Genomic DNA, 114,946 nt, shown 5'->3' on the forward strand with positions numbered 1-114,946 from the left:
TCCATCAGTTTCATGCCAGGGGCGCGCATTTTCAGGACGGTGGCCAGGAAGTTGACCCCCGTCAATGTCGTCCCGAGCCCTGATAACTGTAGCGCCCAGATGTAGTAGTCCACACCCACGCCCGGACTGTATTGCAGCCCCGACAATGGCGGATACGCAACCCAACCGGTCTTGGCGAATTCGCCGACGCCCAGGGAAACGTTGATCAGCACCACGCCGGATACCAGCAGCCAGAAGCTCAGGGAGTTCAGGAACGGGTAGGCAACGTCACGCGCACCGATCTGCAGCGGCAAGGCAAGGTTCATCAAGCCGGTGAAGAAAGGCATCGCCATGAAGATGATCATGATCACACCGTGGGCGGTGAAGATCTGGTCATAGTGTTCAGGTGGCAGGTAGCCAGGCGAACCCTCGGTGGCCATGGCCAACTGGGTACGCATCATGATGGCGTCGGCAAAACCACGCAGCAGCATGACCATGGCAACGATGACGTACATGACGCCGATTTTCTTGTGGTCGACCGAGGTCAACCACTCGGTCCACAGGTAGGACCACTTCTTGAAATAGGTGATACCCGCAACCAGCGCCAAACCACCCAGCGCGATCATGGCGATAGTCACCATTACGATCGGCTCGTGGAATGGGACCGCGTCCCAACTTAATTTACCAAACATCGTTTACTCCTCTGCCCCAGCAGTTGAATGCGCGCCCGTATCAGAACCTTCAACCACGGCCACTTCTTTCTTCTCGTGCTTGACCGGCTTGCCTGGCTTCATACCTTCGTACTTGTCGACGATTTTCTGAAACAGGTCCGGCTCATACGCGGAGTACAAGGCGACAGGGTTGTTCTGGCTCGGTTTGGTCAGAGCGTCGTATTCAGCTTGATCAAGCTGTTTAGGTGCGGCCTTGACTGCAGCTACCCAGGCGTCGAAATCTTCCTGGCTTGTCGAGATCGCTTTGAATTTCATGCCGGTGAAGCCAGCGCCGCTGTAGTTGGCGGAGATGCCTTCCATTTCAGCTTTCTGGTTGGCGATCAGGTGCAGGCGGGTCTGCATGCCTGCCATCGCGTAGATCTGGCCACCCAGTGCAGGGATGAAGAACGAGTTCATCACGGCGTCGGAGGTGATCCGGAAGTTAAGCGGGGTGTGCTCCGGGAAGCGGATCTCGTTGACAGTGGCGATACCCAGGTCCGGGTAGATGAACAGCCACTTCCAATCCAGCGCGACCACTTGGATGTTCACAGGCTTGACGTCGGATTCCAGCGGACGGTACGGGTCCAGCGCGTGGGTCGACTTATAGGTGATGTAACCCAGGGCGATGATGATGAGGATCGGAACCAGCCACACCGCGATCTCGATCTTGGTGGAGTGCGACCACTTCGGCGCGTAGGTAGCGCTGGTGTTGGACGCGCGGTATTTCCAGGCGAAGGCGAAGGTCATCACGATCACAGGCACCACAACCAGCAGCATCAGCAGGGTAGCGGTGATGATCAGGTTTCGTTCATCCAGACCGACCTGTCCTTTTGGGTCGAGCAAGGTCCACTTGCAGCCTCCCAGCATTAACATCATGCCAAGCAGCGGCAAAAAGCCTAGTAATCGGGGGTACCTGTTTTTACTCATCTCACGACCTCTAAAGCAGCTTGCGCAATGCAGTTGGGTTTTGATCGCCAACACTTCACCCTGCCAAGGGTTGGCATTTCTCTTCGATTGAATAAGAGCCTGCCCGACACGTCATGACTGTACGTTTCACGGACCTGCAGTGAGTTCTTATTCGATTTCGTGGCTAAAGGCCTTGTTACAGACCAATTCCATTTGGTGCGGATAGTTGAAAGGCTGCCGGAACCTGGGGTCGCATTGAGCCTTCCATCTGCTCCTCGACCGCTCCAATGCTCAAATATTGAACAGCACCGGACATTCAGTGCGGGCGATTGTAGTTAGCTAGCGATGTATAAACCATGTCTTATAAAGAAATAATTTTTATCGATTCCAGCAACAATCCTTCACCAAAGTTGCAAAGATTCGCGATCTTATCGTGTTCGATTCTCAACAAAAACCACAAAAATTGCCGTGTTATTGGGCACAGTGCCACTTCCCTTACGGCTTGTAAGGGCATGCGGATGCCGTCCAAGTCCCCATAAAACAAGGCATTCATAGAGGCTGCAGGGGTTGGGGCCGCACACAAATCGGGCCACTGCACGAACCACGAACTGACAGCACAATTTGTGCGCCGGGTGCAAATTTAAGGGCCGATTTGGCGGGTCAGAAACGTCCTGCGACAGCGTCCGTGTGACAACATGTCGCACGCTGCGCGCACCTTCCGTTGCCCCTCGTCACGGTGCTTTCACAAATCCCTACAAACAAAAACGCTCCGGCCTTCATTCAGAAGGAACGGAGCGTTTGGCAGGTGCGGCGACTCAGGCTTTGGGATGACGGTTGCGATAGATGCACAGGGGCACCAGGATCGCCGTCAGCACGAATGCCACCAGCGCCCATTGGGCCAGGGACAGGCCGAGGATCGGCGGGTAAGGAGTGCTGCAGAAGCCATCGACCTGGAAGCCCAGGGGAAACACCTTGGCCAAGGGCAGATCGTCGACGATCGGTTGCAACACATCGATACCGCAGCTGACCTGGGGGAAGAACTGGGTGTACACATGGTGGCCGGCCGCAGCCACACCACCCAAGGCGCTGAGCACCACCAACCCTTCAAAGAACGTCAGCGCGCCCTTGGTACGCATAGCGGCGCCGATGAACGCGAAGAGCGCAATCAGCAGCAAGGCGTAGCGTTGCAGAATGCACAGCGGGCACGGTGCTTCGCCCAGCACCACCTGCATGTACAGCGCCCCGCCAATCAGCGCCAGGCAGATGATGCCCAGCAACACCAGAAAGCGCCGCTCCCTGCCCAAACGCATGTCGTCAATCATCCCCGTCTTTCCCTTTCTCTGATTATGGTTGTGCCTGATGGCAACAAGTTTACACACAGGCAGTGGTTAAAACAGAGAGGGGTTAACGGCGGATTAATGGTGGCAAATGTAGTGATTGTGCGGACGCCATCGCGGGCAAGCCCGGCTCCCACATTGGAATGCAATCCTCTGTGGGAGCCGGGCTTGCCCGCGATGATGCCGATACGGTCAATTGGCCAACTTTATTCCAGCGCCGCTGCCGGCCCAAAGAACTCATAGCGCGCCTGCTTCTCTGGCACACCCAGCGCCTTGAGATGCCGCTTGACCGCCGCCATGAAGCCCTTGGGTCCCAGGAAGTAGGCATCAATGTCGCGCTGCTCAGGCAACCAGGCCGCCAGTTGCTCCTGGTTGAGCATCCCGACCTTGTCCGCCGCTGGGCTGATGCCGTCATCCTCGGCGTAGCAGTAGAAACGCTTGAGCTGCGGATGTTTGGCCGCCAGCGTGTCCACCCAGTCACGGAACGCATGCACCCCGCCGTTACGGGCGCAATGGATGAAGTGCACCGGACGTTCGGTTGCCAAGGCGGCTTCGAGCATCGGCAGTGTGGGCGTTATGCCTACCCCACCGCTGATCAGCACCAGCGGTTTATCACTGGCGGCCAGGGTGAACTCGCCCGACGGCGGGAACAGGTCAATGGTCGCGCCGACGTGCATCTGGTCATGCAGGTAATTGGAGACCCGCCCACCCGCTTCGCGCTTGACGCTGATGCGGTACAGGCCAGTGTCGGTGAGGGCCGACAGGGAATAGTTGCGGCGCACTTCTTCGCCATCGAGCACCAGTTTCAGGCCGATGTACTGGCCGGGGGCTGCGGCCAGGATCGGGCCGTTGTCCACCGGGGCGAAGTAGAAGGAGATGATCTCGTCGCTCTCCTCCACGCGCTTGACCAACAGGAACGCCCGCGCCCCCCGCCAGCCGCCGGGCGCCTGGGCTTTTTCGTCGTAGATGGCCGCTTCGGCGCCGATCAGAATGTCTGCCAACTGGCCATAGGCCGCGCCCCAGGCACTCATGACCTCGGGGGTGGCAATCTCGCTGCCCAGCACTTCAGAGATAGCCCGTAGCAGGCAGGCGCCAACAATGGGGTAATGCTCGGGCAGGATCTGCAAGGCCACGTGCTTGTTGATGATCTTGGCCACCAGGTCGCCCAGTTGGTCCAACTGGTCGATATGCCGCGCATACATCAGCACGCCATTGGCCAAGGCGCGAGGCTGGTCGCCACTCGCTTGGTGGGCCTGGTTGAACAGCGGGCGGACTTCGGGATACTCGGACAGCATCATGCGATAGAAATGGGTGATCAGCGCTTCGCCGCCGCTTTCCAGCAGGGGCACAGTGGATTTGATGATTGCACGGTCTTGGGCACTAAGCATGGGAGACTCCTGGGTCTTCTTACTGATTGCCTTAAAGCAGTCAGTAATCGTGCCAACTTATAAACCCTTTAGTTTCAACAAGTTAAATATTATGTAGTCAATATGACCTCCTACACTTTATAGTCATAAGGACTACAAGGAGTCATTATGACTGCACAACCCCTGCTCACCACTTTGCTGCCGTTGGTCGCTGACCTGTCCCGGGACTTGCCCGAAGGCGAGCGCTACCGACGCCTGCTGCAAGCCATGCGCGCCCTGCTGCCCTGCGACGCCGCCGCGTTGTTACGCCTGGATGGCGAGTGGTTGGTGCCGCTGGCGGTGGACGGCTTGAGCGCCGATACCTTGGGCCGACGCTTCAAGGTCAGCGAACATCCGCGCTTCGAGATCCTGCTGAGCAGCCCCGGCCCTACCCGCTTCGACAGTGACAGCGAACTGCCCGACCCCTATGACGGCCTGGTCGCCGGTTTGCACGGCCACTTGGAAGTCCACGACTGCATGGGCTGCCCGCTGTTTATCGACGACCAGCCCTGGGGCCTGCTGACCCTGGACGCCCTCGACACCGAGCGGTTTGAACGGGTCGAGCTGGACGCCCTGCAAGCCTTCGCCAGCCTTGCCGCGGCCACCGTCAACGTGGCTGAACGCATCGAGCGCCTGGCACTGCGCGCCGAAGACGAGCACCAGCGCGCCGAGATCTATCGCCAGGCCAGCGGCCAGCAGCACAAGGAAATGATCGGTCAGAGCAAAGCGCACAAGCGCCTGGTCGAGGAAATCAAGCTGGTCGGCGGCAGCGACCTGACCGTGCTGATCACTGGCGAAACCGGGGTCGGCAAGGAGTTGGTGGCCCAGGCGATCCACGCCGCCTCTTCGCGCGCCGACAAACCGCTGATCAGCCTCAACTGCGCCGCCCTGCCCGAGACCTTGGTCGAAAGCGAACTGTTCGGGCATGTGCGCGGCGCCTTTACCGGCGCGTTGAACGAGCGCCGGGGCAAGTTCGAACTGGCCAATGGCGGCACCTTGTTCCTGGATGAAGTGGGTGAGTTGTCGCTGACCGTGCAGGCCAAGTTGCTGCGCGTGCTGCAAAGCGGCCAGTTGCAGCGCCTGGGCTCGGACAAGGAGCACCAGGTGGATGTGCGCCTGATTGCCGCCACCAACCGCGACCTTGCCGAAGAGGTGCGCAATGGCCGCTACCGCGCCGACTTCTACCACCGTTTGAGCGTCTACCCGCTGCAAGTGCCGGCGCTGCGCGAGCGCGGGCGTGATGTCTTGCTGTTGGCAGGTTTCTTCCTTGAACAGAACCGTTCGCGCATGGGCCTGGGCAGCCTGCGCCTGACCGGCGATGCCCAGGCAGCCCTGCTGGCCTACAACTGGCCGGGCAATGTGCGCGAGCTGGAGCATTTGATCGGACGCAGCGCGTTGAAAGCCCTGGGCAACTGCCGCGAGCGCCCGAAGATTCTCAGCCTGAGCGCCCTGGACCTGGACTTGCCCGACGTGGCTGCGGCGGAGGCCGAACAAGCACCGGCCCAAGCCCTGCCCATGGTCAGCGGCGACCTGCGCCAGGCCACCGAGCATTACCAGCGCCAACTCATCAGCGCCTGCCTGGAGCGTCACCAGCACAACTGGGCCAGCGCCGCCCGCGAACTGGGCCTGGACCGCGCCAACCTGGGGCGCATGGCCAAGCGGCTAGGCCTCAAGTGATCGGTGATCGTTGATCGTTCCCACGCTCCGCGTGGGAATGCCTCACGCGACGCTCCGCGTCATGGCCTCGAGAGCGGACGCGGAGCGTCCCCAGCGGTATTCCCACGCAGAGCGTGGGAACAATCGAGCGCACGGGCCTTACGAAACACCAGCACATTCCCCAGCATCACCAGCACCAGCCCCATCAACGCCGGCGCCGTCCACTGGTAGCCCTCGGCGAATGCGGACACATTCAGCGCCACCACCGGAAACAGCACCGTGCAATACGCCGCTTTCTCCGGCCCCATGCGGCCCACCAGAGTGAGGTAAGCGGTAAAACCAATCACCGAGCCCGGGATCACCAGGTACCACAGCGCACCGATATACCGTGCACTCCAGTCCATCTCGAAGGGAATACCACGCACTGCGCAATAGGTCGCCAACATCGCCGCCCCATAGGCCATGCCCCAGGCATTGGTGGTCAGCGGCTTGAGCCCGGCTTTTTGTTGCAGGCTCGATAGCAGGTTGCCCGCCGAGAAGCACAGGGTGCCCAGCAGCGCCAAGCCCAGACCAAGCAGCGTTTGCGGGCTGCCGGTATGCCCAACCAGTTCCGGCCAGAATAAAAAGCCCAGTCCCAGCAGCCCAAGCGCGCCGCCCATCAGCACGTTGCGCGCCACCCGCTGGCCGAAAAACACCCGGGCATTGAGCGCGTTCCACAAGGTCGCCGTGGAAAACACCACCGCCACCAGGCCACTGGGGATCCATTGGCTGGCGGTGAGAAAGCACATGAAGTTGACGCAGAACAGGCACAGCCCCTGCGCCAGGCAGATCAGGTGCCCGCGCCGGTTCATCACCTGCAACCTGCGGCTGAGCAACAACAGCACGAACAGCACCAGGGCGGCCAAGCCGAAGCGATAGACAATCGACACAGGAATCGCCACCACGCCCAACTGCCACTTGAGCGCGATCCAGGTGGTGCCCCAGATGAGCACCGTGAGTAGATACAGGAAAAGATTCATAGCCGGCTCCGTCGATTGAGCCACAGTGTGGCCCTCCCCCCGGATAACGTTCTTGCACATTCTTGCGCTTTTGTCGGGCGATGGGCTCACAGCGCCAGCGGTGGAGCGTAGGATGCAAGGCGTCGGAGAACACACCATGCCAGAGCTGCAATCGCTGCACGTCTTCCAAGCCCTCAACCGCTCGCCCCACGCACGCCTGCAAGCCTGCGCCGAGCTCGGTGACGGGTTGGCTGCGGCCGTGTGGAGCAACCACCATGACGCCCAGGATTACCAGGCCCCCAGCCATCACACCTTGTCCTGCTACATCGGCGGCGGCACGGGCACCTTTCGGCGTGATCAGCCGGGCCTCAAGGGTGGCCCCGACAAATTGTGCATCCTGCCGGCCGAGCATCAGTCGGCCTGGGTGATCAATGGCGATATTCGCCTGGCCCATCTGTATTTCAGCCCGGAACAATTTGCCCTCGGCTGCGTCACCCTGCTGGACCGTGAGCCACGGGAGTTGCAATTGCGTGAGGGCACCTTCCTTGAAGACCCCTTCCAGGCCCAGCGCTTTCGCCAGTTGGTCAGCCTCAACTGGCACGAGCCCGGCGAGCGCCTGCTGACCAGCAGCCTGGCCCATGAACTGCTCAGCCATACCCTGCTCAGCCAGGTCGGCGCCCGCGAAGGCTTGCGCTTGAAAGGCGGGTTGGCCGCGCACCAACGGCGGCGGTTGGTGGAGTACATCGACCAGCATATGGAAGACGCCATCAGCCTCGGCCAACTGGCCGCCATGTGCGCGCTGTCCGAATACCATTTCGCCCGGATGTTCCGCCAGAGCTTCGGTGTGCCGCCCCATCAATACCTGCTGGCACGACGTCTGGCGCGAGCGCAAAACCTGCTGCGCAGCAGCGCTTTGCCGATCAGTGAGCTGGCCTTGCTGTGCGGTTTCTCCAGCGCCAGCCATTTCAACCAGCGCTTTCGCCACGCCATGGGCGCCACGCCGAGCCAATACCGCCAGGCATTCTGCGCCTAGACCATCAAGCCCAACGTCTTCGCCTTGGCCACCGCCTGGGTGCGTCGCTCTACCCCGAGTTTGCTGTGGATACGCCGCGCGTGCGTCTTGACGGTGTGCAGGGAGATATACAGGCGATCGGCGATTTCCAGGTTGGAGTTGCCCAAGGCGATCAGTTGCAGCACCTCCAGCTCACGCTGGCTCAGCGGGTTTTGCGCCGCCCCGGCAGGCGCGGCCTGGGGCTCCAGGCCCAGCTCACTTAAAAGCCCCGGCGCGCGCAAACGCAACTCGCGAACCGCCTGCTGCACCTGGCAACGCTCCGCCAGCGCCAAGCCAGCTTGCAGCGACCGGCGCGCCAACGCCGGGTCGCCAAGCTGCCAGGTCACTTCACCGAGCACCAGGTGCAATTCGGTTTCCAGGCAAAGCATGCCGCGTTGCCGTGAGGTGTCGAGCAAAGCATTAAGCCGCGCGATAGGTTGCTCGGCACAGCCCAGCTTGACCTCGGCCAGCACCAGCAAATACTCCAGGCGCGGGATCAGCTCCAAGGTGGCCGGTGGCGCCTGTTTGGCGCAAGGCCCGCGAAAGTGGCGTAACACCCGGCGCACGGCCTGCACCGTCAATTCGGCGCGGCCTTGCTGCAACCAGAAGTGCCCACTGACCAACAGCAATACCGCGCGGTACACCGTGTCGGGGACCTGACGCTGCTGCATCAGGCGCTCGGCGTCGCGCAATTGAATGAAGGCCTGGGCGTAGTCGCCACGATTGGCTGCCAACAGCGCCAGGCCCAGGAAGCCATACAGCACGCGCTTATCCTGGCTCTGCTGGCACATGCTCAAGCCGGCCTCGAAACATTCGGCGGCCAGGGTGTCCTGGCCCTGACGCAAGGCCAGATGCCCGCGCCGCAGGACAATACGCCCCACCAACGGCCCGGCGGTGAGCCGTTGCCCGGCCAACATCGCCTGCACCGTCTCCAATAGGCTCTGTGCCCGGTACGGCGCGCCACGCTGCTCCAGCAATTGGGCGTGATCCAACTCCAGCAGGGCCTCCAATACCAGCGAACCGTGGGACCGAGCCAGGCAAAGCGCTTCACGGTTCAAGCGTTGGGCGGCCTCCAGCTCACCGCGCAGCAAGGCTTGCTGGGTCAGGCCCGACAGGCACATCAGACGCGATGTCCAGGCGCTGTCGGGCAGCGCTTGCAGGGCTTCAAGAAAATGCTCGCGGGAGCGTTCGGCATCGCCGCTCAAATGCAGCAACCAGCCCCATTGCGCCTGCCAGCGCGCCAGCAAATAGCGCTGCGCGGCGGCCGTCGGTTGCGGCGCAAAGCGGGCCAGTTGCTCGATGCACAAGGCTGCCTGTTCGAAGCGCCCGGCAAACAACAACGCGGCCGTGAGCAGCCCCACCAACTGCGCCGAACCCAACATCAATTCATCGCCCTGCTGTTCATGCAGGCGCAACAGCAGTACGGCGTTCTGCTGGCGAAACAAATCCTCAAAACTGAAGTGCTGTAACAGGCTCACCGCCACTTCATATTCCTGCGCCAGCAACGCCTGCTCGAAGGCCGCTTGCCAGTCGCCCTCGGCGCTGAACCATTGGCAGGCCCGGCGGTGCCACGAACGCTTGGCCGGCCAGGGTTCGTCGCGCAGCAGTCGCGTCAGCGGTGCAAACACCTGCAGCCAGTCGCCGGTGCCTTCCCAGGGCTGGATAAATGCACCGAGTGCTTGTAGCTCGCGCAGGTACTGTTCCCCGTCACCATGGCCGAACAGGTGTTCACACAAGCCTAGATTGAAGCGTGGCAGATGGGCCAATACGTGCCAGGCTTCGACCAATGGCGCCGGCAAGGTACTGAAGAGTTCGTGTTGCAGGTAATCCAGCAAGGTCTTGTCGGGGTGGTTATCGCCCAGCGCGGCGATGCGTACACCGGCACACCAACCGCCGCTGAACTGCATCACGCTGTCAACGCTCTGCCCTGGGGCGAGCAGTGCCTGGACTTCCGCAGCGTTGAACGACAACTCACTGCATTCCAGCAATTCGTCCTCCAGCAACAGGCGCGGCCAGTTGCACACCGGGCGCCGCCGCGCACCCAGCCACCACGTCAGTTGCGCACTGCTGGCGCTGAGCAGACGGTCGAGCAACGCGTCCAATTCGGGAGCCGGCAGGCGGCAGAAATCATCCAGAAACAGCCACGCAGGCTTGGGCCAGTGGCTGAGGTCGAGCAATAAGGTGGCTTCATCGACAAACACCAGGCCCAGGTGCTGCGCCAGCCGTGTGCACAACTCCAACGGGCTGAGTGCTGCGCCATGGAGCGGCACCCAATGAACCAGGCGCCCCGCCGGCGCCTGCAATGCACACTCGGCGAGCAGTGCACTCTTGCCACTGCCACCCGGCGCGCACAGCAACTTCACACGCGCCTGCGCCGCGAGCAAAGGCTGTGACAAGCGCGGACGCAACAGGTGGTGGGCGGACAGCCGTGGCATACATCCAGAACGGTCCAGGCAGCGGGTCATGGCGGTCATTGCTGCATCCTGCTGTTTTTATTGTTGCGTCACCCTAGACCTGTGGTTGGCGGTTGTTGAAGAAGTATTCAGCGGGGTGATTGAAGACCATAAAAATCGCGGTGGACACCATTCGGTGTGGGAGCTGGGTTGCCTGGGATGGTCATCGGTATCTACACCACTTCGGTACGACGCTGATCCTGTGGCGGCCTGATAGCCGACGCTGATGTAGCTGACGCGCCGCAGTCCAAATGTGGGAGCTGGCTTGCCTGCGAAGGCGGCCTAACAGTCAACACAGTTGGACCGGATACATATCCGTTATTTAGGTAACGGCCACTTAGGGTTCCGCCCTGACGGCGGCTCACTTTCGAAAAGCGCGAAAGTAAGCAAAGCGCTCTTGCCCCACCACTCGGCACCTCGCTTAGGCTCGGTGTGCCCGTAATCCGCCAGTGATTTGGGGGGCCGCCGCCACGCGCCATCCATGGCGCGGGGCGGCTAAACCGGCATCCCTGCCGGTTTACCCCCCAAATCACTGGCGAATTCCGGCCAGCGTGGTTTAACGGGGCGCCTGAGATCAAGATCACAAGCAGATCAAGAGCAAGATCAAGAGCGGCTCGCTTCGCATCGTGGTTACCGTCCACCGTTACAGCGTTGTGCAGATACCTATGGCTATCGCAGGCAAGCCAGCTCCCACCTTTTCAACCTCACTTCGATGCGGAGTCAGCGAACGCCCTCCGTCCTCAGTGCCGCCGGGGTGTAGTCCGCCGCCTTGGCCGCGAAGCCGAACACGAAGCTGCTCTTCTCTTCATTCTTCATACCCAGCGCGATGTAGCGCCCGGCAATCAGGTCGTACAGGGTTTCCACGGTGTAGGCCGGCACCTGGTGGTCGTAGTAGAACTGCGAATGGCCTTCGGCGACACGCCACAGTTGGCCGCGGCCGTCGTAGTGATCCACCAGCGCGACTTGCCAGCTGTCTTCGTCGATGTACATGTGGCGCTTGGCGTAGATGTGCCGCTCGCTGGGTTTGACGGTGCCGACCACTTCCCACACGCGGTGCAGTTCGTAACGGGTCAGGTCCTGGTTGATGTGCCCGGCCTTGATGATGTCGTCGTACTTGAGGCTCGGCGAGTCGAGCTTGTAGCTGTTGTAGGGGATGTACATCTCCTTCTTGCCCACCAGTTTCCAGTCATAACGGTCGGGCGCGCCGGAGAACATGTCGAAGTTGTCGGTGGTGCGCAGGCCGTCGGAGGCGGTGCCTGGGCCATCGTAGGACACCTGCGGCGCGCGCCGCACACGGCGCTGGCCGGCGTTGTAGATCCAGGCCAGGCGCGGTTCCTTCACTTGGTCGAGGGTTTCATGCACCAGCAGCACGTTGCCCGCCAGCCGCGCCGGGGCGGTGACCGATTGCTTGAAATAGCTGAGCACGTTGGCGGCCTTGGCCGGGTCGATATCCGGGATGGCCTGGGGCACCGCCACTTCCTCTTCGAAGCGAATCGGCGTGTAGCTGCCATTGGTCTGGGGCGTGGCCTGGGTGATGATGCGCCGCAGGTTGCCGCCGTGGTAACGGGTGATGTGGTTCCATAGCACCTCCACGCCATTCTTGGGGATAGGGAACGCGTAGTAACGGTTGCCGGTGAAGTTCTCCAGGCCGTTGCCATCGTTGATCGCCTTCACATTCACGGCGCTGCGCTTGATCGACTCGTAAATGTCCGCCGGCAAGTTGACCGTGCGGTGGCTGGGGTATACCGGGATTTTGTAGGTTTCTGGGTAGCGCTTGAACATCGCCACTTGGCCGTCGGAGAGTTTGTCCTTGTACTTGTCCACCGTGGCGGCGGTGATCACGAACAGCGGTTTTTCGTTGGCGAAGGGGTCAGCCAGGAAGCCCTTGCTGTCCACTGCGCCGGCGTTTTTCGGGATGCCGCCGGTCCAGGCCGGGATCGAGCCATCGGCGTTGCCGGCTTTTTCGGCGCCGACCGGGGTCAGGGTGGTGCCGAGCTTAGCGGCCTCGTCGGGCGAAACCGCCGCCATTACGTTGGCGGCCAATACGCTCAGGGCCAGCACTGCAATCATCTTACGCATAGGGTCTTGTCCTTCTTTTAAGCCAGATCAGAAGTTCACGCCGAAGCTGAGGGCGAGGAAGTCGCGGTCGGTCAGGGTGTTGTAGTCACCGCCAAAAAAATCGGTGTAGCTCAGGCTTGCGGTGTAGGTGCTGCGATAGTCCGCATCCACGCCGACGCTGATGGCCTTGGCGCCTTTGTTGAACAGGCCGTTGGGGCCGTAACCGGCCACGTCATGGGACCAGGACAGGTTGGGCTTGAGGTTCACACCGGCAATGGCGTTGTTGTAGTCAAGGATCGCCCGCGCCCGATAGCCCCACGAGGTGGAGGTGACAAAACCGTCGGTGTCACCTTGAAAACCGTAGGCGCCGTACACCGAGTCTCGGCCGTAGCGCAGTTTGCTTTTGTCTTCCAGGCCGGCGACGTGCACCACCGCCGCTTCGCCCACCAGGGTCAGGCGCTCGGCGCCCAGTACCTGGTCGAAGAACTGGGTCATGGTGCTCTGGATCTGGGTGATTTCCTTGCGGCGGTAGCCTTTGTTGTCATCGCCGAAATTGCTGCGGATGGGTGAGGCGAGTTGGCCCGCGATGGGGTTGACCAGGGCCAGGGTCAGGTCAGTGGTGTTGAGCTGCACCGGCGCATTAGGCCGATAGCTGATCTCGCCGGTCCACGCCGTGCCTGTGGGCAAGGTGGTGGAGAAGCTGGCGCCGAACAGGCGGATGTCTTCCGGGTAATCCAGATAGTACTGGCCACGGCCGAGCATGGTGCTTTGCGCCAAACCGGCGCCAGAGCCAGGCGCCAGGGCGTTGGCGGTGTTGATGATGCGCCCGATGGTCGCCAGGTTGGTATTGGCGGTCAGGGTGCCGACGGTCGGTGTGCGGCTGTGGTAGTTCATGAAGTACAGGCCGTATTCAGTGTCATCGCCCAGCCAGCGCAGGGCCGCGCCGAACTGGCCGGAGTCACGCGCATCGCGGTCACCGGCACGCCGCACGATCACGCCTTCATTGGTCACGCCAAACCCTTGGCCAAAGGCCGCCGCCACCGGTTGCAGCGGTCGGATCGCCGGGCTGCCGACGGTGTAGTTATTGGTGCAGCCGTCCGCCGCCACGTCCCCACCGAAGAAGGTGCCGCAGTTGTCGAGCACCGTCTGGTCCCATTCCAGTTGGTAGAAACCTTCCACGGTCAGTTGATTGGTCAGGCTCTGGGAGGCAAACAGCATGTTCACCGGGATCAAGCCTTCCTTGATCTCGGCACCAGGCCTGCGGAACGCCGACACGTCGATCGGGTTGATGCTGTTGATCGAGTTACCGATGAAGGTACTTTCGCCCCAACTGACCACCTGCTTGCCGGCGCGCACGGTGCCGGGCAGGTCGCCCAGGGAGTAGTTGTGGTAGACGAAGGCATCGAGGATCTGCGCACCGCTGGATTTGGCGCCTTCCTTGCGGTTGTGGTCGCTGATGGGCTTGAACTCGCGGTCTTCGTCCTTGAGCTCGAAGTCGTACCAATACTTGCCGCGCACGAATACGCCGGTATCGCCGTACTTCAATTCAAGGTCGTGCAGCCCCTTGAAGATCTTGGAGAAGGTCTCGCCCTTCTTGAAGTTAAGACGCCCGTCATCCCCGGTGGACGCCTGGCCCGTACCGCCATTAACGGTGCCGACCAGGCTTTTATCGGCATCGCGCATGCCCCAACTGGCGCCGACCGACAGCGAGGAGTCGAATTGCCCCTCGATCTCGCCGATGTTGAACGAAACAGCCTGCGCCTGGGCACAGCAGCCCAGCGCAACCGCAGTGGCCAGCGCCTGTGGCGTGAAGATGGCGCGCATTATTGTTTTTGTCATGCGTCTTCCCCGGTGAGTGACAGAAGGCCCCACCCTACTGCCGCCTTTGAGGAGCGATAAGCGCACCAAGGAGGTATTCGTGTTGTCGCTCGAAAGGATGACGGGGTTCGCTGGCCGGGCGTTGGCCCGGGGCCATGCATGCGATGGATGAAGGGTTATCAGAAGAATCGATGGCGCCTTGTAATTATTGCCGATCTGGTAATAGTCCTTGTCCCGATTTGCTATTACTCATTCTGTTACAACCGATTATTCTTGCCTGGCTTTCAGGGCAAACAGCCCGCTCCCGCATTGGGGAGAAAAGCTGATTTTTAACGGATTGATCCAGTAATCAGTCTGTTCCCGGTGTTCACTGACGTTGATTTGTCGCTCCTTGATCCAACGTCTTACTTCGGCCGCTGCCTATGCAGCGGCCTTTTTTATGCCCCAAATAAAACGGGGCGTCATGGACGCCCCGGGGGATTCATTGATTTACCGGCAATGATCAGAGGCTGAACTTCTGCAAGTTAGCCATCATTTCCTTCAACGCCTCGATGTTGTCCTTGGGGTGCGCAGCCCCTTCGAAATCGCAGATCTGCTGCCAGTGCGCGGCCACATCTTCCGGCGAAAAACCGGCCTCGGGATCAAAGCCCACGCCCAGGCTGCGCTCCCAACGGGTCTTGCCGATCCAGCCGCCACCCACTTCAAACAAGCCGGCAGTTTCTTCACAGGCTTCACTGCCCAGGTACACCACCAACGGGCTGACCAGTTCGGGCTTGAGTCGCTCGAACACTTGCGGCGGGATCAGCCCTTCGGTCATGCGCGTGCCACCGGTGGGGGCAATCGCATTGACCAAGATGTTGTTCTTGCGCCCTTCCAGCGCCAGGGTGCGGGTCAAGCCATACAGGCCCAACTTGGCCATGCCGTAGTTGGACTGGCCGAAGTTGCCGTAGATACCGGATGTCGACGCCGTAAAGATCACCCGGCCATAACCCTGCTCGCGCAAATGCGGCCAGGCGGCGCGGGTGACTTTGTAGGCGCCTTCGACATGCACCCGGTAAACCAAGTCCCAGTCGCTGTCATCCATTTTATGGAAGGTCTTGTCGCGCAGGATCCCGGCGTTATTGACCACCACGTCGACCCGGCCGAAGACATCCAGGGCGTTCTGTACGATCTTGTCGCCGTCGGTGACGGAGTCATGGTTGGCCTCGGCAATGCCGCCCGCCGCGCGAATCTGCGCCACCACCCGGTCGGCCGCCGAGGCATTGGCGCCCTCGCCTTGGGTTGAGCCACCCAAGTCGTTGACCAGCACTTTGGCCCCGTGCTTGGCGAACAGCAGCGCATGGGCCTGGCCCAAGCCACCACCGGCGCCGGTGACGATCACGACCTTATCCTGGAACTGCACTGACTCACTCATACCGAACTCCGCTGGCGACAATGGGAATAGGCAGAGTGTCACGCACGCAGCCTTTGGTCACAATAAAGACGGCCAGGGCTGAATGGTGCCTGATAAGGCAGCGGGATGATGCGCAGGCTCAGGAATAGGCCGCACGCGGTGAGGGCTGGCCGATGCGCTCACGAAACGCTTGGTAGTGCCTGAGCACCTGGACCGGCGCCTCGATCTGCGGGTAGTGGCCGATATTGGCCAGCCATATCGTGTCGGGCTCGGGCACCAGTTGGCGATAGCGCTCAACCATATGGGCACCGGAAATCGGGTCTACCTCGCCGTCGATCACCCGCAGCGGCACTTCGCCTCGCTGCATGGCCGCCAGCCAACGCTCGCGCAGGCGGCGGCGTTGGGGAATATAGGCGATGAGTTTGTGCAGGATACGCGGGCCGTCGTTGCAACTGATCAAACTCCAGAAATCATCCAGCACGCTTTCACTGGGCCGCGTCTGGGGGCCGAAGATCTGGTTGAAACTGCTGGCCAAGGCATTGCGCCCAAAGGCCCGGCCGATCATCCAGCCCAACGGGCTGAGCAGCAGCTTTTGCACCAGCGCCGGCCGATGGGTTTCCGGAAACAGGCCGCCGTTGAGAAATACGCAGCTCGCCATCTGGAACCGCCCCTCGTAATGCCGGGCCAATAATTCCTGGGCGACGCTGTCGCCATAGTCATGGGCCAACACATGCACCGGCCGCTCTACCCGCAGATGCTCAAGCAGCGCCTGTTGCAGATCGGCCTGTTCCAGCAGGCAATACTCGTGGTTCAAGGGTTTAGCGGAGTCGCCAAAGCCGAGCATGTCGCAGGCAATCACCAGGTTGCGCTGGGCCAGGGGCTGCCACAGGTAATGCCAGTCCCAACTGGCCGTGGGGAAACCATGAATCAGCAGCAACGGCTCACCCTGCCCGGCCACCCAATACCGTACGGTGTGGCCACGAAAGACGAAGTCCTGGCCGCGCTTGCGCCAGGCTCTGAGCGGTATCTCGGCGAGTGGCATCAGCTTTTATACCCGGGGTCCTGTTGGTCCAATTTGCGCAGCAATGCCGGCCAGGCCAGCGCACCGCCCATACCTTGGGCGCTTTTTGTGACAGCTGCCACCATCGCCTTGGCACCGGCGAGAATCTGCGGCTCGATGGCGATCAACTCGGTGCCGCCGCTCTGGGCCAGTACCTGGATCTCGCAGGCGCGCTGGAAGGTGAACATCATCAGGAAGGTATCGGCGATGGTACCGGCGCAGGTCAGCAGGCCGTGGTTGTGCAGCATCAGGAAATTGTTCTGGCCCAAATCCGCTTGCAGCCGGGCCTTTTCCTCGTGATTGAGCGCCACGCCTTCATAGGCGTGATAGCCCAGGCTCGACAGCACGAACAGCGATTGCTGGCTGATGGGCAATACACCCTGCTTTTGCGCACACACCGCCACGCCCGCAGCGGTGTGGGTATGCAGCACGCAGGTCACATCGTGGCGCACTTCGTGGATGGCGCTGTGGATGGTGTAGCCCGCCGGGTTGATCTCGTAGGGGCTGTCCATTTGCTTATTACCGGCTTGGTCAACCTTGACCAGGCTCGACGCGGTGATCTCATGGAACATCAACCCATAGGGGTTGATCAGGAAATCTTCAGTGCCCGGCACCTTGGCCGAAATATGCGTAAAGATCAGGTCATCCCAGCCGTGCATGGCCACCAGGCGATAACAGGCCGCCAGGTCCACGCGGGTTTGCCATTCGGCGGCGCTGACCTGGGCTTTGACGTTTTGTGGTGATGGAGCAGGGGCTAGGCTCATGGCAATGACCTCCTTGGCGCACTTCTTATTGTGTCTAAAGTGAGAGCCAGTCTAGTCAGACGCCGAGGCGCAAGGAGTTTCCTTGGCAGCCAGCTTGATGACTGAGCGAGTCAGCCATGAGAATAGTACATATCGGTGTCAAACAAGCGCCGTCAATAACGGCGCTCTCAGGTGCTCAACCGCGCAGTGCCGCGACCAACTCGGCCAGCCAAGGCTCGGCGTCAGCTTCCGGGGTGACGCTTTCGCTGGCGTCCAGGCGCAGCATCGGCAGCACTTCGTGGACGCCCAGTTCGGCGAACAATTCGCGCATTTGTTCACCACCGCCACAGAAGGTATCGCCATAGCTGGCGTCGCCCAGGCCGATGACTGCACCTGGCAGGCCGCGCCAGTCGGCGGGCAGTTGGTCGCGGATGGCTGAGTACAGAGGTTGCAGATTGTCGGGCAACTCGCCCATGCCGGTGGTCGAGGTCACTGCCAGGAATGCCTCGGGAGCAAAGGCCTGCACGTCTGCCAGCGTGGCACGAGGGTTGTGCCAGGCGTTGAAACCTGCGTCCTTGAGGAGTTCTTGCGCGTGGCGAGCGACTTCTTCAGCCGTACCGTAGACCGAGCCGGAAAGGATGGCGACTTTCATCAATCTGATCCTGTAGTTGAGTGAAAGCGTGGGATATTAGCAGCCTGTGCCAATATTTCAGTGCGCGCCGTGCAACATTCCAGACTTGCCATAAACTGGCAAGGTCAAAACCAGGCCAGGGACCGCTCTATGATTAACGCCAAACTGCTGCAAATGGTCGTCAATGCGTCCAACGACGGGATTGTCGTTGCCGAACGCGAAGGCAAAGACAAACCGCTGATCTACGTCAACCCGGCCTTCGAACGGCTGACCGGCTATACCCTGGACGAGATCCTGTATCAGGACTGCCGCTTCCTGCAGTCGGGCGATCGCGACCAACCGGCCTTGATCGCCATTCGTGACGCGCTCGACAGCGGCGGCGCCTGCCGAGAGATCCTGCGCAACTTCCGCAAGGACGGCACACCTTTCTGGAACGAACTGTCGCTTTCGACCGTGTACAACGACGTCGACAAGCAAACGTATTTCGTCGGCGTGCAGAAAGACGTCACCACTCAAGTCAAAGCCCAACAGCGCGTCGCCCAACTGGAAGCCCAGCTGGCCGAGCTAAAGAGCGAACTCGCGGCACTCAAGGCGACGAGTGGATTTAACAAACTGTAAAAAACGCGGTCTTTAGAGCGATAATGGCTTTTTAATGCCTCAGCCTTGAGCTAGATCAATGCAACGCGACACGCTATTGACGCAGGACGAACTGGATTTTATCCAGGACATGCAACACAACCCGCAGCTCAACCTGCGGGATGCATGGTCGAGCCTGACGGTTAATGGCGGCGCACAGATTCGCGATTTGCTCACGCGGCTGGCCGCTCACGACCAAGTCACCATCCAGGCGCAGTTCGACAACCAGCAACTCACCTTCCCGTTGCACCTGGTGGAAGATGAGTTTCATGCCGTGCATTTGCGCCTGGGCGTACCGAGCATTTTTGAAGATGGGCCGATGATCCGCCCATGGCGCCTGGCCCTTGAAACGCCGGTGGCACTGGAAAATATCAAAGGCTACCCCAGCGCGTTGTGGGTGCACGAAGTGTCATTCAAAGGGGTGCTGGTAGAAGTGCGTGGCCGGGTCAAACCGCCGAAGACCTTTTCGCTGTGGTTCAGCCCTTCGGGCTACGAACGGATCGCTTTGCGCGGCACGCTGGAGCGCGAAACCGCCCGAGGCCTGTTCGCTTATCGCCTGAGCCAGAGCGATGCCGATGAGATCGAACGGCTACGCCAGTTCATCCTGCACCAACACCGCCTGGTGCATCCTCACGTTCACGCCTGAGGCTCGGTACCCTGATGGCCGCTAAGCAGTTGCTGCAATCGGCGCGGCATCAAGCGCCCGTCATTGCCCAGGCAACCAATCGACGACCCTGCCAGGCTGTGTTCTGCCAGGTCCGACGCCTCTCCAGCCAGCAGCAACGGGCAATCGAGGGTGAAGGCCAGGCGATTGAGCCGCGACGCCAACTCTGCCCCTGGGGCGTGGTTGGAAAACAGCACCAAGGCTTGCGGCCGGGTGCGCTCGCAGATCAGCGTCAACTCATCCAGTGGCTGGCCAACGCCCAGGACCTTGACCGCCAGTTTCTCGCTCGACATCAACAAGCCCGCCACCAGTAACTCCAGCTCACGGCACTCTCCGGCAATGGCTGACAGCAACACCCTGGGCGCTGGCGAGGCACTGGCCACTTGCAGGCACCGTGCGACGCGCGAGCGCAGGAAATTGTCGAAGAACAGCCACTCGCTGGCTTGGCCAAAGCGGCCTTGGTGACGTAACAACTGTTGCCACAGCGGGACCAAAATGTCCTGGAACACCACGGTCGTCGAATAGACGCTGAAGATCTGGCCATACAACCGGTCGAGCTCACGATCATCAAAGGCACTGATGGCCAGCCGAAGTTGCGTCTGCCACTGGCACCACTCCAGTTCGGTATCGCTGCGTGACGCGGTAGCCGGTTCGTTGGCCCGTGGGTCGCGCGCCAGGAGCTTGCCGACTTTGCTCACCGCCACGCCCCGCTCGATCCAGCCGAGGATGCGGTGCACGGTGTCGATATCGGTGCTTGAGTACAGCCTGTGCCCACTTTCGGTGCGTAAAGGCTGGATCAAACCGTAGCGACGCTCCCAGGCACGCAAGGTCACCGGGTTTACGCCTGTGAGTCTTGCCACTTCACGAATCGGAAACAGCCCCTCGCAGTCAGAGTGGCTGTCGGGTGTCGTTTCGCGAAGAGGCGCAGTGATTTCGGGCATCAGCGGTCAAAAAAACTTGTATGAATTTGAACACCATTTAACGCCGATTGAACTGCATGATTCAAGATCTACGGCGATCCATCCGAAGTTTCTGGCGTATTTGGGCAAATCCGGAATAATCCTTGCCTGTTCTTTTGCGTCGCTGCACCACCCCGCAGCTTCGTCCGTGCACAGCCTACCCGGCTCGGCGCACTTGTTGATTTGGAGATATACGATGTCTACCTCACCCGTCACCTTGATGGTTGCGCGCCGCGTGGCCAAGGGTCGCTACGAAGAACTGATGGCCTGGCTGCGCGAAGGCGAGCAATTGGCGACTGACTTCCCGGGTTATCTGGGTTCCGGCGTGCTGGCCCCGCCGCCCCATGATGATGAGTTCCAGATCATCTTCCGTTTTGCCGATGAAAAAACCCTGCATGCGTGGGAGTTCTCCGCTTCGCGCAGCGCGTGGCTGAGCCGTGGCAGCGAGCTGTTTGCCGACCCGTCGGAGCACCGCGTCAGCGGTATCGATGGCTGGTTTGGTGCCGTGGGTGCACGCCCGCCGCGCTGGAAACAGGCAGTGGCCATCTGGCTGGCATTTTTCCCGGTATCGTTGCTGTTCAACTTCGGCCTGGGGCCGCTGCTCAGCGAGTTGGACCTGTTCAGCCGCGTACTGGTGAGCACCGCAGCCCTGACCCCGCTGATGGTCTACCTTTTTATACCGCTGTCGACCCATCTGCTGGCGAACTGGCTGCACCCCTCGCCCCCTCGCAAAGTCACCGAAGCCGCCGCTTGAGTACAGGGAGGCCGGGGCGCTGGTATAGTTTGAGCCTGCCAGCGACTTGAGCCTCCCATGAATGCAACCAACGCTCCGATCCTGATCACCGGTGCCGGCCAGCGCGTCGGCCTGCATTGCGCCGAGCGCCTGTTGGATGAAGGCCAAGCGGTGATTTTCAGCTACCGCAGCGAACGCCCCGGCGTGCAGGCGCTGCGTGAGCGGGGTGCCATCGGCGTGTTTGCCGACTTCTCCAGCGAGGCCGGCATACTGGCGTTCATTGCCGCGCTGCACACCCATACCCAAAGCCTGCGGGCGATCATCCACAACGCTTCAACCTGGGTCGCCGAAACCCCGGGCGGCGAAAGCCGTGCCTTTATCGACATGTTCAGCGTGCACATGCTTGCGCCGTACCTGATCAACCTGCATTGTTCACCTTTGCTGCAACGCTCGACACCCGCCGATATCGTGCATATCAGCGATGACGTGGTGCGCAAGGGCAGCCGGCAGCACATCGCCTATTGCGCCACCAAGGCCGGGCTCGACAGCCTAACGTTATCGTTTGCCGCACAGTTCGCGCCGCTGATCAAGGTCAACGGCATCGCCCCGGCGATGGTGATGTTCAACGAAGGCGATGACGCGGCCTATCGCGCCAAGGTCCTGGCCAAGTCGGCCCTGGGCATCGAGCCCGGGCCCGAGGTGATCTACCAGAGCGTGCGTTACCTGCTGGACAACCCCTATGTCACCGGTACCACCCTGACCGTCAACGGTGGGCGGCATATCAAGTAAGCCGTTTTTGAGGATGTTGTATGACCTTATCCCTGCCCCACCACTACCGTGAAATCCTCAAGGGCCTGGGCGAAGACCCGCAGCGCGAGGGCCTGCTCGATACGCCCAAGCGTGCCGCCAAGGCCATGCAGTACCTGTGTCACGGCTATGAGCAGAACCTGGAAGAAATCGTCAACGGCGCACTATTCGCGTCCGACAATGACGAGATGGTGATCCTCAAGGACATCGAGTTGTACTCGCTGTGCGAGCATCACCTGCTGCCCTTTATCGGCAAGGCCCATGTGGCCTATATTCCGACCGGCAAGGTGCTGGGCCTGTCAAAACTGGCGCGCATCGTCGACATGTTTGCCCGGCGCCTGCAGATCCAGGAAAACCTCACGCGGCAAATCGCCGATGCCATCCAGGACGTGACCCAGGCCGCCGGCGTGGCGGTGGTGATCGAAGCCAAGCACATGTGCATGATGATGCGCGGCGTGGAGAAACAGAATTCAACCATGAACACCTCGGTGATGCTCGGCGCCTTTCGCGAGTCGAACACTACCCGCATGGAGTTCCTGCAACTGATTGGACGGAGCAAGTAGCAATGCCACAACTTCAACCAGGCATGGCGCGTATCCGGGTCAAGGACCTGTGCCTTCGCACCTTTATCGGCATCAACGAGGACGAAATCCTCAACAAGCAGGATGTGCTGATCAACCTGACCATCCTGTATGCCGCCCAGGAAGCCGTACGTGATAACGACATCGACCACGCCCTGAACTACCGCACCATCACCAAGGCCATCATCGCTCACGTAGAGGGCAATCGCTTTGCCCTGCTGGAGCGCCTGACCCAAGAACTGCTGGACCTGGTGATGAGCAACGAATCGGTACTGTACGCCGAAGTCGAAGTAGACAAACCCCATGCGCTGCGCTTTGCCGAGTCGGTTTCGATCACTCTGGCCGCCAGCCGCTGATAGCAAGTGAGCCCTATGAACGACCAACAACGCCTCGAACTCGAAGCCGCCGCCTTTCGCCGGCTGGTAGCCCACCTGGACAGCCGCAAGGATGTGCAGAATATCGACCTGATGAACCTTGCCGGCTTCTGCCGCAACTGCCTGTCCAAGTGGTACAAGGCCGAAGCCGACGAGCGCCAGATCGAGCTCAGCCTCGATGACGCCCGTGAAGTGGTGTACGGCATGCCGTACGCCGAGTGGAAAGCCCAATACCAGCAGGAAGCCAACGCCGACCAACAGGCCGCGTTTGCCAAAGGCAACCCCCAGGGTTAGGCGCTAAGCCCTCACGACGTGGGGCCAGCCCGCGGGAAAAACCAGGAAAGCAAAAGCATGCAGATTCAAACCTTTGATACTGCGGATGTGGATCAGCAACTGGCGATTTCCGGCTGGCAGGAGCACTACCAGCAAATGTCCCCAGGGTATTTTCGGGGCAAAGTTGTCTACATGCAGTTGGACGGCATCGAGGTGTATGAAGAGCAGATGAACACGCGGGTAGAGCAGCATTTCCATGCGCCCGCCGGTTCACTGGTCTTCAGTTTTGATACGGGCGACGGATCGCTGTACCTGCTCAACGAGGATAGCCAGAACACCTGGGTCACCCCGCAAAACTATAAAGAAGTCGCGGTGGTGATCGGCCCTCAATACCTCAAGCAACTTGATTGCCTGAACTTGAGCAGCCTGGATGGCATGCTCCTCACCCCGCTGGTTTCCCGGCAGAGCCAGGTTTTTGGCCACTGGTTGAGCAGTACGCTTCAACGGTTGGCCGTGGGGCAATCCCCGGTGCCTGAAGCAGGGCTGGCACAACAGCTGGTCGACGATTGCCTGTATATCCTCGATTGCCCGAGCCAGACGCCAGACCTGGCAAGCCTGAAACACCGAGCCCATGACCGCCGTCTTATCCAACGGGTTTTCGACCTGGTCATGGCCAGCCCGCAAGAACACTTCAATGTATTGCAACTGGCCAACGGCGCCGGGGTGTCTGTTCGTCAGTTGCAACAACGCTTCACGTCTTCTATCGGTGTATCACCCAGCCAATGGCAGCGGTTACGCCGATTGAACTTTGCCCGCCGCGACTTACTGCGCAGGGTGCCAGCAGAGACAACCGTGGCGGAAGTCGCCATGCGCTGGTCATTCTGGCACCTGGGCCGTTTCTCCCAGGCCTATTACCAGCTTTTTGGTGAACTCCCCAGCCGCACACTCTTACGTCCCCGCTGAATCGGCCCCCAAGCGCTTGCGCACCAAAATGAGGCTCGCACGCAAGCGTAAATCGGATAGAGGCCAGCCTCCTTGCGCCCGCATTATCGACTTCAAACAAGGAACCGAGCGTTCGCCGGCCATTGATGTGCTGCGTCGCTAAAACCTCAATAGAACAAAATCAATAAAAGGACCTTTGAATGAAGCGATTGACCCCCTGTGTTCTGGCCGCGATGTTAACGGTCCCCTCACTGCAGGCCATGGCAGCAGCCGATCTGGTATTCACCAATGGCAAGGTTTTCACCGGTGTCCCCGGCCAAGCGCTGGCTCAAGCGGTGGCGGTGGAAAACGGAAAAATCCTCGAAGTCGGCAGCGACGCGCAGATCAATGCCCTCGCCGATGCCAACACTCAACGGTTCGACCTTGCGGGCAAGGTCTTGATGCCCGGCATGATTGATACTCACAGCCATCCGGTGTCTGCAGGTCTCGCGAGCCTGGGCGCCAACTTGCTGGATGAAGAAAAGCCATTGCCCGAGCTTGAGCAATGGATCATCGAGCAAGATAAGGCAGGCCGGGCCAGATCCGGGGACGTCATCTTAATTGCCGGCACCAGCTCGGCCTATTGGGATAAAAGCCGCGAACTGGGCAAGATCTTCAACCAGGGCCGCTGGGCCGACCAACCGCTGGTGCTCAGTGGCATCGACGGCCACACCGGCTGGGCCAACAACGCCATGCTCAAGCGTGTGAAAGTCGATGCCGCATTGGTAAAAGGCCTGCCTGCGAACGAGCGTGACTACATCGGTCACGAAAACGACTTCACCCCCACCGGTTATTTTGCCGAATCTCGCTGGGATCAGGTCCGCAATAAGGTTCCTGCACCGAGCAGAGAGACCATGCTCAAGGCCGCCCGCGAAGCGGTGAAGGTCAACAATGGTTATGGCGTCACCGCGTGGATGGATGCGGCATCAAACGCCGGCAATGGCGACTCGCTGTTCGACTTCAGCGCAACGGAGCAGAGCTACGGCGTGCTGCCGTTCTACCGCGAACTGGCCGAGAAGGGCGAACTCAGTGCTCACGTCGCCGCCTTGATGCTCACCAACTCCAAAAGCAAGCCGGCCGACCTGGAAGTCGTGGCCAAGGTGATGAAAAAATTCGAGGGCGTGCCCAATCTGACATTCCCCGGCATCAAGATCTTTGCTGACGGCATCATGGAGTTTCCAGGGCAGACCGCAGCGGTCATCGTCCCCTACAAAAACACTCATAAACGCGGTCAGTTGCTGATCGATCCGAAGCATTTCGGTGAGTTGGTGGTGGCTGCAGAAAAGCGCGGTTGGATCATGCATGTGCACGCGGACGGTGACCGTGCCGTACGTGAAGCCCTCAATGGCGTTGCTTATGCGCGCCGCCTCAACCCGACGCCTGTGGCCCATAGCCTCGCCCACTTGCAAGTGGTCGATCCAGAAGACTTCCCTCGCTTCAAGCAACTGGGGGTCATTGCCTCCATGCAATTGCTGTGGGCCACCAGCGAGAGTTACACCGAAGAACTGGTCAAGCCTTACATCAGTACGTCTGCCTACGATCACCTGTACCCCGCCAAATCGCTGCATGACGCGGGTGCAACCATCGCGGGCGGCAGTGACTGGCCCGTCTCTGGCCCCAACCCGTGGAATGCCATTGCTCAGGCCAATACGCGTAAGGGCCCATTGGGGGTGCTTAACGCCAAGGAAAGCCTTGATCGCCAGACCATGTTCTACGCCTACACCCTCAATGCCGCCAAAACTCTTCGTCTGGATCAACAGATCGGCTCGCTGGAACCCGGTAAGCAGGCTGACCTGATCGTCCTTGATCGCGATGTGTTCAAGGTCAGTGACGACGAGCTCTTCGAGACCAAGGTGCTGAACACCTTCTTCTCCGGCAAACAGGTTTACGCCCCCGGCTCCTGACTCACTCGCTCAATATTACGCAAACACCTGACGCCGCTCCCAGAGCGGCGCTGGGCACGGTCGCGCCTGGAATAACTCACACACTCATAACAATAAGAGACTCCTATGAACGCACTTTCCGTCTTCATGCTTGCAGCGCTCGCCTTGACGCCCCTGATCAACGCTCAAGCCGTCGAGCTCAACGACAGCTTCGAGCTCATCATCAACCCCGCGCTGGTCAGCGACTATCGCACCAGTGGTATCTCGCAAACCCTGGGTGACCCTGCCATACAACTGGGGATTACCCTCAACCACGCCAGTGGTTTGTACGCCGGCGTCTGGACCTCGAATGTCGACTTTGGCAATGGCTCAAAAACGCACCAGGAGATCGAATATTTCGCCGGCTATTTTTGGCAAATCCATGACGGCATCAGCCTGGACAGCTTCTACACGCAGTATGAATACCCGCGCGAAAGCGATTACAACCAGGGCGAAATCAAGACTGTCCTGGATGTTTACGGCGTTCTGCTCGGCGGCAAATACGTGCGCAACATGAAAGGCCCTGACTACGAGGATGAACATGGCGAGTTCCACAAGGGTAAACAAGACGAGGACCTGTCGTCGTGGTTCATCGGTTATCACACCGTGCTGCCCGCAGAGGTCGGCCTGGAAGCTCGCTATGAATACGTGGACTACAAAGACAACGTATTTTTCAGTAACAACGGTAACGGCCGTGCCGATTATCACAACTGGGAAATCAAGCTCAGCCGCGAGTTGGTCGGCGTTAACTGGTCGCTGAGCTATATCGACACCGACCTTTCGAAAGCCGAATGCACCAGTTTTACCGGCTTCGATAACCTGTGCAGCGCAACGATAGTGGCTGGCGCGAGCAAGACGTTCTAACCCGCCCGTCAGCTTGCATGTGGTTCGAAATAATCTTGAAAAAGTTACTATAGGTAATCTCACCTACACCCGTTAAGAAAGAGCCAGAACCAATGACTGATTTGAATACCCTGCGCGCCAGCCTCACCAGCGGCGAACATGCCTTTGCCGACACCCTGGCCTTTATCGCCGCCGGTTACGACTACCAGCCGCAAGCCTTCACCAACGGCGGTGTGGAAAATGCCGCCGGGCAAAATGAAGGCTCGTGCAAGACCTTGGGTCTGGCACTGCTGGAAGGGTTAAGTGATCAGGAAGCACTGCTGGCGTTTGGTGAGCATTACCGGTCGGTGGTGGCCACGCCGGACGGCAGTGACCATGGCAATATTCGGGCGTTGATTGCGCAGGGTTTGGCAGGTGTGAAGTTTGCCCAACAACCTTTGACTCGCCGCTGATTCGATGTGAAAACCCGATCAAGGTGGGAGCCGGGCTTGCCCGCGATGGCGTTGGCGACTGACACACCGCTATCGCAGGCAAGCCAGCTCCCACAGCGATTGGGTTAACACCTCAGGATTGCGGTGCTGCTTGAATCGCAGGCATAAAAAAACCGGCTTTCGCCGGTTTTTTTCAATTCAACGGGTTTAGAACGAAGCGTCCTTCAAACCGTCGAGGTAACGCTCGGCATCCAGGGCCGCCATGCAACCGGCGCCGGCCGAGGTGATGGCCTGGCGGTAGACGTGGTCTGCCACGTCGCCGGCAGCGAAGATACCTTCGATGTTGGTCGCAGTCGCATTGCCTTCACGGCCGCCCTGCACCACCAGGTACCCGTCCTTGGCTTCCAGCACGCCCTCGAACAGCGAGGTATTCGGGGTGTGGCCGATGGCGATGAACACGCCGTCGACTTTCAGCTCGTCGAAGCTGCCGTCGTTGTTTTTCAGGCGAGCACCGGTCACGCCCATGTTGTCGCCCAGGACTTCATCCAGGGTGGCGTTGAGCTTGAGGATGATCTTGCCTTCAGCGACACGGGCATGCAGCTTGTCGATCAGGATCTTCTCGGCGCGGAAGGTCTCGCGGCGGTGAACCAGGGTCACGGTGCTGGCGATGTTGGCCAGGTACAGCGCCTCTTCCACAGCAGTGTTGCCACCGCCGACCACGGCAACCGGCTTGTTGCGGTAGAAGAAACCGTCGCAGGTGGCGCAGGCCGAAACGCCCTTGCCCATGAACGCTTCTTCCGACGGCAGGCCCAGGTAACGAGCACTGGCGCCGGTGGCGATGATCAGCGCGTCGCAGGTGTACACACCGCTGTCACCGGTCAGGCTATAAGGCTTTTTCGAGAAGTCGACCTGGTTGATATGGTCGAAGACGATCTCGGTTTCAAAGCGCTCGGCGTGCTCTTTCATACGCTCCATCAGCACCGGGCCGGTCAAGCCGTGGACATCGCCCGGCCAGTTGTCGACTTCAGTAGTGGTGGTCAACTGACCGCCCGCCTGCATGCCGGTGATCAGCAGCGGCTTGAGATTGGCCCGGGCAGCGTAGACAGCGGCGCTGTAACCGGCAGGGCCGGAACCGAGAATAATCACTCGGGAATGACGGGTATCAGACATGACTCACTCCTACCGACCGCCCAGACCACAGGGCGGCGGGAATAAAAAAGGACGGCGAAGCACTTGGGGAAGGCTTTAACTCGCCAGGTCCTGAAAAATAATGGGTGCAGCGTATCGAGGGGGGCAAGATTAAGGAAATACGCATTAACAATCCAGCTCATAGGTGTTCTCTATGCGCGCAATTGAGTTAATGGACACCTTTGTAACCCTGGATGTCGCCTACCTGCCGACGCTTTCACATCAGGTGCAAAGCCGGTAAGGTCGGCGCGTTCGCCATCCTGCTCGGAGTATTCCATGCCCGCCCCTGCTCTTTCCGGCCCGCAATACCTGCGTGAAGGCCTCAAACTGGTGTTGAGCCCTGGCCTGCGCCTGTTCGTGTTGTTGCCGTTGGCGATCAACCTGGTGCTGTTCGTCGGGTTGATCTATTTTGCCGGCCATCAGTTCAGCCTGTGGGTCGACAGCTTGATGCCGACGCTGCCCCACTGGCTAGGCTTTTTGAATTACCTGTTGTGGCCGCTGTTTGTGGTGCTGGTGGTGCTGATGGTGTTTTTCACGTTCACCATGCTCGCCAATATCATCGCCGCACCGTTCAACGGGTTTCTCGCCGAGAAAGTCGAGGTGGTGGTACGCGGCACCGATGACTTCCCGCCGTTCAGTTGGGCTGAACTGGCCGCCATGGTCCCGCGCACCCTGGCGCGGGAGATGCGCAAGCTGGGTTATTTCCTGCCACGTGCCATCGGCCTGTTTATCCTGTCGTTCATCCCGGTGGTCAACCTGATCGCGGCGCCGTTGTGGCTGTTGTTTGGCGTGTGGATGATGGCGATCCAGTACATCGACTACCCGGCCGACAACCACAAGCTGGGCTGGAACGAGATGCTGGCGTGGCTGCGCCAGAAGCGCTGGCAGAGCATGAGCTTTGGCGGCATTGTTTACCTGGTGCTGCTGGTGCCGGTGGTCAACCTGCTGATGATGCCAGCGGCGGTGGCCGGGGCGACGTTGTTCTGGGTGCGTGAGCAAGGCGCCGAAGCGATGGCGCAGCAAGCGGTGGTCAAGTCATAAATCCATCATCGCACTGACACAATGGCGACATGGCCCACGCCGACACTGTGGGTCATGACGACAGCCTCGCTTCACATCACCCTCATTACCGAAACCTTCCCGCCGGAAATCAACGGGGTGGCCAATACCCTTGGCCGTCTGTGCGAAGGTTTACGCTCACGCGGCCATCAGGTCGAGCTGGTACGCCCACGCCAGAATGCCGACCAAAGCCGCCCCAGCGACGATGAACTGCTGCTGTGCCGCGGCTGGCCACTGCCCGGCTATCCAGGCCTGCAATGGGGCCAATCGTCAATGCGCAAGTTGCTGCGCCGCTGGACACGCCAGCGCCCCGATGTGTTGTATATCGCCACGGAAGGGCCGCTGGGGCTTTCGGCGTTGCGCGCCGCGCGGCGCCTGGGCATCAGCGTGGTCAGCGGCTTTCATACCAATTTCCAGCAGTATTCGAACCAGTATGGCTTGAGCCTGTTGAGCCGCGTGGTCACCCATTACCTGCGTTGGTTTCATAACCGCTCAAGCCTGACCCTGGTGCCAAGTGCCAGTCAGCGCCTGGAGTTGGAGCGTCGACATTTCGAGCGTCTGGGCATGTTGTCGCGGGGGGTGGACAGCCATCTGTTCCATCCAGTCAAACGCAATAATGCCTTGCGTGATGATTGGGGCTTGGAGAACGACGATATTGCCGTCCTGCATGTGGGACGCCTGGCCCAGGAGAAGAATCTGGGGCTGCTCAAGCGCTGCTTTGAGGCATTGCAAGCTACCTACCCAAGGCGGCGCATGAAGCTGATTATCGTCGGTGATGGCCCCCAACGTTCGTCACTGGAACGTGACTTGCCCGATGCGGTGTTCTGCGGAGCTCAACGCGGCGAGGAGTTGGCAAAGCATTACGCCTCAGGGGATTTGTTCCTGTTCCCAAGCCTGACCGAAACCTTCGGCAATGTGGTACTTGAAGCGATGGCTTCAGGCCTGGGCGTGGTGGCTTACGATCAAGCAGCCGCAAGCCAGCATCTGCGTCATGGCTATAGCGGCGCACTGGCAATGCCTGGGGATGAAAACGCGTTTTGCGATGCGGCCGTCTGGCTGCTGGAGGAGCGTGAAACGCTACGCAGAGCGCGCTTGAATGCCCGACAACATGCCAGCCGTCAGGGCTGGCCGGCGATTATCGAGCAATTCGAGCGCCAGTTGCGTGGGGTATGCGAGGACGGTCAGCGAGTGCCTGCCCTCTCACCGCTCACACCAGGGTCATCAACGCCTCACGACTGAAGGGCAAGATGTCGCCCTCGCGCCCTTCGCGTACCTTCACGGCCCAATCCGGGTCCACCAGCAAGGCACGGCCCACTGCCACAAGGTCGAACTCATCGTTGTTCAGGCGCTCCAGCAGCTTCTCCAGGCTGGCAGGCTGGGCGACCTTGTCGGTGTTGACCATGAACTGCAGGAACTCGCCATCCAGGCCCACGCTGCCCACGGTGATGGTTGGCTTGCCGGTGAGCTGACGCGTCCAGCCGGCCAGGTTGAGGTCGGAGCCTTCAAATTCCGGCTCCCAGAAACGGCGGGTGGAGCAGTGGAAAATATCCACGCCAGCGTCAGCCAGTGGCTTGAGGAACTCACCCAACGCTTCAGGGGTTTGTACCAGGCGCGCGGTGTAGTCCTGCTGCTTCCACTGGGAGAAACGCAAGATAATCGGAAAGTCCGGGCCGACAGCAGCGCGGGTCGCCTGGATCAGTTCAATGGCAAAGCGCGAACGGTTGGCCAGGCTGCCACCGTATTCGTCGGTGCGCTGGTTGCTGCCTTCCCAGAAAAACTGGTCGACGAGGTAGCCGTGGGCACCGTGGATTTCCACGCCGTCCATGCCGATCGCCTGGGCATCCTTGGCGGCCTGGGCGAAGGCGTTGATCACGTCCTTGATGTCTTGCTTGGTCATGCCGTGCACAACGACATTGCCGTCCTTGAGCTTTTCCATCGGGCCATAGGCCGGCACGCTGGCGTCAGGCTCGGTGCCGATACGGCGCACACTGCCCACATGCCACAGCTGCGGGACAATCTTGCCGCCTTCAGCGTGGACCGCATCGACCACTTTCTTCCAGCCAGCCAAGGCGGCTTCACCATAGAAATGCGGTACGTTGGGGTAGCCGTTGGAAGCTGGATGATCGACCACGGTGCCTTCAGTGATGATCAAGCCCACACCGGCAGCGGCACGGCGACGGTAGTACTCAATGACTTTGGAGTTGGGTACGCCACCTGGGGAGAACGAGCGGGTCATGGGCGCCATGACCACGCGGGTCGACAGTTGCAATGCGCCGAGCTGGAAGGGTTTGAACAAGGCTTGGACGGGCATGGAACGCTCCACGGGGGACTGAATTTATGATGCGGATAATATGGAGAGCTTGCAGCGCTGAGTAGCACTATTGATCTAAATGATTAAGGGGTAAAAGCGGGACGCGGAGCGTCCAGGGTGGCATTCCCACGCAGAGCGTGGGAACGATCAACGCAGAGCGTGGGAACGATCAGGCCGTCACTGGCGTCAGCTCAGGGCTTTTTCGATGGCCTGGATGATGGAGGGATCGTCTGGGGGCGTACGGGGTGAGAAGCGCGCAAGTACGCGGCCATCTTTACCTAACAGGAATTTCTCGAAGTTCCAGGTGATATCCCCGGGGAATTCAGCGCCCTCGCCCGCCAGCAAGCGGTACAACTGGTGCCGATCAGGGCCGTTGACCTCGATCTTGCTGCCCAGTGGAAAGGTCACGCCGTAGTTCAGGCTACAGAACTCGCGGATTTCTTCCTCGCTGCCCGGTTCCTGACCGGCAAACTGGTTGCAGGGCACGCCAAGCACGGTAAACCCTTGGTCCTTGTACTGCTGGTAGAGGTTCTCCAACGCCGCATATTGCGGGGTCAAACCACATTTGGACGCCACATTGACCACCAGCACGACTTGGCCCTTGAAAGGCGCCAGCGGTAGCGCTTGTCCGTCCAAGGCTTTGAGTTTCAGATCGTGGAAAGCACTCATGACGAACTCCAGATATCCCATGTTCTTTGCATTGCAGCCCTTCGGAGCTTACAACCGGCAAAGCTGCAATCATAGACGCCGGTGACGAAACTCGCCTGCAGGTTACTGAGCGGTCGGCCAGGGCAAAATCGGAATCGCCGTCACCGCATTCTGCGGGCTGCCTTCGATCAGGCGGTCACTGTAGACCAGATACACCAGGGTGTTGCGCTTCTTGTCGAGGAAACGCACGACCTGCATGGTCTTGAACACCAGGGAGGTGCGCTCCTTGAACACTTCGTCGCCGTCCTTGAGCTCACCCTTGAAATGGATCGGGCCCACTTGGCGGCAAGCGATCGAGGCTTCGGCACGGTCTTCGGCCAGGCCCAGTCCGCCCTTTACCCCGCCGGTCTTGGCGCGGGACAGGTAGCAGGTCACGCCATCGACCTTGGGGTCGTCAAACGCTTCGACCACAATCCGGTCGTTGGGGCCGACGAACTTGAACACCGTCGACACCTGGCCGACTTCTTCGGCCGAGGCCAGCAGCGGCATGGCCAGCAGCAGGCCAAGCAATCCCTTCATCACGCGCATCGTGTATTTCCTATGGTTAGACCAGGATCAGGTTGTCGCGGTGAACCAGTTCCGGTTCTGCCATATAACCCAAGAGTCCGACAATGGCGTCGGAGGGTTGTCCAATAATCTTCTGTGCTTCCAGGGCGCTGTAGTTGGCCAGGCCGCGCGCAATCTCACGACCGTCTGGGGCGACGCACACCACCATCTCGCCACGACGGAAGCTGCCCTGCACCAACTTCACACCCACCGGCAGCAGGCTCTTGTTGCCCTGGGACAACGCCGCTACTGCGCCCGCGTCCAGCACCAGCGTGCCACGGGTTTGCAGATGACCGGCCAGCCATTGCTTGCGCGCCGCCAGCATGCCGCGCTCCGGCGACAGCAGCGTACCGATGCGCTCACCGGCCTTGAGGCGATCGAGCACGCGCTCCAGGCGCCCGCCGACGATAATGGTGTGGGCCCCCGAACGCGCCGCCAGGCGCGCGGCGCGCAGCTTGGTCTGCATGCCACCGCGGCCCAGGGCACCGCCGACACTGCCGGCGACCGCATCCAGCGCCGGGTCATCGGCGCGGGCTTCGTAGATAAGCTGGGCATCGGGGTTGTTGCGCGGGTCGGCGTCGAACATGCCATCGCGGTCGGTGAGGATCACCAGCAGGTCGGCCTCTACCAGATTGGCCACCAAGGCGGCCAGGGTGTCGTTGTCACCGAAGCGGATTTCGTCGGTGACCACGGTGTCGTTCTCGTTGATGACCGGGATGACCTTGAGCTCCACCAGCGCGCGCAAGGTGCTGCGGGCGTTGAGGTAGCGCTTGCGGTCGGACAGGTCGTCGTGGGTCAACAGCACCTGCGCCGTGTGGCGGCCGTGCTCGGCAAAGCTGGACTCCCAGGCTTGCACCAGGCCCATCTGGCCGATGGCGGCGGCGGCTTGCAGTTCGTGCATCGCGCTGGGTCGCGCGGTCCAGCCGAGGCGGCTCATCCCGGCGGCAACCGCTCCGGACGACACCAGCACCAACTCAACGCCTGCTTCATGCAAGGCCACCATCTGCTCGACCCAGACGCTCATGGCTGCGCGATCCAGACCTTTGCCATCCGCCGTCAACAGCGCACTGCCGATTTTCACGACCCAGCGCTGCGCACCTGTCACTTTGCTCCGCATCATCTTCAACCTTAGAGTGAGGGCCGCGCGACCCAGCGCTGCCCATAACGTTATACCCGGATACCAAAACGCCGCTCCAGGGAGCGGCGTTCAAGTTTATCGCAACGGATCAGTCACGCACGTAAATGATTTCCGGACCGTCTTCATCATCCACGTCTTCTTCGTCCCAATCATCGTCACCGATGTCGTGGACCGACTTAACGCCGCTGCGGCGCAGGGCACGCTGGTCGTCCAGGGCCTGCAACTGGGCACGGGCTTCGTCTTCGATCTGCTGGTCGAGCTCGGCGAGTTCGGCCTTGTACACCGGGTCGGCCGCCAGGCGGTCGGCACGGTCTTCCAGGTAACGCATGATGTCGCGGGTCAGGCGCTCGGTGCCTTCTTTGGCGATGGCCGAGATGACATAGACCGGACCTTCCCACTCCAGGCGATCAACGATCTCCTTGACGCGCTCTTCGTGCTCTTCTTCGAGGATCTGGTCGCACTTGTTCAGTACCAACCAGCGATCGCGCTCGGCCAGGGCCGGGCTGAACTTGGTCAGCTCGCTGACGATGACTTCGGCGGCATCGGCGGCACTGGTGTCATCCAGCGGTGCCATGTCGACGAGGTGCAGCAGCAAACGGGTGCGCGACAAGTGCTTGAGGAAGCGGATACCCAGGCCTGCGCCGTCGGAAGCGCCTTCGATCAAGCCAGGAATGTCGGCAACCACGAAGCTTTTCCAGCGGTCTACGCTGACCACGCCCAGGTTTGGCACCAGAGTCGTGAACGGGTAGTCGGCGACTTTCGGCTTGGCGGCCGATACCGAGCGGATGAAGGTACTTTTACCCGCGTTCGGCAGGCCCAACAGGCCCACGTCCGCCAGTACTTTCATTTCCAGCTTCAGGTCGCGCTGCTCGCCCGGCTTGCCCGGCGTGGTCTGGCGCGGTGCACGGTTGGTGCTGGACTTGAATCGGGTGTTACCCAGACCGTGCCAGCCGCCCTGCACAACCATCAGCTTCTGGCCGGCCTTGGTCAGGTCGCCAATCACTTCCTGGGTCGCGGAGTCGATGATCGTGGTGCCGACCGGTACGCGCAGTACCAGGTCTTCGCCTTTTTTACCGGTGCAGTCGGTGCTGCCGCCGTTGGAGCCACGCTCGGCATCGAAGTGCCGGGTGTAACGGTAGTCGACCAGGGTGTTGAGGTTTTCGTCGGCCATCATGTAGATGGAACCGCCGTCACCGCCGTCACCGCCGTTCGGGCCACCGTTTTCGATGAATTTTTCGCGACGGAAACTCATGCAACCGTTACCGCCGTCGCCTGCTTTTACTCGGATGGAAACTTCATCAACGAACTTCATAACAAAACGCCTCTCGCCGCATGGACGAGCTTAAGAAACCAAGACATAAGACTCTTGCAAAAATGAGCGCAGCGACCTCAATCAGCGACCGCAAACCAGCGCCTGAGCTCATCACAGACAGCTTTGCAAGAGACTCACTCCACAAACGAAAAAGCCCCGTCGCAAGACAGGGCTTTTCCAGCGATCTCGCAATTAAGCTGCGACAACGCTCACGTAACGGCGGTTGAACGCGCCCTTTACTTCGAACTTGATCACGCCTTCGATTTTAGCGAAGAGGGTGTGATCTTTACCCATGCCAACACCGTAACCGGCGTGGAATTGGGTGCCGCGCTGACGCACGATGATGTTGCCCGGAATGATTTTCTGGCCGCCATACATCTTCACGCCAAGGCGTTTGGCTTCTGAGTCGCGACCGTTACGGGTACTACCACCAGCTTTTTTGTGTGCCATGAGTCAATTCTCCTAGTGAGGAATTAGGCTGAAATTAAGCCTGAATACCGGTGATTTTGATCTCGGTGTACCACTGGCGGTGGCCCATACGCTTCATGTGGTGCTTACGACGACGGAACTTGATGATGCGGACTTTATCGTGACGACCTTGGGAGATCACTTCAGCCACAACGGTAGCGCCAGCAACAACTGGAGCGCCGATGTTCACGTCATCGCCATTGGCGACCAACAGAACGCGATCAAAAGTAACGGATTCGCCAGTAGCGACTTCCAGTTTCTCGATCTTCAGGTATTCACCTGGGGCGACTTTGTATTGCTTGCCACCAGTAACAATTACTGCGTACGACATGGTATTTCTCCGATAATCCTGCTCACCCAGCGCTTTATAAGAAGAGGTATTGGCTGGCATGGCTGCATGGGATGGACGTCCCGAATGCAATTGCGTAAGGCAGGTGCTGCCCAGGAAGTTCAGGGTGCGCGATTGTACGCAAGGTAAAGGGGTGTTGCAAGGGGCCGTCTATCGCGCCTTGACACTGCGGGGTGAGGGTCCTAGCATGCCGCGCAACCCTTCTGGAGCGACTGTCGCTGATGCAACCCCAAGCTTTCTACCGCGCGGTCGCGGACGATTTTAGCGCCGTCGACGGCATCATCAAGCAGCAGCTGACGTCTAAAGTGCCGCTGGTCTCCAAAATTGGCGACTACATTACGTCGGCGGGCGGCAAACGCCTGCGTCCTTTATTAGTGTTGCTGTGTGGCAAGGCCCTGGGCCGTCAAGGCGATGACCTGCGCCTGCTGGCCGCCACCATCGAATTCCTGCACACCGCCACCCTGCTGCATGACGACGTGGTCGACATGTCCGGCATGCGCCGTGGTCGCGAGACCGCAAACGCCATGTGGGGCAATGCGCCCAGCGTGTTGGTGGGCGACTTCCTGTATTCGCGCTCGTTCGAAATGATGGTCGAGCTGGGCTCGATGCCCGTGATGAAGATTCTTTCACAGGCCACACGCATCATCGCCGAAGGCGAAGTGTTGCAGCTGTCCAAAGTCCGCGACGCCAGCACCACCGAAGAAACCTACATGGAAGTGATTCGCGGCAAAACCGCGATGCTCTTCGAAGCCTCGACCCACAGTGCCGCCGCGCTGTGTGGAGCCACCGCCGAACAGGCCGAGGCGCTGCGCACGTTCGGTGATCACCTGGGCGTGGCGTTCCAACTGGTGGATGACCTGCTCGATTACAAGGGCGACGCCGAAACCCTGGGCAAGAACGTCGGTGACGACCTGGCCGAGGGCAAGCCGACCTTGCCGCTGATCTACACCATGCGCGAAGGCACGCCGGAACAGGCCGCCCTGGTGCGCAAGGCGATCCAGAAAGGCGGGATCGAAGACCTGGAAGCCATCCGTGCCGCTGTGGAAGCCTCGGGTTCCCTGGAGTACACCGCGCAACTGGCGCGTGACTACGTGGCGCGGGCGATTACGTGTCTGGAAGCCCTGCCGGCCAGCGAATACCGGGATGCCCTGGTTGAGCTCAGTGAGTTTGCGGTCGCCCGTACTCACTGATCTAGCACTTTTTAATGTGGGAGCTGGCTTGCCTGCGATGACTGTAGTGAATTCACTGCCGCTATCGCAGGCAAGCCAGCTCCCACATTAGAAAGAGTCCAGCCCCACCCGCGCTTAAACCCTATATAATGTGCGACTTTTAGCCATCCCTGACTTTCTAGGAGCTTTAGTGAGCACGTTGCCTCCCTGCCCGAAATGCAATTCCGAATACACCTACGAAGACGGCGCCCAGCTGATCTGCCCGGAATGCGCCCATGAATGGTCCGCCACTGGCGAGGCCGAAGTGGTTGGCGATGAAACCGTGAAGAAAGACTCTGTGGGCAACGTCCTGCAGGACGGCGACACCATCACCGTGATCAAGGACCTCAAGGTCAAGGGCACTTCCCTGGTGGTCAAGGTCGGCACCAAGGTCAAGAACATCCGCCTGTGCGACGGCGACCACGATATCGATTGCAAGATCGACGGTATCGGCCCGATGAAGCTCAAGTCCGAGTTCGTGCGCAAGGTCTGAATCCGCTGCATCCATCCCGCGCCCGCCGCGGGGTGGCGTTTTGCCCTCTGCGTTGATCGAACGCAATACCCACACAGAAAAAAACAGAAACTGCCAATAGACGCTTGCTATTCTACGAATAAGAATTATTCTCATTGAAACCCATCAAGGAGAACGACCATGACTTATTTGATAGATGCCTGGCTGGATCGCCCACACCCTTACCTGCGAATCCTGCATCGGGAAACCGGTGAAGTCTGCGCGGTGCTTGAAGAAGAAGCGCTGAACGAGCTGCAAGACCAGGGCGATCTGGACGTAAACGGCCTGAGTTCCAGTGAGCCTGGGGTGCTGAAGGAAGTAGTAAGGAATCTGTTTCTATTCTGCTATGCACGAGCGTTGCGCCCGGCGACGGAGCTCAATGGCAAGTTCCATCCATGAGAAACAACGGCCAACACTGTAGGAGCGAGCTTGCTCGCGAAGATATCAAAGGCACCGCGTTAAACCAGGTTTTACGCGTTATCGTTGACGTTCTTCGCGAGCGAGCTCGCTCCTACAAGTACGGGGCTTACAGAACGTCGAGCAGCTCGACGTCGAATACCAGAACGCTGTGTGGCGGGATGCTGCCAACGCCTTGAGCGCCGTAAGCCAGTTCGCTCGGCACGTACAGGCGCCATTTGCTGCCGGCATTCATCAGTTGCAGGGCTTCGGTCCAGCCGGCGATCACGCCGCCAACCGGAAATTCTGCAGGCTGGCCGCGCTCGTAGGAGCTGTCGAACACAGTGCCGTCGATCAGGGTGCCGTGGTAGTGAGTACGCACTTGGTCTTCACGGGTCGGCTTGGCGCCGGTACCCGCCGTCAGCACTTCAAATTGCAGGCCGGAAGCCAGGGTGGTGATGCCGTCACGCTTGGCGTTTTCCGCCAGGAAAGCCAGGCCAGCGCCTGCTGCAGCTTCAGCCTTGGCAGCGGCTTCGGCTTGCATGATTTCACGGATCACTTTGAAGCTGGCCGCCATTTGCTCTTGGTCAACACGGCTTGGCTTGCCTGCGAACGCGTCGGTCAGGCCGGCCAGGATCGCGTCCAGGCTGACGCCCGGTGGCGGGTTGTCGCGCAGTTGGTCGCCCAACTGACGGCCGATACCGTAGCTGACGCGGGTTTCGTCGGTGGACAGATTAACTTCGGACATGAAGAGGCTCCGCTGTAGGACGCCACAGTTTCCCGCGCCGCCCAGAACTAAAAGGGCCCGCAGACTAGCACACATGAGCGGGCCGTGATCAGCCCCACCCCGGCTTTGCCGTAGCGCGCCAGCGACCCTTCGTCGACGACCAATAAAAGTATTTCAGAATCGTCCTTTGCCGCCGATACAGCCCTACACATCTTGGCTGGCTCAAACAAAAACACACCGTCCAGCAGACAGACATCACTCTTCAAGGAGCTTTCGATGAACAGCTGGTTCGGTAACATCAGTGTCAATCTCAAACTCGGCCTGGGCTTCGGCCTGGTGTTGGTCCTCACTTCAGTCCTGGCGCTGACGGGCTGGACCAGCCTGGGCGGCTTGATCGACCGTAGCAATTGGATGAGCGACATCACTCAGCTCAACGCCTCGTTGACCAAGCTGCGTATCGTGCGCTTGCAATACATGCTGGCCAATGGCGACGAAGCCGTGGCGCAGAACGTGCAGACCAGCCTCGATGCCTTCGCTGCCCAGCAACAGAAGCTGCTGGACAGCTTCAAGAGCCCGGAAAACCTCAAGCTGCTCAATGAGCAGAAAGACGTGATTACCGCTTACCGCCAGTCCCTGAGCAAAATGCGCGAGGCCTATCGCAATGGCAACGCTGCGCGCGATGTCATGGGTGCCAAGGCCGACATCGCCAACGCACAAATCAATGCGCTGGAAACCAGTGTGCAGCAGTCACCCGACAGCCCGGAACGGTTCACGCAGTTTGTGGCCGTGACCCAGGCCAAGAACGAATTCCTGCAGGCTCGCTACGAAGTGCGCGGCTATACCAATAGCCCCAACGCAGAAACCGAAGCCCGCGCGGCTACACAGCTGGAAAAAGCTGTCGCCGGTTTGAAAGGCCTCAGCGTTGCCTTCGGTACTGGGCAGCAAAGCGCATTGTCCGCACTGGAAACCGCCCTCGTTGCTTATCGCAGTGCGGTACAGAGCTACAAAGCGGCCAACGCCGATATCGTCACCGCCCGTGCCGAAATGACCACCCAGGGCGCGGATATCGTGACGATCAGCGACAAGCTGTACGACATCCAACTGGAACGTCGCGACGCTGAAAGCACCCAGGCGCGCAGCCTGCAGTTGATCAGCACCTTGCTGGCCCTGTTGGTCGGCGTGATTGCTGCGTGGGTGATCACGCGCCAGATCACCCGTCCGATCCAGGAGACGCTGGCCGTGGTAGAACGCATCGCGTCGGGTGACCTGAGCCACAACATCCAGGTGACCCGTCGTGACGAACTGGGCGTGTTGCAGCAAGGCATCCAGCGCATGGGCACTACCTTGCGCGAGCTGATCAGCGGCATTCGCGACGGCGTCACTCAGATCGCCAGCGCCGCCGAAGAGTTGTCAGCCGTGACCGAGCAGACCAGCGCCGGTGTGAACAGCCAGAAGATCGAGACCGATCAGGTCGCCACCGCCATGCATGAAATGACCGCCACCGTGCAGGAAGTCGCACGCAATGCCGAACAAGCCTCGCAAGCCGCTTCCGACGCCGACGGCCAAGCCCGCGAAGGCGATAAAGTAGTGGCTGAAGCTATCGCCCAGATCGAACGCCTGGCAGCCGAAGTGGCGCGCTCCACCGACGCCATGACGCACCTGCAACAAGAGAGCAACAAGATTGGCAGCGTGATGGACGTGATCAAGGCCGTGGCCGAACAGACCAACCTGCTGGCCCTCAACGCCGCCATTGAAGCTGCGCGTGCCGGGGAAGCTGGCCGTGGCTTTGCCGTGGTCGCTGACGAAGTGCGTGGCCTGGCGCAACGTACACAGAAGTCCACCGAGGAAATCGAAGGCCTGGTGGCCGGTTTGCAGAACGGTACCCAACAAGTGGCCAACGTGATGAACAACAGCCGCAGCCTGACCGACAGCAGCGTCGAACTGACGCGCAAGGCCGGGGTATCCTTGGAAAACATCACCCGCACCGTGTCGAATATCCAGTCGATGAACCAGCAGATCGCAGCGGCCGCCGAACAGCAAAGCGCCGTGGCCGAAGAGATCAGCCGCAGTATCGTGAATGTGCGGGACGTGTCCGAGCAGACCGCTACGGCCAGTGATGAGACGGCCAAGTCGAGTGTGGAACTGGCTCGATTGGGTAGCCAGTTGCAGCAGATGGTCAGTCATTTCCGGGTTTAAAAAACCAAAAAAGCCGCCTCAATTTAAGCCGAGGCGGCTCCACTTCTCAGACCTTACAGGTCATCAAAGCTGTCCCGCAGGAATGTCCACACGTGATAAACACGTAGAGCATTCACTACGAGGTTCCACGTACGTCGTGCAAACTTAGACATACTCGGCCCTCCTTGAGTTGGGCCTTACCTCCAGCGCACTTACCGGAACACGTGAGCCTTTGGACGCGGGTCAATGCGTCCTTTGAGGTGGCCGGGCCAGTGGTCCTTCCGCATCAATCCGGCACGGATTACTAGCCCGTGGCGGTCGGTCCAGAATTCGCGTGCATACCCGGCCCACCCAAAAGCGACAAACGCAGAACGGGGAAGATCCTAACCAACATTCCCGTCTAAGGTGTGTCCAACAGTGGTCAAATATCCAGTATCGCCCGATAGATTCATTGCAAGCTTTTGCAGTCAAATCTGGCAAGAGAAAAATGCCTAAAGTATCCATGCCGGCCATCGTTCCGTGTTGCGTGAAGACGTGACCGACCGGCGGTAGTATCCACGTGCGGGTCAATGCGTCCTTTGAGATAGCAAACCCCAGCCACTCACTGGGTTTGCAATAAAAAACCGCCCTACTAAGGCGGTTTTTTATTGCCTGCCATTTACCCATCAGCCCTCGCTGTCCTCGACAAACACCAGCCGATTCCCAAACGGATCGCGGATGCTCATTTCCCGCGTCCCCCAAGGCGTATCTTCAACCCCTGGCTTGGCATGACGGTACGCTTTGCCCAGCAACTGCTGCTGATACACGTCGACCCCTTGGGCCTGGATCCGCACGGCCGCCCCTGGCGAAGCATCGCCATGATGCTCGGACAAATGCAGCACACACTCCCCCAGCGACACTTGCAGGTACAACGGGAAATTCGCCTCGAAGCGATGCTGCCAATCAACCTTGAACCCCAGAAAATCGACGTAGAACTCCAACGCCTTGGCCTCGTCGAAAATCCGCAGGATGGGGGTGACTTTTCCTAAGTGCATGGCAACAGCTCCATCTAAAAGAACCCCAACTATAGAGACGAAAACCCGCCACGCAAATCCCCGTTGCGCGCCAGGAACAGGCCTGCTCTCTCACCGTTGGCCTGCCCCTCGCGATAGCTCAATACGCCATTGACCCACACCCCCTCAATCCCTTCAGCGGCGCGCTGGGGTGCCTTGAAATCAGCCACATCCCGCACCCGCTGCGGGTCGAATAACACCAGGTCGGCCCAGTGCCCTTCACGGATCTCACCACGCTCGGCCAGCCCAAAGCGCGCCGCCGACAAGCCGGTCATCTTGTGCACCGCCGTGTGCAACGGGAACAAGCCGACATCCCGGCTGAAATGCCCCAGCACCCGTGGAAAGGCGCCCCACAAGCGCGGGTGAGGAAACGGGTCTTCAGGCAACCCATCCGAACCCACCATCGATAACGGGTGCGCAAGAATGCGCCGTACATCCGCCTCATCCATGCCGTAGTACACAGCGCCCGCAGGTTGCAAACGGCGGGCGGCCTCCATCAGCGAAACGCCCCACTCGGCGGCGATGTCCTGCAAATCGCGCCCGCCCATGTCCGGGTGCGGTGTGGACCAGGTGATAGTGATGCGAAACGCGTCGGTGACTTGCTTGAGGTCCAGGGTCGAGGAGCTGGCGGCATAGGGGTAGCAATCACAGCCCACCGGATGATCTTTTGCCGCCGCTTCCAGGGCCGCCAACAGCTGCGGGCTGCGCCCCCAATTACCGGCTCCGGCGCATTTAAGGTGGGAAATGATCACCGGCACCCTCGCCTCTCGGCCGATCAAGAACGCTTCATCCATCGCCTCCAGCACCGGTTCGAACTCGCTACGCAAATGGGTGGTGTACACCGCGCCGTAGGCCGTCAGCTCTTGGGTCAGTTGCAGCACTTCATCGGTCTCGGCGTTGAACGCGCTGGCGTAGGCCAGGCCTGTGGATAAACCCAGGGCGCCGGCCTCCAGGCTCTCCTGCAACTGCACGCGCATGGCCGCAATTTCATAGGGTGTGGCGGTGCGGTGCAGGTCGTCCATATGGTTGCTGCGCAGCGCCGTGTGGCCGATCAACGCGGCGACGTTCACCGCCGGGCAGGCGCGTTGCACCGCGGCGCGGTAGTCGGCAAACCGTGGATAAGAGAACGCCTCGCGGGTGCCCAGCAAGTTCATCGGGTCTGGCGGGTCGCTGCGCAAACTGACCGGCGCGGCGCTGATGCCACAGTTGCCGACAATCACCGTGGTCACGCCCTGGCTGAGCTTGGGCAGCATCTGCGGCTGGCGGATCACCACCGTGTCATCGTGGGTGTGCACGTCGATAAAACCCGGCGCCAATACCCGGCCATGGGCGTCGATGACCTGCTCGGCCTGGGCTGTGGACAAGTCGCCAATCGTGCGGATGCGCCCTGCGTGCACGCCCACATCAGCGACATACCCTGGAGTGTTACTGCCATCGATGATCAGCGCCTGGCGAATCAGCGTGTCGTACTTCATATCAGTCTCCAAGCGGCAGGCTGCCAGGGCCGCCGCGGTAATCGTCGAGGGCCAGTTTGATCCGGCGCAGGCGTTCCTGGTTGTCGTCCGGCAGAGCCAGCGCCAGCTCGGTGGCGAGCAGGTCGATAGCCAGCAGCATGCCGTAGCGCGCCGCAGTGGGCTTGTAGATAAAGCTGGTTTCCGCCGATTGCAGCGGCAGCACGACATCTGCCAACTGCGCTAGGGGCGAATCGGCAATGGTTATGGCAATGATCCGCGCGTCGTAGTTGCGCGCCAGCGTGACCACCTCCAGTAACTCGGGGGTCAGGCCCGTGAGCGAGCAGACAATGACGGCATGTTCGGACCCTAGGGTCGCCGCCGTGACACGCATCATCACCGGGTCATGGCTGGCGGCAATCGGATAACCCAGCCGCACCAGGCGCACCTGCAACTCATCGCTGCACAGGCTCGACGGCCCGCCCATGCCGAACGCATGGATCATCCGTGCCTTGCCCAACAGCTTGACCGCGTCGCCAAAGCTGCGCTGATTGAAACCCGACAGGTGCTGACGCAACGTCGCCTCGATGTCCCCCAGAATCTGCCGATGAAACGCCGACTGTTCTGGCTTGCCGGCCGGGTCGAGGAAGCGGCTGCCCACACCACTGGCCTGGGCCAATTGCAGGCGCAAATCGCGCAAGTCACGGCAGCCCACGCTGCGGGCAAAGCGTGACAAGGTGGCGGTACTCACCTCGGCCCGTGCAGACAACTCCTCCAGGCTGGCGGAGGCGGCAAAGCCCACATCCTCAAGCATCAGCTTGGCGATACGCCCTTCGCCGGCACTGAAAGCGGCCTGGCGGGCGCGGATCTGGTAGAGGATGTCCATGGGGGCTCCGGGTTACAGGCTCATAAAACAAGGGACAGACCGTAGGTCAGGCCGAAGGCGACCAGCGAAATCAAGGTCTCCAGTACGGTCCAAGTCTTGAAGGTCTGGATGACCGTCATATTGAAGTATTCCTTGATCAGCCAGAAGCCGCCGTCGTTCACGTGGGAAAAGATCACCGAGCCTGCACCGGTCGCCAGCACCAGCAATTCCGGGTGTGGATAACCCAAGCCCAAAGCGACCGGCGCGACCACCCCGGACGCGGTGGTCATGGCCACCGTAGCCGAGCCAGTAGCGACGCGCATCAACGCGGCGAACAGCCAGCCCATCACCAGCGGCGACAACTGGAACGCATGGGCCAGGCCGAGGATTTCATGGGTGACGCCGGCGTCCACCAGGATGCGATTCAAACCACCGCCCGCGCCCACCAGCAAGGTGATGCTGGCGGTCGGCGCCAGGCATTCGTTGGTGAACTTGAGGATCGACTCGCGGTTGAAGCCCTGGGCCAGGCCCAAGGTCCAGAAGCTCACCAGGGTCGCCACCAACAGGGCGATCACCGAGTTGCCGATAAACAACAGGAACTGGTTGAAACCGCTGCCCGGCGTGGAAATCACGTTGGCCCAGCCGCCGATCATCATCAACACCACCGGCAACAGGATGGTGCCCATAGTCAGCGCAAAACTGGGCAGGCGCGTACGCGGTTCACGCTCGATGAACTGGCGCTCCAGCGGGTTTTCCGCTGGCAAATGAATGTGCGGCACGATGAACTTGGCGTAGACGGGGCCGGCAATGATCGCCGTGGGGATGCCAATCAGGATCGCATACAGCACCGTCTGCCCGACCGAGGCGTTATAGGCCAGCACCGCCATCATCGCCGCCGGGTGCGGCGGCACCAACGCATGCACCACCGACAGGCCGGCGACCATCGGCAGCCCGACCATCAGGATCGACACGCCCACGCGCCGCGCCACGGTAAAGGCAATCGGCACCAGCAACACAAAGCCGACTTCGAAAAACAGCGGCAGCCCCACCAGGAACGCAATGCACACCATCGCCCAGTGAGCATTGCGCTCACCGAAGCGGTTGATCAGCGTGCGCGCCACCTGCTCGGCGCCCCCGGATTCGGCCATCATCTTGCCGAGCATGGTGCCCAGCGCCACCACCAGGGCGATATGCCCCAGGGTCTTGCCGACACCCGCCTCGTACGAACCCATGATGGTGTCCGCTGGCATCCCGGCCATCAGCGCCAGGCCGATGGACACCAGGGTAATCACGATAAAGGGGTTGAGTCGGTAGCGTGCAATCAGCACGATCAATGCAATGATGGCGATGGCAGCGTATGCCAACAGCCCGAAGCCCGGTAATGCGGCCATGCGGTACTCCTCGGAAAGGGTCACGTCGAATTGGTTGTGAAACTCATAAATCATTCCCGAGGAGCATTTTCAATTTTTATGAAAGTAATTTTCGCCCACGGATAAGCGCTGTCGCTTGGGGATATGCCCGACGTTAGCGGATGAAAATTCGAGGGGTGTTCTTACATGAAGATCAGAGAAGGCGGAAACTCAAACGCCGCCCTTGAGTCATAGACTGCGCATCCACTGCCCAGGAAACCGCTCATGATTCGCACCACAATCGCCGCCAGCGTCTTACTCTTGTGCGGCAGCGCTTATGCCGCCGACAACGCTGCCTTGAAAACATGCATGGACAGCGCCAATAGCACCGCAGACATGGTCAATTGCAACGCCAAGCAAACCAAGGTGCAGGACGACCGCCTGAACCGCGCCTACAAGACCGCCCTCGCCGCCCAGGAAGGCGCGCGCAAACAGCAGCTGCAAGACGTGCAGCGCCTGTGGATCAAATACCGCGACGCCAATTGCGCCTTCGCCGGCAGTGCCACTGGCGGCACCATTGATCAGGTAAACGGCACAGGCTGCGTGCTGGACATGACCCAGACCCGTGCCCAGGAGCTGGAAGACCTGGTCGGCCCGTAATAACGACCTCGCCCCCTCGTAATAACGACCTCGCCCCCTGTAGGAGCGAGCTTGCTCGCGAAAAACCCGAGAACGCCGCAGTGCATCAGAATGCCCGCGTTATCGTTGACGATTTTCGCGAGCAAGAACTAGGCGTCCCCCTCGCTCCTACAATGAGGTAGGGGTTCAGTCGTGGTGAACCTTGGCGCGCTTGAGCAGCTTTTTGCAGCGCTCGGATAAATGCAGCACCCGCAGGTGCTTGCCAGCCTTGGTGTAGCGCTCGCGCAGGGTCATCAGCGCGGCAATCGCCGAATAGTCGACAAAGCTCAGGTGACGGCAATCCAGCGTGACCTGGGCCGGGTCGTTGGCGGGGTCGAACTGGTTCAAAAACGGCGTGGTCGAGGCGAAGAACAACGTGCCGTGCAGCCGATAGAGCTTGCTGCCATCGGCCTCCAGGTGTTCATCAGCGTACAGTTCCCGCGCCTGCTGCCAGGCGAAGTTCAGCGCGGCAATGACGATACCGCACAGCACGGCGGTGGCCAGGTCGGTGAACACGGTGATGATCGTCACCGCCATGATCACCAGCACATCATTGAGCGGCACCTTGTTGATCACCCGCAACGACGCCCAGGCGAAGGTCTGTTGCGACACCACGAACATCACGCCCACCAACGCCGCCAGCGGGATCCGCTCGATCAGTGGCGACAGAAACAGAATGAACAACAGAATCATCACCCCGGCAAACACCCCGGAGAAACGCCCACGCCCGCCGGAGCTGAGGTTGATCACGGTTTGCCCGATCATCGCGCAACCGCCCATGCCGCCAAACAGGCCCGAAACCATATTCGCCGCGCCCAGGGCCACGCTTTCGCGGTCGGGGTAGCCACGGGTCTCGGTGATTTCGTCGGTGAGGTTGAGGGTCAGCAGGGTTTCCAACAGGCCGACCATCGCCATCAAAAACGCGTACGGCGCGATAATGCCGAGAGTTTCCAGGGTCCAGGGGATCTGCGGCAGCGCGAAGGTCGGCAAGCCACCGGCGATGTGCGCCATATCCCCCAATGTACGGGTCGGCAAACCGAGCAGGTACACCGCCACGCCAACACTCAGAATCGCCACCAGCGCGGGCGGTACGGCACGGGTCAGGCGCGGCAACAGGTACACAATCGCCATGGTGACAGCCACCAGCCCAGCCATTACGTACAACGGCGTGCCGCTGAGCCAGGTTTCACCGCTCTTGAAATGCTCCAGTTGCGCCAGCGCAATGATGATCGCCAGGCCGTTGACGAAGCCGAGCATCACCGAATGCGGCACCATGCGCACCAGCTTGCCCAGGCGCAGCAGGCCGAAAGCGACCATGATCAAGCCGCCGAGCAACACCGTCGCCAGCAAATACTCCACGCCGTGTTGCACCACCAACGCGACGATCACCACTGCCATGGAACCTGCCGCACCGGACACCATGCCGGGACGGCCGCCGAACAATGCGGTGAGGGTGCAAATGATGAAAGCGCCGTAGAGGCCCATCAGCGGGTTGAGATGGGCCACCAGCGCAAAGGCGATGCATTCGGGCAGCAAGGCGAAAGACGTGGTGAGGCCGGCCAGGGCGTCGGCGCGCAGACGGGTGAGGTTCATGGAGTACCAGGGAATTGCGGGGGATAAGGCGGGGAATGGTACGAAATTGCGGCGGGTGGGGCTAGTGAAGTGTCAGGTCTGATGTACCGAGTCGCCCCTTTCGCAGGCAAGCCCGCTCCCACATTTGACAGGATTCACACCTGAACAATGTGGGAGCTGGCTTGCCTGCGAAGGCCGCACCGCGGTGCTAAGCGAACATCAGACCATCTCGTCGCGAATCCACTCCACCACCGACGTGCGCTGAGGCGCCCACCCCAACAGTTCACGGGCCTGCTTGCCACGTACTCGGCTATTGGAGCCCAACCCGTAATTGGCCATTTCATAGCCCCACTCGGCCTCAGCCTCGGCCAATGGCCAATCCTGTGGTTTGCCCAGGTTTAGGGCTTGGGCAATCGCCGTGGTCATGTCGATGAACGCCGCTTCGCTGCTTTCCACAAAATAGAAAGTACCCGGTACGTTCTTGGTCAACGCCAGCAGATACAAGGCCACCACGTCTTCAATATGCACGTTGGACCAAATGTTCTGCCCAGGGCCCACATGGCGCACCACCCCGCTTTTGCGTGCCTGCTTGAGCAAGCGCGGCAATTGCACGCTGTCACGCTTCACGCCCAAGCTGTGGCCGTAGATCAGGGTGTTGCAGATCACCGCCGAATTCACGCCGTCGTTGGCGGCCGCGAGGATCAGGTTGTCGATGGCCACGCGGGCGGCCTTGTCGACGGTCGGCTCAGGCAGGTTGTCTTCGAAGTAGATGGTTTCACTGGCCTTGCCGCCCGACGCATCGCCCACGATGCTCGAACCGCTGGTGTGCAGGAACGGCTTGTTAGAGCCTTTCAAGGCCGCCAACAGGGTTTCCACGGCGACGCGGTGGTCGCTGCTGGCGGCGTTGATTACCGCATCGGCCTTCTGCGCCTGCGCGGTCAATACGGCGGCGTCGTCTAGGGTACCGATCACCGGCGTGATGCCCAGGGCGGTCATTTCGGCAGCTTGCTCGGCGCTGCGCACCAGGCCGGCGACGTGATGGCCGGCCTTGACCAGGCCGGTGGCGATGGAACCGCCGATAAACCCTGCGGCGCCGGTAACGAATACATTCATGGATGTTGCTCCTGACTGGGTAAGTGATGCGCCCAGTATCCAACCCCACTGCTGCCTGAATAAGCCCGTGCGGCCCAATTCACTCTTGCGCTCAGATCACGAATCAGCTGGCATACCGCGCCAACTTGGCCTGAATAAAGTCCAGGAAGCACTGGATGCGCAACGCCAATTGCGAGTTGCGGTAGAACACGGCGTGGATCGGCTGGCGATAGCCACTGTTGAACGCCTCGAGCAATGGCACCAGGCGCCCGGCTTCAATATCGTGCACCGTCATGAAGTTGGACAGACAACTAATGCCCTGCCCTTCCAGCGCCAACTGCCGCAAGGTTTCACCACTGGAGGCGCTGACGCCGGGCTGGATCAGCCAGCGGTCACCTTCGCCGTGACGCAACGGCCAGTGGTTGAGGGTTTCGGTGTGGGTGAAGCCCAGCAGCGTGTGGTCGGCCAGTTCGGCCACGGTCGTGGGTGTGCCGTACTGCTTAAGGTATTCGGGGCTGGCCAGGACATGCAGCGGCGTGCTGCCCAGAAAGCGCGCATGCAGGGTCGAGTCGGCCAGAGCGCCGATGCGAATGGCGATGTCGGTGCTTTGCTCCAGCAGGTCGATGATCAAATCATCGCTGTTGAGCTCCAGCTGGATATCCGGGTAGAGGCTGCGAAATTCGGCGATGTACGGCACGATCCCATGCAGCATGAACGGCACGGCGGCGTTGATACGTAGGCGCCCGGCCGGTTTTTTCTGGCGCGAGGACAGGCGCTCTTCCAGCTCGTCCATCTGCGCCAGGATCACCTTGGCCTGTTCGAAGAAGTACTTGCCCTCTTCGGTCAGGTCCATGCGCCGCGTGGTGCGGTTGATCAAGGTGGTGTCGAGCTTGGCTTCCAGGCGCGACAGCGTGCGGCTGACCGCCGATGGCGTTTGCCCGACTTTTTCGGCGGCGGCGGAAATCGAGCCGCACTCGATCACGCTGACAAAAATCTGTAGCTCATCCGATCGGGCTTTCACGGGCAGTCCTTCATTAAACGGCTGACAAATGCCCGGTCATTATTAACCAGCCAGCAACAAATGGCCTCCCAACAACGCCATGCCGGTGAAAAATCCACGCTTGAACCACAAGGCACTGATGCGCCGACGTACCACCTGGCCCAGCCACATCCCCAGCAAGGCCGGCAACAGCGCCAACACCGACGCACCGACTTCAGCGCCGCCCAACGCACCACGCCAAGCCAGCCCGGCGGCCAGCGCCAGTGTCGACACGGTGAATGACAGCCCCAGCGCCTGCACCAACTGATCACGGCTCAAGCCCAGGGCTTGCAGATACGGTACCGCAGGGATCACGAAGACACCGGTGGCCGAGGTGATGATGCCGGTGACCAGCCCGCACAAGGGCCCCAGCCAACGCTCAGTGCGGGGTGCGACCCTGAAGGTCGGCAGGAATAACCCGCTCAAGGCATACACCAGTAACGCCGCGCCCAAGGCACGCACCACCCAAGGCCCACTGCCCATGCCCAGCCACATAGTGCCCAGCCCGGTGCCGAGGAAAATCAGCAACAGCATCGGCCACAGGCGTTTGAGCAAAGCCCCCAAGTGGCCGCCAAAGGACAGTTGCCAGAGGTTGGTCACCGTCGAAGGAATGATCAGCAATGCCGCAGCCTGCGCGGGCAACATAGCCAGGCCAAGCATACCCATAGCCACGGTGGGCAGGCCCAGGCCAATGACGCCCTTGACCGTACCGGCCAGCAGGAAGGTGGTGATGACCAGCGCTGTCAGGGCGGGGCCGAGGTTTTGGTAGAACGCGAGGAAGGTATTCATAGCTGCATTCTGGGGCTTTTTCATAGCTTGAGAAATTCGCCATATACTGAGGCAGCCTCTTGTTTTGTGTGAGGCTGATACCGCTATCGCAGGCAAGCCAGCTCCCACACCTTGAATTGTGAATACATTCCAATGTGGGAGCTGGCTTGCCTGCGATGAGGCCCGCACAGTCACCGGAAAACTCCCAGCCATGCACTTTGACCTGATCGACCTGCGCCTCTACCTGCACATCCTGGACACCGGCAATATCACCGCCGGCGCGGCCCGCAGCCACCTGTCCCTGGCTGCCGCCAGCGCCCGCATCCGAGCAATGGAGTCTTCACTGGGCATCGCGTTTCTCGAGCGCGGCCGCCGTGGCGTCACCCCGACACCAGCGGGCAAAGCCCTGGCCCGGCATGCTCGCCTGCTGTTGCAACAGGCCGACCACCTGCAACAGGACCTGGCCGAATACGCCAACGGCGTCAAAGGCCAGGTACGCTTGCTATGCAACACCACCGCCCTCAGCGAATACCTGCCGGAACTGCTCGCACAGTTTCTGCGCAAACACCCCAACCTCGATATAGACCTGCAAGAGTTGCCCAGCCTGCGCATTACCCACGCCTTGCGCCAGGGCACCGCCGACCTGGGGATTATTTCCGATGCGGTAGACACCCACGGCTTGCAGACCCTGGCGTTTCGCGACGACCCACTGGTGCTGATCACGCCCCTCGACCATCCGCTGACTACTGCGGGGTTTATCGACAGCTTGCAATACGATTACGTCAGCCTGGCAGCCAACAGTGCGCTGGCGGTGTACCTGGAGGAACAGGCCTTGCACGCAGGCTTTCGTCTGCACACACGTATCCGCGCCGATAGCTTTGACGGGGTGATTCGCATGGTCGCCGGCGGCGCCGGCCTGGGCATCGTGCCTCAGGCCGCCTTGGACCGTTGGCCACCTGCGCGCCGCTTCAAGGCCCACCCCCTGCAAGAAGAATGGGCCTGCCGCAAACTGTTGTTATGCGCACGCTCGTTCGAGCAACTGCCCGGTTACGCCAGCACCTTACTCGCTGCGCTCGCCGCCCCGTGTGGGAGCGAGCTTGCTCGCGAAGATCGTCAACGATAACGCGAGCTATCTGGTTTAACGCGGGGCTCTCGGGGTTTTCGCGAGCAAGCTCGCTCCTACAGGGGATCGGGCCCGCTTGTGGAAGAAGGTGTAGTAGACCGCCGACAGAATCAGCAGGAACGGCACGCCAAACACCAGCGTCATCTTGAATGCGTCGGTAAAATAGGTGGTGATCATCACCGCCCCCATCAGCACCAACCCCAGCAGCGTGCTGTAGGGAAAAAACCGCAACTGGAACGACAGCTTCGCCCCGCCATGACGCTTGCGATAGCGGCGGAAAAACAGGTGCGTGAGGAAGATCATGAACCAGGTGAAGATCGCGCCAAACATCGAGATCGCCATCATCAGGGTGAACGAGCTTTCCGGGTACACCACGTTGAGCAACGTCGCCAGGGCAATGCCCGAGCTGGACAGCAGCAATGCGTTGAGCGGGATGCCATTCTTGCTCAACGCGCCCATGGACTTGGGCGCAAAACCGGCACGCGACAGGCTGAACATCATGCGCGTGGTGATGTAGAGCTGGCTGTTCATGGCCGACAGCGCCGCGATCAGGATCACGAAATTCATCACTCCAGTGGCGCCGGGAATGCCGATGGTCTGCATCACCGTGACAAACGGGCTCTGGGCCTGGCCGGCCTGGTTCCAGGGCACGATGGCGAGCATCAGCGCCAGGGTCAGCAGGTAGAACACCACCAACCGCACGATGGTTGCGCGAAAGGCTTTCTTCACTGCCTGCTCCGGGTCGGCGGCTTCACCGGCGGCCACGGCGATCATCTCGACGCTGAGGTAGCTGAAGATCGACACGATCACCGCGATCCACATGCCACTCAAACCATGGGGGAAAAAGCCGTCGTGGGCCGTGTAGTTCTGCACCCCGTAGGCAGGGTTGCCGGAGCCGAACACCACATACACTGCCAGGATGATGAAACCGACAATGGCGCTGATTTTGATCGTCGAGAACCAGTATTCGAAGTTGCCGAAGGTCTTCACGCTGATCGCATTGAGCACAATCAGCACACTGGAGAACGACACGATCCACACCCACTCCGGCACGTTGGCGAACCAGTACTTCATGTACATCGCCACCGCCGTGACCTCGGCGCCCACCGCCAGCACAATCGCCGCCCAGTAGGCATACCGCACCAGGAACCCGGCCAACGGGCTGATGTAGAACTCGGCGTAAGCGCCAAAGGAGCCGGAGGTGGAATGGGCCACCGTCATCTCCGCCAGGCAGCCCATCAGCAGCAAGGTAATCAACGCGCCGATGGCGTAGCTCACCAGCACGCTCGGCCCGGCATAACCGATGGCGTAGGCGCTGCCCATGAACAGCCCGGTGCCGATGGCGCCACCGATGGCGATCATGCTCATCTGGCCGGAAGTGAGCTGGCGCCTCAGGCCCAGTTCACGGTGGGTAATCTCTGCAAAGCCGTTGTCTGGCGTGGTCACTGGTGTGCCCCTTTATTATTGTGATTGCACAGGAAGCGCTTGTTTTCTGTAGGAGCGAGCTTGCTCGCGAAAAACCTGAGAACGCCGCGTGCATTCAGCATTCGCGCGTTATCGTTGACGATCTTCGCGAGCAAGCTCGCTCCTACAGTGGGTTTGTGTTGTTGTCAGGTGACGCTGTTGCGCACTTTGAATTGCGGCTGGTCCCAGGTGCGCTTGTCGAGTATTTCGCCGAGGATTTCCACGGCGTCCCACACCTCGGTAAAGCTGGTGTACAGCGGCGTGAAGCCAAAGCGCATGATCCGTGGTTCACGGTAATCGCCGATCACGCCTCGGGCGATCAGGGCCTGGATCACCGCGTAGCCTTCGGGGTGTTCAAAGCTGACGTGGCTGCCGCGCCGGGCGTGTTCACGCGGGGTGATCAGCTCCAGGCCGTGGGCGGCGCAGCGGCTTTCGACCAACGCGATGAACAAGTCGGTCAAGGCCAGGGATTTAGTGCGCAGGCGGGCCATGTCGGTCTGGGCAAAGATCTCCAGGCCGCATTCCACCATGGCCAGCGAGGTAATCGGCTGAGTACCGCACAGGTAGCGAGCGATGCCGGCGCTGGGGGCGTAGGTGGACTCCATGGCGAACTGCCGGGTATGCCCGAACCATCCGGATAACGGCTGGCGGACCACATCCACCAACGCCGGGTTGACCCACACAAACGCCTGGGAGCCCGGGCCGCCGTTGAGGTATTTGTAAGTGCAGCCAATCGCATAATCCGCATTGGCCTGGTGCAAGTCGACAGGCACCGCGCCCGCCGAATGCGCCAGGTCCCAGATGCTCAGCGCGCCGCACTCGTGGCTCAGTGCGGTCAGCGCCGCCATGTCATACATGTAGCCGGTCTTGTAGTTGACGTGGGTGAGCATCACCACCGCCACGTCCGCATCGATGGCCTGGGGCAGTTCGGCCGGGCTGTTCACCAGGCGCAGGCAATAGCCTTGTTGCAGCAGTTCGGCCAAGCCTTCGGCGATGTACAAGTCGGTGGGAAAGTTGCTCGCTTCGCTGACGATCACCTTACGCGCCGGCGTACGTTGGCGCTGCACACTCAAGGCGGCGCTGAGCACTTTGAACAGGTTGATCGAGGTGGTATCGGTGATCACCACCTCGCCGTCACGCGCACCAATCAATGGCGCCAGGCGATTGCCCAAGCGCTGGGACAAATCCGCCCAGCCGGCGCTGTTCCAGCTACGAATCAAGCCATTGCCCCACTCCTCGGCGATCACCTGTTGTGCCCGCTCCAGCGCCGCCACCGGGCGCGCGCCGAGGGAGTTGCCGTCGAGGTAGATCACCCCCTCGGGCAAGGCGAACTGGGCGCGCAGGGAGGCCAACGGGTCCTGGGCGTCGAGGGCTTGGCAATGGCTTCGAGTGGTCATGGGTCGTCCTGGTTTTTATAAGTGAGGATGGACCAAATAATGAACGAACTTTTAGAGAATTTTCGTGCAAAGTGGTGGGCAAACGGCTATTTAAGCTGTAGGAAATTCGAATTTAACCTCCAAATACGCGGATATCTTCCAAGCATGATTCTCGACGCTACCGACCTGCGCCTCCTGCATTTCCTGCAACAGGATGGCCGCATCAGCAACCAGGAATTGGCGGAAAAAGTCGCGCTGTCGCCGTCGGCGTGCCTGCGCCGTTTGCGCCTGTTGGAGAGCGAGGGAATCATCAGCGGTTACCGCGCGGTATTGAATGCCGAGCAGTTGGGGATCGAGCTGGAAGCCATCGTGCACCTGTCGTTGCGCCAGGATGTGGAGGACTGGCATGAGACGTTCATCAAGAAGGTGCAAGGCTGGCCGGAGGTGGCGAGCGCCTATGTGATCACCGGCGCCAGCAACTATGTGCTGCGGGTGCAGGCGCGCAACCTCAAGCACTTTTCGGACTTCATTGTGAACCACCTGAACCGCACGGCGGGGGTGATGGATATCCGTTCGGAGATCGTGCTGCAGAAGATCAAGGACCGGGATGAGGTGCTGGACCTGGTCGTGCGCAAATAACACAAACGCCTCAAAACCAATGTGGGAGCTGGCTTGCCTGCGATAGCGGTGGTGAATGTTCCACCGCTATCGCAGGCAAGCCAGCTCCCACAGATCAGTCTTCCAGAGCACGCACTCGCTGCATGCGCTGCTGCTCTACCGGCGCATCCGCCACCTGCAACTCAAAGTCAAAATCAATCTGCGCAAACCGTCCCTGCACGCCAAACTCTCGTGCCAGTTGCGGATCGTCGCTGAAGCGAATCTCGGCAATCAGTTCATCCCGGGTGGCATAGGCAAAGTCATCATGCAGGTACGGGTCATCCGACAGGTTGATCTGCGTGGTCAGGTGCCGGTGCCCCGGCGCCGAGATGAAGAAGTGGATATGCGCCGGCCGTTGCCCGTGGCGCCCCAATTGGTCGAGCAGCTGTTGCGTCGGCCCGCTCGGTGGGCAGCCGTAGCCCGAAGGCACGATGCTGCGAAAACGGTAGTTGCCCTGGGCGTCGGTCTCGATGCGCCGGCGCAGGTTGAACTCAGACTGATTCGGGTCGAACCACGAATAAGTCCCGCCCGTGTTGGCTTGCCACACATCCACAATCGCCCCTGCCAACGGCTCGCCCTCGGTATCGCGTACTTGCCCGCGCATGAACAACGGCACCGCGTCGTCCTTGCCATCATCCAGCCGTGCCTCGTACTTGGACAGCGGCGCACCGGCCACGTACAACGGGCCTTCGATGGTGCGCGGCGTGCCGCCCGACTTGCCGGCCTGCTCGTCGGCGGCGTCCATCAACAGGTCCAGGTAATGCTCCAGGCCCAAGCCGGCGGCGAGCAGGCCGGCCTCTTGGTTTTTGCCCAGTTCATTGAGGTAGTTGACCGCCTTCCAGAACTCTTCCGGGGTCACTTCCAGGTCTTCGATGATGTTCACGGTGTCGCGCAGGATCCGGTAAATCAACGCCTTGGTGCGTGGGTTGCCCGCGTCATTGAGGTTACCGCTGGCTTCTTCGAGAAACTGTTGGGCGTGGGCAGTCTGGGACAGGCGGATGGACATGGTGCATTCCTCATCTTGTAGTTATAGGTGCAAGCCGGCTCAGCGGTCGTCCGCATGGATCGACGACGGATGGCGGCACAACGCGTTCACTTCGATGGCCATGTAGGGGAACAACGGCAGTTGCATCAGCAGGTCGTGCAGGTCCTGCACGCTGTCGACATCGAACACGCTGTAGTTGGCGTAGTGCCCGGCGATGCGCCACAGGTGGCGCCACTTGCCCTCTTGTTGCAGGCGTTGCGCCAAGGCTTTTTCCTCGGCCTTGAGGCTGGCGGCGCGCTCGGGGTGCATGTCGAGGGGCAGGTTCACGGTCATTTTTACGTGGAACAACATGGCAAGGGCCTCTTAGTGTTTGTCACGGCGAAAGAACGCCAGGCGCTCTTCATCAAGCATCAGGCCCAGGCCTGGCGCAGTGGACACATGCAGCTGGAAATCGCGGTACACCGGTGGCTCGGTGAGGATGTCTTCGGTGAGCAACAGCGGGCCGAACAATTCGGTGCCCCATGCCAGGGTGTTCAGCGTGAGAAAGGCATGGGCCGAGGCCAGGGTGCCAATACCACCTTCAAGCATGGTGCCGCCGTACAGGCCGATGCCGGCCGCTTCGGCTATCGCCGCCGTGCGCAATACGGCGCGAGGGCCGCCGTTCTTGGCGATCTTGAGGGCGAACACCGTGGCCGCGCCTTCACGCGCCAGGTTGAAGGCGTCTTCGACACATTCGATAGACTCATCGGCCATGATCGGCACCGGGCTCGACAGGTTGAGCCGGGCCATGCCACCACGGTTATTGCGTGAGATCGGTTGTTCGATGAGGTCGATACCGTGGTCACCGAGCACCTTGCACGCCCGCAGGGCCACGGCTTCATCCCAGGCCTGGTTGACGTCAACGCGCACACTGGCGCGCTCGCCCAGGGCTTTTTTGATCGCGATCACATGGGCCAGGTCGCGGTCGACCTCGCCCGCGCCGATCTTCAATTTGAAGAGGCGGTGACGGCGCAGGTCGAGCATCTTCTCGGCCTCGTTGATGTCCTGTTCGGTATCGCCGCTGGCCAGGGTCCAGGCCACCGGCAACGCATCACGCACACGCCCGCCAAGCAGCTCGCTGACCGGCAGCCCAAGGCGTTTGCCGAGGGCGTCGAGCAAGGCGCTTTCGATACCGGACTTGGCAAAAGTGTTGCCGCGAATACTGCGCTCCAGGCGCAACATCGCCGCGTTGACGTTACTCGCATCCTGGCCGATCAGCAGCGGCGCGAAGTGACGGTCGATGTTGACCTTGATGCTGTCGGGGCTCTCGTTGCCGTAGCTCAGGCCACCGATGGTGGTGGCTTCACCGATGCCTTCGATGCCGTCGGTGCACCGCAGGCGGATGATAACGAGGGTCTGGTTTTGCATCGTGTGCATCGCCAGCTTGTGCGGGCGAATGGTGGGCAGATCGACGATGACAGTTTCGATCGACTCGATGGCGCAAATCGGCATGGCAATACCCGTTGGGTTCTTTATAGATTTGCGTCGATTCTGTTCCGCATTTTTTCGGGGTTCCAATATAGAATTGGTCTCGTGCAATACCCTCAAGGTATGAAAGGAGTCGATATGGAACTGCGTCACTTGCGCTATTTCCAGGTGTTGGGCGAGACCCTCAACTTCACCCGCGCCGCCGAACGTTTGCACATCGCCCAGCCGCCGTTGAGCCGGCAGATCCAGCAACTGGAGGATGAACTTGGGGTGGTGCTGCTGGAACGCAGTCGGCCCTTGCGGCTGACAGAGGCCGGGCGGTTTTTCTATGAGCATGCCAATGTGTTGCTCGAACAACTGGGCAAGGTCTGCGACACCACCCGGCGCATCGGCCAAGGCGAGAAAACCTGGCTGGGCATCGGCTTTGCGCCCTCGACCTTGTACGGCGTGCTGCCGGAGCTGATTCGGCGCCTGCGCACTCACGAGGCCCTGGAGCTGGAGTTGGGCTTGTCGGAGATGACTACCTTGCAGCAGGTCGAAGCGCTCAAGGCCGGGCGCATTGACGTGGGCTTCGGGCGTATTCGCATTGACGACCCGGCCATCGTCCAGCGTGTATTGGTAGAAGACCGCTTGGTGGCCGTGCTGCCCAGTGGTCACCCGTTGCTGGGCGCCCCGGCCACCCTCGCCCAGTTGGCCGGCGAACCTTTTGTGCTGTACCCCGGCAACCCGCGCCCCAGTTATGCCGACCATGTGATCGCGCTGTTCGACGCCCATGGCTTGAGCGTGAAGGTGGCGCAGTGGACCAACGAATTGCAGACCGCTATCGGCCTGGTGGGCGCAGGTATGGGAGTGACACTGGTGCCGGCGTCGGTGCAGGTGCTGCATCGGGCGGATATTGGCTATACGCCGGTGGTGGAGGCGACGGCGAGCTCGCCGATCATCCTCAGCCGGCGGGTGAATGATCAGTCGCCGGGGCTGACTCATTGCCTGCAACTGGTTGAAGAGTTGATCTGAGATTTTCCAGGCATCCCATAGTCCATGTGGGAGCTGGCTTGCCTGCGATGGCGGTGGATCAGTTGGCATCGTATTGATCGGCCGACCGCTATCGCAGGCAAGCCAGCTCCCACAGATTGTTTTTCATCCAATTCAAGTAATGCGCAGGCGCTTGCGCTGCAATGTCTGGCTGGGCGACTCATCGAACAGCTTGCGGTACTCCGCCGAAAACCGCCCCAAATGCGTAAACCCCCACCCCAGGGCAATTTCAGAGATGGTGCGGATCGAGCCCTGCTCCAGAATTTCCTGGCGCACCGCCCCCAACCGATGCTTCTTCAGATACGCCATGGGCGACAGCGCGAAGTACTTGCGAAACGCATCGAACAGTTTGAACCGCGACACGCCCGCCGCCGCTTCCAGGTCTTCCAGGTGCAGCGCTTCACGGGCGTTGTCGTGGATAAATTGCCGGGCGCGGATCAGGTAGTGCGGCAGTTTCACCCCCAGCACGTCGCGCAGTTCTTCAGAGTAGTTATTCGGTTGGGCCAGGATCAGGCCCTTGATCAATGAGCTTTCCAGGTCGCGAGTAAACGCCGCCTGTTCGTACAGTTCGCTGCTGCATTCCAGTTCGGCGATGAAGTATCGCGCCATGCGCCACCACGAGGCCGGGGCGCCGTCCACCGCATCCATCACCGACTCAAAGCGCAGCGGCGCATCGTTGGGCCGTTGCAGCAAACCTTCCAGTGACTCGCTCATCGCCGCGCGGGTGATCACCACCTGCAACTTGCGGCAGTCACCGGAAATCGCCAGCACCTGATGCTCATTGGGTGAAATGATCACGCCCTGGTCGCGGTTGGAGCTGAGGCGCTCACCGTTCTTGCTCAGCTCCTGCTCGCCCACCAACGGCAGGCTCAAGCTGTAGCTGCTGAAGTGTTCGGCGTCTTCGATATCGATGGTCACGTCAGTGCCGTACTCGATCACGCCCAGGGTGGTGGCGCGGGATTTGAACACGTTGGCGCTGTGGTGAAAGCGCAGGCGCTCGGGCGTTGCCGTCGCCAGGCGATGGGGCCCGCAGATGCCGGACATCCAGCTGCGCGCGCCTTCCAGGTCGAAGCGTTGAATATGAATATCGCGTGTCTGACTAGTCATCAGGGTGCACCCACGGCGGTTAGGCGTTTGCGCGCTCTGACGGCGCGTCGTTGAATCTCGACAGCAAGTTCCAGGCCACGCCAGCGCAGTGCTCACTGGGTGGATAGCAACGGTCGACTATGTGGATAAACCCCAGGGTTTTACCACCATCGCCCGCCATCACAGTAGCGCATGCCGTCACCGGCGCGCACCGCCATGGGTATTTGCTGCCCAACTTTGCGGCCTGCGTTCCCCGATTAAGCGGATAGCCCGCCACCGCATCGCAGCCGCTTAATGGCTCACCGTTTAGCCATGATCAAAAGGTGCCTCCCATGAGTGGTGCAAGAACCGTCGAGCAGTGGAAATCCTTTATCGAAAGCTGCCTGGACTTTCGCCCGGCGGATGAAGTGTTCCGCATCGCCCGCGACATGTTCACCGAGCCCGAGCTGTTCGACCTGGAGATGGAACTGATCTTCGAGAAGAACTGGATCTACGCCTGCCACGAAAGCGAACTGGCCAATAACCACGACTTCGTGACGATGCGCGCCGGACGCCAGCCGATGATCATCACCCGTGACGGCGAAGGCCGGCTCAACGCGTTGATCAACGCCTGCCAGCATCGCGGTACCACCCTCACCCGCGTGGGCAAAGGCAACCAGTCCACCTTCACTTGCCCGTTTCACGCCTGGTGCTACAAGAGCGATGGCCGACTGGTAAAGGTCAAGGCGCCAGGGGAATACCCGGAAGGTTTCGACAAGGCCACCCGCGGCCTGAAAAAAGCGCGCATCGAAAGCTATAAGGGCTTTGTGTTTATCAGCCTGGACGTGAACGGCACCAACAGCCTGGAGGACTTCCTGGGCGATGCCAAAGTGTTCTTCGACATGATGGTGGCGCAATCGGCCACCGGTGAGTTGGAGGTGCTGCCGGGCAAGTCCGCCTACACCTACGACGGCAACTGGAAGCTGCAAAACGAAAACGGCCTGGACGGTTATCACGTCAGCACCGTGCACTACAACTACGTGGCCACCGTGCAGCATCGCCAGCAGGTCAACACCGAAAACGGCGCAGGTTCCAACACAACGCTGGACTACAGCAAGCTCGGCGCCGGTGACGCGAATACCGACGACGGCTGGTTCGCCTTCAACAACGGCCACAGCGTGCTGTTCAGCGACATGCCCAACCCCAGCGTGCGCTCCGGCTACGCCACCATCATGCCGCGCCTGGTAGAAGAACACGGCCAGCAGAAGGCCGAGTGGATGATGCACCGCCTGCGCAACCTGAACATCTACCCCAGCCTGTTTTTCCTCGACCAGATCAGCTCGCAGTTGCGCATCATCCGCCCGGTGGCCTGGAACAAGACCGAGATCATCAGCCAGTGCCTGGCCGTTAAGGGCGAGTCCGACGCCGACCGCGAAAACCGGATTCGTCAGTTCGAAGACTTCTTCAACGTTTCGGGCATGGGCACGCCTGATGACCTGGTGGAATTCCGCGAAGCCCAGCGCGGCTTTCAGGGCCGTCTGGAACGCTGGAGCGACATCTCACGAGGCAGCCATCGCTGGGAGACCGGGCCGACGCCCAACAGCGAGGCCATTGGCATCCAACCGGCGATGACCGGCACCGAATTCACCCATGAAGGCCTGTACGTCAACCAGCATCGCAACTGGCAGCAGTTTCTGCTCAAGGGTTTGGACCAGCGAGCTTTGACATTGCGGGAGGTGAAGTGATGAATGCGCAATTGCAGTACCAGATCGAGCAGTTCTTCTACCGCAAGTCCGAACTGTGCGACGCCCAGGACTGGGACGCCTACGTGCAGTTGTTCGACCCGCAGAGTGAATTCCACCTGCCGCAATGGGACTCGGAACACGTCTACACCCAAGACCCCAAGCGCGAAATGTCGTTGATCTACTACGCCAACCGTTCGGGCCTGGAAGACCGTGTGTTCCGCCTGCGCACAGGCAAGGCCGCCTCCGCCACGCCGATGCCGCGCACCTTGCACCTGATCAATAACGTACGCATTGCCGAGCAGGCCGACGGCACGTTGGAGGTACGTTTGAACTGGCACACGTTGTTTTATCGCCTGGCCACCTCCGAGCAGTTTTACGGGCATGCCACGTACCGCCTCAAGCCTGCGGGCGACAGCTGGTTGATCATGCGCAAGCACGCCTTGTTGCTCAACGACACCATCAACTCGGTGCTGGATTTTTATCACCTGTAACGGTGATGCACTGCCCTGTAGGAGCGAGCTTGCTCGCGAAAAACGCAAATACGCCGTGAGCATCCAGGGTGCACGGCGTCATCGTTGAGGTTTTTCGCGAGCAAGCTCGCTCCTACAAGGGGTTCATACTTATCCCCGGAGTTATGTGAATGAATCACAAAGTGGCCTTCAGCTTTGCCGATGGTAAAACCCTGTTCTTCCCGGTGGGCGCCCAGGAAATCCTGTTGGACGCGGCCCTGCGCAACGGCATCAAGATCCCGCTCGATTGCCGCGAAGGCGTGTGCGGCACCTGCCAGGGGCGTTGTGAGTCCGGCGAGTACACTCAGGACTATGTCGACGAGGAAGCCCTCTCCAGCCTCGACCTGCAACAACGCAAGATGCTCAGTTGCCAGACCCGGGTGAAGTCCGACGCCACCTTCTATTTCGACTTCGATTCAAGCCTGTGCAACGCCCCAGACCCCGTGCAGGTGCGCGGCACGGTGAGCGCGGTGCAGCAGGTCTCGACCAGCACCGCCATCTTGCAGGTGCAACTGGACCAGCCACTGGATTTTTTGCCGGGCCAATACGCACGTCTGTCGGTGCCCGGTACCGATAGCTGGCGCTCCTACTCCTTCGCCAACCGGCCGGACAGCCAATTGCAGTTTCTGGTACGCCTGCTGCCCGATGGAGTAATGAGCAACTACCTGCGTGAACGCTGCCAGGTGGGTGATGAAATGCTGATGGAGGCGCCCTTGGGTGCGTTTTATCTGCGGCATGTCACCCAACCGTTGGTACTGGTGGCGGGCGGCACCGGGTTGTCGGCGTTGTTGGGCATGCTCGATGAGCTGGCCGTCAGCGGCTGCACACAACCTGTGCACCTGTACTACGGCGTGCGCGGCGCCGAAGATTTATGTGAAGCGGCGCGTATCCAGGCCTACGCGGCAAAAATCCCGAACTTTCGCTACACCGAAGTGCTGAGCGACGCCTGCGCCGAGTGGACGGGCAAACGCGGCTACCTCACCGAGCATTTCGACCTGGCCGAATTGCGGGACAGATCGGCGGATATGTACGTGTGCGGCCCCCCTCCGATGGTCGAATCCATCCAACAATGGCTGGCGGATCAGGCACTTGATGGCGTCCAGCTGTATTACGAAAAGTTTACCCAGAGTAATATCTGACCCTCAGCAGTTCTGAGGGGCCGATGCGGCGTGCAATCACCCTTGAGAAAAACAAGTAGAAGGGAATGTTAATGGCGGATGACATGGTTAACCCGGTGGGCCTCAAGCGAGGCCTGAAAAACCGGCACATTCAGCTGATCGCCTTGGGAGGGGCGATTGGTACAGGCTTGTTCCTCGGCTCGGCCGGGGTACTTAAGTCGGCGGGGCCGTCGATGATCCTGGGGTATGCGGTGGCCGGGTTTATCGCGTTCCTGATCATGCGCCAGCTCGGTGAGATGATCGTCGAAGAGCCGGTGGCCGGGTCCTTCAGCCACTTCGCACACAAATACTGGGGCGGTTACGCAGGCTTCCTGGCGGGCTGGAACTACTGGGTGCTCTACGTGCTGGTGGGCATGGCCGAGTTGACGGCCGTGGGCAAGTACATCCAGTTCTGGTGGCCGGAGATTCCAACCTGGGTCAGCGCGCTGGTGTTCTTTGTCGCGGTGAACCTGATCAACACCCTGAACGTGAAGTTCTTCGGTGAAGCCGAATTCTGGTTTGCGATCATCAAGGTGGTGGCGATTGTCGGCATGATCGTGCTCGGCTGCTACCTGCTGTTCAGCGGCACCGGCGGCCCGCAAGCCTCGGTCAGCAACCTGTGGAGCCACGGTGGGTTCTTCCCCAATGGCGGCATGGGGCTGTTGATGTCGATGGCCTTCATCATGTTCTCGTTCGGTGGCCTGGAACTGGTCGGCATCACCGCCGCCGAGGCCAGCGAACCGCGCAAGGTGATCCCCAAAGCGATCAACCAGGTGGTGTACCGCATCCTGATCTTCTACGTGGGTGCGCTGACCGTGCTGTTGTCGCTGTACCCGTGGGATCAACTACTGCAAACCCTCGGCGCGTCAGGCGATGCCTACAGCGGCAGCCCGTTTGTGCAGATCTTCTCGCTGATCGGCAACGACACCGCCGCCCACATCCTCAACTTCGTGGTGCTGACCGCGGCGTTGTCGGTGTACAACAGCGGCGTGTACTGCAACAGCCGCATGCTGTTCGGCCTGGCCGAACAAGGTGATGCGCCCAAGGCGCTGATGAAGCTCAACAAACAAGGTGTGCCGCTGCGGGCGCTGGCGATTTCGGCGCTGGTGACCATGCTGTGCGTGGTGGTCAACTACGTGGCGCCCCACAGTGCGCTGGAGTTGCTGTTCGCGCTGGTGGTTGCTTCGCTGATGATCAACTGGGCGCTGATCAGCCTGACTCACATCAAGTTCCGCAAGGCCATGGGCGAGCAAGGCGTGACGCCGTCGTTCAAGACCTTCTGGTTCCCGTTCAGCAACTACCTGTGCCTGGCGTTCATGGTGATGATCATCGGGGTGATGCTGGCGATTCCGGGGATTCGCGAGTCGGTGTATGCGATGCCGGTGTGGGTGGGGATTATCTACATCGCCTATCGGTTTCGGATCAGAAACGGGAAGGTTGCCGTAACCCAGTAACCCTGAGAGTGATCGTTCCCACGCTCCGCGTGGGAACGCATCCAGTGACGCTCCGCGTCACCACGACAGAAGCAGACGCAGAGCGTCCAAAGCAACATTACCACGCAGAGCGTGGGAACGATCAGCCCCGGGAATCCGGGGCTTTTTGTTTAGAGGGTGGAACGTACTCGCCAGAGTTCGGGGAACAACACGGTGTCGAGCATCTTGCGCAGGTACCCCACGCCTTCAGTACCACCAGTACCTGGTTGGAAGCCGATGATGCGCTCCACCGTGGTGACATGGCGGAAGCGCCACTGGCGGAACGAATCTTCCAGGTCGATAAACTTCTCGGCCAACTGATACAAATCCCAGTAACGGCTGGGGTCGCGATACACCTCGCGCCAGGCCGCTTCCACCGATTCATCGTGCACCGTGGCTGCGGTCGGGTCGCGTTCGGCGCGCTGAGGGTCAATCGCCAGCCCCGCCTTGACCATCAGGTTCACCGCTTCGTCATACAGCGACGGCGTGGCAATCGCCACCTGCAATTGCTGCAGCAACTCCGGGCGATGGGCATGGGGCCGCAGCAGCGCCGGGCTTTTGTTGCCGAGGATGAATTCGATCTCACGGTACTGGAACGACTGGAACCCCGACGACTGCCCCAGGAACGGGCGAATCGCCTTGTATTCCGAGGGTGTCATGGTGGCCAGCACCGCCCAGGCGTGCACCAGTTGATCAAAGATCCGCGACACCCGCGCCAGCATCTTGAACGCCGGCGGCAGCTCACCCAGGCGCACGTGTTCGCGGGCGGCCTTGAGTTCGTGGAGCATCAGCTTCATCCACAGCTCCGAGGTCTGGTGCTGGATGATAAAGAGCATTTCGTTGTGGTCCGGCGACAGCGGGTGCTGGGCGCTGAGGACTTTGCCCAAGTCCAGGTAGTCGCCATAGCTCATGGACTCGGAAAAATTCAGTTCGGCGTTATGCCATTCTTCCGGGGGTTGGTTATCGGCAGGCTTATAGTCTGGTGAGAAAGGACATTGGCTCATCGCGTGGGCTCCTTGAGCGGGCGGAGAATGGCGCGCACAGGGCTCGCGTCCAGGTTGGCGAAGCGCAGCGGCAGCGCGATCAACTCATAGTCGCCCTCCGGAACGTCATCGAGCACGATGCCTTCGAGGATCGCCATACCATGACGAGCCACGGCGTTGTGGGAATCCATGGTCTTGGACTGTTGCGGGTCCAGGGACGGCGTATCGATACCGATCAGGCGCACCCCCAGGCTGGCCAGCAGCTCAATGGTCTGTGGGGCGATGGCGGTGAAATTCGAATCCCATTCGGTGAGCGGCGCTTGTGGATAAGTGCGCAGCAGCACACGCTCCGGCAGGTTATCCACACGCCCTTGCAACTGATGGGGCTCAACCAACGCGCCACTGCCCAGGCAGTGCAACACGCGGCAAGGGCCCATGTACACGTCCAGCGACACCTCGCCAATCGGCGCACCGTCTGCGCTGTAATGCAGCGGCGCGTCCACATGGGCGCCCGTATGCGGCGACAGGGTCACGCGCCCCACATTCACCGGGCACTCCGGGCCGAACTGCCACACACGCTCTTCCTGAAACGGCGTATCGCCCGGCCAGGTCGGGGTGGCCGTGCTCAAGGGCGGGCTGATATCCCACCACGTTTTTATTGGGTTCATTGCAAGGCTCTCACGGGGTACTGAGGTGAATGATACGAGGGCCAGCTCTGAATTTTCTTGCGAATTCTGGCGCGACACGGGAAATCTTTCGCAGTTACTGCGAGGAAACTTCGGTTTGATGCACAGATCTGTCGCTCAGATACGCCACGGCCTTCTGTGGGAGCCTGGCTTGCCAGCGATAGCGGAGTGTCAGGCAATGGAGATGCTCGCTGTACCACCGTCATCGCGGGCAAGCCCGGCTCCCACAGGAGACTGCGGTGTTCACGTGACTACGCTTCTGGGCATCCCAATGTCGAGTTCAGACCATCTGCGCAACGCCCAAGGCCTTAGGGTGCATCCTTCCCTTCCCTGCCTCGGAGTCATCATGTCCAAGCCCATTACCGTACTGCGCGACACCCACCCACTGCCGGTCCTGGATGCCTGCAAATGGGAAAAGCTCGAAGGCGACCCGCACACCGTCAACCTCAACGCCTACACCAGCGAAGACGGCAGCAAGATCATGGGCACCTGGATCTGCACGCCGGGTAAGTGGTACGTGGAATACGTGAAGTGGGAATACTGCCATTTCCAGGAAGGCTATTGCGTGATCACGCCTGAGGGCATGGCGCCGATCCATCTGCGGGCTGGGGATATCTTTGTGGTGGAACCGGGGATGAAAGGAACGTGGGAAGTGGTCGAGACGGTGCGTAAGTATTTTGTGTTTGCCTGACCCATCCCCGTCCCTGTAGGAGCGAGCTTGCTCGCGAAAATCGCCAACGAAAACGCGCTCATCCAGGATGAACGCGTTGCTCTCACCTTTTTCGCGAGCAAGCTCGCTCCTACAGCTTGCGATAGCTGTTGATGATCGCCGAGAAGTCCTTGCCCCCTTCCCCACGCTGGCTCATCGATTGATACAACTGCTGGGCCACTGCGCCGAGGATCACCGGCTGGTGTGCCTGGCGTGCGGCTTCCGTCGCCAGGCCCAAATCCTTGAGCATCAGGTCGGCACCAAAACCACCGGTATAGCCACGGGATGACGGCGCGGTTTCGATCACGCCCGGCCACGGGTTGTAGGTGTCGGAGCTCCAGCAACGCCCGGTGGAGCTGTTGATAATGCCCGCCAACACTTGAGTGTCGATGCCCAAGGCATCGCCCAGGGCCATGGCCTCACTGACGCCGACCATGCTGATACCCAGCAGCAGGTTGTTGCAGATCTTGGCGATTTGCCCAGTGCCGACATCACCGCAGTGCACGATGTTGCGGCCCATCTGCGCCAGCACCGGTTGCAGGGTGGCGAACAATTCTGGGTTGGCGCCGACCATGAAGGTCAGCGTCCCGGCCTGGGCACCGCCGGTGCCACCGGACACCGGCGCATCGGCCACTGCCACGCCTTGTTTGGCTGCCGCAGCCGCTACATCACGGATGGTTTGCGGGTCGATGGTGCTGCAATCCACCGCAGGCACGCCTTTGCCGATGCCCGCGAGCACGCCGTCTTCATTGAGCCACACGCTGCGTACATGGGCGGCGGCCGGCAGCATGGTAATCACCAGTTCGGCGCCTTGAGCGGCGTCACGCGGTGAGCTGCTGATGGTGCCGCCCAGTTCGGCGAGTTCCTTGAGTACGGCCTGGTTCAGGTCGAACAGGTTCAGCGCGTGGCCAGCCTTGATCAGGTTGCGGGCCATGGGCGCGCCCATGTTGCCCAGGCCGATAAATGCAATCTTCATGGTCGTCTCCCAGGTTCAGCGCAGGTTGATGGTGGTGTTGACGCCATCGTTGACCGTGTTGTCGTCGAACCAGCGGCTGGTGACGGTTTTGGTCTGGGTGTAGAACTGCACCACTTGCTTGCCGTACGGGCCGAGGTCGCCGAGCTTGGAACCGCGCGAGCCGGTGAAGCTGAAGAATGGCACTGGCACCGGAATCGGGATGTTGATGCCGACCTGGCCCACATCGATCTCGCTCTGGAATTTACGCGCCGCCGCGCCGCTCTGGGTGAACAGGCCCGTGCCGTTACCGAACGGGTTGGCGTTGACCAGCGCGATGGCTTCATCGAGGGTATCGACTTCCAGCACCACCAGTACCGGGCCGAAGATTTCTTCGGTGTAAATGCGCATGTCGGTGGTCACGCCCGAAAACAGGGTGGGGCCGACAAAGTTGCCTTGCTCAAAGCCCGGCACTTTGATGTCGCGGCCGTCCAATTCCAGCTTGGCGCCTTGTTTCACGCCGCTTTCGATCAGCTCCAGGATACGTGCCTTGGCGCGCTTGGAGATCACCGGGCCGACATCCGTGCCCGCTTCGCTGCCGGCGTTGACCTTGAGCTTTTGTGCCAGGGCCTTGAGGTCTGGCAGCCATTGCTTGGCCGCGCCCACCAGCACCACCACCGAGGTGGCCATGCAACGCTGGCCAGCCGCGCCGAAACCGGCGCCGACCAGGGCGTTGAGGGTGTGTTCACGGTTAGCATCCGGCAGCACCACTGCATGGTTCTTGGCGCCCATCATCGATTGCACACGCTTGCCATGTTTGCCGGCCAGGTCGTAGACATGGGTGCCCACAGCCGTCGAACCGACGAAGGACACCGCCTTGATGTCTTTGTGAGTGCACAGCGCATCCACCACGTCCTTGCCGCCATGCACCACGTTGAGCACACCGGCCGGTACACCGGCTTCCAGCGCCAGCTCCACCAGTAGCATGGTCGACAATGGGTCTTGCTCGGACGGTTTGAGTACAAAGGTGTTACCGCAGGCAATCGCCATCGGGAACATCCACAGCGGAATCATCGCAGGGAAGTTGAACGGGGTGATGCCGGCGCACACGCCGATAGGCTGGCGCAGGGTGTAGGTATCCACGCCGCCGGCCACGTTCTCGGCGAACTCGCCCATTTGCAGGGTGCCGATGGAACAGGCGTGCTCCACCACTTCCAGGCCACGGAAAATATCGCCCTCGGCATCGGCAATGGTCTTGCCCTGCTCGGCGCTAAGGACCACGGCGATACGCTTGGAGTGTTCGCGGATCAAGGCTTGCAGCTTGAGCATGATGCGCATGCGCGCACCGATCGGCGTCAGCTTCCAGGTCTGGAAGGCGCGATGGGCAGCATCAATGGCGGCGTTGACTTCATCGGCAGTAGCAAACGGGACTTTGGCCAGCACTTGCTGGGTGGCGGGGTTGACGATGTCTTGCCACTCGGTGGTCTTGGACTCGACCCACTCGCCATTGATCAGCAACTTGACCGGTTGCACGGAAATATCGGCAGATGCGTTCATGTGGTCTCCAACTCTTATATTTATACAGAGACAAGGCGCGTGAATCGCCTTGAAGAATGAGGCGTTCGGACTGTTTTTGGAGTATAGATGTGCAAATCTCTAATAAGAACGCACATAAAAGCCGGTCCAATATGCAAAAAAACATCACCTCCCTGGGCGCCCTGAACTGGGATGACCTGAAGTTCTTCCTCGAAGTGGCCCGCACCCGCAAGGCCAGCGTCGCCGCCAAGCGCCTGGCGGTGGACTACACCACCGTGTCGCGGCGCATCAGCTCTTTGGAAGTGTCCCTCGGCACGCTGCTGTTCGAAAAATCCCGGACCAACGGCTTCGTGCTCACCAGCGAAGGCCAGCGGTTGCTGGGTTACGCCGAATCCATTGAAAGCACGCTGCACATGGCCTGCGAACAGGTGTCCGGCTCCGGCGTCGCGCTGTCCGGGCATGTGCGTATGGGCTGCACCGAAGGTTTCGGCAGTTTCTTCGTCACCCCGCAACTGAGCCACTTTGTCGACACTTATCCCGCGATCTCGGTGGACATCCTGCCCCTGCCCCACTTCATCAGCCTGTCCAAGCGCGAAGCCGACATCGTCATCGCCCTGGAACGCCCGGAACACGGGCCGTATGTGTGCTGCAAACTGTGCGACTACAAGCTGCAGCTCTACGCCACCCAGGACTACCTCGACCAACACCCGCCGATCGGCAAACCTGCGGATTTGGCCGAGCATCCGTTTATCAGCTATGTGGATGATCTGGCCTTCAGCTCGGAGTTGCTGTACCTGGCCAATGTGGTGCCCGGCGCCAGCGCCAGCCTGCGCAGTACCAGCGTGATCGCGCAGTACGTGGCGGCCCAGCAAGGCCGGTCGATGGCGATATTGCCGTGCTTCCTGGCCGCGCAGGACCCGCGCTTGCTGCCGGTGCTGGGGGAGCAGATTGCGATTACGCGGCAGTTCTGGATGTATTGCCGGGAGGATTTGAGGAAGTTGAAGCGGATTACGTTGTTGTGGGATTACATTCGGGAAGTGACGGAGCAGAACCGAGGGTTGTTGATGGGAGAGACGAGGGAAATGCGGTTTGCAGACTAAATGTGGGAGCTGGCTTGCCTGCGATAGCGGTGTATCAGCAGAAGCTATATCTACAGATCAACCGCCATCGCAGGCAAGCCAGCTCCCACATATTGAATGCATTTCAGCAGGGGGAAGGTGAACCCGCTTAGTCTGCGATCACTACGATGGAGACCCGGCGATTCTCGGTGCGGCCTGCTGGGGTCGTGTTCGGCGCCACCGGCTCGCTGCTGCCCAGGCCGCGCAGTTGGATGTTTTCTTCTTTCATGCCCACGCGGGTCAGCACCTTGCCCACGCTTTTGGCGCGGCGCAGGGACAGGGCCACGTTGTAGGGTTCTTTGCCCGAGGCGTCGGTGTGGCCGTCAACGCGCACGCGCTCAATGCCGGCGCCAACCAGGGCGCCACCGATGCGTTCGACGATGTCGGTGCTAGGTTTGTTGAGGGTTTCGACGTCGCTGCCAAACAGCACTTTGCCGGACAGGCCGAAGGCCCAGCCTTCATCGGTCAGCTCGAAGCCCTGTTGCTTGAGCACGGCGACTTGCGCCGGGGTCAGGCCTTTGGGTGGCGTCTGGCAGCCGCTGAGGGCCAGGAAGGCCACGAGCAAAGAAATAAATAAAACGCGTGTGTTAGCGAACAAGGGAATCAACTCCTGTGTTGAACGTTGGCGACGGGGTGCTCCGACTCCGCCGTTTGCTGGCCGCCCGAGGACAGTCGTTTGGCCTGGTACATCGCCGCGTCGGCGGCGTTGAGCAAGGTGCCAGGTGTGGCGCCGTGCTCGGGATAAATCGCAATGCCGATACTGAGGGAGGTCAACACCTGGCTGTCGCCTGGCAGTGGGATCGGCGCGTCCATGCTGGCAATGATTTTGTCGGCGATGCGCTGGGCGTCTTCGGCCTTGTGCAGGGGCGCCAGCAATACGGCGAATTCATCACCGCCCAGGCGCGCCACCAGGTCGTCCTCGCGCAGTTGCGCCCGCACGCGGTCGGCAACGGCCACCAGCACGGCGTCGCCGGCGGCATGGCCAAAGCGGTCATTGATGTCTTTGAAGCGGTCGCTGTCGAGGAACAGCACCGCCACCCGCTCGTTGACCTTCGCCGCGCTGCGCAAGGCGCGGATCAGCCGGCCTTCGAAGAACGCGCGGTTGGGCAGGCCGGTGAGGCTGTCGTGGCTGGCCTGGTGGGCCAGGGTTTCGTTTTCGCTTTGCAGGTGAGTCTGCCAGGCACCCATCTCGCCGAGCAGGGCATTGAAGTCGCTGCCCAGGCTGTCGAGTTCGGCGATCTCTGCCGGGGGCACACGGCGGTCAAAGTCACGTTCGCTGCGGGCGGCATGGGCCACGGCAGCGAGGCTTTGCAGCGGGCCGGTGATCCCGTCCAGCAGGCGTCGCGACAAGTGCAAGGCCACCCAGGCACTCAGGGCGGTGCAAATCAGAATCCCCGCCAGGCCGCTCAGCAAGAAGCGCAGCAGGCTGCCGCCATGACCGGTCAGGTGAATGCTGCCGACCGTTTGCCCTTGATGGAGAATCGGTTGGTTGATGGGCTGCTCAAGCAAGGCATGCGCCAGTTGAAGCTCAACCTGGGACAACATGCCGGTGTTCGGTCGCACCCATTGCGCCAGCAGTTTGCCTTCATCGTCGAAGACTTCGGCCTGGGCAACTTCTTCAGTAGAGGCGATCAGGCTCAAGGCTTCGGTGGCCGCCGAACTGTCGTTGAACACCACGGCCGCTTCGACGGTGTAGTTGATGGAACGTGCGATCAAATGCAAGTTGTGCTCGGCGTAAACGCGTAGCGCCAGCACGCCAAGCAAAGTCAGGGAGACGCTGGCCAGGGTCACCGCCACCAGCGCCAGGATCATGTGCCCACGGCCAATGACCGAGCGCAGAGTCGGCCGCCCTTTAGCGAACCTCATGGCACAGGCGCTCGACGGCGCGACAGTTGCAGCACGCTGGGGTGAATGCGCACGCCGCTGCGGGCAACGGAGTCCAGGTTGACTTCGAACGACACTTGCTCATCGCTCACCCGCAGGCAAAACAGGCTGCCCACGGTGCATTGGTCACCGCCTTCGCTGATGCTGAGCACCGGGTGGCCTATCAACGATGTGAACAGCCGGTTGCGTTCATCCATGCTCAGCTTGCCGATGTAGACCGCGTCGCAGGCACTGACGATATCGGGATGGTCGGCCAGCAAACGGCGCACCGACACCGGACGGCCAGTGGCCTGCGTGGTGCCCTTGATCAGGTCGTCGGTGTACTGGGTGGGCCCGACGATGCACAAGCGCAACGTCTGCGGCTCCACCGGCCAACGGGCGTAGCTGAGGATACCGAGCACCACTTGGGTGACCGCCTGGGCACGGTGCTCCGCCAGGCTGGGCGTCTGCGCAAATAGGCGCGGCGCAAGCAGGCACAGCATCGTCACCAGTAACAGGCGTCTCCAACTCATACTGCGCGCTTTGGGCGAGACAGCCACGTTCATGCAGCGATACTCTCAAGGGTTTTCAGGGTGATGCCGCAACGATAGCACAGCGGCGGACATCCCCACGAAGCACAGCATTCGAGGGGTTCGCTATTTTTTCAGAAAAATCAGACGTCTGAATGAGAAATATCGCCTGACCTATCAGTCATTTTTTTCAGACAGATGGTCCAACTCCAACATCAATCCACTCAGGCGCTTGACCTTGCGCCGTACTGCTTCCTCAAACACGCCGCCGCGCGGCTCGATCAGGCTGAACCAGAGCTTGGCACGGGTGATACCGGTATAGATCAGCTCTTTGGTCAGCACCGGGTTGAGGGCATCCGGCAGGATCAGCGCGGTGTGAGTGAACTCCGAGCCCTGGGATTTGTGCACGGTCATGGCGTACACGGTTTCCACATCATTCAAGCGGCTGGGCAATACAAAGCGCACGCCGCCCTGGCCATCGTTACGTGGAAAGGCCACCCGCAGCACGTGGGGGCCGCCATCGCTTTCGGGCAATTTCAGCGCGATGCCGATGTCGCCGTTCATCAGGCCCAGGCCGTAGTCGTTGCGGGTCATCAGCACGGGGCGGCCTTCGTACCACTGCTCATCACCTTCGATCAGGCGTACCTTGCGCAACGCCGCGGTGATGCGCAGGTTGAGCCCTTCGACGCCCCAGGGGCCTTTGCGCACGGCGCACAGCAGCTGAAACGCGTCGAAGGCGTGCAGCAATTGTTGCGCCCAAGCGGTCCAGGCTGGATCGTCACGCGGTGTGTCGGCAGAGGGACGCGCCGATTGCAGCAGGTTCAGGTAGTAGCGGTATCCCTGGGCGCCATCGCCCTGCCCGTCCAATACCAGGCGCTCAAGGGCGTAGTCATGTTCGCCCTTGAGGCTGACACAGAACAGGTCGTCGTGATGGCCTGCGGCTAGCAGCTGGCGGGCCTCTTCTGCGTTTTGCTGGTTGACCCAACGCGCCAGTTGGCCAATACCGCTGCCCTCACCGAAGCGGCGCGAATAGCGCAGCATCACTACTTGCTGGGCCAGGGGATGGCTGCCATCGAGGTCCTCTTGCAGGCCGCTGGTGCTGAGGTCTTCACCGCTGACGGCTTGCAGCCAGTATCGGGTCTGCGGGCTGTACCAGCCGGCTTCGGCATCGCGGCACAAATCGCCGAGTACGGCCCCCGCTTCTACCGAGGCCAGTTGGTCCTTGTCGCCCAGCAATACCAGGCGCGCATGGGGCGGCAGGGCGTCGAGCAGGTTGGCCATCATTTCCAGGTCGATCATCGAGGCTTCGTCCACCACCAGCACATCCAAGGGCAAGGGGTTGCCCAGGTGATGACGGAAGTGCCGGGTGCCCGGACGGCTGCCCAACAAGCGGTGAACTGTGGTGACCTGGGTGGGGATTTTTTCCCGCACGTTGTCGGGCACTGTCAGTGACAGCACTTGCTGGCTGATGGATTCGGTCAGGCGGGCAGCGGCTTTACCGGTGGGCGCGGCCAGGCGGATGCGCAACGGGCTGCCGGACTCCACGGCGGGCGCCTGCAACAGCGCGAGCAGGCGCACCACGGTGGTGGTCTTGCCGGTACCGGGGCCGCCGGTGACGATGCTGAAGGCGCCGCGGGTCGCCAGGGCGCAGGCGAGCTTTTGCCAGTCAATCACCCCATCGGGCGCCGGTTGGTCGAACAGGCGATTGAGGCGTTGCGGCAGATCGGCGGCGGCGTCTTCCACGCTGGCCAGGCGCAGGCGCAGGGCGTGGTCGATACGCCGCTCGTAGGTCCAGTAACGGCGCAGGTACAGGCGCTTGCCAGACAACACCAACGGGCGGCTGCGGGCCTCCTCGCTGCCATCGACGGCCAGCGCGACCAACGGGCTTGAAGCCAGGGCATGGCACCAATGGCCGCCGTCCAGGCCGTGCAGCAACTGCGAGGGCAGCAGCATGGCCCCGGTGTGCAGGTCGCCTTCGGGCGGCAAGGACAAGGCGAAATCCGGCGCTTTGAGGGTTTCGAACACATCCAGGCAGACATGGCCATGGCCCAGTTGATGGCTGGTCAAGGCCGCCGCCAGCAGCACCAGCGGATCGGCGTTTGGGTCCAACTCGTACAGGAAGCCGACGAAGGCTTTGTCCAGGGCCCGCAGCCAACCCCGCTCGACCCAACGCGCAAGCAACTGCAGCAGGTCGGCGGCGCGATCTAGGGGCAAAAGCGCCTCCAGCGGTAACGGCGACAGGCTCATAACAACACTCCTTGTTCCCAGGCAGGCTCAACCTTGGGCGGGATGGGCTTGCCCTGGAACAACAGGTCCAGGCTTTCGATCAACTCACGGGGTGGTCGGGTGAAATACGCACCCTGGCTCACCGACTGGCTACCGCGCAGGAACAGGTACAGGGCCCCGCCGACGTGCTGGTCATAATCGTAATGGGGCAGGCGCGCCTTGAGTTGGCGGTGCAGGGCCAGCAGGTAAAGTACGTATTGCAGGTCGTACCGATGCTCGAGGATTGAGTGTTCCATGGCGTCCTGGGTGTAGGCCGAATCGTCAGGGCCAAGCCAATTGGATTTGTAGTCGGCCACGTAATAACGGCCATCGTGCTCGAACGTCAGGTCGATAAAGCCCTTGAACATTCCGTTGAGCAGCACCGGTTCGGCGGCCACACGGGACACGCCGCCATGGGTGTGCTGGCACACCAATTTGTCGAGGGCGAGCACGTCGACGGTGTGACTGGCAAACCAGAACTCCATCTCGATCTGGTACTGCTGCAGGCCGCTGAGGGTGAAGCGGTCGTTGTGCAGGGGCAGCGGCGTTTGCAGCAGGTGCTCCAGCCAGCCGCTGAGGGTGACGATCCAGCCTTCCCAGTTGCGGCGGTTACAGCGTGCGCCCACGGCTTTTTCGATGGCCTCGGGCGTCACGTTGAAACCTTCTTCACCGGCCCATTCCAACAAGCCGTGAAGGAAGGTGCCGGGGTTAGGGCCGCGTGGGAAACGATGAATATCCCCACCGGAGGCGAGCGTTTCCCGAGGGGCATCGGGGTCGAGGCGTTCGTCATCGAACAGCTTCTGGGCCTGTGGGCTTTCGGGCGCTTCAAGGCTGGCGGCGCTCATGCTGTCGCCGATGCGCAAGGCGCTGTAGGAGGCAATCCACCAGTTTTCCGCGGCCTTGCGTACAGGCAGCAACGGCGCGAGCAGGGTCGCTTGATTGCGCGGCGGGTGGAACAGGATGTCTTGGGCGTCGGGCACAAGGTCATAACCGATGGCCGCGCTGCCTTGCTGCAAGTCCAGCAACCAGCGCGCCAGACCCGCTGATTCGTCCAACGACGCGCCGGCTCCCAGCAGATAGCCCAGCGCTGAGAGGTGCAAGACCGAGCTGTTGTTATTGCCGCGCTTGAGGTCGGCGATGCCCAGCCAGCAGGCGTGTTTGGCGCGGGTCAAGGCCACGTAGAACAAACGCAGGTCTTCGGCCAGACGCTCATCGTCGGCTTGGGCGATCAGCTCGGCGGTGGGTCGCAGGCTGACGTGGGACTTGCCCTGTTCATCGTGGTAATGCAGCGGCAAGCGACTGCCATCCACGGGCTTGGCCGAACAGATGAAGGGCAAGAACACCAAGTCGTATTCCAGGCCCTTGGATTTGTGGATGGTCACCACTTTGACCAATTGCTCGTCGCTTTCCAGGCGCAGGATCTGTTCTTCACCGGCCTGCCCCGACAGCGCCAGATGCTCGGCCAAATGACGGATCAACGCCTGCTCGCCATCCAGCTCCGACGCGGCCTGCTGCAACAATTCACTGAGGTGCAACAAGTTAGTCAGCACCCGCTCGCCATCACTGCGGGCGATGAGGGTTTGCGGCAGCTTGAAGTCGTGGAGCAGGCGCCGCAGCATTGGCAACACGCCTTGGGTACGCCAGATGGCACGGTAACCACGGAACTGCATCACCCGCGATTCCCACGCCAGCTCGTCCTGGTTCAGACGCTCCAGCTCCGCCAGGGACAGGTTCAGGGTGACGCAGGCCAGAGCCGCCCTTAATGGCCGTTCGACGTCCGGCTCGGCGCACGCCTTGAGCCAGGCCAGCAGGTCATGGGCTTCCTGGGCGGCAAACACCGAGTCTTTATCCGACAGGTACACACTGCGCACGCCACGGCTGGCCAGTTGCGCCCGTACGGCTTGGGCTTCCTTGCCGTCGCGCACAAGGATGGCGATGTCTGACGGCAACACGCCCTTCAAGCGCCCCGCTTTCACAAAGCCTGCCGTGCCTTGCTGTCCACCATTGAGCAACGCAACGATCTGCGTAGCGCAGGCGGCGGCCAGTTGCTGACGGTAAACCGCGTTGGAAATCGGCTGGTCGGTGGGCAGGTGCCAGAGGTTCATGGCCGGCAGCGTGTGGCCGTCGACCTGCAACTGCTCGCTGCGGCCTTGGGACAGTACCGAATGGAACGGCACCGGGTTATCGCCATTAGGCTGGCGAAACAGGAACGCGCCACGGCCGGTTTCGGCACGCTGGAACACATGGTTCACCGCCTCGACCATCGCATGGCTGGAGCGGAAGTTGGTGCCCAGGGTGTGATGGCGGCCGGTGGTGGCCTGCCGGGCGCGCAAGTAGGTGTAGATGTCGGCGCCGCGAAAGGCGTAGATCGCCTGCTTGGGGTCGCCGATCAGGAACAGGCCGCTGTCGAGATGGTTTTCCTCGATGCGGTAGATGCTGTCAAAGATGCTGTATTGCACCGGGTCGGTGTCTTGGAATTCATCGATCAGGGCCACCGGGAATTGCTCGCGGATCACACTGGCCAGACGCTCGCCCCCGTCTGCCTGGAGGGCGGCGTTGAGGCGGATCAGCATGTCGTCAAACCCCATCTCGGCGCGGCGACGTTTCTCTTCTTCGAAGCGCTTGCCGACCCAGCCGGCAGCGTGTTGCAGCACCGCCGCGTCGGGCGTTGGCAAGGCGTCGAGGCTGGCTTTTAGGCCGGCCATGGCTTGGATGCCGGGGTGCTGCGGCGGCTCGCCTTTCCAGGCTTCGGCCATGCCATCGGGCGTCAAGCGGGTGAAGCCGGTGCCGATGTCCAGTTGCTCCAGGGTTTCGTCAGCGGCCCAGGCGCCGATCTTTTCGAACCAGGGTTCGAAGTAACGCGCTTGCATCTTGCGCCCATCGACCGCTTTGGCGGCGACGGCTTGCAGGCAAATATCCCGCAGCTCGGCGGCCCACTGTTGCCAGGGTGCCTTGAGGGTAACCAGCGCGGCGCGGCGTTCTTGCAGGCAGGCGCTGATCAGTTCGGCTGGCTCGCGGGTTTCATCGGTGGGCCGCTCGCTGCCGAACAGCGCGCGCACCCGTGGCATCAGCGCCGCGGGGCCGCCCCAATTATTGCGCACCCAGTTGAGGGCATCGTCATGCATTGGGTAGCAGAACAAGCGCCAGTAGTCGCGCAGCACTTCGCCTAGCAGGTCGCTATGGTCGGTTTCCAGGGTTTGTGTGAACAGGCTACCACTGTCGAACGCGTGTTCGCGCAGCATGCGCTGGCACCAACTGTGGATCGTCGAAACCGCCGCTTCATCCATCCATTGCGCGGCGATGTCCAGGCGATTGGCACAGGCCGGCCATTGTTGCGGATCATAGTGCTCGCGCAGGTCTGCGATCAGCGCATCGGGCTGTTCGATTTCGTCACGGAAGAAGCGCGCGGCTTCGGCCAGGCGGATGCGAATGCGTTCTCGCAGCTCTTTGGTGGCGGCGTCGGTGAACGTCACCACGAGGATTTGCGGTGGCAGCAGTTCGCGGCCGAAACCGGATTCATCTCCGCCGTGGCCGAGCACCAGGCGCAGGTATAAGGCGGAGATGGTGAAGGTCTTGCCGGTGCCGGCACTGGCTTCAATCAACTGGCTGCCTTTGAGCGGGAACGCCAGGGCCAAGGGTTTGCCGATCATGCGTTGGCCTCCGTGCTGGAAAGCGATCGCCAGGGGGCGTTGATCAGCGGGCGATACAGGGTTTCGCACCAGCCTTCGAATTCTTCACTGGCGACCAAGGCCGCGTAGTCGGGAAATTGCCGCGTGAGGGCGGGCGTTTCGCGGCGTTCGCCGTCAGTGGTGATGCCATCGCCTTCATAGGCTTTGCTCGCAGCCGCTTGGGCCTTGGCAGGGTCAGTCTGGCCGAGCCAGGCGAACGCGGTTTTCACTGCGACCGGTAGCGGTGTACTCATTCCCGTGCGCCAGGCCAGGAGCAGGTTGCCGAGGATGTCCTCGGCGCTGGCCTTGTCCAACGGGGCCAACAGCAGGGTGTCGTCACTGGCTACTAGGCCGGTGCTCAATGGCAGACCACAGGCACAGGCCACCACGTGATTGACCCAGGGGCGGATGAGGCGATGCCACTTGCGTGTCTTGATCGAGCCAATGCTGTTGGGGATGGTGGTGACGCTTAACAGCCCGCCATCACTGCGTCGGTGCAGGCCGCTGATCCAACCTTCCAGCTGGATGCCTTGGTACGCAAAACTGATCGGTTCAGCGCCGGTATGCGGGGTGGGCCACAGCGCCAGAAGGTGTTGATAGCGTTGCACCAGATCGGGCAACGGCTCGATCAACTCGTTACGCAGGCATTCACCGAAACCCACCATCGGCAGCAACCCGCTGCCTTGCAGGCGCAGGGCTTGGGCGTTGAGCGCCTGATCGAGTTGATCGGGTTGGGTGAGCGCCGCGTTCAGCAGGCTGTCGCTGAGGTTGTAGCGTTGCAACGCGTCCAGCACGAAGGGTTCTTCGTCCGCCAGGGGCACTTCGGCGGCTTCGAAGAATACTTTCAGGCGCTGGCTGAAGAAGTGTTTGACCGGATTGCGCAGGAAGTCCTGTAACTGGCCAAGGCTCAGGGGTTCTTCCTGTTGGTGCGGCGCCAAGCCTTGCTCTTGGGTGATGACCGCCGGTGCCTGATGCAGCAATTGCCATTCGCGGGCGTAGCTGAACAGCGACTCGCCTTCGTGGAAGTAGCGGGCGCTGAAGGGTTGCAGGGGGTGCTCCTGGGTCATTGCGTCGATCAGCGGCTGATTGCTGCTGGCGTGCTGCCAACCGCTGGCCAGGTGGTCGCGCAGTTGGCCGATCAGCACCGAGGCCGGGCGATCACTGTTGTCACGGATGCTGCGGCCTACCCAGCTGATATACAGTTGGTCGCGGGCCGACAGCAGCGCTTCGAGCAGTAAGTAGCGGTCGTCTTCGCGGCGAGAACGGTCGCCGGGGCGGTAATCACTGCCCATCAGGTCAAAATCCAGGGGTGGCTGGGCCCGCGGGTAATCGCCGTCGTTCATGCCCAGCAGACAAACCAGCTTGAACGGGATCGCACGCATGGGCATCAGCGTACAAAAATTGACCGCTCCCGCCAGGAAACGCTGGGACAGGCGCCCCTGATCCAATCCGGCCAGCCATGCCTCACGTACGACCGTAAGGGGCAACTCGTCTTGCAAGCCGACGGACTCGCAGGTTTCCAGCCAGGTTTCTCTTAATTGTTCGAGCTGGCCGAGCAGGTAGTCATCGTGCTCGCTGCTGGGCAGGAAAAACAGCTGCATCAAGCGCTGTAGACGCTCGCCCCAGGCTTGCGGCGAGGCGGCTTCCGATAACGCTTGATGGGCATCGTTCAAGGCGTCAAGCAAGGCGACCAGCGGGCCGATCAAGGCCGCATCGAGGCCACCGATTTCGTCATAAGGCTCAATACCGTCGCAGGCCGTGCCGGTGCCGACGGCATAGCCCAGCAGCATACGGCGCAGGCCGAATCGCCAACTGTTTTGCTCCAGCTCCGTGGGCAGGCCTAAACCGGCGCGTTGCTCGGCGTTCAGGCCCCAGCGGATGCCGGCGCCTTCGATCCAGCGATGCAAGGTGGGCAGGTCACGCTCTTTGATGGCGAAGCGTTCGCGCAGGGCCGGGACGTCGAGCAGGTCGAGGATTTCGCTGACAGGGAAGCGGCTGTCGGGAAGTTTGAGCAAGTGCTCGACGGCGATCAACAGCGGGTCGCGACCGCGTTGGCCTTGGTCTGTGAGGGTGAAGGGGATGAAGCGTGGGTCATGCCGTTCGAGCTGGCCGAAGACCGCGCGAATATGCGGTGCGTAGCTGTCGACGTCGGGGACCATGACAATGATATCCCGAGGGCGCAAGGTGGGGTCGGCGCTGAAGCGATGAAGTAATTGGTCGTGGAGGATTTCCACTTCGCGCTGGGCGCTGTGGGCAATGTGGAAACGGATCGAAGTATCGCGTTGCAAGTCGACAGCGGGCCAGAGCTCACGGGTTTCATTCAACGGGCGCAGTTCGAGGATATCGTCCTGGAGTTGGTTGAGCAGTGTGGTAGGTTCGCTGTCGCTGAACAGGTCGATACGACCGTCGCGGAATGCCGTGCGGTAGCTGTTGGGGTCATCGTAGCTGTCCAGCAAACTGATGTAATCACGGCCCTGCTTGCCCCAGGCAGCAAGCAGCGGATGGGCGTGCTGGTGCAAGGTTTGTGGGTCGATAGTGACCGGCATGCCCGCTTTGCGCGCCTGGCGTTTGTATTCGTTACGCAGCAAGTCCTTGTCAGCGACGATGTCCGACCAATGATGGCGGCAAGGGTTGTGCACGCAGAGCAGGACCTGGCTGAAACGGGCCAAACCCGCCAAGGCTTCCAGCGCCTGGGCCGGCAGCGATGAGATGCCGAAGACAATTACCCGGGGAGGCAAGCCGGGTGGTGCTTGTTCAAGGCTGTTGATGCGCTCGATGAAGCGCTGATGAACGCCGGCCCGGCTTTCGGCCATGCCTGCTTCACCTACATCCAACAGCAGCGCGCGCCATAGCTCGGCTTGCCAGCAGTTGGCCGGGTTGAGCGGTTTGGAATCGCCTCGACCATTGCGCAGTTGGTGCCGGCCTGCGGCCCAATCTTCCAGCCAGTCGGCACGGTAGACCTGGTATTGGTCGAACAAGTCAGCCAGGCGCTCGGCGAGTTGGTAGCGCTTGCGCAGGTCGGTGTCTTGCGTCAGGAAGCGTTGCAGCGGCTCGAAGTGCGGTTGGTCGATCAGCTCGGGTAACAGGCGCATGAGGCGCCAGGTCAGCGGGGCTTTATCAAGCAGGGACTTGGGCGGGATCTCATCACGGCCCAAGACCATCCGATAAAGCTGCCACATAAAGCTGCCAGGCAGTTGCACGTCGATGGCTGCGGCAATGCCACAGCCGCCCATATCATCGGCTTGCGGGTCTTCGGCCAAGGCCAGCTTGAGCCACTGGGCAATGCCGTTGCTTTGTACCAGGGCGATTTCGTTTTCCAAAGGTGCCAGTGGGTAACGGCGCATCCAACTGACCACCAGGCTTCGCAGCTCGTCCAGGCGGTTGCCATGAACCACCATGAATCCAGGGCTGAGGGACGTCGCGTCCGGCATAACGGCTTCCTTGGGAAAAGCAAAATCGAGGGGTGGACTTTAGCACTGTGATGCACGGGGCGGACACAGGACGAACAAGTGTACGGGGACAAGGTGGACACTTTTCGAGCGCCCAAAACAAAACCCCAACTGCTTTCGCAATTGGGGTTTCGGAATTTAATCTTGACGATGACCTACTCTCACATGGGGAAACCCCACACTACCATCGGCGATGCATCGTTTCACTGCTGAGTTCGGGATGGGATCAGGTGGTTCCAATGCTCTATGGTCGTCAAGAAATTCGGGTACTGAGTCGTGGCCAGTTGGCCTCGCTTCAGCAAATTGGGTAAGTGATAGATCTCGGTGTTTTGTGAGCGTCGAACTTTCGGTTCATCTTCGTCTTCACACACCGCAATCTGATGCTCGTTAGAGTAGTCAAATTGCTTGGGTGTTATATGGTCAAGCCTCACGGGCAATTAGTATTGGTTAGCTCAACGCCTCACAGCGCTTACACACCCAACCTATCAACGTCGTAGTCTTCGACGGCCCTTCAGGGAACTCAAGGTTCCAGTGAGATCTCATCTTGAGGCTAGTTTCCCGCTTAGATGCTTTCAGCGGTTATCTATTCCGAACATAGCTACCCGGCAATGCCACTGGCGTGACAACCGGAACACCAGAGGTTCGTCCACTCCGGTCCTCTCGTACTAGGAGCAGCCCCTCTCAAATCTCAAACGTCCACGGCAGATAGGGACCGAACTGTCTCACGACGTTCTAAACCCAGCTCGCGTACCACTTTAAATGGCGAACAGCCATACCCTTGGGACCGGCTTCAGCCCCAGGATGTGATGAGCCGACATCGAGGTGCCAAACACCGCCGTCGATATGAACTCTTGGGCGGTATCAGCCTGTTATCCCCGGAGTACCTTTTATCCGTTGAGCGATGGCCCTTCCATACAGAACCACCGGATCACTAAGACCTACTTTCGTACCTGCTCGACGTGTCTGTCTCGCAGTCAAGCGCGCTTTTGCCTTTATACTCTACGACCGATTTCCGACCGGTCTGAGCGCACCTTCGTACTCCTCCGTTACTCTTTAGGAGGAGACCGCCCCAGTCAAACTACCCACCATACACTGTCCTCGATCCGGATAACGGACCTGAGTTAGAACCTCAAAGTTGCCAGGGTGGTATTTCAAGGATGGCTCCACGCAGACTGGCGTCCACGCTTCAAAGCCTCCCACCTATCCTACACAAGCAAATTCAAAGTCCAGTGCAAAGCTATAGTAAAGGTTCACGGGGTCTTTCCGTCTAGCCGCGGATACACTGCATCTTCACAGCGATTTCAATTTCACTGAGTCTCGGGTGGAGACAGCGCCGCCATCGTTACGCCATTCGTGCAGGTCGGAACTTACCCGACAAGGAATTTCGCTACCTTAGGACCGTTATAGTTACGGCCGCCGTTTACCGGGGCTTCGATCAAGAGCTTCGCGTTAGCTAACCCCATCAATTAACCTTCCGGCACCGGGCAGGCGTCACACCCTATACGTCCACTTTCGTGTTTGCAGAGTGCTGTGTTTTTAATAAACAGTCGCAGCGGCCTGGTATCTTCGACCGGCATGAGCTTACGGAGCAAGTCCTTCACCCTCACCGGCGCACCTTCTCCCGAAGTTACGGTGCCATTTTGCCTAGTTCCTTCACCCGAGTTCTCTCAAGCGCCTTGGTATTCTCTACCCAACCACCTGTGTCGGTTTGGGGTACGGTTCCTGGTTACCTGAAGCTTAGAAGCTTTTCTTGGAAGCATGGCATCAACCACTTCGTTACCTAAAAGGTAACTCGTCATCAGCTCTCGGCCTTAGAATCCCGGATTTACCTAAGATTCCAGCCTACCACCTTAAACTTGGACAACCAACGCCAAGCTGGCCTAGCCTTCTCCGTCCCTCCATCGCAATAACCAGAAGTACAGGAATATTAACCTGTTTTCCATCGACTACGCTTTTCAGCCTCGCCTTAGGGACCGACTAACCCTGCGTCGATTAACGTTGCGCAGGAAACCTTGGTCTTTCGGCGTGGGTGTTTTTCACACCCATTATCGTTACTCATGTCAGCATTCGCACTTCTGATACCTCCAGCAAGCTTCTCAACTCACCTTCACAGGCTTACAGAACGCTCCTCTACCGCATCACTTACGTGATACCCGTAGCTTCGGTGTATGGTTTGAGCCCCGTTACATCTTCCGCGCAGGCCGACTCGACTAGTGAGCTATTACGCTTTCTTTAAAGGGTGGCTGCTTCTAAGCCAACCTCCTAGCTGTCTAAGCCTTCCCACATCGTTTCCCACTTAACCATAACTTTGGGACCTTAGCTGACGGTCTGGGTTGTTTCCCTTTTCACGACGGACGTTAGCACCCGCCGTGTGTCTCCCATGCTCGGCACTTGTAGGTATTCGGAGTTTGCATCGGTTTGGTAAGTCGGGATGACCCCCTAGCCGAAACAGTGCTCTACCCCCTACAGTGATACATGAGGCGCTACCTAAATAGCTTTCGAGGAGAACCAGCTATCTCCGAGCTTGATTAGCCTTTCACTCCGATCCACAGGTCATCCGCTAACTTTTCAACGGTAGTCGGTTCGGTCCTCCAGTTAGTGTTACCCAACCTTCAACCTGCCCATGGATAGATCGCCCGGTTTCGGGTCTATTCCCAGCGACTAGACGCCCTATTAAGACTCGCTTTCGCTACGCCTCCCCTATTCGGTTAAGCTCGCCACTGAAAATAAGTCGCTGACCCATTATACAAAAGGTACGCAGTCACCCAACAAAGTGGGCTCCCACTGCTTGTACGCATACGGTTTCAGGATCTATTTCACTCCCCTCTCCGGGGTTCTTTTCGCCTTTCCCTCACGGTACTAGTTCACTATCGGTCAGTCAGTAGTATTTAGCCTTGGAGGATGGTCCCCCCATATTCAGACAAAGTTTCTCGTGCTCCGTCCTACTCGATTTCATGACTAAGAGATTTTCGCGTACAGGGCTATCACCCACTATGGCCGCACTTTCCAGAGCGTTCCGCTAATCTCAAAGCCACTTAAGGGCTAGTCCCCGTTCGCTCGCCACTACTAAGGGAATCTCGGTTGATTTCTTTTCCTCAGGGTACTTAGATGTTTCAGTTCCCCTGGTTCGCTTCTTGCACCTATGTATTCAGTACAAGATAACCATCTTATGATGGCTGGGTTCCCCCATTCAGACATCTCCGGATCAAAGTCTGTTTGCCGACTCCCCGAAGCTTTTCGCAGGCTACCACGTCTTTCATCGCCTCTGACTGCCAAGGCATCCACCGTATGCGCTTCTTCACTTGACCATATAACCCCAAGCAATCTGGTTATACTGTGAAGACGACATTCGCCGAAAATTCGAATTTCTCAGTTAAGAGAACTCACAAATTTTACCTTAGCCTGATCCGTTACCAGTGAAAGTAACGTTCAGTCTATCTTTCTATCACATACCCAAATTTTTAAAGAACGAACTAGTCAAAGACTAGAAATCAACATTCACCATCACAACGATGGAATGCTCATTTCTAAGCTTTATACAAACAGAAGCAGTAGTGGTGGAGCCAAACGGGATCGAACCGTTGACCTCCTGCGTGCAAGGCAGGCGCTCTCCCAGCTGAGCTATGGCCCCGTATTTCTACAGGCGTTTCCCACACAAAATTGGTGGGTCTGGGCAGATTCGAACTGCCGACCTCACCCTTATCAGGGGTGCGCTCTAACCAACTGAGCTACAGACCCAATTTCGGGCTGCTTCTTTTCGTCTTCTTCAATGAATCAAGCAATTCGTGTGGGAACTTATGGAGCAGCTGATGTCGTCGATTAAGGAGGTGATCCAGCCGCAGGTTCCCCTACGGCTACCTTGTTACGACTTCACCCCAGTCATGAATCACACCGTGGTAACCGTCCTCCCGAAGGTTAGACTAGCTACTTCTGGTGCAACCCACTCCCATGGTGTGACGGGCGGTGTGTACAAGGCCCGGGAACGTATTCACCGCGACATTCTGATTCGCGATTACTAGCGATTCCGACTTCACGCAGTCGAGTTGCAGACTGCGATCCGGACTACGATCGGTTTTATGGGATTAGCTCCACCTCGCGGCTTGGCAACCCTCTGTACCGACCATTGTAGCACGTGTGTAGCCCAGGCCGTAAGGGCCATGATGACTTGACGTCATCCCCACCTTCCTCCGGTTTGTCACCGGCAGTCTCCTTAGAGTGCCCACCATTACGTGCTGGTAACTAAGGACAAGGGTTGCGCTCGTTACGGGACTTAACCCAACATCTCACGACACGAGCTGACGACAGCCATGCAGCACCTGTCTCAATGTTCCCGAAGGCACCAATCTATCTCTAGAAAGTTCATTGGATGTCAAGGCCTGGTAAGGTTCTTCGCGTTGCTTCGAATTAAACCACATGCTCCACCGCTTGTGCGGGCCCCCGTCAATTCATTTGAGTTTTAACCTTGCGGCCGTACTCCCCAGGCGGTCAACTTAATGCGTTAGCTGCGCCACTAAAAGCTCAAGGCTTCCAACGGCTAGTTGACATCGTTTACGGCGTGGACTACCAGGGTATCTAATCCTGTTTGCTCCCCACGCTTTCGCACCTCAGTGTCAGTATTAGTCCAGGTGGTCGCCTTCGCCACTGGTGTTCCTTCCTATATCTACGCATTTCACCGCTACACAGGAAATTCCACCACCCTCTACCATACTCTAGTCAGTCAGTTTTGAATGCAGTTCCCAGGTTGAGCCCGGGGATTTCACATCCAACTTAACAAACCACCTACGCGCGCTTTACGCCCAGTAATTCCGATTAACGCTTGCACCCTCTGTATTACCGCGGCTGCTGGCACAGAGTTAGCCGGTGCTTATTCTGTCGGTAACGTCAAAATTGCAGAGTATTAATCTACAACCCTTCCTCCCAACTTAAAGTGCTTTACAATCCGAAGACCTTCTTCACACACGCGGCATGGCTGGATCAGGCTTTCGCCCATTGTCCAATATTCCCCACTGCTGCCTCCCGTAGGAGTCTGGACCGTGTCTCAGTTCCAGTGTGACTGATCATCCTCTCAGACCAGTTACGGATCGTCGCCTTGGTGAGCCATTACCTCACCAACTAGCTAATCCGACCTAGGCTCATCTGATAGCGCAAGGCCCGAAGGTCCCCTGCTTTCTCCCGTAGGACGTATGCGGTATTAGCGTCCGTTTCCGAACGTTATCCCCCACTACCAGGCAGATTCCTAGGCATTACTCACCCGTCCGCCGCTCTCAAGAGAAGCAAGCTTCTCTCTACCGCTCGACTTGCATGTGTTAGGCCTGCCGCCAGCGTTCAATCTGAGCCATGATCAAACTCTTCAGTTCAAACATCTTTGGGTTTTTAAGAAACCCTAAACTTGGCTCAGCAATCGTTGGTTACATCTTTGATTTCTCGCGGAGTAACTTGTGATGCTGATAATCTTGCTGACTATCAGTCTGACTCCACAAGCACCCACACGAATTGCTTGATTCAGTTGTTAAAGAGCGGTTGGTTAAGATCTTTCGTCTCAACCGAGGCGCGCATTCTACAGCAGCCTCACTTGCTGTCAAGTGGTTATTTTCAGAAGTTTTCGAAGAATTCTTCAACAACTTCAACCACTTGCGCTTGCGATCTCTCGTAAGCGGGAGGCGAATTCTACAGCGTTACACGCTGCTGTCAACACCTCTTTTTCAACTTCCTTTTGGCTTCGATGAACTGAAGCAACTTGCTGTCGAGAACTGCGTAACTCATTGTTTACCAAGGAGTTTTCCGTTTCGACTGCGCCGGAAGTGGGGCGAATTATAGGCGTCTAGAATCTGCCGTCAAGACTTAATTAGGCTTTTGTTGCAGAAGGCGGTTTTTTAGCAATAAGGCGAGGGATCCGGCGCATTACTGGGGGCACCCGCAGCAATAGAAGCAGCGCACCTATAGAAGCGTAGATAGCCCACTCCTTCAGATCCGCTCGCACTATCCATAACATGTGCAGCAAACCGAGCCCAAGAATCACATAGACCAAGCGGTGCAGCTTCTTCCAGCGGCTCCCCAACCGGCGCTGGCTGTAGCGGTTCGATGTGACGGCCAGCATCAGGAGAGCAACAAACCCCAGCGCACCCACAATGATGTAGGGCCGCTTGCTCAACTCTACGCCGAGCTGCGACCAATCCAGCCCCAGGACAAACACGCAATAGGCCGCCAGGTGCAGCACGACATAAGCAAAGCACCACAGCCCCAACTGTCGACGCACCGCTATCCACCCCGCCCAACCGCTCAACTTCTGCAGCGGCGTCATGGCAAGTGTGATCAGCAACAGAATCAACGTTCCCAAACCCAAGCGATCGACGAGCACCTTGCCAGGGTCAGGCCCCAGCGCGGAACTCCACGCCTCATACAACCAGAGCAATGGCCACACTGCGGCGGCTACAAACACGCCGATGCGCCAGATGGGATAGCGCATCAGTAATTCTTCCGTAGATCGAGGCCGGTATATAAAGAAGCGACCTCATCCGAATAGCCATTGAACATCTGCGTCTCGCGCACATTCGGACTAAACAGGCCGCTCGGCAGACGACGCTCACGCGCCTGGGTCCAGCGCGGGTGATCGACCGTAGGGTTCACATTCGCATAAAACCCATACTCATCAGCCGCAATACTCTGCCAGGTGGTTTTCGGCTGCTCACTGACCAGACTGATCCGCACGATGGACTTCACACTCTTGAAGCCATACTTCCACGGCACCACCAGGCGCAACGGCGCGCCGTTCTGGTTAGGCAACTCCCGCCCATACATACCCACAGCGAGGATCGCCAGCGGATTCATCGCCTCATCCAGGCGCAACCCTTCTACATAAGGCCAGTCGATCAAGCCGAAACTTGAGCGTTGCCCAGGCATGCTCTTGGGATCCTGAAGGGTTTCAAAACGGATGTACTTGGCTTTAGAGGTAGGCTCGACCTGCTTGAGCAACGCCGAGATGGGAAAGCCTATCCACGGAATCACCATGGACCATGCCTCGACACAACGCAGGCGGTAGATGCGCTCTTCCAATTCATAGGGTTTCATGAAGTCCTCCAGGGCATAGCGCCCAGGCTTTGCGACTTCACCATCTATCACCACGCTCCAGGGCTGCGTCTTGAGCGAGCCCGCATTCGTCGCCGGATCGCCCTTGCCTGTCCCGAACTCATAGAAGTTGTTGTAGTGGGTTGCGTCCTTGAATGGAGTGATGGCCTCATCTTTGACCGTCACCGCCTGCCACTTCGTATTCGGAAGTTTTTCCGTCAACCAGCTGGGCGCGCTGCCCGGCTCGACATCGGCATACCGCGAGGCATCGCCCGCACTGGCCCAACGCGGCAAGCTGCTGGCGGCAATACCAGCGAGCGCACCACCGAGCAGGCTGCGGCGAGAGAGGTAGAAGGATTCAGGCGTGACATCCGATTCGTGACAATCGGACGCTTTGGGTAATTTGATTAACATGGCAACTCCGCAGCGTTGGAGAACTGATGCACCAATAGACTGCGGAGTATGGGGGAAATTACATTAAGGCAATGTTTTGTCCCGACGCAGACGCAACAAGTACTGAATAGGGCCCGAAGCGGCGTAGGCCAGGAACGCCAGCAGCAGGATACGCGGTGGATCACTGAACACGACAGCGAACACCAGCACTACAACAAGGATGGCCACAAAAGGCACGCGCCCCTTGAGGTCGAACTCCTTGAAGCTGTTGTACTTGATGTTGCTGACCATCAGCATGCCGGCCGCCGCCACCATCAGGGCAACCAAGAACGACATCTTCGACCCCTGAATCCCGTAGTCGCTGAACGCCCAGACAATCCCCGCGACAACCCCCGCCGCTGCCGGGCTGGCAAGGCCGATGAAGTAGCGCTTGTCGGCAGTCCCCACCTGGGTGTTGAAGCGCGCCAGGCGCAAAGCGGCGCCCGCGACGTAGATGAAGGCGACCATCCAGCCGACCTTGCCCATGTCACCCAATGCCCAGGCAAACGCCAGCAGTGCGGGGGCGACACCAAACGCAACCATGTCCGACAGCGAGTCGTACTCGGCGCCGAAGGCACTTTGGGTATTGGTCATGCGCGCCACGCGCCCGTCCAGGCCGTCGAGCACCATGGCCACGAAGATTGCGATCGCGGCAAAACCGAAGTATTTGCTGGCACTCGCCGCATCACCCGCCGCCAGCGCACTCTGGGCACTCATGGAGTTGATGATGGAATAGAAGCCGGCGAACAGGTTCGCCGTGGTGAACAGGTTGGGCAGCAGATAGATGCCACGATGCCGGACCTTGCGGCCTTCGGCGTCATGCCCTTCTTCGACATGTTCATCGATCGGCAGCATGCTTTCGGCGTCGGAAGCCTGGTTTGGCTCTTCGGGACGTTCGCTCATGGACTTTACCTTGCAACGGTGTGAAAAAATTCGACAGATACTTGCAGCGAGTGTTCGCCTGCAAACGATGCAGCTTTATACCAGAACCGGCCCTCCAAACGAAAAAACGCGGCCTAAGCCGCGTTTTCCCTTGATGCGTTCGACTTAGTTCTTGGCTTTGTCGACGATCTTGTTGGCACCGATCCACGGCATCATGGAGCGCAGTTGCTCGCCGATGACTTCGATACCGTGAGCGGCGTTGTTACGACGCTTGGCGGTCATCGAAGGGTAGCCGGTAGCGCCTTCGCTGATGAACATTTTGGCGTATTCGCCGTCCTGAATACGTTTCAGGGCGTTGCGCATGGCCTGACGGGACTCGGCGTTGATTACTTCAGGGCCGGTCACGTACTCGCCGTATTCGGCGTTGTTGGAGATCGAGTAGTTCATGTTGGCGATGCCGCCTTCGTACATGAGGTCAACGATCAGCTTCAGTTCGTGCAGGCATTCGAAGTAGGCCATTTCCGGCGCGTAGCCAGCTTCAACCAGGGTTTCGAAACCAGCTTTTACCAGCTCAACAGTACCACCGCACAGAACGGCTTGTTCGCCGAACAGGTCGGTTTCGGTCTCGTCCTTGAAGGTGGTTTCGATGATGCCGGTACGACCGCCACCCACGCCAGCAGCGTAGGACAGTGCAACGTTCTTGGCATTGCCCGACGCGTCCTGGTAGATCGCGATCAGGTCAGGGATACCGCCGCCTTTGACGAACTCGGAACGCACGGTGTGGCCCGGTGCTTTCGGCGCGATCATGATCACGTCGAGGTCAGCGCGTGGCACAACCTGGTTGTAGTGAATCGCGAAGCCGTGGGAGAAGGCCAGGGTGGCGCCCTTCTTGATGTTCGGCTCGATTTCGTTCTTGTACAGCGAGGACTGGAACTCGTCCGGGGTCAGGATCATGACTAGGTCGGCAGCCGCAACAGCCGAAGCAACGTCAGTCACTTTCAGGCCATGAGCTTGCGCCTTGGCAACAGTAGCCGAGCCTTTACGCAGGCCAACAGTCACGTCAACGCCGGAATCTTTCAGGTTGCACGCTTGGGCGTGGCCCTGGGAACCGTAGCCGATGATGGCGACTTTCTTGCCCTGGATGATCGACAGGTCACAATCTTTATCGTAATAAACTTTCATGAGGTTCCTCTATATATCCAGGCCGTAAGGCCATTCGCTAATTGGGTTAGATGCTGAGTACTTTGTCGCCACGGGCTATCCCGGTGACACCACTGCGTACGGTTTCCAGAATCGAGGCCGTCCCGATCGACTGGATGAAGCTGTCCAGTTTGTCGCTGGTACCGGTCAGTTGAACGGTATAAACGCTGGCGCTCACATCGACGATCTGCCCGCGATAAATATCGGTAGTGCGTTTGATCTCGGCACGCTGGGCACCCGTGGCCTTGACCTTGACCAGCATCAGTTCGCGCTCGATGTGAGCGCTTTCCGACAAGTCGACCAGCTTGACCACTTCGATCAGCTTGTTGAGGTTCTTGGTGATCTGCTCGATCACCTCATCGTGGCCTACGGTGGTCAACGTCAGGCGCGACAGGGTCGGGTCTTCGGTTGGGGCCACGGTCAGGCTTTCGATGTTGTAGTTGCGTTGCGAAAACAGGCCGACAACACGAGACAGGGCGCCGGGTTCGTTCTCCAGAAGCAGGGAGATAATATGCCGCATGATTAAGTACGCTCCGTCTTGTTCAGCCACATGTCGCGCATAGAGCCGTCTTTGATCTGCATCGGGTAGACGTGCTCGCTGGTATCGACCTGAATATCGATGAACACCAGGCGGTCCTTCATGGCGAACGCCTCTTCCATTTTCGGCTTCAGATCTTTCAGATCGTTGATGCGAATGCCGACGTGGCCATAGGCTTCAACCAATTTGACGAAGTCTGGCAACGATTCCATGTAGGAATGGGAGTGACGGCTACCGTAGCTCATGTCCTGCCACTGACGAACCATGCCCAGTACGCCGTTGTTCAAGCAGACGATCTTCACTGGAAGGCCGTACTGCAGGCACGTCGACAGTTCCTGGATGTTCATCTGGATGCTGCCTTCGCCCGTCACACAGGCAACGTCGGCATCCGGGAAGCTCAGCTTCACACCCATGGCCGCAGGGAAACCAAAGCCCATCGTGCCCAGGCCACCGGAGTTGATCCAGCGGTTAGGCTTGTCGAACTTGTAGTACTGCGCCGCGAACATCTGGTGCTGGCCTACATCGGAGGTCACAAAGGCGTCGCCCTTGGTCACTTCGCACAGGGTTTCGATTACGGTTTGCGGCTTGATGATGCTGCCGTCGCCCTTGTCGTAAGGGAACAGGCCGCGATCCCCGCGCCATTCGTCGATCTGCTTCCACCAGCTGGCAACGGATTCCTTGTTCGGCGTTTCGCCGATGTCCTTGAGCGCAGCAACCATTTCGGTCAGTACGCTCTCTACAGGACCCACGATTGGCACATCGGCCTTGATGGTCTTGGAGATGGACGCCGGGTCGATGTCGATGTGGATGATCTTGGCATTCGGGCAGAACTTGCTCGCGCCGTTGATCACCCGGTCATCGAACCGTGCGCCCACTGCCAGGATCACGTCGGCGTGGTGCATGGTGAGGTTGGCGGTGTAGCTGCCGTGCATACCGAGCATGCCGACGAACTGACGGTCCGAACCCGGGAATGCGCCGAGGCCCATCAGGGTGTTGGTCACCGGCAGGTTGAGCAACTTGGCCAGTTCGGTCAACGGAGCGGAACCGCCGCCCAGGATCACGCCACCGCCGGAGTACAGCACAGGGCGCTTGGCCGCCAGGAGCATTTCTGCTGCCTTGCGGATTTGCCCCGAGTGCCCACGCACGGCCGGGCTGTAGGAACGCAGTTTGGCTTTTTTCGGGAAGACGTATTCGAACTTCTCGGCCGGGTTGGTCATGTCTTTCGGGATATCGACCACCACCGGGCCCGGGCGACCGGACTGGGCGAGGTAGAACGCCTTTTTCATGACATCCGGGATTTCCGAGGGATGCTTGATCATGAAGCTGTGTTTCACGATCGGCCGGGAAATACCGATCATGTCGGTTTCCTGGAATGCATCGGTACCGACCATGGTGCTAGGCACCTGGCCAGAGATGATCACCATCGGAATGGAGTCCATATAGGCAGTCGCGATGCCGGTAATGGCATTGGTTGCGCCTGGGCCGGACGTTACCAGTACCACGCCGGCTTTACCGGTGGCACGGGCGTAACCGTCAGCCATATGGGTCGCGGCCTGTTCGTGGCGAACCAGGATGTGGGTAACAGCCGGTTCCTTGAACAGTGCGTCGTAGACATGCAGCAGAGCACCACCTGGGTACCCGTAGATATAGTCGACGCCTTCGTCACGCAAAAAGCGGACGAGCATCTCACCGCCAGATAAAAGCTCCACGTTGTTCACCTCTAAAACGCCAGAATACCGTCCGTTAAAAAACCGACGGGTCTTAATAGGTTTACTTCTCAACAGAGCATGAGCGACGGTGGTCGCCGACTACGTCAGCACTGACTGAGCAAGTATTGGGATCGTCCCAAGTGTTGCGGGCTTTTCCCACCCAGCGCGAGGTAACGCGTTGCGGGTGTTACAGGTCGGCGCGGATGTGCGCCTCATGATCTGCTGAGCGGGCCTGCTTCTGGCAGTCCCGATACAGCGGACTTTGGATTCTTCTGTTTCACGCTCTTCAAGTCAAGCAATAATTGCGCTTTTTTCCAACTAAGCGCATGAGAACGTAGAAGAAAGGGCTTTGAGGAGGGATAAAACTCGCCTGAATGTCGTCAAGCGGTAGAAATGTGCGCAAGACTGCCGGAAAAACCGGCAGTCAGGCAATTAACGAGCGTCGACGATCAATTGATCGAACTTTTTCAGCGCGTTACGCAAGCCGAGGCTCTCCCGCGGTCGGTCGGCGTAGACCATCTCGGCCATTTCCAGGATCCCCGACGCATTCGGCAAGGGCTGGTCCTGTTCCAGGATCTGTTTCATACGCGCGAGGAAGATCCATTGCAGCCATTGATGGAAGTCCAGGGTGTCGACGGAAAAGGGCTCGACACTGCTGAGGGCTTCAGCGCTAGGGGAGACTTCGTCCCACCAGCCCAGCACGCGCAGTTCGCGCTCGATCAGCAATAACTGCTCAGCAATCGCGGGGAAACGCGCATCCATCAGAGGCTGACCTTCGCTTTTTGCCGCGCCTGGGCGGCACCTGCGGCATCCCCTTGGGCGGCACGTGCATCACCGATCAACGCCCACAGGCTGGCTTGCAGGTCTGGACGGCCATTGGCCAGGCTCAGGCCGCGACGAGCGAATTGCTCCGCTTGGGGCGCATCGCCCTGGGCCATGCGCACCTGGGCCAGGCGATAGAGCACTTGTGGCTCACGCGGCGCCACGCGCTGGGCACGTTCAAGGCTCGACGAGGCGCCATTCAAATCGCCACCCGCCTGCTGCTGCTGAGCGGTGGTGAGCAACGCCAGTACCGGGCCATCGAGTTGTTCGTCAGCCGACAACCCGCCCGCACTGGACGATGACGGAATACCGCTCGGCGTCGAAGGCATGTTGTAGGTGCCTTGGTTGACCGGCGCGGTTTGAATCGGCGTGGAGTTCACCGGCCCGGAAGTGCTCGGGCCTGGAGTCCATGGCTCGGCACTGATAGGCGCCGAGGTTGCAGCCCCACTGCCGGGCACCATCACCACGACGCCCGAATCCTGGGGAATTGCCTGGGTTGCAGCTTGGGCAGGCCGTTTGACCACGGTCTGACGGAAGCCGCCATTGGCCGAAATGCGGTCGTTATTGGAGACGGACGTGCTTGAGTCCACCACAGGGATAGAGCCGCGCTGCACGCTGGAGCAACCGCCGAGCAAAGCCAGAGCCGTAATTGCTGGAATCCACAACTTGTTCACTTGAAACCCTCTTTGCTTAATTCATCCAGCCCTTGACCCAATCCATCACCGATTCCGCGTCAGCAGGTGTACTGCCACCGCACGCAGGGCCGGGTGGTGGTTCGCTGCCGCGAATATACGGCATCTGCACCGCGCCCGGACAGTTGGCATCGGAGCCTTGGCCGGTGTGCGGATCAATCCAGGCCTGCACGATATTGTCCGGCTGCGGCATGTTGAGCGGCAACGGATCAGCCTTGCGCATGAAACTGGTCCATACCTGCAGCGCGCCGGTGGCACCGGTGAACGGCGTCTTGCCGTTATCGTCGCGCCCCAGCCACACCACGGCCAGTACATCCTGGCCGAAACCTGCGAACCAGCTGTCGCGGGAGTCGTTACTGGTACCGGTCTTGCCGGCCAGGGTCAGGTTCGACGGCAGCACGCTGTAGACCGAACGCCCTGTACCCTCCCGCATCACGCGCTGCATGGCGTTCTGGATCAGGTAAATGGAACCCGCGTCGAAGCGCTGCTGAATCTGGAACGGGTAGCGCTTGAGCGGTTCGCCATCGGCGGTCAGCACACTGCGAATACCGCGCATCGGCGTGTTGAAGCCACCATTGGCCAGGGTCTGGTACATGGTGGTCACTTCCATCGGCGTCATGGCCGCAGCGCCCAAAAGCATGGATGGGAATGCAGGGAACTCACGCTCCACCCCCAGTCGCGCTATGGTTTTCAGGACATTTGGCACACCGACCTCAAGCCCCAGGCGCGAGGTCGAAATATTGTAGGAATGCGCCAACCCTTGATACAGGAACACCGTGCCATGGGAGCGGCGGTCGAAGTTCTTGGGGGTCCACACCTGGCCATCCGCACCTTTGACCGACAGCGGGTCATCGGACAGCCAACTGGTCAGCGTGTACTTGCTGGGTTTTTCCAGTGCAGTGAGGTAAACCGCGGGCTTGACCAGCGAGCCAATCGGCCGCACGGCATCCAGTGCGCGGTTGAAACCGGCGAAACTGGCCTGGCGGCTGCCGATCATGGCCTGCACCTCGCCGGTTTCCGGGTTGGTCACGACCATGGCGGCTTCGACTTCATCCGAACCTTTACGGCCGGTCAGGCGCTTGAAGGTGTCGTTGACCGACGCTTCGGCCTTCATCTGCAGGATGGGGTCGAAGCTGGTGAAGATCCGAAGGCCCTCTTCGGTCAAGTCTTCGTCGCGGTAGTCTTCGCGCAGTTGGCGCTTGACCAGGTCGATAAAGCCGGGGAATGAGCTATCCGCCAGCTTGCCGCGGGTGGTCACGCCCAGTGGCATTTTCTTCGCGGCGGCCACCTGTTCAGCGGTGGCGACGCCCTGCTGCTCCAGTACATCGAGCACCAGGTTACGGCGCTCAAGCGCACGCTCCGGGTTTCGGCGCGGGTTGTAATAGGACGGCCCCTTCACCATTCCCACCAGCAACGCGACTTGGTGCAGTTTCAACTCGGACAACGGCTGCCCGAAGAAGAACTGGCTGGCCAGGCCGAAACCGTGCACGGCGCGCTGGCCATCCTGACCGACGAATACCTCGTTGAGGTAGGCCTCGAGGATTTCCTGCTTGCTGTAATGCAGCTCCAGCAACATCGCCATCATGGCTTCGGTGAGTTTACGGGTGAGGCTGCGTTCGTTGGTCAGGTAGAAGTTCTTGACCAACTGCTGCGTCAGCGTACTACCGCCCTGGGTCATCTTGCCGCCGGAGGTGTTGACCCAGATAGCGCGGGCAATCGACTTCGGCGACACACCCCAGTGGCTATAGAAATCGCGGTCTTCGACAGCGACTAGGGTTTCCAGCAGGTACGGAGGCACCTGATCGAGCTTGATCAGGATGCGATCTTCAAGGTTTTTCGGGTAAATACCGCCGATCAGCAACGGTTCAAGACGCACCACCGGCAGCTTGGAGCCATTGAGCGACGACAGCTCAGCCACATAGTCGCCAGAGAACCGCACGCGCACCGGCTGGGCTTTTTCCAGGCCTTCGTAGAACTGGAAGCCACGGGTGTTCAGGTCGACGGTATTACCGCTGACCGCCGCAGCACCTGGGCCATTGCTCACAGGTTCGCGGCGGTAGCCCAGTGCATCGAGCTCGGTGAGGAAATCTTCCTTGCTGAGCTTCTGGCCAGAGAACAGTTCCAGCGGGCGTGCATACACCTTGGCCGGAATCGTCCAGCGCTTGCCGGAGAATTTTTCCTGCACCACGGCATCGAGGTACACCGCAAGGCCGGCGACTGCCACAAGGCCCACCAGGCCAAGCTTGATCACCCAGCCCAGCCAAGGGCGCGGGCCGCGGGAAGGAGGTTTTTTACGGGAACGGGGAGATCGGGTTCGAGTCATGGCGGCGGATTATACGCACTTTATTGATGATCAACATGAGCCGGACAGCGGTTTGCACGACTGGCGTCAGCAGCCATAATGCCCCCCATGATTTCTCCCAGACTTTGAAGGATCGCCCGTGAGCCAGACCCTGATCGCTGCCCTGCAAAACCCGGCCTTGTACCCTCATCCGGTTGACGCGTTTCAAGTCATCGAGACCCATATTTCCTGGGTGATACTGACGGGCCCCTATGCATATAAGCTGAAGAAACCGATGAACTTCGGCTTCCTGGACTTCACCAACCTGGACGACCGCGGGCATTTCTGCCGCGAGGAACTGCGCCTCAACCAACGCCTGACCGAAGATTTGTATCTTGAAGTGTTGCCGATTACCGGCACTGCCGAGGCGCCGCAACTGGGTGGCGACGGCCCGGCCATCGAGTACGCGCTGAAAATGCGCCAGTTCCCGCAAAGCCAGATGCTCAGCACCCTGCAAGCCAACGGCGAACTGACCAGCGCGCACATCGATGAGATGGCCAAGCAGATTGCGCAGTTCCACCTCAGTGCCCCCAAAGTCCCGCAAGATCACCCGGCCGGCACGCCGCAGGAGGTAATGGCTCCGGTACGCCAGAACTTCGACCAGATCCGCCCGTTTCTCAGCGACAAGGCCGACCTAACTCAATTGGAGGCTCTGCAAGCCTGGGCTGAAAGCAGCTTCGAACGCCTCAAGCCTCTGCTTGCGCAGCGCAAGCTAGAGGGCTATACCCGTGAATGCCACGGCGATATCCACCTGGGCAACGCCACCCTCATCGATGGCCGCGTGGTGATCTTCGACTGCATCGAGTTCAACGAGCCGTTCCGCTTTACCGACGTGTACGCCGACACCGCCTTTTTGGCCATGGACCTGGAAGACCGCGGCCTCAAATGCCTGGCACGGCGTTTTATCAGCCAGTACCTGGAACTGACCGGTGACTACCAGGGCCTGGAACTCCTGAACTTCTATAAAGCCTACCGTGCATTAGTGCGCGCCAAGGTTGCGCTATTTAGCATGCCGAGCGAAGCCAACCCGGTACAACGCGCTACCACCCTGCGCCAGTACCGCAACTACGCCAACCTGGCGGAAAGCTACAGCACCATTCCCTCGCGCTTCCTGGCAATCACCCATGGTGTTTCAGCCGTGGGCAAGAGCCACGTGGCCATGCGCCTGGTCGAAGCTCTGGGCGCGGTACGCCTGCGTTCGGATGTAGAGCGCAAGCGCCTGTTTGGCGAACAGCAGGTAGAGAACACCCTGCAGGCCGGCATCTACAATCAGGATGCCAGCGCTGCCACCTACGCACGCCTGAACGAGGTTGCCGAGACTGTGCTGCGCGCCGGCTACCCGGTGGTGCTGGATGCCACGTTCTTGAAACGCGCACAACGTGAGGCCGCCGCTCAGGTTGCCGAAGCCACCGGAGCGCCGTTCCTGATCCTCGACTGCAACGCCCCGCAAGCCGTGATCACCAGTTGGTTGGCACAACGCCAGGCGGATAAAAACGATCCTTCCGACGCCACGCTGGCCGTTATCGAAGAGCAACAAGCCAGTCGTGACCCGCTGACCGCCGAGGAGCTGTTGTTGAGCAAGCGTGTGGAGACCAATGAAAGCGGGACGCTCGACGCCTTGGTCGGGCATATCCGCCAGCGCCTGCCGGGCCTGTAAGAAATATTTCTTGGTCGCGTCGCCGTCTTCGGCGCGCGACCTCGCGATAGTGGCACTATAATGGCTCAATAACGCCAGCCAGAGTCGCGATCATGAGTCAGCCCAAGCTTCTTGATACCCCGCTCTACGCCCTCCTGCATAAGGACGATATCCGCGGCTTCAACCAGGAGCGCCCTGAAATCGGCACCATCGACATGCGCGGTGGCGACTTTCGCGGGCTGGACCTGCGCGACCTGAACGCCACCGGTATTGACTTCACCGACGCCTATTTTCGCTCTGCCGATCTGCGCGGCCTGGACTTGCGTGGCTGCTCACTGGAAGGCGCCAGCCTGGCCCATGCGCAGATTTCGGGTGCTTACTTCCCGCCCGAACTTACGGCTGACGAGATCCTGATGTCGGTCAATTTCGGTACTCGCCTGCGTTATCGCACCAGATAACCCCTCGTACCGAACCACGGCGACACCCCAAGCCTGCCGGGCGGTATCCGCCTACCTGCGAGTAAACGCCTTCGCATCCTTCTTATAAGCTTTTCAGCCCTTCCTGACCAAAGAACCACGCTTTTCCTACTGAGCGCTACACTCATTTTCAGGCTGCCTGGTCACGACACCCACCGCACCATTCAGCCAACGCAAGGAGGCTTGATGAACGATGAGCTGCAACACCTGAAAAACCTTGGCAAGACGTCAGCGCAATGGCTGCATGCGGTGGGCATCCACAGCGCGTCCGACTTGCGTCGGCTGGGGGCGGTCGATGCCTACCGAGCCGTACGCACGCGCGGGTTTCGAGCCTCGAAGGTTCTGCTGTATGCGATTGAAGGGGCATTGATGGATGTGCACTGGAACGACATACCCGCGGAGCGCAAGGAGGCCTTGAACCGTCAGTTGGAAGCGATTTCAGTGCATCAGAAGAACTAGAGCGGCACTCAAACCCAGTGTTTACGGGCATTACAAACGAGCGTTTGAGAAAACTGGATGAGGCAGGAAAACAAATGCTGACTCTCAAATGAGAATCGTTATGATTATCACAACTGGTCGCGAGATCAGCCGATAACTGAAAGACCATTGGTTCGGACTCTCAGATTATCTCCTCATCAGGCTAATCACGGTTATTTGACCCGGCTCTTGCCGGGTCTTTTTTTGCCCGCGAATTAACCGGCCTCAGCGCGCAATGATCAGCGGATGCCCACGCTCCGGATGCGGCTGTACCAGCACATCCAGACCAAATACAGCCTTGAGCGGCTCAGGTTGCAAGACTTTCGAGGGCGTATCCAACGCGTGGGGGCGGCCGTTTTCCAGCAATAGAATCCGGTCGCAGTAACGCGCTGCCAGGTTCAAGTCATGCAGGATGACCAGCACCGCAGCGCCTCTGTCGGCGAAATGTCGGATAGCTTGCAAGGTGGTGTGTTGGTGCAGAGGGTCGAGCATCGACGTAGGCTCATCCAGCAACAACGTCTGCCCTGCCTCACCCGGCCATAACTGCGCCAATACCCGCGCCAGGTGCACACGTTGCCGCTCACCGCCGGACAAGGCCAGGTAGCTGCGGCCACTCAGGTGGCCTACATCCGCCGCGTTCAGCGCCGCGCTGATGATTTCGTCGTCGCGAACTCGCCCGGTCTGATGAGGTAAGCGGCCCATGCCCACCACCTCTTCGACACGGAAGGCAAAATCCAGGGTGGAAGATTGTGGCAGCACCGCCAGGCGCTGGGCACGCTGTGCGCCGGTCATGTGTTTGAGCGCCTGCTGATCCAGCCAGACCTTGCCCTGATCCGGCTGCAACTCCCCGCACAGCGCCCCAAGCAAGGTACTTTTGCCGGCGCCATTGGGGCCCAGCACGCCCAGCACTTCGCCCGGCAACAGGTCCAAGGTAATGTCGGCCAGCACGGTCTTACCACCGCGCCGGATCTGCAACGCTTTTACCCGCAACATCAGGCGCGCCCTCGTAACAATAAATAGAGGAAAAACGGCGCACCGATAAACGCAGTGACAATACCGATCGGCAGTTCCGCCGGCGCCAACGCCAGCCGCGCCACCAGGTCTGCAAACAACAGCAAACTGGCGCCAGCCAACACCGAGGCCGGTAACAACACCCGATGATCCGGCCCCGCCAGCAGCCGCACCAGATGGGGTACCACCAACCCGACAAAACCAATCATGCCCGCCGCCGCCACTGCAGCACCAACGCCCAAAGCCGTACAGAACACCAACTCGCGCTTGAGCCCCTCAACATCAATTCCCAGATGATTGGCCTCAGACTCACCCAACAGCAGCGCGTTCAGCGCCTTGGCCCGGCGCGGCAACCACAGCGCCACGCCCGCACTCACCAGCAGCAAGGGCCACAACCGCGAGTAACTTGCGCCATTGAGGCTGCCCAGGTTCCAAAACGTCAGGGTGCGCAAGGTGGCGTCGTCAGCCAAATAGGTAAAGAGCCCCACCGCAGAACCGGCCAGGGCCGTCAGCGCGATACCGGCAAGCAACATCGTCGCGACATTGGTCTGGCCATTGCGACGCCCCAGCCGATAGACCAGCGCCGTAACGCCCAAACCGCCCAGGAATGCGCATAACGACAATAGATACGGCCCGAATGCATCCGGCAGCCCGCCAAAGAACGAACCGCCAACAATTGCCAGCGCCGCCCCCAACGCGGCACCGCTGGACACGCCGACCAAGCCAGGATCGGCCAGCGGGTTGCGGAACAACCCCTGCATCGCCACACCCGACAATGCCAGCACACCGCCGACCGCGAGCCCCAATAGGGTCCGCGGCAGGCGAATCTGCCCCAGGATCAACTCGGCCTGCTCCAACCCCTGGGCCTCTATCGGTACGCCCATCAGTTTTAGCGCAGCCCTGAGCGTGTCCACTAACGGCAAGCTGACCGGCCCCAGTGCCAATGAAAGCCAGATCGCCAATACACACAGCAGCGACAGCCCGATAAACAGCGTTTTTGGCTTAACCAGAGTGGTCATGGAGCAGGCTTAGGCTGGGGCGGATAAAAACCGGCAGACAGTTTCTCCAGGCTTTGCGGCAATCTAGGCCCCAGGCCGCCTACCAGCAAGGTCGGATCCAGCTCAAAGACGCGGCCGCTCTTGGCTGCCGGCGTAGAGGCAAGGATCGGATTTTCCTTGAACAAGGCGGCACGCGCCGCGTCACCGGTCAGGGCGCGATCGGCAAACACCAGCACCTCGGGGCTCAAACCCGCCAGCGATTCCACGGAGAACGGTTTATAGCCCACATGCGTGGCGAGATTACGCCCACCAGCCTGCTGCAACATCCAATCAGCGGCCGTGTCCTTGCCTGCGATCAGCGGCTTGCCACCGGCATGGCCTAGCAGCAACAGCACGCGTGGAGCCTTTTGCGTAGCCTGGGCCTTGGCCACCCAGTTTTTCTGCTGTGCCAGCGCCTGTTCATACCCGGCAAACAAGGCATCAGCCTTAGCCTCACTGCCGAGCAGTTTCCCCAGGTGTTCAAGGTTGCTTTTGAGTGTGGGCAAATCCGGCTGGGCCGAGAACATATCCACCTGCACGCCGGCGCTGCGAATCTGTGCCAGCACCGGCGGTGGCCCCATTTCCTCGGTGCCCACGAGGATTTGCGGGCGCAGGCTGAGAATGCCTTCGGCCGACAACTGCCGCTGATAACCGATGCTCGGCAAGGCCTTGAGCGACGCAGGATGCTGACTGGTGGTGTCCACCCCCACCAACTTCGACTCACCGCCCAGGGCCGTCACCCATTCTGACAGCGCGCCGCCAGCACTGACCCAGCGTTGCGGGAGTTCGGAGGCATGCACCCCAGGGTTGACCAGCAGTGAGGCAACAAGCGCAATAGCGCTGGTACTCAGGCGCATAACAGGGTTTCCTTCCTAGGGCAGGGCCACTCAAGCACTCATTGATGTGACAGATAACCGCTGCCAGGCATCGTATTGAGCACCCAATCAGCTGACGGGCGAAGCAGGCATTTGATAATTGTTTGCATTTGCACGTCAAGGCACTTAAGGATTGAAATGAAGTTTCTCTGCGCCTCAGGCGACCTCGCCCCCGACAGCAGCCGCGGTTTTGATATCGATGGCCACAGGCTGTTGGCGGTGCGCCGGGACGGCATTGCGTACTTCTATCTCAACCGCTGCCCCCATCGCGGCATCCCGCTGGAATGGCAACCTGATCGCTTCCTCGACGACAGCGCCAGCCTGATCCAATGCGCCACCCATGGCGCGCTGTTCCTGATTGAAAGCGGCGAGTGCATCGCCGGGCCTTGCGCAGGCCAAAGCCTCACCGCCCTGCCCGGCCGCGAAGACGAACAGGGATTGTGGGTCGATCTCTAGTCGCCCAGCAGCACCTTCAGCCGGCGTTCGACGTAAATCTCCTGCGGCGTGACCCGTACGCCATAGGCCAACACCTCTACACCTGCAGCCTTGGCCTCACGTAGCGCTGCCGCATAACCGGCGTCGATTTCCACCGCCGGGCGCACCGCGTCGATCCCCGACAGGTTCACGCAATACAACTGCACGGCCCGTATACCGTCGCGCGCCAGGTGCGCCAGCTCACGCAAGTGCTTGGCACCGCGCTGGGTCACCGCATCGGGGAAAGCCGCCACCGAGCTGCCATCAAAGCCCAAGGTGACGCTTTTGACCTCGACAAACGCAGCGCCCTGGGGGTAATCCAGGCGAAAGTCGATGCGGCTTTTCTCCTGGCCATAAGGCACCTCACGCTTCAAAGCAGTAAAGCCGTTGAGCTCAGTGATCACACCCGCCAGCAAGGCTTCTTCCACCAACTGATTGGCACGCGCGGTGTTGACACACGCCAGCCGGCCCTGAGGCGTTTCGGCAATCTCCCAGGTGCCCGGCAGCTTGCGCTTGGGGTCCGTGGAACGGCTGAACCAGACCTGGCCACCTTCGACCATGCAGTTGAGCATCGAACCGGTGTTAGGGCAGTGAATGGTGAGCAACTCGCCGGTAACGGTTTCGATATCGGTGAGAAAGCGCTTGTAGCGGCGGATCAGCCGCCCTTCTTCAAGAGGAGGATTAAAACGCATCAGCCTTGCCAGCTCCGCAAACCACGGGCGATCCGCTCCACCGCTTCTTGCAGCCGATCAAGGTTTTGCGTGTAGGCAAAACGCACGTGGTGGCCCGCCTGGTAGCGACCGAAATCCAACCCGGGCGTAAAGGCCACATGCTCGGTTTCGAGGAAATGCCGGCAAAACGCGAAGGCATCGCCGCCGAATGCGCTGATATCGGCATACAGATAAAAGGCTCCCTCGGGCTCCACGGCGATACCGAACCCCAGCTCACGCAGAGCCGGCAGCAGGAAGTCTCGGCGGCGACCAAATTCGGCACGGCGCTGCTCCAGAATCTCCAGGGTTTGCGGGGTGAAACAGGCCAAGGCGGCATGCTGGGCCATGCTTGGCGCACTGATGTAGAGGTTCTGCGCCAACTTCTCCAACTCACCCACCGCTTCAGGGGGCGCCACCAGCCAACCGAGGCGCCAGCCGGTCATGCCGAAATACTTCGAAAAACTATTCAGGACAAAGGCGTCATCATCGACTTCCAGCACGCTGGCCGCGTCGGTGCCGTAGGTGAGGCCGTGATAAATCTCGTCGACCACCAGGTGACCGTTGCGCGCCTTGATGGCGCCCGACAGCCCAGCCAACTCGTCCCGGGTGAGGATCGTGCCGGTGGGGTTGGCGGGCGATGCCACCAGTGCGCCGACACTGTCCTGGTCCCAATGCCTGGCCACCAGGTCGGCGGTCAACTGGTAACGTACGTCTGGGCCGACCGGCACCAACTGCGCCGCGCCTTCCACAAGGCGCAGGAAGTGTCGGTTACAGGGGTAGCCTGGGTCCGCCAGCAGCCAGTGCTTGCCCGGATCCACCAGCAAACTGCTGGCCAGCAGTAACGCGCCGGAGCCACCGGGGGTGATCAGAATGCGCTGCGGGTCGATGCTCAAACCGTAGCGTTGCTGGTAGAAACCACTGATGGCTTCGCGCAACTCCGGCAAGCCACGGGCGGCGGTGTAGCGCGTCTTACCGTTTGCCAACGCGGCTTGGCCGGCCTGGATGATCGGTTCGGCGGTGGTGAAGTCCGGCTCGCCGATTTCCAGGTGGATCACGTCGTGACCGGCGGCCTGCAGCTCATTGGCACGCGCCAGTAACGCCATGACATGAAAAGGTTCGATGGCGCGACTACGCGCACTGTAGGGCTGAGCCATTAGCCTTCCTTAGACGGTGAGGACAAAATCTGGATTCTACCGAACCCTCACGGTAAAACATGCTCTATTGCCTGATTGGGGCTGCAAGTGCACCCTGCGCGCGCTCGTAAAACAGCTAAAATCAACATTCGAGGCGATACATACCCAGTCATGGCGGGCTGCTGCGGTTTGCAACCCCTTTGCCTTGGGCCTCGACAACCGGGAGTAGCGCACCCTGAATCTATCTGGTAAGTTCGCCCGCTTGCAGCCGCAGGGCCGGCAGGTGTCGGTGACGTTGCAATCCTGCGCAATGGATTAGAAGAGTGAGAGGCGGTCTATTCATGTCCACCCAAGCAAAGCAACAGCAGACTCAAGGCCTCGGCGGCTTCGAACCCTATGTCGAAAAAAAGGGCGAGGAGTACATGGGCGAGCCCATGCGCGAGCACTTCACCAAGATCCTCAACAAGTGGAAACAGGACTTGATGCAGGAAGTCGACCGTACGGTTGACCATATGAAGGATGAAGCGGCCAACTTCCCTGACCCGGCCGATCGTGCCAGCCAGGAAGAAGAGTTCGCCCTCGAACTGCGCGCCCGCGACCGCGAGCGCAAGTTGATCAAGAAGATCGACAAGACCCTGCAACTGATCAAAGACGAAGAATACGGCTGGTGCGAATCCTGCGGCGTCGAAATCGGTATTCGCCGACTGGAAGCCCGCCCGACTGCGGACCTGTGCGTAGACTGCAAGACCTTGGCTGAAATCAAGGAAAAACAGGTCGGCAAGTAACTTTGCCGGGTTGAACGAATGGAGCGTGCGAACGCTCCATTTTTGTTTCTGGCGTTTACCGGTTATGCAGTAGTATCCGGCCCATGACAGCCTCTACCTATATTGGGCGTTTCGCCCCCACACCCAGCGGCCATTTGCACTTCGGTTCCCTGGTTGCCGCCCTGGCTTCCTACCTCGATGCGCGCGCCCACCAGGGGCGATGGTTGATGCGCATGGAAGACCTCGACCCTCCCCGTGAAGAGCCCGGCGCCCAGGCGGCGATCCTGCATGCGCTGGAAAGCTACGGCTTTGAATGGGATGGCGAACTGGTTCGCCAGAGCGAGCGGCATGATGCCTACGCCAAAGTGCTGAACGATATGTTCAACCACGGCCTGGCTTACGCCTGCACCTGCTCGCGCAAGCAATTGGAGCCCTACAACAGGATTTACCCAGGCTTGTGCCGCAATGCCGGCCACGACCAGCAGGATGCCGCCATCCGTCTGCGCGTGCCCGAGCTGGAATACCACTTTACCGACCGTGTGCAGGGCGAGTTCCGACAGCATCTGGGGCGCGATGCCGGCGACTTCATCATCCGTCGCCGCGACGGCCTCTACGCCTACCAACTGGCGGTGGTGCTCGACGACGCCTGGCAAGGGGTCACCGATATCGTGCGCGGCGCCGACCTGCTGGATTCCACACCGCGCCAGCTTTACTTGCAAGAGCTGCTCGGCCTGCGCCAGCCACGTTACTTGCACGTACCGCTGATCGTGCAGCCGGACGGCAACAAGCTGGGCAAGTCCTACCGCTCCCCACCGTTGACAGCCGACCAGGCCACGCCTTTGCTGCTCAGAGCCCTGCGCGCCCTTGGCCAACAGCCCGACGCGCAGCTGCTGTACGCCAGCCCACGAGAACTGCTGGATTGGGGCATTGCGCACTGGGACGCCACCCGCATCCCGCGCACACTGACCCTGGCCGAAGCGCAATTGAGTTGAAGGCGCTTGCAGGTTGCCAGCCATCCGTTAACATCGCGGCAGATTTTTAATCAGAGGCCAACATGTACATCTATCGTTTGGTCCTGCTGCTGGTCGTCGGGATCTACCTGTTCTCCCCCGCCATCATGGATTGGTGGATCGACGCCACGGGCGCCTGGTATCGCCCTTATCTGCTATGGCTGATCCTGATCGTCGTGACCTTCATCCTGCAGAGCCAAAAAGATGCCGATGAGCTTTAGTCTCACCCAGATGCTGCTGATCAGCGCCGCCTACCTGGCTGCGTTATTCGGCGTGGCCTGGATCAGTGAGCGCGGAATGATTCCGCGGGCGATCATTCGCCATCCATTGACCTACACCTTGTCCCTGGGCGTGTACGCCAGTGCCTGGGCGTTCTACGGCACGGTGGGGCTGGCCTATCAGTACGGCTACGGCTTTCTCTCCAGTTACCTTGGGGTGTCGGGCGCGTTCCTGCTGGCGCCGGTGCTGCTATACCCGATCCTGAAAATCACCCGGACGTACCAGCTGTCTTCCCTGGCCGACCTGTTTGCCTTTCGTTTTCGCAGCACCTGGGCCGGCGCGCTGACCACCATCTTCATGTTGATCGGCGTGTTACCCCTGCTGGCCCTGCAGATCCAGGCGGTGGCCGACTCCATCAGCATCCTGACCCGCGAGCCCGTGCAACATCGGGTTGCCCTGGCGTTCTGCGCGCTGATCACCTTGTTCACCATCTTCTTTGGTTCTCGCCATATCGCCACCCGCGAGAAACACCAAGGCCTGGTGTTTGCGATTGCCTTCGAGTCGGTCATCAAGCTGATCGCCATCGGCGGCGTCGGCCTTTATGCGCTCTACGGCGTGTTCGACGGGCCGCAACAGCTGGAGCTGTGGCTGCTGCAAAACCAGACCGCCCTCGCCGCCTTGCATACCCCCTTGCAGGAAGGCCCATGGCGTACGCTGCTGCTGGTGTTCTTCGCCTCGGCGATCGTGATGCCGCACATGTACCACATGACCTTCACCGAAAACCTCAACCCGCGCTCGCTGGTCAGCGCCAGCTGGGGCTTGCCGCTGTTCCTGCTGCTGATGAGCCTGGCGGTGCCGCTGATCCTGTGGGCCGGCCTGAAACTGGGGGCCACCACCAACCCTGAGTATTTCACCCTGGGCATCGGTATTGCTGCCAACAGCCCGGCCCTGGCACTGCTGGCCTATGTAGGCGGGTTGTCGGCCGCCAGCGGGTTGATCATCGTCACCACCCTGGCACTCTCGGGCATGGCGCTCAACCACTTGGTCCTGCCGCTGTACCAGCCGCCGGCTGAGGGTAATATCTACCGCTGGCTGAAATGGACCCGACGCGCGCTGATCGTCGCGATCATCATGGCCGGCTACGCGTTCTATCTGCTGCTGGGCGCCGGGCAAGACCTGGCCAACCTGGGCATCGTCGCGTTTGTCGCCACCTTGCAGTTCCTGCCGGGCGTGTTGTCGGTGCTGTACTGGCCGACCGCCAATCGCCGTGGCTTTATTGCCGGGCTGCTGGCCGGCATCCTGGTGTGGACCGTGACCATGCTGCTACCGCTGGTCGGCAACTTACAGGGCTTCTATATCCCGTTGCTGAACATGATTTACGTGCTGGACGACACCAGTTGGCACATGGCTGCCATCGCTTCGCTGGCCGCCAACGTACTGATGTTTACCCTGATCTCGCTGTTCACCAACGCCAGCGCCGAAGAAACCAGCGCCGCCGAAGCCTGCGCGGTGGACAACGTGCGCCGCCCGCAACGCCGCGAGCTGCATGCGGCCTCGCCCCAGGAGTTCGCCACGCAACTGGCCAAGCCCCTGGGCGCCAAGGCCGCACAAAAGGAAGTCGAACAGGCGCTGCGCGACCTCTACCTGCCGTTTGACGAGCGCCGCCCCTATGCCCTGCGCCGCCTGCGTGACCGTATCGAGGCCAACCTGTCCGGTTTGATGGGCCCCAGCGTGTCCCAGGACATGGTCGAAACCTTCCTGCCCTACAAGGCCGGTGGCGAAAACTACGTTACCGAAGACATCCACTTCATCGAAAGCCGGCTGGAGGATTACCACTCACGCCTCACCGGCCTGGCCGCCGAACTCGACGCCCTGCGCCGTTACCACCGCCAGACCCTGCAGGAACTGCCGATGGGCGTGTGCTCCCTGGCCAAGGACCAGGAAATCCTGATGTGGAACAAGGCCATGGAAGAACTCACCGGCATCGCCGCCCAGCGGGTGGTGGGTTCGCGCCTCAATACCCTGGGCGATCCATGGAGAGAGCTGCTGCAAGGTTTTATCAACCTGCCGGACGAGCACTTGCACAAGCAACACTTGGCCCTCGACGGCCAGACCCGCTGGCTCAACTTGCACAAAGCCGCCATCGATGAACCCTTGGCACCAGGTAACAGCGGCCTGGTGCTGCTGGTGGAAGACCTGACCGATACACAGATGCTCGAAGACAAACTGGTGCACTCCGAACGCTTGGCCAGTATTGGTCGCCTGGCGGCCGGCGTGGCCCATGAAATCGGCAACCCGATCACCGGTATCGCCTGCGTGGCGCAAAACCTGCGCGAAGAGCGCGAAGAAGACGGGGAAATCACCGAAATCAGCGGGCAGATCCTCGAACAGACCAAGCGGGTTTCACGCATCGTCCAGTCGTTGATGAGCTTTGCCCACTCCGGCGCCCATCAGAATCAGGACGAAGCGGTGTGCCTGGCCGAAGTGGCCCAGGACGCCATTGGGCTGTTGGCCTTGAACCGGCGCAATTTCGAAGTACAGTTCTTTAACCTGTGCGATCCGGACCATTGGGTCGATGGCGACTCACAACGCCTGGCCCAGGTGCTGATCAACCTGCTGTCCAACGCCCGCGACGCGTCGCCGGCCGGCAGTGCTGTACGCGTCAAGAGCGAGGCTTTCGAGCACACGGTCGACCTGATCGTGGAAGACGAAGGCAGCGGCATTCCACAGAACATCATGGACCGATTGTTCGAACCCTTCTTCACCACCAAGGACCCCGGTGAAGGTACCGGTCTGGGCCTTGCACTGGTCTATTCCATCGTTGAAGAGCATTATGGACAAATCACCATCGACAGCCCGGCTGACACACAAAGCCAACGCGGCACCCGTATTCGGGTGACCTTGCCGCGTCATGTCGAAGCGACGTCCGCTGTGAACTGAGACCGTCGAGAGAATTGAATCAATGCCGCACATTTTGATCGTCGAAGACGAAACCATTATCCGCTCTGCCTTGCGACGCCTGCTTGAACGTAATCAGTACCAGGTCAGCGAAGCCGGCTCGGTGCAGGAAGCCCAAGAGCGATTCAGCATTCCCACGTTCGACCTGATTGTCAGCGACCTGCGCCTGCCCGGCGCCCCGGGCACCGAGCTGATCAAGCTGGGCCAGGGCACCCCGGTGCTGATCATGACCAGCTACGCCAGCCTGCGTTCGGCGGTGGACTCGATGAAGATGGGCGCGGTGGACTACATCGCCAAGCCTTTCGATCACGACGAGATGCTCCAGGCCGTGGCCCGCATCCTGCGTGACCGTGTGTCGGCCAGCAGCGCGCCTACCGAGCAACGCCCCACCGGCAAGGCCAGCGCCGGCGAAAAAACGGGTGCAGACAACAGCAACGGCGAGATCGGTATCATCGGCTCCTGCCCACCGATGCAGGACTTGTACAGCAAGATCCGCAAGGTGGCGCCGACCGACTCCAATGTATTGATCCAGGGCGAATCGGGCACCGGTAAAGAACTGGTGGCCCGCGCCCTGCACAACCTGTCCAAGCGTGCCAAGGCGCCGATGATCTCGGTGAACTGCGCGGCGATCCCCGAATCCCTGATCGAGTCCGAGCTGTTCGGCCACGAGAAAGGGGCGTTCACCGGCGCCAGCGCCGGGCGTGCGGGCCTGGTGGAAGCCGCGGACGGTGGCACCTTGTTCCTCGATGAAATTGGCGAACTGCCCCTGGAAGCCCAGGCGCGGTTGCTGCGCGTACTACAGGAAGGCGAAATTCGCAGGGTCGGTTCGGTGCAATCGCAGAAGGTTGATGTTCGATTGATCGCGGCGACACACCGAGACCTGAAGAGCCTGGCCAAGATCGGCCAATTCCGTGAGGACTTGTATTACCGCCTGCACGTCATCGCGCTCAAACTGCCAGCCCTGCGCGAGCGTGGCGCCGACGTCAACGAAATCGCCAACGCGTTCCTGTTGCGTCAAGGCGCGCGCATTGATCGCACCGACCTGAAGTTTGCCGCAGACGCCGAGCAGGCGATCCGTCACTACTCGTGGCCAGGGAACGTGCGTGAGCTGGAGAACGCCGTCGAGCGCGCGGTAATTCTGTCGGAGAGCCCGGAGATTTCCGCCGAGTTGCTGGGCATCGACATTGAGCTCAGTGACCTGGACGACGACGATTTCATCGGCCTGGCCCCACAGCAGGGCGGAGCCAGCAATACCAGCCATGAACCGACGGAAGATTTGTCACTGGAAGACTACTTCCAGCACTTCGTGCTCGAGCATCAGGACCACATGACCGAGACCGAGCTGGCACGCAAGCTGGGCGTGAGTCGCAAATGCCTGTGGGAGCGGCGTCAGCGCCTGGGCATTCCACGGCGCAAGACCGGGGTGGCCAGCGAAAGCTGAGGGCGTAGCCCCTCAGGTAACACCTGTTGATGTGAAAAAACTGTTACCGCTGACTTTTCACGTAACAAAAGCCGGGGCTTACGGTAACGAAGCCCCGGCTTTTTTTTGGCCCTCAAACCGGCCAAACCAGACCAACCCCCCGGTTTTGCTGGTCGGCGCAAAAGTTGGCACGCACCCTGCTATATGCTTAGTACAAAAACAATAACAAGCTTTGTACAAGACAATAAAAATAAGACGAATCGACTCACGCATAACAAAAACAACACGGCGGAGGCGCAGCTAACTGATTCTTTTGGAGAGGCGTTGCATTTGGGGCTTGCCCCGCAACCAGGCCGAGAACAACAAAAACTGCCCTAAGGCAGAGCCTGAACTGGTTGGATCGTAGATCAGCAACACAGCGACCAAAGCAATCCGTTTGCTCTTGACTCCCGATTGGGAGTGTCATGAAGGTGAAGCTTCGTGGCGAGGGCGATCAACAAAAACAAGAAGCCCGACATCAATAATAAAAATAGAGCACGCAACTACTTCTGGGGGAGCTTCGGCTCCCCTTGTAGTTTCCGGCATTTGACCTTCAAACGCTTGTGGCGCAATGCCTTTAGCTTGTTCCTACACCATCCCCCGACTAAATGCTAGAATCCCCGCCCATCATGCGGTCATTCTTCGTTATGGCCGAACATTCCTTCAAACAGTGCATCCCATGCTGAAGAAGTTGTTCCAGTCATTCCGTTCTCCCTTGCGTCGAACGCAACACAAACGCAGCACGCCTGAAGTGCTCAATAGCAGCCAGCATTCGCTGCAGCGCGCTCAATTCAGCCGTTATGCCGTGAACATCGTCGAACGTTTGCAGAACGCCGGCTACCAGGCCTACCTGGTGGGTGGCTGCGTACGCGACATGTTGCTCAATATCACGCCCAAGGATTTCGACGTCGCCACCAGCGCCACGCCTGAACAAGTGCGCGCCGAGTTTCGTAATGCACGAATCATCGGCCGGCGCTTCAAGCTGGTGCATATCCACTTTGGTCGCGAAATCATCGAGGTCGCGACCTTCCGCGCTGGTCACCCGCAAAACGATGAAGAGGAAGACACCAACCAGTCTTCCCGCAACGAGAGCGGGCGCATCCTGCGCGATAACGTCTATGGCACCCTGGAGGAGGACGCGCAACGTCGCGACTTCACCATCAACGCCTTGTATTACGACCCGGTCAGCGAGCGCATCCTCGATTACGCCAACGGCGTACACGACATCCGCAACAACCTGATCCGCCTGATCGGCGACCCGACGCAGCGCTATCAGGAAGACCCTGTACGCATGCTGCGCGCCGTGCGATTCGCCGCCAAGCTCAACTTTGGCATCGAAAAGCACACCGCCGCGCCGATTCGCGAACTGGCGCCGATGCTGCGGGAAATCCCCTCAGCGCGCCTGTTTGAAGAAGTGCTCAAGCTGTTCCTTTCGGGCTACGCCGCCGACACCTTTGAAATGCTGGTGGACCTGCAGTTGTTCGACCCATTGTTCCCGGCCAGCGCCGAGGCCTTGGAGTACAACCCGACGTACACCCACACCTTGATCAGCGAAGCCTTGATCAACACCGACCTGCGCATCAAGCAGAACAAGCCGGTGACGCCAGCGTTCCTGTTTGCCGCCTTGTTGTGGCCGGCCCTGCCCAAACGCGTACTGCGCTTGCAGGACCGTGGCATGCCGCCGATCCCGGCCATGCAGGAAGCGGCTCACGAGCTGATCGCCGAACAGTGCCAACGCATCGCCATCCCCAAACGTTTCACCATGCCGATCCGCGAAATCTGGGACATGCAGGAGCGCCTGCCACGCCGCAGCGGCAAGCGCGCCGACCTGTTGCTGGACAACCCGCGCT

At 60.2% G+C, this 114,946-nt stretch carries 98 protein-coding genes, 2 tRNA genes, 3 rRNA genes and 2 pseudogenes (2 of these 105 running past the window's edge); 40 read left to right on the forward strand and 65 right to left on the reverse strand.

The features are described 5' to 3' along the window. The 4 genes from cyoB to hmpA all read right to left on the reverse strand — a co-directional run. Positions 1 to 671: the beginning of a cytochrome o ubiquinol oxidase subunit I gene (cyoB, locus tag V8689_RS23765; protein WP_003194053.1), read on the reverse strand. 1,348 nt of this gene lie to the left of the window's left edge; 671 of the gene's 2,019 nt are visible here — the first part of the coding sequence; its start codon is at positions 669 to 671; its stop codon lies off the left edge, out of view. A gap of 3 nt (positions 672 to 674) precedes the next feature. After that, positions 675 to 1,616, reverse strand: coding sequence for a ubiquinol oxidase subunit II (gene cyoA / locus V8689_RS23770; RefSeq protein WP_003194054.1), 942 nt, complete (start codon positions 1,614 to 1,616; stop codon positions 675 to 677). 794 nt (positions 1,617 to 2,410) lie between these two features. After that, positions 2,411 to 2,917 (reverse strand): disulfide bond formation protein B, encoded by a 507-nt coding sequence (locus V8689_RS23775; protein ID WP_003194055.1) that lies wholly within the window; start codon positions 2,915 to 2,917, stop codon positions 2,411 to 2,413. A gap of 221 nt (positions 2,918 to 3,138) precedes the next feature. Next, on the reverse strand, positions 3,139 to 4,320 hold the full coding sequence (hmpA, locus tag V8689_RS23780) for an NO-inducible flavohemoprotein (RefSeq protein WP_056788768.1): 1,182 nt from the start codon (positions 4,318 to 4,320) through the stop codon (positions 3,139 to 3,141). A gap of 147 nt (positions 4,321 to 4,467) precedes the next feature. Here hmpA and norR point away from each other — a divergent pair, with 147 nt between their 5' ends. Continuing rightward, the gene (norR, locus tag V8689_RS23785; protein WP_056788765.1) at positions 4,468 to 6,015 is read left to right on the forward strand and encodes a nitric oxide reductase transcriptional regulator NorR; all 1,548 of its coding nucleotides are present in this window, start codon (positions 4,468 to 4,470) and stop codon (positions 6,013 to 6,015) included. 59 nt (positions 6,016 to 6,074) lie between these two features. Here the strand turns inward: norR and V8689_RS23790 are convergent, their stop codons facing one another. Next, positions 6,075 to 7,013, reverse strand: coding sequence for a DMT family transporter (locus V8689_RS23790; protein WP_056788762.1), 939 nt, complete (start codon positions 7,011 to 7,013; stop codon positions 6,075 to 6,077). Positions 7,014 to 7,149: 136 nt separating this feature from the next. Between V8689_RS23790 and V8689_RS23795 the strand changes: the two genes are divergently transcribed. Then, entirely contained in the window at positions 7,150 to 8,025 is an 876-nt protein-coding gene (locus V8689_RS23795) for a helix-turn-helix domain-containing protein (RefSeq protein WP_056789217.1), read from the forward strand. On the opposite strand, the gene V8689_RS23800 is transcribed toward V8689_RS23795, so the two are convergent. The 7 genes from V8689_RS23800 to V8689_RS23830 form a co-directional block, all read right to left on the reverse strand. Continuing rightward, entirely contained in the window at positions 8,022 to 10,517 is a 2,496-nt protein-coding gene (locus V8689_RS23800) for a LuxR C-terminal-related transcriptional regulator (RefSeq protein WP_056788758.1), read from the reverse strand. The genes V8689_RS23795 and V8689_RS23800 overlap by 4 nt on opposite strands. A 699-nt stretch (positions 10,518 to 11,216) precedes the next feature. Further along, the gene (locus V8689_RS23805; RefSeq protein ID WP_056788756.1) at positions 11,217 to 12,575 is read right to left on the reverse strand and encodes a DUF1329 domain-containing protein; all 1,359 of its coding nucleotides are present in this window, start codon (positions 12,573 to 12,575) and stop codon (positions 11,217 to 11,219) included. Positions 12,576 to 12,602: 27 nt separating this feature from the next. Next, complete coding sequence (locus V8689_RS23810) at positions 12,603 to 14,393, reverse strand: DUF1302 domain-containing protein (RefSeq protein WP_047711749.1); 1,791 nt, start codon at positions 14,391 to 14,393, stop codon at positions 12,603 to 12,605. Positions 14,394 to 14,874: 481 nt separating this feature from the next. Further along, positions 14,875 to 15,786, reverse strand: a complete 912-nt coding sequence (locus V8689_RS23815) for an SDR family oxidoreductase (RefSeq protein ID WP_044268345.1) — start codon at positions 15,784 to 15,786, stop codon at positions 14,875 to 14,877. A gap of 118 nt (positions 15,787 to 15,904) precedes the next feature. Continuing rightward, positions 15,905 to 16,807 (reverse strand): alpha/beta fold hydrolase, encoded by a 903-nt coding sequence (locus V8689_RS23820; RefSeq protein ID WP_056788753.1) that lies wholly within the window; start codon positions 16,805 to 16,807, stop codon positions 15,905 to 15,907. Next, positions 16,807 to 17,589, reverse strand: a complete 783-nt coding sequence (locus V8689_RS23825) for a class II aldolase/adducin family protein (protein WP_056788750.1) — start codon at positions 17,587 to 17,589, stop codon at positions 16,807 to 16,809. The genes V8689_RS23820 and V8689_RS23825 overlap by 1 nt, the downstream gene beginning before the upstream one ends. A gap of 175 nt (positions 17,590 to 17,764) precedes the next feature. Beyond that, complete coding sequence (locus tag V8689_RS23830) at positions 17,765 to 18,220, reverse strand: flavodoxin (protein WP_056788747.1); 456 nt, start codon at positions 18,218 to 18,220, stop codon at positions 17,765 to 17,767. 129 nt (positions 18,221 to 18,349) lie between these two features. On the opposite strand from V8689_RS23830, the gene V8689_RS23835 reads away from it, so the two are divergent. After that, a complete protein-coding gene (locus V8689_RS23835) occupies positions 18,350 to 18,817 on the forward strand; it encodes a PAS domain-containing protein (RefSeq protein WP_056788744.1) in 468 nt (155 codons plus the stop codon). 58 nt (positions 18,818 to 18,875) lie between these two features. After that, the gene (locus V8689_RS23840; protein ID WP_032895350.1) at positions 18,876 to 19,481 is read left to right on the forward strand and encodes a hypothetical protein; all 606 of its coding nucleotides are present in this window, start codon (positions 18,876 to 18,878) and stop codon (positions 19,479 to 19,481) included. Here V8689_RS23840 and V8689_RS23845 read toward each other — a convergent pair. Then, on the reverse strand, positions 19,472 to 20,440 hold the full coding sequence (locus V8689_RS23845) for a MerR family transcriptional regulator (protein WP_056788743.1): 969 nt from the start codon (positions 20,438 to 20,440) through the stop codon (positions 19,472 to 19,474). The genes V8689_RS23840 and V8689_RS23845 overlap by 10 nt on opposite strands. 214 nt (positions 20,441 to 20,654) lie before the next feature. On the opposite strand from V8689_RS23845, the gene V8689_RS23850 reads away from it, so the two are divergent. From V8689_RS23850 to V8689_RS23890, 9 genes are all read left to right on the forward strand, one after another. Then, positions 20,655 to 21,212 carry an antibiotic biosynthesis monooxygenase gene (locus V8689_RS23850; protein ID WP_032895348.1) on the forward strand — a complete coding sequence of 186 codons (558 nt, stop codon included), beginning with the start codon at positions 20,655 to 20,657 and terminating at the stop codon, positions 21,210 to 21,212. A 57-nt stretch (positions 21,213 to 21,269) separates the two neighbouring features. Beyond that, positions 21,270 to 21,980, forward strand: coding sequence for a dihydromonapterin reductase (gene folM / locus V8689_RS23855; RefSeq protein WP_056788740.1), 711 nt, complete (start codon positions 21,270 to 21,272; stop codon positions 21,978 to 21,980). A 20-nt stretch (positions 21,981 to 22,000) separates the two neighbouring features. Further along, positions 22,001 to 22,561 carry a GTP cyclohydrolase I FolE gene (gene folE / locus V8689_RS23860; protein WP_003194072.1) on the forward strand — a complete coding sequence of 187 codons (561 nt, stop codon included), beginning with the start codon at positions 22,001 to 22,003 and terminating at the stop codon, positions 22,559 to 22,561. Positions 22,562 to 22,563: 2 nt separating this feature from the next. Continuing rightward, positions 22,564 to 22,935 carry a dihydroneopterin triphosphate 2'-epimerase gene (gene folX, locus V8689_RS23865; protein ID WP_003194073.1) on the forward strand — a complete coding sequence of 124 codons (372 nt, stop codon included), beginning with the start codon at positions 22,564 to 22,566 and terminating at the stop codon, positions 22,933 to 22,935. Between the two features lie 15 nt (positions 22,936 to 22,950). Next, on the forward strand, positions 22,951 to 23,247 hold the full coding sequence (locus tag V8689_RS23870; RefSeq protein WP_056788738.1) for a DUF1244 domain-containing protein: 297 nt from the start codon (positions 22,951 to 22,953) through the stop codon (positions 23,245 to 23,247). A gap of 57 nt (positions 23,248 to 23,304) precedes the next feature. Next, a complete protein-coding gene (locus V8689_RS23875) occupies positions 23,305 to 24,189 on the forward strand; it encodes a helix-turn-helix domain-containing protein (RefSeq protein ID WP_056788735.1) in 885 nt (294 codons plus the stop codon). A 179-nt stretch (positions 24,190 to 24,368) separates the two neighbouring features. Further along, complete coding sequence (locus V8689_RS23880) at positions 24,369 to 26,111, forward strand: amidohydrolase (protein WP_056788732.1); 1,743 nt, start codon at positions 24,369 to 24,371, stop codon at positions 26,109 to 26,111. A gap of 105 nt (positions 26,112 to 26,216) precedes the next feature. Beyond that, positions 26,217 to 26,993: a TorF family putative porin gene (locus tag V8689_RS23885; protein ID WP_056788729.1), complete on the forward strand. Its 777-nt coding sequence runs from the start codon at positions 26,217 to 26,219 to the stop codon at positions 26,991 to 26,993. Positions 26,994 to 27,085: 92 nt separating this feature from the next. Next, positions 27,086 to 27,424 (forward strand): HopJ type III effector protein, encoded by a 339-nt coding sequence (locus V8689_RS23890; RefSeq protein WP_056788726.1) that lies wholly within the window; start codon positions 27,086 to 27,088, stop codon positions 27,422 to 27,424. Positions 27,425 to 27,610: 186 nt separating this feature from the next. On the opposite strand, the gene trxB is transcribed toward V8689_RS23890, so the two are convergent. After that, entirely contained in the window at positions 27,611 to 28,573 is a 963-nt protein-coding gene (gene trxB / locus V8689_RS23895) for a thioredoxin-disulfide reductase (RefSeq protein WP_010206474.1), read from the reverse strand. Positions 28,574 to 28,867: 294 nt separating this feature from the next. Between trxB and cysZ the strand changes: the two genes are divergently transcribed. Together cysZ and V8689_RS23905 are read left to right on the forward strand one after the other, a co-directional pair. Continuing rightward, the gene (gene cysZ, locus V8689_RS23900; RefSeq protein WP_003194077.1) at positions 28,868 to 29,632 is read left to right on the forward strand and encodes a sulfate transporter CysZ; all 765 of its coding nucleotides are present in this window, start codon (positions 28,868 to 28,870) and stop codon (positions 29,630 to 29,632) included. Between the two features lie 54 nt (positions 29,633 to 29,686). Next, positions 29,687 to 30,889, forward strand: coding sequence for a glycosyltransferase family 4 protein (locus V8689_RS23905; RefSeq protein WP_056788723.1), 1,203 nt, complete (start codon positions 29,687 to 29,689; stop codon positions 30,887 to 30,889). Here the strand turns inward: V8689_RS23905 and V8689_RS23910 are convergent. From V8689_RS23910 to rplU, 7 genes are all read right to left on the reverse strand, one after another. Further along, positions 30,858 to 31,961 (reverse strand): NADH:flavin oxidoreductase, encoded by a 1,104-nt coding sequence (locus V8689_RS23910; RefSeq protein WP_056788719.1) that lies wholly within the window; start codon positions 31,959 to 31,961, stop codon positions 30,858 to 30,860. The two genes, V8689_RS23905 and V8689_RS23910, sit on opposite strands and share 32 nt — an antisense overlap. Positions 31,962 to 32,147: 186 nt before the next feature. Continuing rightward, complete coding sequence (locus tag V8689_RS23915; RefSeq protein WP_056788716.1) at positions 32,148 to 32,630, reverse strand: glutathione peroxidase; 483 nt, start codon at positions 32,628 to 32,630, stop codon at positions 32,148 to 32,150. Positions 32,631 to 32,732: 102 nt separating this feature from the next. Continuing rightward, positions 32,733 to 33,197: a CreA family protein gene (locus V8689_RS23920; protein WP_003194082.1), complete on the reverse strand. Its 465-nt coding sequence runs from the start codon at positions 33,195 to 33,197 to the stop codon at positions 32,733 to 32,735. A gap of 16 nt (positions 33,198 to 33,213) precedes the next feature. After that, positions 33,214 to 34,332, reverse strand: a complete 1,119-nt coding sequence (gene proB, locus V8689_RS23925) for a glutamate 5-kinase (protein WP_003194083.1) — start codon at positions 34,330 to 34,332, stop codon at positions 33,214 to 33,216. A gap of 109 nt (positions 34,333 to 34,441) precedes the next feature. After that, positions 34,442 to 35,665, reverse strand: a complete 1,224-nt coding sequence (gene cgtA, locus V8689_RS23930; protein WP_003194084.1) for an Obg family GTPase CgtA — start codon at positions 35,663 to 35,665, stop codon at positions 34,442 to 34,444. A gap of 192 nt (positions 35,666 to 35,857) precedes the next feature. Continuing rightward, positions 35,858 to 36,115 (reverse strand): 50S ribosomal protein L27, encoded by a 258-nt coding sequence (rpmA, locus tag V8689_RS23935; RefSeq protein ID WP_003176049.1) that lies wholly within the window; start codon positions 36,113 to 36,115, stop codon positions 35,858 to 35,860. Between the two features lie 34 nt (positions 36,116 to 36,149). Next, positions 36,150 to 36,464, reverse strand: a complete 315-nt coding sequence (gene rplU / locus V8689_RS23940) for a 50S ribosomal protein L21 (protein WP_007950961.1) — start codon at positions 36,462 to 36,464, stop codon at positions 36,150 to 36,152. Between the two features lie 239 nt (positions 36,465 to 36,703). Between rplU and V8689_RS23945 the strand changes: the two genes are divergently transcribed. The 3 genes from V8689_RS23945 to V8689_RS23955 all read left to right on the forward strand — a co-directional run bounded on the left by V8689_RS23945 (position 36,704) and on the right by V8689_RS23955 (position 38,600). Continuing rightward, positions 36,704 to 37,672 carry a polyprenyl synthetase family protein gene (locus tag V8689_RS23945; protein WP_003194086.1) on the forward strand — a complete coding sequence of 323 codons (969 nt, stop codon included), beginning with the start codon at positions 36,704 to 36,706 and terminating at the stop codon, positions 37,670 to 37,672. Between the two features lie 169 nt (positions 37,673 to 37,841). Further along, positions 37,842 to 38,183: a zinc ribbon domain-containing protein YjdM gene (locus V8689_RS23950; RefSeq protein WP_003194087.1), complete on the forward strand. Its 342-nt coding sequence runs from the start codon at positions 37,842 to 37,844 to the stop codon at positions 38,181 to 38,183. Positions 38,184 to 38,342: 159 nt separating this feature from the next. Next, the gene (locus tag V8689_RS23955; protein WP_003194088.1) at positions 38,343 to 38,600 is read left to right on the forward strand and encodes a PA4570 family protein; all 258 of its coding nucleotides are present in this window, start codon (positions 38,343 to 38,345) and stop codon (positions 38,598 to 38,600) included. Positions 38,601 to 38,727: 127 nt separating this feature from the next. On the opposite strand, the gene V8689_RS23960 is transcribed toward V8689_RS23955, so the two are convergent. Then, on the reverse strand, positions 38,728 to 39,345 hold the full coding sequence (locus tag V8689_RS23960) for an FKBP-type peptidyl-prolyl cis-trans isomerase (protein WP_003194089.1): 618 nt from the start codon (positions 39,343 to 39,345) through the stop codon (positions 38,728 to 38,730). Between the two features lie 255 nt (positions 39,346 to 39,600). On the opposite strand from V8689_RS23960, the pseudogene V8689_RS23965 reads away from it, so the two are divergent. Then, positions 39,601 to 40,617, forward strand: a pseudogene (locus V8689_RS23965) (methyl-accepting chemotaxis protein); the annotation flags it as partial. A 306-nt stretch (positions 40,618 to 40,923) separates the two neighbouring features. Beyond that, positions 40,924 to 41,520: pseudogene (locus V8689_RS23970) on the forward strand (methyl-accepting chemotaxis protein); the annotation flags it as partial. 644 nt (positions 41,521 to 42,164) lie between these two features. Here the strand turns inward: V8689_RS23970 and V8689_RS23975 are convergent. From V8689_RS23975 to V8689_RS23990, 4 genes are read right to left on the reverse strand one after another with little or no spacing between them, the layout of a single operon-like run. Beyond that, complete coding sequence (locus tag V8689_RS23975) at positions 42,165 to 42,533, reverse strand: glyoxalase superfamily protein (RefSeq protein WP_056788709.1); 369 nt, start codon at positions 42,531 to 42,533, stop codon at positions 42,165 to 42,167. 29 nt (positions 42,534 to 42,562) lie between these two features. After that, complete coding sequence (locus V8689_RS23980; RefSeq protein ID WP_056788707.1) at positions 42,563 to 44,026, reverse strand: N-acyl-D-amino-acid deacylase family protein; 1,464 nt, start codon at positions 44,024 to 44,026, stop codon at positions 42,563 to 42,565. Between the two features lies 1 nt (position 44,027). Then, positions 44,028 to 44,888, reverse strand: coding sequence for a MurR/RpiR family transcriptional regulator (locus V8689_RS23985; protein WP_056788704.1), 861 nt, complete (start codon positions 44,886 to 44,888; stop codon positions 44,028 to 44,030). Positions 44,889 to 44,908: 20 nt separating this feature from the next. Continuing rightward, a complete protein-coding gene (locus tag V8689_RS23990) occupies positions 44,909 to 46,312 on the reverse strand; it encodes a gluconate:H+ symporter (protein WP_032895331.1) in 1,404 nt (467 codons plus the stop codon). Between the two features lie 189 nt (positions 46,313 to 46,501). On the opposite strand from V8689_RS23990, the gene V8689_RS23995 reads away from it, so the two are divergent. Next, positions 46,502 to 46,876 carry a lysozyme inhibitor LprI family protein gene (locus V8689_RS23995; RefSeq protein ID WP_056788701.1) on the forward strand — a complete coding sequence of 125 codons (375 nt, stop codon included), beginning with the start codon at positions 46,502 to 46,504 and terminating at the stop codon, positions 46,874 to 46,876. Between the two features lie 165 nt (positions 46,877 to 47,041). Here V8689_RS23995 and V8689_RS24000 read toward each other — a convergent pair whose 3' ends face one another. From V8689_RS24000 to V8689_RS24015, 4 genes are all read right to left on the reverse strand, one after another. Beyond that, the gene (locus V8689_RS24000; protein WP_056788699.1) at positions 47,042 to 48,487 is read right to left on the reverse strand and encodes a SulP family inorganic anion transporter; all 1,446 of its coding nucleotides are present in this window, start codon (positions 48,485 to 48,487) and stop codon (positions 47,042 to 47,044) included. A gap of 198 nt (positions 48,488 to 48,685) precedes the next feature. Next, complete coding sequence (locus V8689_RS24005; RefSeq protein WP_056788696.1) at positions 48,686 to 49,579, reverse strand: NAD-dependent epimerase/dehydratase family protein; 894 nt, start codon at positions 49,577 to 49,579, stop codon at positions 48,686 to 48,688. 103 nt (positions 49,580 to 49,682) lie between these two features. Then, positions 49,683 to 50,579, reverse strand: coding sequence for a LysR family transcriptional regulator (locus tag V8689_RS24010; RefSeq protein WP_056788694.1), 897 nt, complete (start codon positions 50,577 to 50,579; stop codon positions 49,683 to 49,685). 42 nt (positions 50,580 to 50,621) lie between these two features. Further along, positions 50,622 to 51,386, reverse strand: coding sequence for a sulfite exporter TauE/SafE family protein (locus V8689_RS24015; RefSeq protein WP_056788692.1), 765 nt, complete (start codon positions 51,384 to 51,386; stop codon positions 50,622 to 50,624). Positions 51,387 to 51,576: 190 nt separating this feature from the next. On the opposite strand from V8689_RS24015, the gene V8689_RS24020 reads away from it, so the two are divergent. After that, positions 51,577 to 52,488, forward strand: a complete 912-nt coding sequence (locus tag V8689_RS24020) for a LysR substrate-binding domain-containing protein (protein WP_434520636.1) — start codon at positions 51,577 to 51,579, stop codon at positions 52,486 to 52,488. A 15-nt stretch (positions 52,489 to 52,503) separates the two neighbouring features. Here the strand turns inward: V8689_RS24020 and V8689_RS24025 are convergent, their stop codons facing one another. Continuing rightward, complete coding sequence (locus V8689_RS24025) at positions 52,504 to 53,934, reverse strand: amino acid permease (protein WP_056788686.1); 1,431 nt, start codon at positions 53,932 to 53,934, stop codon at positions 52,504 to 52,506. Between the two features lie 164 nt (positions 53,935 to 54,098). Continuing rightward, on the reverse strand, positions 54,099 to 55,349 hold the full coding sequence (kynU, locus tag V8689_RS24030; protein WP_056788682.1) for a kynureninase: 1,251 nt from the start codon (positions 55,347 to 55,349) through the stop codon (positions 54,099 to 54,101). Positions 55,350 to 55,493: 144 nt separating this feature from the next. Between kynU and V8689_RS24035 the strand changes: the two genes are divergently transcribed. Beyond that, positions 55,494 to 55,967, forward strand: a complete 474-nt coding sequence (locus tag V8689_RS24035; protein ID WP_003176072.1) for an Lrp/AsnC family transcriptional regulator — start codon at positions 55,494 to 55,496, stop codon at positions 55,965 to 55,967. 94 nt (positions 55,968 to 56,061) lie between these two features. On the opposite strand, the gene catA is transcribed toward V8689_RS24035, so the two are convergent. From catA to V8689_RS24050, 3 genes are read right to left on the reverse strand one after another with little or no spacing between them, the layout of a single operon-like run. After that, positions 56,062 to 56,991, reverse strand: coding sequence for a catechol 1,2-dioxygenase (gene catA, locus V8689_RS24040; protein ID WP_056788679.1), 930 nt, complete (start codon positions 56,989 to 56,991; stop codon positions 56,062 to 56,064). Between the two features lie 39 nt (positions 56,992 to 57,030). Continuing rightward, positions 57,031 to 57,321, reverse strand: coding sequence for a muconolactone Delta-isomerase (catC, locus tag V8689_RS24045; protein WP_014719906.1), 291 nt, complete (start codon positions 57,319 to 57,321; stop codon positions 57,031 to 57,033). 12 nt (positions 57,322 to 57,333) lie between these two features. Beyond that, the gene (locus tag V8689_RS24050; RefSeq protein WP_056788676.1) at positions 57,334 to 58,461 is read right to left on the reverse strand and encodes a muconate cycloisomerase family protein; all 1,128 of its coding nucleotides are present in this window, start codon (positions 58,459 to 58,461) and stop codon (positions 57,334 to 57,336) included. 114 nt (positions 58,462 to 58,575) lie between these two features. Between V8689_RS24050 and V8689_RS24055 the strand changes: the two genes are divergently transcribed. Continuing rightward, the gene (locus tag V8689_RS24055) at positions 58,576 to 59,451 is read left to right on the forward strand and encodes a LysR family transcriptional regulator (protein ID WP_056788675.1); all 876 of its coding nucleotides are present in this window, start codon (positions 58,576 to 58,578) and stop codon (positions 59,449 to 59,451) included. A gap of 132 nt (positions 59,452 to 59,583) precedes the next feature. Here V8689_RS24055 and V8689_RS24060 read toward each other — a convergent pair whose 3' ends face one another. Further along, positions 59,584 to 60,576, reverse strand: a complete 993-nt coding sequence (locus tag V8689_RS24060; RefSeq protein WP_056788672.1) for an AraC family transcriptional regulator — start codon at positions 60,574 to 60,576, stop codon at positions 59,584 to 59,586. A gap of 311 nt (positions 60,577 to 60,887) precedes the next feature. On the opposite strand from V8689_RS24060, the gene antA reads away from it, so the two are divergent. From antA to V8689_RS24080, 4 genes are all read left to right on the forward strand, one after another. After that, positions 60,888 to 62,279, forward strand: coding sequence for an anthranilate 1,2-dioxygenase large subunit (gene antA / locus V8689_RS24065; protein ID WP_056788669.1), 1,392 nt, complete (start codon positions 60,888 to 60,890; stop codon positions 62,277 to 62,279). Continuing rightward, a complete protein-coding gene (gene antB / locus V8689_RS24070) occupies positions 62,279 to 62,770 on the forward strand; it encodes an anthranilate 1,2-dioxygenase small subunit (protein WP_034133666.1) in 492 nt (163 codons plus the stop codon). The genes antA and antB overlap by 1 nt, the downstream gene beginning before the upstream one ends. 149 nt (positions 62,771 to 62,919) lie before the next feature. Further along, positions 62,920 to 63,927, forward strand: coding sequence for an anthranilate 1,2-dioxygenase electron transfer component AntC (antC, locus tag V8689_RS24075; protein WP_056788666.1), 1,008 nt, complete (start codon positions 62,920 to 62,922; stop codon positions 63,925 to 63,927). Positions 63,928 to 63,998: 71 nt separating this feature from the next. Then, the gene (locus V8689_RS24080; protein ID WP_005791366.1) at positions 63,999 to 65,399 is read left to right on the forward strand and encodes an amino acid permease; all 1,401 of its coding nucleotides are present in this window, start codon (positions 63,999 to 64,001) and stop codon (positions 65,397 to 65,399) included. Between the two features lie 149 nt (positions 65,400 to 65,548). Here the strand turns inward: V8689_RS24080 and kynA are convergent, their stop codons facing one another. Together kynA and kynB are read right to left on the reverse strand one after the other, a co-directional pair. Beyond that, on the reverse strand, positions 65,549 to 66,421 hold the full coding sequence (gene kynA / locus V8689_RS24085) for a tryptophan 2,3-dioxygenase (protein WP_056788663.1): 873 nt from the start codon (positions 66,419 to 66,421) through the stop codon (positions 65,549 to 65,551). Next, the gene (gene kynB, locus V8689_RS24090) at positions 66,418 to 67,068 is read right to left on the reverse strand and encodes an arylformamidase (RefSeq protein ID WP_032895314.1); all 651 of its coding nucleotides are present in this window, start codon (positions 67,066 to 67,068) and stop codon (positions 66,418 to 66,420) included. Before kynB ends, kynA begins: the two co-directional genes overlap by 4 nt. Positions 67,069 to 67,432: 364 nt before the next feature. Here kynB and V8689_RS24095 point away from each other — a divergent pair, with 364 nt between their 5' ends. Next, complete coding sequence (locus tag V8689_RS24095; protein ID WP_003194115.1) at positions 67,433 to 67,777, forward strand: cupin domain-containing protein; 345 nt, start codon at positions 67,433 to 67,435, stop codon at positions 67,775 to 67,777. Between the two features lie 109 nt (positions 67,778 to 67,886). On the opposite strand, the gene mmsB is transcribed toward V8689_RS24095, so the two are convergent. Both mmsB and V8689_RS24105 read right to left on the reverse strand, forming a co-directional pair. Beyond that, on the reverse strand, positions 67,887 to 68,771 hold the full coding sequence (gene mmsB, locus V8689_RS24100; RefSeq protein WP_056788661.1) for a 3-hydroxyisobutyrate dehydrogenase: 885 nt from the start codon (positions 68,769 to 68,771) through the stop codon (positions 67,887 to 67,889). Positions 68,772 to 68,786: 15 nt separating this feature from the next. After that, the gene (locus V8689_RS24105; protein WP_056788658.1) at positions 68,787 to 70,304 is read right to left on the reverse strand and encodes a CoA-acylating methylmalonate-semialdehyde dehydrogenase; all 1,518 of its coding nucleotides are present in this window, start codon (positions 70,302 to 70,304) and stop codon (positions 68,787 to 68,789) included. A gap of 131 nt (positions 70,305 to 70,435) precedes the next feature. On the opposite strand from V8689_RS24105, the gene V8689_RS24110 reads away from it, so the two are divergent. Beyond that, positions 70,436 to 71,383 (forward strand): LysR family transcriptional regulator, encoded by a 948-nt coding sequence (locus V8689_RS24110; protein WP_056788654.1) that lies wholly within the window; start codon positions 70,436 to 70,438, stop codon positions 71,381 to 71,383. Between the two features lie 127 nt (positions 71,384 to 71,510). Here the strand turns inward: V8689_RS24110 and V8689_RS24115 are convergent, their stop codons facing one another. From V8689_RS24115 to mrcB, 20 genes are all read right to left on the reverse strand, one after another. Beyond that, the gene (locus V8689_RS24115; protein ID WP_056788651.1) at positions 71,511 to 71,999 is read right to left on the reverse strand and encodes an OmpA family protein; all 489 of its coding nucleotides are present in this window, start codon (positions 71,997 to 71,999) and stop codon (positions 71,511 to 71,513) included. A gap of 5 nt (positions 72,000 to 72,004) precedes the next feature. Beyond that, a complete protein-coding gene (locus V8689_RS24120; protein WP_056788648.1) occupies positions 72,005 to 73,267 on the reverse strand; it encodes a diguanylate cyclase domain-containing protein in 1,263 nt (420 codons plus the stop codon). Further along, a complete protein-coding gene (locus tag V8689_RS24125) occupies positions 73,264 to 73,830 on the reverse strand; it encodes a YfiR family protein (RefSeq protein ID WP_056788643.1) in 567 nt (188 codons plus the stop codon). The genes V8689_RS24120 and V8689_RS24125 overlap by 4 nt, the downstream gene beginning before the upstream one ends. Positions 73,831 to 73,971: 141 nt before the next feature. Next, positions 73,972 to 76,041, reverse strand: coding sequence for an exodeoxyribonuclease V subunit alpha (gene recD, locus V8689_RS24130; protein WP_056788640.1), 2,070 nt, complete (start codon positions 76,039 to 76,041; stop codon positions 73,972 to 73,974). After that, on the reverse strand, positions 76,038 to 79,709 hold the full coding sequence (gene recB / locus V8689_RS24135; protein WP_056788637.1) for an exodeoxyribonuclease V subunit beta: 3,672 nt from the start codon (positions 79,707 to 79,709) through the stop codon (positions 76,038 to 76,040). Before recB ends, recD begins: the two co-directional genes overlap by 4 nt. Next, positions 79,706 to 83,158 carry an exodeoxyribonuclease V subunit gamma gene (gene recC, locus V8689_RS24140; protein WP_056788634.1) on the reverse strand — a complete coding sequence of 1,151 codons (3,453 nt, stop codon included), beginning with the start codon at positions 83,156 to 83,158 and terminating at the stop codon, positions 79,706 to 79,708. Before recC ends, recB begins: the two co-directional genes overlap by 4 nt. A gap of 160 nt (positions 83,159 to 83,318) precedes the next feature. Beyond that, a 5S ribosomal RNA gene (rrf, locus tag V8689_RS24145) occupies positions 83,319 to 83,434 on the reverse strand. Positions 83,435 to 83,592: 158 nt separating this feature from the next. Next, a 23S ribosomal RNA gene (locus V8689_RS24150) occupies positions 83,593 to 86,484 on the reverse strand. Positions 86,485 to 86,731: 247 nt separating this feature from the next. After that, positions 86,732 to 86,807 (reverse strand) — tRNA-Ala (locus V8689_RS24155). A 30-nt stretch (positions 86,808 to 86,837) separates the two neighbouring features. Continuing rightward, a tRNA-Ile gene (locus V8689_RS24160) sits at positions 86,838 to 86,914 on the reverse strand. Between the two features lie 82 nt (positions 86,915 to 86,996). After that, positions 86,997 to 88,533 (reverse strand): 16S ribosomal RNA (locus tag V8689_RS24165). Together the 16S, 23S and 5S rRNA genes with 2 tRNA genes alongside form the textbook arrangement of a ribosomal RNA operon. A gap of 488 nt (positions 88,534 to 89,021) precedes the next feature. Continuing rightward, positions 89,022 to 89,642, reverse strand: coding sequence for a protein-methionine-sulfoxide reductase heme-binding subunit MsrQ (gene msrQ / locus V8689_RS24170; RefSeq protein ID WP_056785095.1), 621 nt, complete (start codon positions 89,640 to 89,642; stop codon positions 89,022 to 89,024). Further along, positions 89,642 to 90,655 (reverse strand): protein-methionine-sulfoxide reductase catalytic subunit MsrP, encoded by a 1,014-nt coding sequence (gene msrP / locus V8689_RS24175; RefSeq protein ID WP_056785093.1) that lies wholly within the window; start codon positions 90,653 to 90,655, stop codon positions 89,642 to 89,644. The genes msrQ and msrP overlap by 1 nt, the downstream gene beginning before the upstream one ends. A gap of 63 nt (positions 90,656 to 90,718) precedes the next feature. Next, a complete protein-coding gene (pssA, locus tag V8689_RS24180; RefSeq protein WP_032895300.1) occupies positions 90,719 to 91,576 on the reverse strand; it encodes a CDP-diacylglycerol--serine O-phosphatidyltransferase in 858 nt (285 codons plus the stop codon). A gap of 144 nt (positions 91,577 to 91,720) precedes the next feature. Continuing rightward, on the reverse strand, positions 91,721 to 92,737 hold the full coding sequence (ilvC, locus tag V8689_RS24185) for a ketol-acid reductoisomerase (RefSeq protein WP_056785090.1): 1,017 nt from the start codon (positions 92,735 to 92,737) through the stop codon (positions 91,721 to 91,723). A gap of 46 nt (positions 92,738 to 92,783) precedes the next feature. Then, positions 92,784 to 93,275, reverse strand: a complete 492-nt coding sequence (gene ilvN, locus V8689_RS24190) for an acetolactate synthase small subunit (RefSeq protein ID WP_003176102.1) — start codon at positions 93,273 to 93,275, stop codon at positions 92,784 to 92,786. Between the two features lie 2 nt (positions 93,276 to 93,277). Next, on the reverse strand, positions 93,278 to 95,002 hold the full coding sequence (locus tag V8689_RS24195; protein ID WP_003194133.1) for an acetolactate synthase 3 large subunit: 1,725 nt from the start codon (positions 95,000 to 95,002) through the stop codon (positions 93,278 to 93,280). Positions 95,003 to 95,434: 432 nt separating this feature from the next. Beyond that, positions 95,435 to 95,764: a YqcC family protein gene (locus V8689_RS24200; RefSeq protein ID WP_056785088.1), complete on the reverse strand. Its 330-nt coding sequence runs from the start codon at positions 95,762 to 95,764 to the stop codon at positions 95,435 to 95,437. Continuing rightward, a complete protein-coding gene (locus V8689_RS24205) occupies positions 95,764 to 96,498 on the reverse strand; it encodes a tetratricopeptide repeat protein (RefSeq protein WP_054917942.1) in 735 nt (244 codons plus the stop codon). Before V8689_RS24205 ends, V8689_RS24200 begins: the two co-directional genes overlap by 1 nt. A 16-nt stretch (positions 96,499 to 96,514) precedes the next feature. Further along, on the reverse strand, positions 96,515 to 98,839 hold the full coding sequence (gene mrcB / locus V8689_RS24210; protein ID WP_056785085.1) for a penicillin-binding protein 1B: 2,325 nt from the start codon (positions 98,837 to 98,839) through the stop codon (positions 96,515 to 96,517). Positions 98,840 to 98,957: 118 nt separating this feature from the next. Between mrcB and V8689_RS24215 the strand changes: the two genes are divergently transcribed. From V8689_RS24215 to V8689_RS24225, 3 genes are all read left to right on the forward strand, one after another. Continuing rightward, positions 98,958 to 100,514, forward strand: a complete 1,557-nt coding sequence (locus tag V8689_RS24215; protein WP_056785082.1) for an AAA family ATPase — start codon at positions 98,958 to 98,960, stop codon at positions 100,512 to 100,514. Positions 100,515 to 100,606: 92 nt separating this feature from the next. After that, positions 100,607 to 100,951, forward strand: coding sequence for a pentapeptide repeat-containing protein (locus V8689_RS24220; RefSeq protein WP_056785080.1), 345 nt, complete (start codon positions 100,607 to 100,609; stop codon positions 100,949 to 100,951). A gap of 204 nt (positions 100,952 to 101,155) precedes the next feature. Beyond that, positions 101,156 to 101,428, forward strand: a complete 273-nt coding sequence (locus tag V8689_RS24225; protein WP_044268551.1) for a TfoX/Sxy family protein — start codon at positions 101,156 to 101,158, stop codon at positions 101,426 to 101,428. Between the two features lie 243 nt (positions 101,429 to 101,671). On the opposite strand, the gene V8689_RS24230 is transcribed toward V8689_RS24225, so the two are convergent. From V8689_RS24230 to V8689_RS24240, 3 genes are read right to left on the reverse strand one after another with little or no spacing between them, the layout of a single operon-like run. Then, positions 101,672 to 102,439, reverse strand: coding sequence for a heme ABC transporter ATP-binding protein (locus V8689_RS24230; protein WP_056785079.1), 768 nt, complete (start codon positions 102,437 to 102,439; stop codon positions 101,672 to 101,674). After that, entirely contained in the window at positions 102,439 to 103,476 is a 1,038-nt protein-coding gene (locus V8689_RS24235) for a FecCD family ABC transporter permease (RefSeq protein ID WP_056785076.1), read from the reverse strand. Before V8689_RS24235 ends, V8689_RS24230 begins: the two co-directional genes overlap by 1 nt. Next, entirely contained in the window at positions 103,473 to 104,351 is an 879-nt protein-coding gene (locus V8689_RS24240; RefSeq protein ID WP_056785073.1) for a heme/hemin ABC transporter substrate-binding protein, read from the reverse strand. The genes V8689_RS24235 and V8689_RS24240 overlap by 4 nt, the downstream gene beginning before the upstream one ends. Positions 104,352 to 104,507: 156 nt before the next feature. Here V8689_RS24240 and V8689_RS24245 point away from each other — a divergent pair, with 156 nt between their 5' ends. Beyond that, positions 104,508 to 104,825, forward strand: a complete 318-nt coding sequence (locus tag V8689_RS24245) for a Rieske (2Fe-2S) protein (RefSeq protein ID WP_056785062.1) — start codon at positions 104,508 to 104,510, stop codon at positions 104,823 to 104,825. Here the strand turns inward: V8689_RS24245 and sfsA are convergent. Together sfsA and V8689_RS24255 are read right to left on the reverse strand one after the other, a co-directional pair. Further along, positions 104,822 to 105,535 (reverse strand): DNA/RNA nuclease SfsA, encoded by a 714-nt coding sequence (sfsA, locus tag V8689_RS24250; RefSeq protein WP_014719939.1) that lies wholly within the window; start codon positions 105,533 to 105,535, stop codon positions 104,822 to 104,824. The genes V8689_RS24245 and sfsA overlap by 4 nt on opposite strands. Then, positions 105,535 to 106,707, reverse strand: coding sequence for a pyridoxal phosphate-dependent aminotransferase (locus V8689_RS24255; protein ID WP_014719940.1), 1,173 nt, complete (start codon positions 106,705 to 106,707; stop codon positions 105,535 to 105,537). Before V8689_RS24255 ends, sfsA begins: the two co-directional genes overlap by 1 nt. A gap of 320 nt (positions 106,708 to 107,027) precedes the next feature. Here V8689_RS24255 and dksA point away from each other — a divergent pair, with 320 nt between their 5' ends. The 6 genes from dksA to V8689_RS24285 all read left to right on the forward strand — a co-directional run. Continuing rightward, positions 107,028 to 107,471, forward strand: coding sequence for an RNA polymerase-binding protein DksA (dksA, locus tag V8689_RS24260; protein WP_003194150.1), 444 nt, complete (start codon positions 107,028 to 107,030; stop codon positions 107,469 to 107,471). A gap of 83 nt (positions 107,472 to 107,554) precedes the next feature. Next, positions 107,555 to 108,442 (forward strand): tRNA glutamyl-Q(34) synthetase GluQRS, encoded by an 888-nt coding sequence (gene gluQRS, locus V8689_RS24265; RefSeq protein ID WP_056785059.1) that lies wholly within the window; start codon positions 107,555 to 107,557, stop codon positions 108,440 to 108,442. Between the two features lie 62 nt (positions 108,443 to 108,504). Beyond that, a complete protein-coding gene (locus V8689_RS24270; protein WP_003176118.1) occupies positions 108,505 to 108,681 on the forward strand; it encodes a hypothetical protein in 177 nt (58 codons plus the stop codon). After that, the gene (locus tag V8689_RS24275) at positions 108,665 to 111,619 is read left to right on the forward strand and encodes a sensor histidine kinase (RefSeq protein WP_434520637.1); all 2,955 of its coding nucleotides are present in this window, start codon (positions 108,665 to 108,667) and stop codon (positions 111,617 to 111,619) included. Before V8689_RS24270 ends, V8689_RS24275 begins: the two co-directional genes overlap by 17 nt. Positions 111,620 to 111,641: 22 nt before the next feature. Then, positions 111,642 to 113,078 carry a sigma-54-dependent transcriptional regulator gene (locus tag V8689_RS24280; RefSeq protein ID WP_056785057.1) on the forward strand — a complete coding sequence of 479 codons (1,437 nt, stop codon included), beginning with the start codon at positions 111,642 to 111,644 and terminating at the stop codon, positions 113,076 to 113,078. Between the two features lie 697 nt (positions 113,079 to 113,775). Continuing rightward, a protein-coding gene (locus V8689_RS24285; protein WP_003194157.1) for a polynucleotide adenylyltransferase PcnB crosses the window boundary here: on the forward strand, positions 113,776 to 114,946 show its 5' portion. Its footprint extends 233 nt past the window's final position; 1,171 of the gene's 1,404 nt are visible here — the first part of the coding sequence; it begins with the start codon at positions 113,776 to 113,778; its stop codon lies beyond the right edge, outside the window.

Origin of the sequence: Pseudomonas sp. AK181 (assembly GCF_051122975.1) — a bacterium.
GTDB classification, from domain to species: domain Bacteria; phylum Pseudomonadota; class Gammaproteobacteria; order Pseudomonadales; family Pseudomonadaceae; genus Aquipseudomonas; species Aquipseudomonas lactis.

What these genes read in the sequence shown, in the direction of transcription:
- V8689_RS24225 (WP_044268551.1), top strand. Translation starts at nt 101,156, where the DNA reads ATGAACGATGAGCTGCAACACCTGAAAAACCTTGGCAAGACGTCAGCG.
- kynA (WP_056788663.1), bottom strand. Translation starts at nt 66,421, where the DNA reads ATGAGCCAATGTCCTTTCTCACCAGACTATAAGCCTGCCGATAACCAA.
- V8689_RS24270 (WP_003176118.1), top strand. Translation starts at nt 108,505, where the DNA reads ATGTACATCTATCGTTTGGTCCTGCTGCTGGTCGTCGGGATCTACCTG.
- V8689_RS23810 (WP_047711749.1), bottom strand. Translation starts at nt 14,393, where the DNA reads ATGACAAAAACAATAATGCGCGCCATCTTCACGCCACAGGCGCTGGCC.
- proB (WP_003194083.1), bottom strand. Translation starts at nt 34,332, where the DNA reads ATGCGGAGCAAAGTGACAGGTGCGCAGCGCTGGGTCGTGAAAATCGGC.
- V8689_RS24235 (WP_056785076.1), bottom strand. Translation starts at nt 103,476, where the DNA reads ATGACCACTCTGGTTAAGCCAAAAACGCTGTTTATCGGGCTGTCGCTG.
- V8689_RS23870 (WP_056788738.1), top strand. Translation starts at nt 22,951, where the DNA reads ATGAACGACCAACAACGCCTCGAACTCGAAGCCGCCGCCTTTCGCCGG.
- V8689_RS23990 (WP_032895331.1), bottom strand. Translation starts at nt 46,312, where the DNA reads ATGATTTATGAGTTTCACAACCAATTCGACGTGACCCTTTCCGAGGAG.
- V8689_RS24060 (WP_056788672.1), bottom strand. Translation starts at nt 60,576, where the DNA reads ATGACTAGTCAGACACGCGATATTCATATTCAACGCTTCGACCTGGAA.
- V8689_RS23835 (WP_056788744.1), top strand. Translation starts at nt 18,350, where the DNA reads ATGATTAACGCCAAACTGCTGCAAATGGTCGTCAATGCGTCCAACGAC.
- V8689_RS24015 (WP_056788692.1), bottom strand. Translation starts at nt 51,386, where the DNA reads ATGAATACCTTCCTCGCGTTCTACCAAAACCTCGGCCCCGCCCTGACA.
- kynB (WP_032895314.1), bottom strand. Translation starts at nt 67,068, where the DNA reads ATGAACCCAATAAAAACGTGGTGGGATATCAGCCCGCCCTTGAGCACG.
- V8689_RS23985 (WP_056788704.1), bottom strand. Translation starts at nt 44,888, where the DNA reads ATGGACATCCTCTACCAGATCCGCGCCCGCCAGGCCGCTTTCAGTGCC.
- antC (WP_056788666.1), top strand. Translation starts at nt 62,920, where the DNA reads ATGAATCACAAAGTGGCCTTCAGCTTTGCCGATGGTAAAACCCTGTTC.
- mmsB (WP_056788661.1), bottom strand. Translation starts at nt 68,771, where the DNA reads ATGAAGATTGCATTTATCGGCCTGGGCAACATGGGCGCGCCCATGGCC.
- V8689_RS23775 (WP_003194055.1), bottom strand. Translation starts at nt 2,917, where the DNA reads ATGATTGACGACATGCGTTTGGGCAGGGAGCGGCGCTTTCTGGTGTTG.
- cgtA (WP_003194084.1), bottom strand. Translation starts at nt 35,665, where the DNA reads ATGAAGTTCGTTGATGAAGTTTCCATCCGAGTAAAAGCAGGCGACGGC.
- V8689_RS23795 (WP_056789217.1), top strand. Translation starts at nt 7,150, where the DNA reads ATGCCAGAGCTGCAATCGCTGCACGTCTTCCAAGCCCTCAACCGCTCG.
- V8689_RS23850 (WP_032895348.1), top strand. Translation starts at nt 20,655, where the DNA reads ATGTCTACCTCACCCGTCACCTTGATGGTTGCGCGCCGCGTGGCCAAG.
- V8689_RS23905 (WP_056788723.1), top strand. Translation starts at nt 29,687, where the DNA reads ATGACGACAGCCTCGCTTCACATCACCCTCATTACCGAAACCTTCCCG.
- norR (WP_056788765.1), top strand. Translation starts at nt 4,468, where the DNA reads ATGACTGCACAACCCCTGCTCACCACTTTGCTGCCGTTGGTCGCTGAC.
- V8689_RS24000 (WP_056788699.1), bottom strand. Translation starts at nt 48,487, where the DNA reads ATGAACCTCACCCGTCTGCGCGCCGACGCCCTGGCCGGCCTCACCACG.
- antA (WP_056788669.1), top strand. Translation starts at nt 60,888, where the DNA reads ATGAGTGGTGCAAGAACCGTCGAGCAGTGGAAATCCTTTATCGAAAGC.
- recC (WP_056788634.1), bottom strand. Translation starts at nt 83,158, where the DNA reads ATGCCGGACGCGACGTCCCTCAGCCCTGGATTCATGGTGGTTCATGGC.
- folE (WP_003194072.1), top strand. Translation starts at nt 22,001, where the DNA reads ATGACCTTATCCCTGCCCCACCACTACCGTGAAATCCTCAAGGGCCTG.
- rpmA (WP_003176049.1), bottom strand. Translation starts at nt 36,115, where the DNA reads ATGGCACACAAAAAAGCTGGTGGTAGTACCCGTAACGGTCGCGACTCA.
- V8689_RS24110 (WP_056788654.1), top strand. Translation starts at nt 70,436, where the DNA reads ATGCAAAAAAACATCACCTCCCTGGGCGCCCTGAACTGGGATGACCTG.
- V8689_RS24035 (WP_003176072.1), top strand. Translation starts at nt 55,494, where the DNA reads ATGATTCTCGACGCTACCGACCTGCGCCTCCTGCATTTCCTGCAACAG.
- antB (WP_034133666.1), top strand. Translation starts at nt 62,279, where the DNA reads ATGAATGCGCAATTGCAGTACCAGATCGAGCAGTTCTTCTACCGCAAG.
- V8689_RS24080 (WP_005791366.1), top strand. Translation starts at nt 63,999, where the DNA reads ATGGCGGATGACATGGTTAACCCGGTGGGCCTCAAGCGAGGCCTGAAA.
- V8689_RS23910 (WP_056788719.1), bottom strand. Translation starts at nt 31,961, where the DNA reads ATGCCCGTCCAAGCCTTGTTCAAACCCTTCCAGCTCGGCGCATTGCAA.
- pssA (WP_032895300.1), bottom strand. Translation starts at nt 91,576, where the DNA reads ATGAGCGAACGTCCCGAAGAGCCAAACCAGGCTTCCGACGCCGAAAGC.
- V8689_RS23845 (WP_056788743.1), bottom strand. Translation starts at nt 20,440, where the DNA reads ATGCCCGAAATCACTGCGCCTCTTCGCGAAACGACACCCGACAGCCAC.
- hmpA (WP_056788768.1), bottom strand. Translation starts at nt 4,320, where the DNA reads ATGCTTAGTGCCCAAGACCGTGCAATCATCAAATCCACTGTGCCCCTG.
- V8689_RS23915 (WP_056788716.1), bottom strand. Translation starts at nt 32,630, where the DNA reads ATGAGTGCTTTCCACGATCTGAAACTCAAAGCCTTGGACGGACAAGCG.
- V8689_RS23800 (WP_056788758.1), bottom strand. Translation starts at nt 10,517, where the DNA reads ATGACCGCCATGACCCGCTGCCTGGACCGTTCTGGATGTATGCCACGG.
- V8689_RS23820 (WP_056788753.1), bottom strand. Translation starts at nt 16,807, where the DNA reads ATGCCACTCGCCGAGATACCGCTCAGAGCCTGGCGCAAGCGCGGCCAG.
- ilvN (WP_003176102.1), bottom strand. Translation starts at nt 93,275, where the DNA reads ATGCGGCATATTATCTCCCTGCTTCTGGAGAACGAACCCGGCGCCCTG.
- V8689_RS23980 (WP_056788707.1), bottom strand. Translation starts at nt 44,026, where the DNA reads ATGAAGTACGACACGCTGATTCGCCAGGCGCTGATCATCGATGGCAGT.
- V8689_RS23815 (WP_044268345.1), bottom strand. Translation starts at nt 15,786, where the DNA reads ATGAGTGAGTCAGTGCAGTTCCAGGATAAGGTCGTGATCGTCACCGGC.
- V8689_RS23805 (WP_056788756.1), bottom strand. Translation starts at nt 12,575, where the DNA reads ATGCGTAAGATGATTGCAGTGCTGGCCCTGAGCGTATTGGCCGCCAAC.
- gluQRS (WP_056785059.1), top strand. Translation starts at nt 107,555, where the DNA reads ATGACAGCCTCTACCTATATTGGGCGTTTCGCCCCCACACCCAGCGGC.
- V8689_RS24020 (WP_434520636.1), top strand. Translation starts at nt 51,577, where the DNA reads ATGCACTTTGACCTGATCGACCTGCGCCTCTACCTGCACATCCTGGAC.
- V8689_RS24105 (WP_056788658.1), bottom strand. Translation starts at nt 70,304, where the DNA reads ATGAACGCATCTGCCGATATTTCCGTGCAACCGGTCAAGTTGCTGATC.
- V8689_RS24230 (WP_056785079.1), bottom strand. Translation starts at nt 102,439, where the DNA reads ATGTTGCGGGTAAAAGCGTTGCAGATCCGGCGCGGTGGTAAGACCGTG.
- V8689_RS23945 (WP_003194086.1), top strand. Translation starts at nt 36,704, where the DNA reads ATGCAACCCCAAGCTTTCTACCGCGCGGTCGCGGACGATTTTAGCGCC.
- V8689_RS24050 (WP_056788676.1), bottom strand. Translation starts at nt 58,461, where the DNA reads ATGCCGATTTGCGCCATCGAGTCGATCGAAACTGTCATCGTCGATCTG.
- V8689_RS23875 (WP_056788735.1), top strand. Translation starts at nt 23,305, where the DNA reads ATGCAGATTCAAACCTTTGATACTGCGGATGTGGATCAGCAACTGGCG.
- V8689_RS24275 (WP_434520637.1), top strand. Translation starts at nt 108,665, where the DNA reads ATGCCGATGAGCTTTAGTCTCACCCAGATGCTGCTGATCAGCGCCGCC.
- recD (WP_056788640.1), bottom strand. Translation starts at nt 76,041, where the DNA reads ATGAGCCTGTCGCCGTTACCGCTGGAGGCGCTTTTGCCCCTAGATCGC.
- sfsA (WP_014719939.1), bottom strand. Translation starts at nt 105,535, where the DNA reads ATGCGTTTTAATCCTCCTCTTGAAGAAGGGCGGCTGATCCGCCGCTAC.
- ilvC (WP_056785090.1), bottom strand. Translation starts at nt 92,737, where the DNA reads ATGAAAGTTTATTACGATAAAGATTGTGACCTGTCGATCATCCAGGGC.
- V8689_RS23885 (WP_056788729.1), top strand. Translation starts at nt 26,217, where the DNA reads ATGAACGCACTTTCCGTCTTCATGCTTGCAGCGCTCGCCTTGACGCCC.
- msrP (WP_056785093.1), bottom strand. Translation starts at nt 90,655, where the DNA reads ATGTTAATCAAATTACCCAAAGCGTCCGATTGTCACGAATCGGATGTC.
- cyoA (WP_003194054.1), bottom strand. Translation starts at nt 1,616, where the DNA reads ATGAGTAAAAACAGGTACCCCCGATTACTAGGCTTTTTGCCGCTGCTT.
- rplU (WP_007950961.1), bottom strand. Translation starts at nt 36,464, where the DNA reads ATGTCGTACGCAGTAATTGTTACTGGTGGCAAGCAATACAAAGTCGCC.
- V8689_RS23890 (WP_056788726.1), top strand. Translation starts at nt 27,086, where the DNA reads ATGACTGATTTGAATACCCTGCGCGCCAGCCTCACCAGCGGCGAACAT.
- V8689_RS23995 (WP_056788701.1), top strand. Translation starts at nt 46,502, where the DNA reads ATGATTCGCACCACAATCGCCGCCAGCGTCTTACTCTTGTGCGGCAGC.
- trxB (WP_010206474.1), bottom strand. Translation starts at nt 28,573, where the DNA reads ATGTCTGATACCCGTCATTCCCGAGTGATTATTCTCGGTTCCGGCCCT.
- V8689_RS23790 (WP_056788762.1), bottom strand. Translation starts at nt 7,013, where the DNA reads ATGAATCTTTTCCTGTATCTACTCACGGTGCTCATCTGGGGCACCACC.
- V8689_RS24255 (WP_014719940.1), bottom strand. Translation starts at nt 106,707, where the DNA reads ATGGCTCAGCCCTACAGTGCGCGTAGTCGCGCCATCGAACCTTTTCAT.
- folM (WP_056788740.1), top strand. Translation starts at nt 21,270, where the DNA reads ATGAATGCAACCAACGCTCCGATCCTGATCACCGGTGCCGGCCAGCGC.
- catC (WP_014719906.1), bottom strand. Translation starts at nt 57,321, where the DNA reads ATGTTGTTCCACGTAAAAATGACCGTGAACCTGCCCCTCGACATGCAC.
- recB (WP_056788637.1), bottom strand. Translation starts at nt 79,709, where the DNA reads ATGATCGGCAAACCCTTGGCCCTGGCGTTCCCGCTCAAAGGCAGCCAG.
- V8689_RS23955 (WP_003194088.1), top strand. Translation starts at nt 38,343, where the DNA reads ATGACTTATTTGATAGATGCCTGGCTGGATCGCCCACACCCTTACCTG.
- V8689_RS23825 (WP_056788750.1), bottom strand. Translation starts at nt 17,589, where the DNA reads ATGAGCCTAGCCCCTGCTCCATCACCACAAAACGTCAAAGCCCAGGTC.
- V8689_RS24245 (WP_056785062.1), top strand. Translation starts at nt 104,508, where the DNA reads ATGAAGTTTCTCTGCGCCTCAGGCGACCTCGCCCCCGACAGCAGCCGC.
- V8689_RS24005 (WP_056788696.1), bottom strand. Translation starts at nt 49,579, where the DNA reads ATGAATGTATTCGTTACCGGCGCCGCAGGGTTTATCGGCGGTTCCATC.
- V8689_RS23975 (WP_056788709.1), bottom strand. Translation starts at nt 42,533, where the DNA reads ATGCACTTAGGAAAAGTCACCCCCATCCTGCGGATTTTCGACGAGGCC.
- V8689_RS23960 (WP_003194089.1), bottom strand. Translation starts at nt 39,345, where the DNA reads ATGTCCGAAGTTAATCTGTCCACCGACGAAACCCGCGTCAGCTACGGT.
- kynU (WP_056788682.1), bottom strand. Translation starts at nt 55,349, where the DNA reads ATGACCACTCGAAGCCATTGCCAAGCCCTCGACGCCCAGGACCCGTTG.
- V8689_RS23920 (WP_003194082.1), bottom strand. Translation starts at nt 33,197, where the DNA reads ATGCGCGTGATGAAGGGATTGCTTGGCCTGCTGCTGGCCATGCCGCTG.
- V8689_RS24280 (WP_056785057.1), top strand. Translation starts at nt 111,642, where the DNA reads ATGCCGCACATTTTGATCGTCGAAGACGAAACCATTATCCGCTCTGCC.
- folX (WP_003194073.1), top strand. Translation starts at nt 22,564, where the DNA reads ATGCCACAACTTCAACCAGGCATGGCGCGTATCCGGGTCAAGGACCTG.
- V8689_RS23880 (WP_056788732.1), top strand. Translation starts at nt 24,369, where the DNA reads ATGAAGCGATTGACCCCCTGTGTTCTGGCCGCGATGTTAACGGTCCCC.
- V8689_RS24120 (WP_056788648.1), bottom strand. Translation starts at nt 73,267, where the DNA reads ATGAGGTTCGCTAAAGGGCGGCCGACTCTGCGCTCGGTCATTGGCCGT.
- V8689_RS23830 (WP_056788747.1), bottom strand. Translation starts at nt 18,220, where the DNA reads ATGAAAGTCGCCATCCTTTCCGGCTCGGTCTACGGTACGGCTGAAGAA.
- V8689_RS23840 (WP_032895350.1), top strand. Translation starts at nt 18,876, where the DNA reads ATGCAACGCGACACGCTATTGACGCAGGACGAACTGGATTTTATCCAG.
- catA (WP_056788679.1), bottom strand. Translation starts at nt 56,991, where the DNA reads ATGTCCATCCGCCTGTCCCAGACTGCCCACGCCCAACAGTTTCTCGAA.
- V8689_RS24125 (WP_056788643.1), bottom strand. Translation starts at nt 73,830, where the DNA reads ATGAACGTGGCTGTCTCGCCCAAAGCGCGCAGTATGAGTTGGAGACGC.
- mrcB (WP_056785085.1), bottom strand. Translation starts at nt 98,839, where the DNA reads ATGACTCGAACCCGATCTCCCCGTTCCCGTAAAAAACCTCCTTCCCGC.
- cysZ (WP_003194077.1), top strand. Translation starts at nt 28,868, where the DNA reads ATGCCCGCCCCTGCTCTTTCCGGCCCGCAATACCTGCGTGAAGGCCTC.
- V8689_RS24220 (WP_056785080.1), top strand. Translation starts at nt 100,607, where the DNA reads ATGAGTCAGCCCAAGCTTCTTGATACCCCGCTCTACGCCCTCCTGCAT.
- V8689_RS24200 (WP_056785088.1), bottom strand. Translation starts at nt 95,764, where the DNA reads ATGGATGCGCGTTTCCCCGCGATTGCTGAGCAGTTATTGCTGATCGAG.
- V8689_RS24240 (WP_056785073.1), bottom strand. Translation starts at nt 104,351, where the DNA reads ATGCGCCTGAGTACCAGCGCTATTGCGCTTGTTGCCTCACTGCTGGTC.
- dksA (WP_003194150.1), top strand. Translation starts at nt 107,028, where the DNA reads ATGTCCACCCAAGCAAAGCAACAGCAGACTCAAGGCCTCGGCGGCTTC.
- V8689_RS24055 (WP_056788675.1), top strand. Translation starts at nt 58,576, where the DNA reads ATGGAACTGCGTCACTTGCGCTATTTCCAGGTGTTGGGCGAGACCCTC.
- V8689_RS24095 (WP_003194115.1), top strand. Translation starts at nt 67,433, where the DNA reads ATGTCCAAGCCCATTACCGTACTGCGCGACACCCACCCACTGCCGGTC.
- msrQ (WP_056785095.1), bottom strand. Translation starts at nt 89,642, where the DNA reads ATGCGCTATCCCATCTGGCGCATCGGCGTGTTTGTAGCCGCCGCAGTG.